At 63.3% G+C, this 115,100-nt stretch carries 108 protein-coding genes, 1 pseudogene and 1 riboswitch (1 of these 110 only partly in view); of the genes and pseudogenes, 69 read left to right on the top strand and 40 right to left on the bottom strand.

The genetic code is table 11. The annotated features are described in order from the left end of the window. Positions 1–795, bottom strand: partial view of an ATP-binding protein gene (locus tag C266_RS20260; protein WP_010805603.1) — the 5' portion only. 474 nt of this gene lie to the left of the window's left edge; only the first 795 of its 1,269 coding nucleotides appear in the window; the start codon lies at positions 793–795; the stop codon falls past the left edge of the window. A 218-nt stretch (positions 796–1,013) separates the two neighbouring features. Between C266_RS20260 and C266_RS20255 the strand changes: the two genes are divergently transcribed. Beyond that, a complete protein-coding gene (locus C266_RS20255) occupies positions 1,014–1,502 on the top strand; it encodes a copper chaperone PCu(A)C (protein ID WP_010805602.1) in 489 nt (162 codons plus the stop codon). Positions 1,503–1,532: 30 nt separating this feature from the next. On the opposite strand, the gene C266_RS20250 is transcribed toward C266_RS20255, so the two are convergent. After that, positions 1,533–1,793: a cysteine-rich CWC family protein gene (locus C266_RS20250; protein WP_010805601.1), complete on the bottom strand. Its 261-nt coding sequence runs from the start codon at positions 1,791–1,793 to the stop codon at positions 1,533–1,535. A gap of 445 nt (positions 1,794–2,238) precedes the next feature. On the opposite strand from C266_RS20250, the gene argB reads away from it, so the two are divergent. Continuing rightward, positions 2,239–3,144: an acetylglutamate kinase gene (gene argB / locus C266_RS20245; protein WP_010805600.1), complete on the top strand. Its 906-nt coding sequence runs from the start codon at positions 2,239–2,241 to the stop codon at positions 3,142–3,144. 145 nt (positions 3,145–3,289) lie between these two features. Further along, positions 3,290–3,988, top strand: a complete 699-nt coding sequence (locus C266_RS20240) for a hypothetical protein (RefSeq protein WP_010805599.1) — start codon at positions 3,290–3,292, stop codon at positions 3,986–3,988. A gap of 15 nt (positions 3,989–4,003) precedes the next feature. Here C266_RS20240 and C266_RS20235 read toward each other — a convergent pair whose 3' ends face one another. Beyond that, entirely contained in the window at positions 4,004–4,909 is a 906-nt protein-coding gene (locus tag C266_RS20235; protein WP_010805598.1) for a LysR family transcriptional regulator, read from the bottom strand. Between the two features lie 260 nt (positions 4,910–5,169). On the opposite strand from C266_RS20235, the gene mdlC reads away from it, so the two are divergent. From mdlC to C266_RS20220, 3 genes are all read left to right on the top strand, one after another. Then, positions 5,170–6,798, top strand: coding sequence for a benzoylformate decarboxylase (mdlC, locus tag C266_RS20230; protein ID WP_010805597.1), 1,629 nt, complete (start codon positions 5,170–5,172; stop codon positions 6,796–6,798). A gap of 84 nt (positions 6,799–6,882) precedes the next feature. Further along, positions 6,883–8,352 (top strand): aldehyde dehydrogenase, encoded by a 1,470-nt coding sequence (locus C266_RS20225; RefSeq protein WP_010805596.1) that lies wholly within the window; start codon positions 6,883–6,885, stop codon positions 8,350–8,352. 105 nt (positions 8,353–8,457) lie between these two features. Continuing rightward, positions 8,458–9,843, top strand: a complete 1,386-nt coding sequence (locus tag C266_RS20220; RefSeq protein ID WP_010805595.1) for an MFS transporter — start codon at positions 8,458–8,460, stop codon at positions 9,841–9,843. Positions 9,844–9,940: 97 nt separating this feature from the next. Here C266_RS20220 and C266_RS20215 read toward each other — a convergent pair whose 3' ends face one another. The 3 genes from C266_RS20215 to C266_RS20205 form a co-directional block, all read right to left on the bottom strand. Next, positions 9,941–10,885 carry a PDR/VanB family oxidoreductase gene (locus C266_RS20215; protein WP_010805594.1) on the bottom strand — a complete coding sequence of 315 codons (945 nt, stop codon included), beginning with the start codon at positions 10,883–10,885 and terminating at the stop codon, positions 9,941–9,943. Continuing rightward, a complete protein-coding gene (locus C266_RS20210) occupies positions 10,882–11,946 on the bottom strand; it encodes an aromatic ring-hydroxylating dioxygenase subunit alpha (protein WP_010805593.1) in 1,065 nt (354 codons plus the stop codon). The genes C266_RS20215 and C266_RS20210 overlap by 4 nt, the downstream gene beginning before the upstream one ends. An 84-nt stretch (positions 11,947–12,030) precedes the next feature. Next, a complete protein-coding gene (locus tag C266_RS20205; protein WP_010805592.1) occupies positions 12,031–12,699 on the bottom strand; it encodes a GntR family transcriptional regulator in 669 nt (222 codons plus the stop codon). A 213-nt stretch (positions 12,700–12,912) separates the two neighbouring features. Between C266_RS20205 and C266_RS20200 the strand changes: the two genes are divergently transcribed. From C266_RS20200 to C266_RS20110, 19 genes are all read left to right on the top strand, one after another. Then, positions 12,913–13,755: a gallate dioxygenase gene (locus tag C266_RS20200; protein WP_010805591.1), complete on the top strand. Its 843-nt coding sequence runs from the start codon at positions 12,913–12,915 to the stop codon at positions 13,753–13,755. After that, entirely contained in the window at positions 13,752–14,111 is a 360-nt protein-coding gene (locus C266_RS20195) for a protocatechuate 4,5-dioxygenase subunit alpha (RefSeq protein ID WP_010805590.1), read from the top strand. The genes C266_RS20200 and C266_RS20195 overlap by 4 nt, the downstream gene beginning before the upstream one ends. 7 nt (positions 14,112–14,118) lie before the next feature. Then, the gene (locus C266_RS20190) at positions 14,119–15,459 is read left to right on the top strand and encodes a LysR family transcriptional regulator (RefSeq protein ID WP_010805589.1); all 1,341 of its coding nucleotides are present in this window, start codon (positions 14,119–14,121) and stop codon (positions 15,457–15,459) included. Between the two features lie 391 nt (positions 15,460–15,850). Then, positions 15,851–17,047, top strand: a complete 1,197-nt coding sequence (locus tag C266_RS20185) for an ABC transporter substrate-binding protein (protein WP_010805588.1) — start codon at positions 15,851–15,853, stop codon at positions 17,045–17,047. 47 nt (positions 17,048–17,094) lie between these two features. After that, positions 17,095–17,967 carry a branched-chain amino acid ABC transporter permease gene (locus C266_RS20180; RefSeq protein WP_036663908.1) on the top strand — a complete coding sequence of 291 codons (873 nt, stop codon included), beginning with the start codon at positions 17,095–17,097 and terminating at the stop codon, positions 17,965–17,967. A 13-nt stretch (positions 17,968–17,980) separates the two neighbouring features. After that, on the top strand, positions 17,981–19,054 hold the full coding sequence (locus C266_RS20175; RefSeq protein WP_010805586.1) for a branched-chain amino acid ABC transporter permease: 1,074 nt from the start codon (positions 17,981–17,983) through the stop codon (positions 19,052–19,054). After that, positions 19,051–19,803: an ABC transporter ATP-binding protein gene (locus C266_RS20170; protein WP_010805585.1), complete on the top strand. Its 753-nt coding sequence runs from the start codon at positions 19,051–19,053 to the stop codon at positions 19,801–19,803. Before C266_RS20175 ends, C266_RS20170 begins: the two co-directional genes overlap by 4 nt. After that, positions 19,796–20,527, top strand: coding sequence for an ABC transporter ATP-binding protein (locus C266_RS20165; RefSeq protein ID WP_010805584.1), 732 nt, complete (start codon positions 19,796–19,798; stop codon positions 20,525–20,527). Before C266_RS20170 ends, C266_RS20165 begins: the two co-directional genes overlap by 8 nt. A gap of 35 nt (positions 20,528–20,562) precedes the next feature. Next, positions 20,563–21,318: a PIG-L deacetylase family protein gene (locus C266_RS20160; RefSeq protein WP_036663495.1), complete on the top strand. Its 756-nt coding sequence runs from the start codon at positions 20,563–20,565 to the stop codon at positions 21,316–21,318. After that, on the top strand, positions 21,315–22,019 hold the full coding sequence (locus C266_RS20155) for a 4-carboxy-4-hydroxy-2-oxoadipate aldolase/oxaloacetate decarboxylase (RefSeq protein ID WP_010805582.1): 705 nt from the start codon (positions 21,315–21,317) through the stop codon (positions 22,017–22,019). Before C266_RS20160 ends, C266_RS20155 begins: the two co-directional genes overlap by 4 nt. A gap of 19 nt (positions 22,020–22,038) precedes the next feature. Then, on the top strand, positions 22,039–23,157 hold the full coding sequence (locus tag C266_RS20150) for a 4-oxalomesaconate tautomerase (protein WP_010805581.1): 1,119 nt from the start codon (positions 22,039–22,041) through the stop codon (positions 23,155–23,157). Beyond that, entirely contained in the window at positions 23,154–23,909 is a 756-nt protein-coding gene (locus tag C266_RS20145; RefSeq protein WP_010805580.1) for an alpha/beta fold hydrolase, read from the top strand. Before C266_RS20150 ends, C266_RS20145 begins: the two co-directional genes overlap by 4 nt. After that, positions 23,906–24,388: a nuclear transport factor 2 family protein gene (locus C266_RS20140; RefSeq protein ID WP_010805579.1), complete on the top strand. Its 483-nt coding sequence runs from the start codon at positions 23,906–23,908 to the stop codon at positions 24,386–24,388. Before C266_RS20145 ends, C266_RS20140 begins: the two co-directional genes overlap by 4 nt. A 216-nt stretch (positions 24,389–24,604) precedes the next feature. After that, the gene (locus C266_RS20135) at positions 24,605–25,684 is read left to right on the top strand and encodes a porin (protein ID WP_370855804.1); all 1,080 of its coding nucleotides are present in this window, start codon (positions 24,605–24,607) and stop codon (positions 25,682–25,684) included. A 529-nt stretch (positions 25,685–26,213) separates the two neighbouring features. Continuing rightward, positions 26,214–27,005: an HAD-IA family hydrolase gene (locus C266_RS20130; protein WP_010805577.1), complete on the top strand. Its 792-nt coding sequence runs from the start codon at positions 26,214–26,216 to the stop codon at positions 27,003–27,005. Between the two features lie 10 nt (positions 27,006–27,015). Next, entirely contained in the window at positions 27,016–27,672 is a 657-nt protein-coding gene (gene slmA, locus C266_RS20125) for a nucleoid occlusion factor SlmA (RefSeq protein ID WP_010805576.1), read from the top strand. 310 nt (positions 27,673–27,982) lie between these two features. Then, positions 27,983–29,188 (top strand): homoserine O-acetyltransferase, encoded by a 1,206-nt coding sequence (locus C266_RS20120; RefSeq protein ID WP_010805575.1) that lies wholly within the window; start codon positions 27,983–27,985, stop codon positions 29,186–29,188. Beyond that, positions 29,185–29,847, top strand: coding sequence for a methionine biosynthesis protein MetW (metW, locus tag C266_RS20115; protein ID WP_010805574.1), 663 nt, complete (start codon positions 29,185–29,187; stop codon positions 29,845–29,847). The genes C266_RS20120 and metW overlap by 4 nt, the downstream gene beginning before the upstream one ends. A gap of 107 nt (positions 29,848–29,954) precedes the next feature. Further along, positions 29,955–31,250: an AmpG family muropeptide MFS transporter gene (locus tag C266_RS20110; protein WP_010805573.1), complete on the top strand. Its 1,296-nt coding sequence runs from the start codon at positions 29,955–29,957 to the stop codon at positions 31,248–31,250. Between the two features lie 52 nt (positions 31,251–31,302). Here the strand turns inward: C266_RS20110 and C266_RS20105 are convergent, their stop codons facing one another. The 3 genes from C266_RS20105 to C266_RS20095 all read right to left on the bottom strand — a co-directional run bounded on the left by C266_RS20105 (position 31,303) and on the right by C266_RS20095 (position 33,939). Then, positions 31,303–32,040, bottom strand: a complete 738-nt coding sequence (locus C266_RS20105) for a hypothetical protein (RefSeq protein WP_010805572.1) — start codon at positions 32,038–32,040, stop codon at positions 31,303–31,305. An 11-nt stretch (positions 32,041–32,051) separates the two neighbouring features. After that, complete coding sequence (locus C266_RS20100; protein WP_036663490.1) at positions 32,052–32,855, bottom strand: exodeoxyribonuclease III; 804 nt, start codon at positions 32,853–32,855, stop codon at positions 32,052–32,054. Positions 32,856–32,994: 139 nt separating this feature from the next. Then, the gene (locus C266_RS20095; RefSeq protein ID WP_010805570.1) at positions 32,995–33,939 is read right to left on the bottom strand and encodes a LysR family transcriptional regulator; all 945 of its coding nucleotides are present in this window, start codon (positions 33,937–33,939) and stop codon (positions 32,995–32,997) included. Positions 33,940–34,135: 196 nt separating this feature from the next. Here C266_RS20095 and C266_RS20090 point away from each other — a divergent pair, with 196 nt between their 5' ends. The 12 genes from C266_RS20090 (at position 34,136) to C266_RS20035 (ending at position 46,271) form a co-directional block, all read left to right on the top strand. After that, positions 34,136–34,594 (top strand): CidA/LrgA family protein, encoded by a 459-nt coding sequence (locus C266_RS20090; protein ID WP_010805569.1) that lies wholly within the window; start codon positions 34,136–34,138, stop codon positions 34,592–34,594. 58 nt (positions 34,595–34,652) lie between these two features. Then, positions 34,653–35,336 (top strand): LrgB family protein, encoded by a 684-nt coding sequence (locus tag C266_RS20085; RefSeq protein ID WP_010805568.1) that lies wholly within the window; start codon positions 34,653–34,655, stop codon positions 35,334–35,336. A 100-nt stretch (positions 35,337–35,436) separates the two neighbouring features. Beyond that, positions 35,437–35,563, top strand: a riboswitch (S-adenosyl-L-homocysteine riboswitch). A gap of 34 nt (positions 35,564–35,597) precedes the next feature. Then, entirely contained in the window at positions 35,598–37,013 is a 1,416-nt protein-coding gene (ahcY, locus tag C266_RS20080) for an adenosylhomocysteinase (RefSeq protein WP_010805567.1), read from the top strand. A 148-nt stretch (positions 37,014–37,161) separates the two neighbouring features. Continuing rightward, entirely contained in the window at positions 37,162–37,521 is a 360-nt protein-coding gene (locus tag C266_RS20075; RefSeq protein WP_010805566.1) for a phage holin family protein, read from the top strand. A 47-nt stretch (positions 37,522–37,568) separates the two neighbouring features. Beyond that, entirely contained in the window at positions 37,569–38,408 is an 840-nt protein-coding gene (locus tag C266_RS20070) for a TlyA family RNA methyltransferase (protein ID WP_010805565.1), read from the top strand. Between the two features lie 26 nt (positions 38,409–38,434). Next, positions 38,435–39,265: a methylenetetrahydrofolate reductase [NAD(P)H] gene (metF, locus tag C266_RS20065; protein ID WP_010805564.1), complete on the top strand. Its 831-nt coding sequence runs from the start codon at positions 38,435–38,437 to the stop codon at positions 39,263–39,265. A 204-nt stretch (positions 39,266–39,469) separates the two neighbouring features. Further along, a complete protein-coding gene (locus C266_RS20060; RefSeq protein WP_010805563.1) occupies positions 39,470–41,110 on the top strand; it encodes an ABC transporter substrate-binding protein in 1,641 nt (546 codons plus the stop codon). A gap of 175 nt (positions 41,111–41,285) precedes the next feature. After that, positions 41,286–42,290, top strand: coding sequence for an ABC transporter permease subunit (locus C266_RS20055; protein WP_010805562.1), 1,005 nt, complete (start codon positions 41,286–41,288; stop codon positions 42,288–42,290). Between the two features lie 12 nt (positions 42,291–42,302). Then, positions 42,303–43,223: an ABC transporter permease subunit gene (locus C266_RS20050; protein ID WP_010805561.1), complete on the top strand. Its 921-nt coding sequence runs from the start codon at positions 42,303–42,305 to the stop codon at positions 43,221–43,223. After that, on the top strand, positions 43,220–44,224 hold the full coding sequence (locus C266_RS20045; protein WP_010805560.1) for an ABC transporter ATP-binding protein: 1,005 nt from the start codon (positions 43,220–43,222) through the stop codon (positions 44,222–44,224). The genes C266_RS20050 and C266_RS20045 overlap by 4 nt, the downstream gene beginning before the upstream one ends. Continuing rightward, entirely contained in the window at positions 44,221–45,273 is a 1,053-nt protein-coding gene (locus C266_RS20040; RefSeq protein ID WP_010805559.1) for a peptide ABC transporter ATP-binding protein, read from the top strand. Before C266_RS20045 ends, C266_RS20040 begins: the two co-directional genes overlap by 4 nt. Positions 45,274–45,278: 5 nt before the next feature. Beyond that, entirely contained in the window at positions 45,279–46,271 is a 993-nt protein-coding gene (locus C266_RS20035; protein WP_010805558.1) for a TraB/GumN family protein, read from the top strand. A 51-nt stretch (positions 46,272–46,322) separates the two neighbouring features. On the opposite strand, the gene ureG is transcribed toward C266_RS20035, so the two are convergent. The 18 genes from ureG to urtA all read right to left on the bottom strand — a co-directional run bounded on the left by ureG (position 46,323) and on the right by urtA (position 63,441). Then, positions 46,323–46,961 (bottom strand): urease accessory protein UreG, encoded by a 639-nt coding sequence (gene ureG / locus C266_RS20030; RefSeq protein WP_010805557.1) that lies wholly within the window; start codon positions 46,959–46,961, stop codon positions 46,323–46,325. An 80-nt stretch (positions 46,962–47,041) separates the two neighbouring features. Then, the gene (locus tag C266_RS20025) at positions 47,042–47,767 is read right to left on the bottom strand and encodes an urease accessory protein UreF (protein WP_010805556.1); all 726 of its coding nucleotides are present in this window, start codon (positions 47,765–47,767) and stop codon (positions 47,042–47,044) included. Further along, positions 47,736–48,494: an urease accessory protein UreE gene (gene ureE, locus C266_RS20020; protein WP_081636368.1), complete on the bottom strand. Its 759-nt coding sequence runs from the start codon at positions 48,492–48,494 to the stop codon at positions 47,736–47,738. The genes C266_RS20025 and ureE overlap by 32 nt, the downstream gene beginning before the upstream one ends. 57 nt (positions 48,495–48,551) lie before the next feature. Continuing rightward, complete coding sequence (gene ureC / locus C266_RS20015; protein WP_010805554.1) at positions 48,552–50,252, bottom strand: urease subunit alpha; 1,701 nt, start codon at positions 50,250–50,252, stop codon at positions 48,552–48,554. After that, complete coding sequence (locus C266_RS20010) at positions 50,249–50,554, bottom strand: urease subunit beta (protein ID WP_010805553.1); 306 nt, start codon at positions 50,552–50,554, stop codon at positions 50,249–50,251. Before C266_RS20010 ends, ureC begins: the two co-directional genes overlap by 4 nt. Positions 50,555–50,583: 29 nt before the next feature. After that, positions 50,584–51,267: a HupE/UreJ family protein gene (locus tag C266_RS20005; protein WP_010805552.1), complete on the bottom strand. Its 684-nt coding sequence runs from the start codon at positions 51,265–51,267 to the stop codon at positions 50,584–50,586. A 176-nt stretch (positions 51,268–51,443) separates the two neighbouring features. Continuing rightward, positions 51,444–51,746, bottom strand: coding sequence for an urease subunit gamma (locus C266_RS20000; RefSeq protein WP_010805551.1), 303 nt, complete (start codon positions 51,744–51,746; stop codon positions 51,444–51,446). A 161-nt stretch (positions 51,747–51,907) separates the two neighbouring features. Beyond that, on the bottom strand, positions 51,908–52,630 hold the full coding sequence (locus tag C266_RS19995; protein WP_010805550.1) for an amino acid ABC transporter ATP-binding protein: 723 nt from the start codon (positions 52,628–52,630) through the stop codon (positions 51,908–51,910). Then, complete coding sequence (locus tag C266_RS19990; protein ID WP_010805549.1) at positions 52,617–53,267, bottom strand: amino acid ABC transporter permease; 651 nt, start codon at positions 53,265–53,267, stop codon at positions 52,617–52,619. Before C266_RS19990 ends, C266_RS19995 begins: the two co-directional genes overlap by 14 nt. Beyond that, positions 53,264–53,950 carry an amino acid ABC transporter permease gene (locus C266_RS19985; RefSeq protein WP_010805548.1) on the bottom strand — a complete coding sequence of 229 codons (687 nt, stop codon included), beginning with the start codon at positions 53,948–53,950 and terminating at the stop codon, positions 53,264–53,266. The genes C266_RS19990 and C266_RS19985 overlap by 4 nt, the downstream gene beginning before the upstream one ends. 52 nt (positions 53,951–54,002) lie before the next feature. Beyond that, positions 54,003–54,773 carry a transporter substrate-binding domain-containing protein gene (locus C266_RS19980; protein ID WP_036663892.1) on the bottom strand — a complete coding sequence of 257 codons (771 nt, stop codon included), beginning with the start codon at positions 54,771–54,773 and terminating at the stop codon, positions 54,003–54,005. 393 nt (positions 54,774–55,166) lie between these two features. Then, positions 55,167–56,285 carry a glycosyltransferase gene (locus C266_RS19975; protein ID WP_144265875.1) on the bottom strand — a complete coding sequence of 373 codons (1,119 nt, stop codon included), beginning with the start codon at positions 56,283–56,285 and terminating at the stop codon, positions 55,167–55,169. A gap of 557 nt (positions 56,286–56,842) precedes the next feature. Next, complete coding sequence (locus C266_RS19970; RefSeq protein WP_010805545.1) at positions 56,843–57,694, bottom strand: urease accessory protein UreD; 852 nt, start codon at positions 57,692–57,694, stop codon at positions 56,843–56,845. 77 nt (positions 57,695–57,771) lie between these two features. Continuing rightward, positions 57,772–58,473: an urea ABC transporter ATP-binding subunit UrtE gene (gene urtE, locus C266_RS19965; RefSeq protein WP_010805544.1), complete on the bottom strand. Its 702-nt coding sequence runs from the start codon at positions 58,471–58,473 to the stop codon at positions 57,772–57,774. 2 nt (positions 58,474–58,475) lie between these two features. Next, entirely contained in the window at positions 58,476–59,339 is an 864-nt protein-coding gene (gene urtD / locus C266_RS19960; protein WP_036663885.1) for an urea ABC transporter ATP-binding protein UrtD, read from the bottom strand. Between the two features lie 8 nt (positions 59,340–59,347). Beyond that, complete coding sequence (urtC, locus tag C266_RS19955; RefSeq protein WP_010805542.1) at positions 59,348–60,550, bottom strand: urea ABC transporter permease subunit UrtC; 1,203 nt, start codon at positions 60,548–60,550, stop codon at positions 59,348–59,350. Beyond that, on the bottom strand, positions 60,551–62,182 hold the full coding sequence (gene urtB, locus C266_RS19950) for an urea ABC transporter permease subunit UrtB (protein ID WP_010805541.1): 1,632 nt from the start codon (positions 62,180–62,182) through the stop codon (positions 60,551–60,553). Positions 62,183–62,244: 62 nt separating this feature from the next. After that, a complete protein-coding gene (urtA, locus tag C266_RS19945) occupies positions 62,245–63,441 on the bottom strand; it encodes an urea ABC transporter substrate-binding protein (RefSeq protein ID WP_370855812.1) in 1,197 nt (398 codons plus the stop codon). A gap of 545 nt (positions 63,442–63,986) precedes the next feature. Between urtA and C266_RS19940 the strand changes: the two genes are divergently transcribed. From C266_RS19940 to C266_RS19930, 3 genes are all read left to right on the top strand, one after another. Next, entirely contained in the window at positions 63,987–65,279 is a 1,293-nt protein-coding gene (locus C266_RS19940; RefSeq protein WP_010805539.1) for an MFS transporter, read from the top strand. Positions 65,280–65,300: 21 nt separating this feature from the next. Then, positions 65,301–66,287: a GlxA family transcriptional regulator gene (locus C266_RS19935; RefSeq protein ID WP_051126468.1), complete on the top strand. Its 987-nt coding sequence runs from the start codon at positions 65,301–65,303 to the stop codon at positions 66,285–66,287. A gap of 150 nt (positions 66,288–66,437) precedes the next feature. Continuing rightward, positions 66,438–67,394 carry a hypothetical protein gene (locus C266_RS19930; RefSeq protein WP_144265874.1) on the top strand — a complete coding sequence of 319 codons (957 nt, stop codon included), beginning with the start codon at positions 66,438–66,440 and terminating at the stop codon, positions 67,392–67,394. A gap of 20 nt (positions 67,395–67,414) precedes the next feature. On the opposite strand, the gene C266_RS19925 is transcribed toward C266_RS19930, so the two are convergent. Then, positions 67,415–68,863 carry a PLP-dependent aminotransferase family protein gene (locus C266_RS19925; protein ID WP_036663486.1) on the bottom strand — a complete coding sequence of 483 codons (1,449 nt, stop codon included), beginning with the start codon at positions 68,861–68,863 and terminating at the stop codon, positions 67,415–67,417. A gap of 189 nt (positions 68,864–69,052) precedes the next feature. On the opposite strand from C266_RS19925, the gene C266_RS19920 reads away from it, so the two are divergent. Beyond that, complete coding sequence (locus tag C266_RS19920) at positions 69,053–70,381, top strand: aspartate aminotransferase family protein (RefSeq protein WP_010805535.1); 1,329 nt, start codon at positions 69,053–69,055, stop codon at positions 70,379–70,381. A 196-nt stretch (positions 70,382–70,577) separates the two neighbouring features. Here C266_RS19920 and pxpA read toward each other — a convergent pair whose 3' ends face one another. Genes pxpA through C266_RS19900 form a run of 4 tightly spaced genes read right to left on the bottom strand, consistent with a single transcriptional unit; the run spans position 70,578 to position 73,627 of the window. Beyond that, positions 70,578–71,318: a 5-oxoprolinase subunit PxpA gene (gene pxpA, locus C266_RS19915; protein WP_010805534.1), complete on the bottom strand. Its 741-nt coding sequence runs from the start codon at positions 71,316–71,318 to the stop codon at positions 70,578–70,580. A 54-nt stretch (positions 71,319–71,372) separates the two neighbouring features. Next, the gene (locus C266_RS19910) at positions 71,373–72,383 is read right to left on the bottom strand and encodes a biotin-dependent carboxyltransferase family protein (RefSeq protein WP_010805533.1); all 1,011 of its coding nucleotides are present in this window, start codon (positions 72,381–72,383) and stop codon (positions 71,373–71,375) included. After that, on the bottom strand, positions 72,380–73,033 hold the full coding sequence (gene pxpB, locus C266_RS19905) for a 5-oxoprolinase subunit PxpB (protein WP_010805532.1): 654 nt from the start codon (positions 73,031–73,033) through the stop codon (positions 72,380–72,382). Before pxpB ends, C266_RS19910 begins: the two co-directional genes overlap by 4 nt. 3 nt (positions 73,034–73,036) lie before the next feature. Next, complete coding sequence (locus C266_RS19900) at positions 73,037–73,627, bottom strand: 5-formyltetrahydrofolate cyclo-ligase (RefSeq protein ID WP_010805531.1); 591 nt, start codon at positions 73,625–73,627, stop codon at positions 73,037–73,039. A gap of 84 nt (positions 73,628–73,711) precedes the next feature. Between C266_RS19900 and C266_RS19895 the strand changes: the two genes are divergently transcribed. The 4 genes from C266_RS19895 (at position 73,712) to C266_RS19880 (ending at position 78,669) form a co-directional block, all read left to right on the top strand. Then, positions 73,712–75,718: a lytic transglycosylase domain-containing protein gene (locus tag C266_RS19895; protein WP_010805530.1), complete on the top strand. Its 2,007-nt coding sequence runs from the start codon at positions 73,712–73,714 to the stop codon at positions 75,716–75,718. A gap of 39 nt (positions 75,719–75,757) precedes the next feature. Beyond that, the gene (locus tag C266_RS19890; protein WP_010805529.1) at positions 75,758–76,708 is read left to right on the top strand and encodes a complex I NDUFA9 subunit family protein; all 951 of its coding nucleotides are present in this window, start codon (positions 75,758–75,760) and stop codon (positions 76,706–76,708) included. Between the two features lie 63 nt (positions 76,709–76,771). After that, positions 76,772–77,416, top strand: a complete 645-nt coding sequence (locus tag C266_RS19885) for a glutathione S-transferase family protein (RefSeq protein ID WP_010805528.1) — start codon at positions 76,772–76,774, stop codon at positions 77,414–77,416. Continuing rightward, complete coding sequence (locus C266_RS19880; protein WP_010805527.1) at positions 77,413–78,669, top strand: multifunctional CCA addition/repair protein; 1,257 nt, start codon at positions 77,413–77,415, stop codon at positions 78,667–78,669. The genes C266_RS19885 and C266_RS19880 overlap by 4 nt, the downstream gene beginning before the upstream one ends. Before the next feature lie 56 nt (positions 78,670–78,725). On the opposite strand, the gene C266_RS19875 is transcribed toward C266_RS19880, so the two are convergent. The 4 genes from C266_RS19875 to C266_RS19860 form a co-directional block, all read right to left on the bottom strand. After that, complete coding sequence (locus C266_RS19875) at positions 78,726–79,775, bottom strand: YopJ family acetyltransferase (RefSeq protein WP_010805526.1); 1,050 nt, start codon at positions 79,773–79,775, stop codon at positions 78,726–78,728. A 141-nt stretch (positions 79,776–79,916) separates the two neighbouring features. Next, positions 79,917–80,819 (bottom strand): glutamate/aspartate ABC transporter substrate-binding protein, encoded by a 903-nt coding sequence (locus C266_RS19870; protein ID WP_010805525.1) that lies wholly within the window; start codon positions 80,817–80,819, stop codon positions 79,917–79,919. Positions 80,820–81,073: 254 nt separating this feature from the next. Then, positions 81,074–81,268 carry a DUF2905 domain-containing protein gene (locus tag C266_RS19865; protein ID WP_010805524.1) on the bottom strand — a complete coding sequence of 65 codons (195 nt, stop codon included), beginning with the start codon at positions 81,266–81,268 and terminating at the stop codon, positions 81,074–81,076. 28 nt (positions 81,269–81,296) lie between these two features. Then, entirely contained in the window at positions 81,297–82,511 is a 1,215-nt protein-coding gene (locus C266_RS19860; protein WP_010805523.1) for a class I SAM-dependent methyltransferase, read from the bottom strand. Between the two features lie 258 nt (positions 82,512–82,769). Between C266_RS19860 and C266_RS19855 the strand changes: the two genes are divergently transcribed. From C266_RS19855 to C266_RS19780, 16 genes are all read left to right on the top strand, one after another. Further along, entirely contained in the window at positions 82,770–83,612 is an 843-nt protein-coding gene (locus C266_RS19855; protein ID WP_010805522.1) for an SDR family oxidoreductase, read from the top strand. Positions 83,613–83,633: 21 nt separating this feature from the next. Continuing rightward, positions 83,634–84,029, top strand: coding sequence for a dihydroneopterin aldolase (locus C266_RS19850; RefSeq protein ID WP_010805521.1), 396 nt, complete (start codon positions 83,634–83,636; stop codon positions 84,027–84,029). A gap of 13 nt (positions 84,030–84,042) precedes the next feature. Further along, positions 84,043–84,987, top strand: coding sequence for a tRNA 2-thiocytidine(32) synthetase TtcA (gene ttcA / locus C266_RS19845; RefSeq protein ID WP_144265901.1), 945 nt, complete (start codon positions 84,043–84,045; stop codon positions 84,985–84,987). Between the two features lie 105 nt (positions 84,988–85,092). Continuing rightward, the gene (glmU, locus tag C266_RS19840) at positions 85,093–86,454 is read left to right on the top strand and encodes a bifunctional UDP-N-acetylglucosamine diphosphorylase/glucosamine-1-phosphate N-acetyltransferase GlmU (protein WP_010805519.1); all 1,362 of its coding nucleotides are present in this window, start codon (positions 85,093–85,095) and stop codon (positions 86,452–86,454) included. A 109-nt stretch (positions 86,455–86,563) separates the two neighbouring features. After that, positions 86,564–88,393, top strand: coding sequence for a glutamine--fructose-6-phosphate transaminase (isomerizing) (gene glmS, locus C266_RS19835; RefSeq protein WP_010805518.1), 1,830 nt, complete (start codon positions 86,564–86,566; stop codon positions 88,391–88,393). 409 nt (positions 88,394–88,802) lie between these two features. Beyond that, positions 88,803–90,116 (top strand): MFS transporter, encoded by a 1,314-nt coding sequence (locus tag C266_RS19830; RefSeq protein ID WP_010805517.1) that lies wholly within the window; start codon positions 88,803–88,805, stop codon positions 90,114–90,116. A 364-nt stretch (positions 90,117–90,480) separates the two neighbouring features. Then, positions 90,481–92,049: an acetolactate synthase large subunit gene (locus tag C266_RS19825; protein ID WP_036663481.1), complete on the top strand. Its 1,569-nt coding sequence runs from the start codon at positions 90,481–90,483 to the stop codon at positions 92,047–92,049. A 53-nt stretch (positions 92,050–92,102) separates the two neighbouring features. Continuing rightward, on the top strand, positions 92,103–92,915 hold the full coding sequence (locus tag C266_RS19820; protein ID WP_010805515.1) for an SDR family NAD(P)-dependent oxidoreductase: 813 nt from the start codon (positions 92,103–92,105) through the stop codon (positions 92,913–92,915). 18 nt (positions 92,916–92,933) lie between these two features. Further along, on the top strand, positions 92,934–93,971 hold the full coding sequence (locus tag C266_RS19815) for a sialidase family protein (protein WP_010805514.1): 1,038 nt from the start codon (positions 92,934–92,936) through the stop codon (positions 93,969–93,971). 18 nt (positions 93,972–93,989) lie between these two features. Then, complete coding sequence (locus C266_RS19810) at positions 93,990–94,508, top strand: VOC family protein (RefSeq protein ID WP_010805513.1); 519 nt, start codon at positions 93,990–93,992, stop codon at positions 94,506–94,508. Positions 94,509–94,602: 94 nt separating this feature from the next. Further along, positions 94,603–95,208 carry an amino acid synthesis family protein gene (locus C266_RS19805; RefSeq protein ID WP_010805512.1) on the top strand — a complete coding sequence of 202 codons (606 nt, stop codon included), beginning with the start codon at positions 94,603–94,605 and terminating at the stop codon, positions 95,206–95,208. Between the two features lie 23 nt (positions 95,209–95,231). Beyond that, complete coding sequence (locus C266_RS19800) at positions 95,232–96,110, top strand: alpha/beta fold hydrolase (RefSeq protein ID WP_010805511.1); 879 nt, start codon at positions 95,232–95,234, stop codon at positions 96,108–96,110. A 3-nt stretch (positions 96,111–96,113) separates the two neighbouring features. Further along, positions 96,114–97,754: a bifunctional 3-(3-hydroxy-phenyl)propionate/3-hydroxycinnamic acid hydroxylase gene (locus tag C266_RS19795; protein ID WP_036663479.1), complete on the top strand. Its 1,641-nt coding sequence runs from the start codon at positions 96,114–96,116 to the stop codon at positions 97,752–97,754. Beyond that, entirely contained in the window at positions 97,744–98,064 is a 321-nt protein-coding gene (locus C266_RS19790) for an NIPSNAP family protein (RefSeq protein ID WP_010805509.1), read from the top strand. The genes C266_RS19795 and C266_RS19790 overlap by 11 nt, the downstream gene beginning before the upstream one ends. Positions 98,065–98,263: 199 nt before the next feature. Next, the gene (locus C266_RS19785; protein ID WP_036663875.1) at positions 98,264–99,718 is read left to right on the top strand and encodes an NAD-dependent succinate-semialdehyde dehydrogenase; all 1,455 of its coding nucleotides are present in this window, start codon (positions 98,264–98,266) and stop codon (positions 99,716–99,718) included. A gap of 8 nt (positions 99,719–99,726) precedes the next feature. After that, a complete protein-coding gene (locus C266_RS19780) occupies positions 99,727–101,181 on the top strand; it encodes an NAD-dependent succinate-semialdehyde dehydrogenase (protein ID WP_036663873.1) in 1,455 nt (484 codons plus the stop codon). Between the two features lie 32 nt (positions 101,182–101,213). Here the strand turns inward: C266_RS19780 and C266_RS19775 are convergent, their stop codons facing one another. After that, complete coding sequence (locus C266_RS19775) at positions 101,214–101,939, bottom strand: IclR family transcriptional regulator (protein ID WP_010805506.1); 726 nt, start codon at positions 101,937–101,939, stop codon at positions 101,214–101,216. Positions 101,940–102,258: 319 nt separating this feature from the next. Here C266_RS19775 and C266_RS19770 point away from each other — a divergent pair, with 319 nt between their 5' ends. From C266_RS19770 to C266_RS19760, 3 genes are all read left to right on the top strand, one after another. Further along, positions 102,259–103,116 carry a helix-turn-helix domain-containing protein gene (locus C266_RS19770; protein ID WP_168162937.1) on the top strand — a complete coding sequence of 286 codons (858 nt, stop codon included), beginning with the start codon at positions 102,259–102,261 and terminating at the stop codon, positions 103,114–103,116. Between the two features lie 157 nt (positions 103,117–103,273). Next, complete coding sequence (locus C266_RS19765) at positions 103,274–104,722, top strand: APC family permease (RefSeq protein ID WP_010805504.1); 1,449 nt, start codon at positions 103,274–103,276, stop codon at positions 104,720–104,722. A gap of 97 nt (positions 104,723–104,819) precedes the next feature. Further along, entirely contained in the window at positions 104,820–106,160 is a 1,341-nt protein-coding gene (locus C266_RS19760; RefSeq protein ID WP_010805503.1) for an aminotransferase class III-fold pyridoxal phosphate-dependent enzyme, read from the top strand. Between the two features lie 77 nt (positions 106,161–106,237). Here C266_RS19760 and C266_RS19755 read toward each other — a convergent pair whose 3' ends face one another. Both C266_RS19755 and C266_RS19750 read right to left on the bottom strand, forming a co-directional pair. Continuing rightward, a complete protein-coding gene (locus C266_RS19755) occupies positions 106,238–106,918 on the bottom strand; it encodes a TetR/AcrR family transcriptional regulator (RefSeq protein ID WP_144265873.1) in 681 nt (226 codons plus the stop codon). A gap of 97 nt (positions 106,919–107,015) precedes the next feature. After that, on the bottom strand, positions 107,016–108,455 hold the full coding sequence (locus C266_RS19750) for an aldehyde dehydrogenase (RefSeq protein ID WP_036663871.1): 1,440 nt from the start codon (positions 108,453–108,455) through the stop codon (positions 107,016–107,018). A gap of 391 nt (positions 108,456–108,846) precedes the next feature. Here C266_RS19750 and C266_RS19745 point away from each other — a divergent pair, with 391 nt between their 5' ends. Together C266_RS19745 and C266_RS28270 are read left to right on the top strand one after the other, a co-directional pair. Next, entirely contained in the window at positions 108,847–109,893 is a 1,047-nt protein-coding gene (locus C266_RS19745; RefSeq protein WP_036663476.1) for a porin, read from the top strand. Between the two features lie 182 nt (positions 109,894–110,075). Next, on the top strand, positions 110,076–110,204 hold the full coding sequence (locus tag C266_RS28270) for a hypothetical protein (RefSeq protein ID WP_010805499.1): 129 nt from the start codon (positions 110,076–110,078) through the stop codon (positions 110,202–110,204). Positions 110,205–110,225: 21 nt separating this feature from the next. Here the strand turns inward: C266_RS28270 and ndhC are convergent, their stop codons facing one another. Further along, positions 110,226–110,585, bottom strand: coding sequence for an NADH-quinone oxidoreductase subunit A (gene ndhC / locus C266_RS19740; RefSeq protein ID WP_010805498.1), 360 nt, complete (start codon positions 110,583–110,585; stop codon positions 110,226–110,228). Positions 110,586–110,937: 352 nt separating this feature from the next. Between ndhC and C266_RS19735 the strand changes: the two genes are divergently transcribed. From C266_RS19735 to C266_RS19725, 3 genes and pseudogenes are all read left to right on the top strand, one after another. Next, positions 110,938–112,035 (top strand): saccharopine dehydrogenase family protein, encoded by a 1,098-nt coding sequence (locus C266_RS19735; protein ID WP_010805497.1) that lies wholly within the window; start codon positions 110,938–110,940, stop codon positions 112,033–112,035. Between the two features lie 230 nt (positions 112,036–112,265). Next, positions 112,266–113,423, top strand: a pseudogene (locus C266_RS19730) (cysteine desulfurase family protein); the annotation flags it as partial. 152 nt (positions 113,424–113,575) lie between these two features. Beyond that, complete coding sequence (locus tag C266_RS19725; RefSeq protein WP_010805495.1) at positions 113,576–115,045, top strand: catalase; 1,470 nt, start codon at positions 113,576–113,578, stop codon at positions 115,043–115,045. Positions 115,046–115,100: the final 55 nt, after the last annotated feature.

The following is a 115,100-nucleotide window of genomic DNA, read 5'->3' as shown; positions in this document are numbered from 1 at the left end:
CTGCACGTGGCCGATGGCGCTCTTGCACAACGCAATTTGCTGCTCAAGTGTCTGAAGATCCAGCTCGAAGGGCTTCAGCGCGGCGTTGCTCAGACTCTCGCTGCGAAGTTCGCCGATGACCACGGCCATCGTCGAGAGCGGCGTGCCGAGTTCGTGCGCCACGCTCGCGGCCTGAGCGCCGAGTGCGGCCATGCGTTCGTCGCGCAACAGCCGTTGTTCCGCACGGGCGAGTTGCGCGTCGCGGGCGCGCAGTGCACGGGACATCCGGGAGACGAACCACGCAATCACGAGCACGCTGACCACGAAGTTGACCCACATCCCCGCCAGATGCAGGCGCAGCAGATTGCCTGGGTCGGCCAGATCGAGCGGCACGTACTGGAAGTTCAGGGCGCCATAGGCGACCAGCGAGAGCAACGCCAGTTGCGAGGCGTTACGCCACGGCAGCACGGCGGCGGCAATTGCCAGACCCGGCAGGAAGAGCGAGACGAACGGATTGGTCGCGCCACCCGAGAAGAACAGCAGCGCGGTGAGCGCGGCCAGATCGACGAGCAACTGGCTCATCAGGTCGAGATCGGTGTGGCGCTTGGCGCGCTCGACGCCGCGTCGCGCCCGTATCCACGTGAGCACGTTGAACAGCACTTCGAGGGCGACGATGGTGAGCATCGGCTCGAGCGGCAGGCGCACGCCGAGCCAGAGTTGCGCGACCCCGATCGTCGCCAGTTGGCCCACGATGGCCAGGCAGCGCAGCCAGAAGAGCTGGACGACGTTGGTTCGCTCGATGGGAAAATGAGTCATACGACAAGTGTACCAAGTCCGGGTCACGGGCCATCCCGCGTCTCCGGGCGCTGCGACACTCTGCCGCACGGGGAGGCGGGCCGCATCGCGCCGCCCGTGCACGCGTACGACGGGGCGCGACTACAATGAACGTCCGCGTCTCGCGCGACAGGGTGTTGCGCGACGTCTCCTGCGATACAGGGCGGATGTGTGTCCGTCGACAACGAAAAGGAGTTTGCATGAAACACAAGCTTTGGGGGGTTGCCGCGCTGAGTTTCGGCATGGCCTCGGCCTATGCACAGGTGGATGTCTCCGATGCGTGGGCACGCGGTACCGTGCCCGGCCAGACCGCGACCGGCGTTTTCATGACGTTGCAGGCGCATCAGGCGACAACGCTCGTCGGTGTGAGCACGTCGGCTGCCGCGAACGCCGAAGTGCATGAAATGAAGCTCGAAGGCACGCTGATGAAAATGCGCGCGCTGCCCAACGGCCTGCCGCTGCCGGCCAATCAGCCGGTGCAGCTCAAGCCGGGCAGCTATCACATCATGCTCACAGACCTGAAGGCAGCGCTCAAGAAGGGCGACACCGTGCCCCTGACGTTGCGTTTCGAATCGGCGGATCACAAGAAGTCCGAGCAGCAGGTTCAGGTGCCGGTGCGCGATCTGACGGCAGGCGCGCCTGCCGCAGGCGGTATGGCCGGCATGGCACACGGCACGCACAGCCAATAACCTCAACGCCCATGTCGTGCCCAGCGAGCCTCAGCCGGGATCGGCGGCGGTGCCGTCGATCGCTACCCCGGCGGCGGCGAGCGCCGCACGAAGGCAGTCAGGGCACAGGCAGGCATCGGCACCGCGCCGGGCCGACGCGGGCAGATGGGGCCAATCGAGGCACCAGCAGCGCACGCCGGCGGTGCCGGGCGCCGACGCAAGCACACCGCACGCCACGACGGCGCCGCACCGGGGGCAGCGCGACGGATCGGGCGCCATGCCGACCGGCGCCGGAGGGGTCGTGTCAGCCATGGTCCCGATTCCCGATCTCTTTTTCCATCGCCATAGATTACCAAGCCTTGAGCGGCGGCGAAGCCACTGCGCGGGCGTCTGGCCGGGGTGTTCGCCGGCACGAGTTGCACAACTGCAACAGCGCGCCCGCTGTCATCGGCCGGCCTTCGGCGCTCGCTTGCGGCACCGAAATTGTCGGGCGACGGGCGATGCGGCAAAAATCGGCCACTGACGGGCGTCCATGACCAAGTGAAAGGGGTGATACGCACACGCGATTCTGTGCCGCTGAGCGGGCGAAAATCGCCGCTTTTGCGGTTACCGTCCGACACTCGGCGCAACGTCGTCATGGGCATTGGCCGAGGCAAGTCCCAGACCCTTCCGAAACCGGTCAAAGCCCCGCACGCAAAGGCTTCTTGGTTGTACAATGCGCCGTGTTTCTGGTCCACCTGCGAAGAACCTTCCCGCCATGTCCGATCCGCAACTGTCTTCCATCGACGACATCGCACCTGCTCTCAAAGCCGAAGTGCTGGCTGAGGCGATGCCGTATATCCGCAAGTACCACGGTAAGACCGTGGTGATTAAATACGGCGGCAACGCAATGACCGAAGAGCGTCTGAAGCAGGGCTTCGCGCGCGACGTCATTCTGCTCAAGCTCGTCGGCATCAACCCGGTGGTGGTGCACGGTGGCGGCCCGCAAATCGATCAGGCGCTCAAGAAGATCGGCAAGCAGGGCACGTTCATCCAGGGCATGCGGGTGACCGATGAAGAGACGATGGAAGTGGTCGAGTGGGTGCTCGGCGGCGAAGTCCAGCAGGACATCGTCATGCTGATCAACCAGTACGGCGGCCAGGCAGTGGGTCTCACCGGCAAGGACGGTGGTCTCATCAACGCTCGCAAGATGCTGATGCCGGATCGCGAACATGAGGGCCAGTTCCTCGACATCGGTTTCGTCGGTGAAGTCGACTCGATCAACCCGGCGGTGGTGCGCGCGTTGCAGGACGACGCTTTCATTCCCGTGATCTCGCCGATCGGTGTGGGGGAAGACGGTCAGGCGTACAACATCAACGCCGACCTCGTGGCGGGCAAGCTCGCCACGGTGCTGGGCGCCGAGAAGCTCGTGATGATGACCAACATCCCGGGCGTGATGGACCGTGAAGGCAATTTGCTGACCGATCTGTCGGCGCGCGAGATCGACGAACTGTTCGCAGACGGCACGATCTCGGGCGGCATGCTGCCGAAGATCTCGTCGGCGCTCGACGCTGCGAAGAGCGGCGTGAAGTCGGTGCATATCGTTGACGGCCGCATTGAGCACTCGGTGCTGCTCGAGATTCTGACGGAGCAGCCGTTCGGCACGATGATTCGCTCGCACTGAGCGCGACGTCATGCGGGCCACGTCGATGGAAACATCGCAGCCTGCAAGGCGCAAGGGCGGACCCTGTGGGGTCCGCTTTGCATTTGTGCGATCCGTCATTCCGATGGATCGATGATTCGACCTATCGACCGACTCACGAGACCCCATGCCCACACCTGCCTTTTTCTCCTGGAGTGGCGGCAAGGATTCCTGCCTTGCCCTGCATCACGCCCTGTCGTGCGACACGAGTGGCGCGCCGCATTACGACGTGCGGCGTTTGCTGGCGATGTTCGACGACACCGGCGACAGCTCACGCTCGCATGGCCTGCCGCGTGAATTGATGCAGGCGCAGGCGGATGCGCTTGGTATCGCGCTCGATGTTGGACATGCCGGCTGGCGCGAATACGAGACGGCGTTCGTTGCCCGATTGCAGGCGATGCGGGCTGACGGCATCACACACGGCCTGTTCGGCGACATCGATTTGCAGCCGCATCGCGATTGGGAAGAGAAAGTCTGTGCGGCAGCGGGCATGACCGCCGTGCTGCCGCTGTGGCAGCGCGAGCGCCTGACGCTCGCGCATGAGTTCATCTCGCTGGGCTATCGCGCGGTGATCGTGTGTGTGGACGGGCGCCATCTCGGGCCGGAATTCGTCGGCCGCGAATACGATGCGTCATTGCTGGCCGATCTTCCGGCAGGTGTCGACGCGTGCGGTGAGAACGGCGAGTTCCACACGTTCGCCTACGATGGCCCGCGCTTCACGCAGCCGGTGCCGTGGCGCATCGAGCGGGTCGAGACGATTCACGGCCCCAAGGAATACGGCGGCACGCCGTACCACCGCGCGCACATCGTGTCCGCGCCGGGCTGAGCCGGACGCGGGACATCAACCGGGCGCGGTCAATTGGCGCAACTCGTCGAGCAGCTTGGCCGCGGGGCTTGGCAAGATCCCCTGACGGCGGCGAAATGCCGTGAGCGTGCGCGTGGCGCGCACGGTCGCAATCGGTAACGTATCCATCACCTGCGCCCGCGCTTCGACGTCGTACATGGGCTCGGGCATCCACGTCAGAAAACCGCATCGCGCGACCATGCTCTTGAGCACGGGCACCGAGCGCGTTTCCACGACGATGTTCGGCAGCCCCAGCCCGTGTGCGGCGAACACGCCTTGCATATGCGCATACGGTGCGGTGCCGCGTGGCGGAATGGCCCAGCGTTGCGAAAGCGTGTCGGCCAGTTCAAGCGTCTTGCGCTGGCGCAACGGGTGATCGCACGCGGCCACTACGTAGCTGTCGTCTTGCCAATGGCAGTCGGCGATGGCGACGATGTCCTCGGTATCGGGGGCGGCGGTCGAGAGCGCCAGATCGATCTCGTGCCGCATGAGCCCTTGCGCGAGCCGGTCCCACACCCCTTCGATGATCTCCACCCGCAGATTCGGCCAGCGATTGAGCACACGATCGACGGCGAGCGGCAGCACATGGCTCGCGATGGCGCCGACGGCGCCAACTTTGATGACGCCTTTGGCGAGCCCGCGCAACGCATCGATCTCTTCGCGCGCGTGGTCGGCCTCGCGCTCGAGCAGCATCGCGTGCGGTAACAAGGCTTGCCCGAACGTCGTCAATTCCATCCCCTTGCTGTGACGCTCGAACAACGGCGCGCCCAGATCGGTCTCAAGCCGCTTGATGGTGCGGCTCAACGCGGGCTGGGTGAGGTGCAGCTCCGTGGCGGCCCGACCAAGACTGCCGGTCGCGACAATGGTCGTGAAGGCGCGCAATTGCTGGAGATTGAGGCTCATGGAAACTCCAGAGGAAGGCGGGGAGGCCGAACGCAATGACGGCAACGCGGCGACATCGAAAAGTCATGCAAAAGCGTAATGACTTCGGTGCGTAAAAGCAATTCCGGTGCATATATCGGCTGCCTATACTCGTGTGCATCGCTCGTCGCAATTGAAATTGATCGACTTGCCGCGCCGGTGTCAGGCCGCGCAGCCCGAGCCCATACAACAACCACGCCGTCACGCTCGCGCGTCGACGGCGGCACGAGACAACCGTATCCATGAAAGACAGCCGAGAACTTCGCGCGGACCAGCGCGCCGGTACGCCTCAAGCCCTGAGCGTTCGCGAGGTGGTCATCGACCTGATGCGCCGTCATGGCATGACCAAGGTGTTTGCCAACCCCGGTTCGACCGAGTTGCCGTTGTTCCGCGACTTCCCCGCCGACTTCGAATACGTGCTGGGTCTTCAGGAGGCGGTGGTCATCGGCATGGCCGACGGCTACGCACAGGCGACCGGCAATGCGGCCTTCATCAATCTGCACTCGGCCGCCGGTGTCGGCAACGCGATGGGCAACATCTTCACGGCCTACAGGAATCAGACGCCGCTCATCGTGACCGCCGGCCAGCAGGCGCGCTCGATTCTGCCGTTCGATCCGTTCCTCGCCTCAGTGCGTGCGACGGAGTTGCCGCAGCCGTACGTCAAATTCAGTCTGGAACCGGCGCGTGCCGAAGACGTGCCGCTGGCGCTCGCCCGTGCGTATCACATCGCCATGCAGGAACCGAAGGGGCCGGTCTTCGTTTCGATTCCGGTCGACGATTGGGATCGGCCTGCCGAGGCGTTGCCGCCGCGTCAGGTGAGCACACGTGTGCAGCCCGATCCGGTGGCGCTTGCGCAACTGGGGGCGGCGCTCGATGCGTGCGAGCGTCCGGCGTTCGTCGTCGGCTCGTCCATCGACCGGGCCGGGGCGTTCGACGCCGTGGTTGCGCTGGCTGAACGGCACAACGCTCGCGTTTTCACCGCACCGATGTGTGCCCGCTGTGCGTTCCCCGAAGATCACCGCCTGTTCGCCGGCTTCCTGCCGCCGATGCGCGAGAAGATCGTAGGTTTGCTAAGCGGTCACGATCTGATTCTCGTGATCGGCGCCCCGGCGTTCACATATCACGTGGAAGGCGCGGGGCCACATGTCCCCGAGGGCGCATCGTTGTTCCAGTTGATCGAAGATCCGGGCGTGGCGGCGTGGACGCCGGTCGGCGCATCCGTGGTGGGCAACGTGCGGCTCGGCGTCGAGGCGCTGCTCGCCCGCGACATCGCTGGCGAGCGCGCATTGCCACCCGCGCGTGCCGTCGCGCCAGTGGCTACGGCGAACGCACCGGGCGAACGTATGACAACTGCCTTTGCGCTGCAAACGCTTGCCGAAGTGCGCGACGCTCACGACATCGTGGTGGAAGAAGCGCCGAGTGCGCGCTCGGTCATGCAGCAATACCTGCCCTTCACGCTGCCGGGCACGTTCTACACGATGAACAGCGGCGGCCTCGGGTACTCCATGCCTGCGGCGGTCGGTGTGGCGATGGCGCATCCGGCGCGGCGCGTCATCTGTCTGATCGGCGACGGCTCTGCGATGTATTCGATTCAGGGCCTGTGGAGTGCAGCGCAAGCCAGGTTGCCCATCACGTTCGTGATTCTGAACAACCGCCGCTATGCCGCGTTGCAGGACTTCGCGCCGTCGTTCGGCTTCGGGCCGAAAGACCCGGTGCAAGGGACCGATCTGCCCGATCTCGATTTCGTGCGTCTGGCCGAGGGCATGGGCGTGCGCGCGCAGCGCGTCGAACAGGGAAGCGAGTTGCGCGACGTGTTGTCGCAAGCCATGGCGAGTGGCGAGACACGTCTCGTCGAAATCGTAGTGGCATGATGCACGGCGAGTGCGTGCGCCGGCCCTCCCGAGTGCCGTGCTCGCCATTGCGTGACGAACCATCGAGCAAGGAGACGAATGCCAATGCCTACCCAACAAGATCCTAAAGCCCTGACGATGCTGATCGCCGGTAAGCGCGTCGGCGCGACGCACGGCGCCACCTTCGAGCGACGCAATCCGCTCGACGGCGAAGTCGCCTCGCGCGCCCCCGCTGCCACTGCCGACGACGCCCGCGCCGCTGCGCGCGCCGCGTGGGACGCTTTTCCCGCATGGTCGAACACCGGCCCCGGCGAACGCCGCGCGCTGCTCATGAAGGCCGCCGATCAACTGGAAGCGAAAGTCGAACAGTTTCAGGCCACCATGGCTGCGGAGACGGGCGCGTCCGGCTTGTGGGCTGGCTTTAACGTACATCTGGCCGCGCAGGGGCTACGCGAAGCTGCCGCGATAACGACGCAGATCGCTGGTGAAATCATCCCGTCGGATGTGCCGGGCAGTCTCGCGATGGGGGTGCGTCAGGCCGCGGGCGTGGTGCTCGGCATTGCGCCGTGGAACGCGCCAGTCATTCTCGGCGTGCGTGCGTTGGCGTTGCCGCTGGCTTGCGGCAACACCGTGGTTTTCAAGGGTTCGGAGCTGTGTCCGGCCACGCACGGTCTGATTGCCGATGCGCTGGAGGAAGCTGGTTTGCCGCCGGGCGTAGTGAACTTCATTACCAACGCGCCGAAGGACGCCGGCGCCATCGTCGAAGCGTTGATCGCGCAGCCCGCCGTGCGTCGCGTGAACTTCACCGGTTCGACGCGCGTGGGCCGCATCATCGCCACGATGTGTGCAGAACATCTCGAACCTGCCGTGCTGGAGTTGGGCGGCAAGGCGCCGTGTCTGGTCCTCGACGATGCCGATCTCGATGCCGCCGTGAACGGCGTCGCATTCGGGGCATTCGCCAACTCCGGACAGATTTGCATGTCGACAGAGCGCATCGTCGTGGCGGAGTCGATTGCCGATGCCTTCGTGGAAAAACTCGCTGCCAAGGCGCGTGCGCTGCCGCTGGGCGATCCGCGCGAAGGCCCGGTCGTGCTCGGTTCGGTAATCGACATGGCGACGGTCGAGCGCTGCAACGCGCTGATCGACGATGCCCTCGCCAAGGGCGCGAAGCTGCTGTGCGGCGGCCGCGCAGAAACCACGCTCATGCCTGCCACGCTGCTCGATCACGTCACGCCCGACATGAAGATTTACAGCGAAGAGTCGTTCGGTCCGGTCAAGGGCATCGTGCGGGTGGAAGACGACGAAGCGGCCATCGCGTGCGCCAACGACAACGCCTACGGGCTGTCGTCCGCCGTCTTCAGCCGCGACATCGCGCGAGCGATGGGCGTCGCCAAACGCATCGAATCGGGCATCTGCCACATCAACGGCCCCACGGTGCACGACGAAGCACAGATGCCGTTCGGCGGCGTGAAGTCGAGCGGCTGGGGACGTTTCGGCGGCAAGGCCGGCGTTCACGAATTCACCGATCTGCGCTGGATGACAGTGCAGACCACCCCGCGTCACTACCCGTTCTGAGCGACGCTCGACGCTCCGGATACCCCGGCCGTCACGTGAAGTCACGCAAGACCCACCATACCGCCGCAGCCGGGAGACCGGAACAGACGGCCGGAGGAGACAACCGTGTCACAACAGTACGAAACCGCCCCTGCGGGGGCCGGTGCAACGTCCGGCCATGCCAGCGCCGGCGAGGCTCACCCCCACGACACCGGCGCTGCCGCCACGACAGCCACGCCGGGCGCATCGGCAAACTACGGCCGTGTGGTGGCGGCCAGTTGCTTCGGTACCGCTATCGAGTGGTACGACTTTTTCATCTACGGCTTTCTGGCGCCCATCGTGTTCGACCGGCTGTTCTTCCCGCAGCTCGATCCGATGACGGGCATGATCGCCGTGTTCGCTACCTTCGCCGTCGGCTTCATCGCGCGGCCCATCGGCGGCATCGTGTTCGGCCACTTCGGCGACCGCATCGGCCGGAAGTCGATTCTGCTGTTCACCCTGATTCTGATGGGCGTGGCCACCACGATGATCGGTCTGCTGCCCACGTACGACAAGGTCGGCATGTGGGCGCCGATCATGCTCGTGACGTTGCGTTTCGTGCAGGGCTTCGCGCTCGGCGGGGAATCCGTCGGTGGATTGCTGATGACGGTCGAAGGTGCGCCTGCCCACCTGCGCGGGCTCTTTGGCGGATTGATTCAGGCCGCAGGGCCGACATCGATCGTGGGCGCGTCGCTCGCCATCGTGCTCATCACGCGGCTGCCGGAAGACGATCTGCTCACCTGGGGCTGGCGTTTGCCGTTCCTCGTGAGTCTGCTCCTGGTGGCGTTGGGCACGTATGTGCGTCTCAAGGTGGAGGAATCACCGAGCTTCAAGGCGGCAGAACGGCATCGCGATATCGCGAAGGTGCCGGTCGTGGAAGTCGTCACGCATTACTGGCGGCCGACGCTCGTCACGTTCTTCATCTGTCTGGCCGAGACGAGCTTCTTCTATCTGGTGGCGATTTTCTCGCTGTCGTACGGCACCAAGACGCTGGGCTTGCCACGCAACATGATGGCCGACGGCGTGCTGTACGCGAACATTCTCGCGATGCTGACGATCCCCGCGTTCGGCATGCTCTCCGACAAGCTGGGACGCCGCCCGATGTTCCTGATGGGACTGGCCGCTACCGCGATCTTTATCTATCCCTTCTTCCTGATGATGGGCAGCAAGGAGACGGCGCTGGTCGTGATGGCCATCGTGATCGGTGCGGGCGTGATTCATCCGATGATGTTCGGCCCGGAAGGCAGCTTCTTCTCGGAACTGTTCGATACCCGCGTGCGCTTCTCGGGTGTGTCGCTCGGCAAGCAGATCGGCACGGTGCTGGGCGGCGGAATGGCGCCGATGATTGCCGCGAGTCTGCTGGCGTGGAGTCACGGACAGATCTGGCCGGTCATCGTCTACTTCCTCGTCCTCGCGGCGATGGCACTGATCTCGACTTTCCTTGTGCGTGAGACGAAGGACCGGACGCTGTAACGCGGTCCGGCGATCCATGAAAAGACAACAGCCCCGCTCGCGATGCGTAGCGGGGCTGTTGTCTTCCGACGCCGGCGTCGATGCGTTACCGATCGAGTTACAGATCGAGCACCAGCATGGTCGATTTGCTGCGCGAGCAGCACGGCAGGATCTGGTCGTTGGCCGCGCGTTCTTCGTCGGTCAGGTAGACGTCGCGATGATCGGGCGTGCCGTCGATCACGCGCGTGAGGCACGTGCCGCACACGCCTTGCTCGCACGACATCTGTACTTCAACGCCCTGAGCGGCGAGCGCCGCAACGATGGTCTCTCCGGCCTTCACGTCGATCACACGGCCGCTCGAATGCAGCTTCACCTGAAACGGCTGGTCGCCGCCGGTGTCCGCCTGTGCCGGTGCGGCGAAGTACTCGCGATGCACATTGCCTTCCGGCCATTGCGCGGCTTCCGCGCGGGCGAGCACTGCCTCGATGAAGCCGGCCGGGCCGCAGACATACAGATGCTTGCCGCCGGACGGCTGCGCAAGGATGGTGTCGAGATCGGCGCGCTCGCCGTCGTTGTCGAAGTACAGACGCGTCTTCGCCGCGAGATCGTCTCGCGCGAAGCGATCGCGAAACGCGGTACGTGCAGGCTCGCGGGTGCAGTAATGCACTTCGAACGACGCATCGCCTGCGGACAACGCTTCGGCCATGCACAAAATCGGCGTCACGCCGATCCCGCCGGCGAGCAGAATGCTGTGCTGCGCTTGCTCGGCGAGCGGGAAGTGATTGCGCGGTGCGCTGATCTCCAGCGTGGTGCCGACCGCGAGCGCATGCATGCCGGTAGAGCCGCCTCGCGATGCCGGGTCGCGCAACACACCCACACAGTAGCGATGCGTCTCGCCGGGCGCGTTGCACAGCGAGTACTGACGCACGAGTCCGTCGGCCACGTGCACGTCGATATGCGCGCCCGCGGTGAATGCCGGCAGCGGGCTGCCGTCGACACTCACGAGTTCGAATTCGCAGATGTCGGTCGCGACATCGCGCTTGTTCGCCAGCCTGACCTTCATGCCGCGCTCCCCAGGCGCTGCACGTTGGCGGCACCGGCGCGTTCGGCGTCGATCAGACGGTCGAGCACCTTGCGCGACTGCACGCCGCCCGCGTCGATGTTGAGCTTCAGAATCGGCTTCTCGGGATACGCGGACAGATTGCGCTGCTGGGCTTCGAGCACGTCCTGGTCTTCGGCGAAGATACCGCCCTGCCCACGCTTGATCGCAGCGGTGAGTTCGGCGTCTTCCGGCTTGAAGTTGCGCGCCATGCCCCAGAAATACCAGATCGATTCGTCCGACTCGGGCGTGATGAAGTCGACCACGATGCTGCCGGCCTTCTTGTCGGCCGGTGCGTGGTAACCGCCATGACCCGCGTGCGCAACCCCCACTTCGATCATCACGTGGCTCGGCGGCGTGAAGCGGCAGACTTGCCAGCGGTCGCACGGCACCTGATCGTCAAGACCGTTCGCCCGCAGCGCGCTTGCCCAGAACGGCGGCGCCTTGATGTTCTCCATGTGGCGCGCCGTAATCACCATGTCGCCTTCGACGGTCGTCTTCGGCGGCGCTTCTTCGATTTCCTCCTGACCGATGCTCGTCGCGTGCACATACGTCTCGTGCGTCAGGTCCATCAGGTTATCGATCATCAGGCGATAGTCGCACTTGATGTGATACAGCCCGCCGCCATACGCCCACTGATCGCTCACCGCCCACGCCAGATGCGGAATCTCGTCGGCGTTGGCGAGCGCGGGGTCGCCCGGCCAGACCCAGACGAAGCCGTAACGCTCGACGCAGGGAAACGAACGTGTCTTCGGGAAGCCGCCGACACGTTGGCCGACCATCTTCGTGCATTTGCCGCCGCCGTCGACCGTCAGGCCGTGATAGCCGCAGACGAGGTGGCCGTCCTTAACGAAGCCCAGCGACAGCGCCGCACCGCGATGCGGGCAGAAGTCTTCCAGCGCGGCGGCCTTGCCGTTCCCGTCACGGAAGAACACCATCGGTTCGTTGCAGATCTTGCGGCCCAGCGGTTTCTCGGCAAACTCGTCCGGGGTGCAGGCGACGTACCAGGTATTTTTGAGGAACATGATCGTTTGTCTCCTTGGCGCACCTTCGAGCGGTGCGATCTCGTTTCGATAGGGGATGGTAGGGATGAAGTCGGGGAGCGCGCGTCAGAGCAACTGCGCGCCCATGCTGTGTTCCTGCGTGACGATGTGCTCACGGCACATGAATTCGGCGCGATCGGGCTGGCGCGCGGCAATCGCCTCGACGATGGCGTGATGCTGGCGATGGGCATACGCGATGATGTCTGCATACTGCCGGCGATCGTCATGCCCGAACGCCACCGTGCGCGGCGCGACGAACGGCACCAGATTGCAGCGCGCGATGAAGCCTTCGAGCAGCGGATTGCGCGCACCGGTGACGAGCAGATCGTGAAAGCGCGCGTTGAGCGACGCGTAGCCGATCTGCACTTCGGCCGTCATGGTGTGCCCGGCGAGCAGGCTGTCGCCTTCGGCCAGCAGATCGCGCAACTGATGGAGCAACTCGGCACTCGCCCCTTTTTCGGCAAGCAGGCGCGCGGCGTAGCCTTCGAGGGCGCCGCGCAGATGCAGCGCCTCGACACTCTCCTCCCGCGTGTGGGCCCGTACGGCATAGCCTCGCTGCCCGGCACGCACCACCAGTCCTTCCTCGGCGAGCACCGGCAGCGCTTGCCGGACCGGCATGCGCGAGACCCCCAGTTGCTCCGCGAGCTTGGCTTCGGCCAGACGTTCGCCCGGCGCGAGGTCACCCTTGAGGATCATCTCGCGCAATTGAACCGTGGTCGGCGTGGGATGCAGCATGCGTCTCCTTTCGATTTTCTGGAATGCCCGCCGGTCGTTCTAGACCCTGCCAGATCCGGCTTTTGCTCATTATGGGATCCCGTAATGGTAAAACGCATCAGTAGATACCCTGCTTTATGTTCATATGGGATCCCAGATAGACTCGGCGCTGCATAAATGCGGGTGATGTCATTCGGCCGCCCGGCACCACAAGACAAAAGACGGAGACTTCGCGTGGCAAAGATCATTGGGGGGATCGGTACGTCGCACGTGCCGACCATCGGCGTAGCGTACGACAAGGGCAAGCAGCAGGACCCCGCGTGGGCGCCGCTGTTTCAGGGCTACGAGCCCGTAGCGAAGTGGCTGGCCGAAAAGCAGGCAGACGTTCTCGTGTTTTTCTACAACGATCACGCCACCACGTTTTTCTTCGACATGTACCCGACGTTCGCGCTGGGCGTGGGCGAGACGTTCCCGATTGCCGACGAAGGCGCGGGGCTGCGTCCGCTGCCGCCGATCCGGGGCGACGTGGCGTTGCAGGCTCACATTGCCGAGTCGCTGGTGAACGACGAGTTCGATATCACCGTGTTTCAGGACAAGCCCATCGATCACGGTTGTGCGTCGCCGCTGCCGTTGCTTTGGCCGCACAAGCCGGACTGGCCGGGCACGGTCGTGCCGATTGCCATCAACGTGTTGCAATACCCGTTGCCGACGGGCCGCCGTTGCTATCGCCTCGGTCAGGCGGTGCGCCGCGCCATCGAGTCGTATCCGGAAGATTTGCGTGTGGTCGTGGTGGGCACGGGCGGTCTGTCGCACCAAATTCACGGCGAGCGCGCGGGTTACAACGACGAAGCGTGGGATCGTGAATTCCTGGAACTGCTGGAGCACCAGCCCGAGAAGCTGACCGAACTCAAGCATGTGGACTACGTCGAGCGTGGCGGTGCCGAGAGCGTCGAGCAAATCATGTGGCTGTCGATGCGCGGCGCGCTCGGCCCGAACATCAGGCGTCTGCATCTGAACTACTACCTGGCGACGACCACCGCCATGACGGTCGCGCTCTACGAGGAGGACGCCGCATGAACCCGCAACTCGAAGGGATCGAGGCGATCACCGGTACCTACGCGTTCGATCTGCGCGTGAGCAATCGCACGCTCAAACTCAATCGCTTCTTCTGGCACATGATTCGCGCGGAGAGTCGCGAAACGTATCTGAGCGATCCCGTTGCTACGATGACGGCGGCCGGACTGAGCGCCGGCGAACAGGCGATGGTGCTGGCACAGGATTGGCTGGGTCTGGTGCGTCACGGCGTGAATTTCTTCGTGCTGGAGAAGTTCGCTCGCGTGGTGCGCAAGACCAATCTCGAAGTCTATGCCCTCATGCGCGGCGAGACGCTCGAAGCGTTCATGGCTACGCGCCGCGTGCCGACCATGCGCTGAGCCGGGCATGTCCATCGACGCCGCCGTCAGTCTGACCAATACGCCGGCCGCACCCCGGCTGGCGTGTCACGAACGCGGCACCTGGAGCCGGGCGCCGCAGAGCAACGAGGCGGCGCTGCTGTGCCGCAAGCTGCGAGGCTTGCGCGCGATGGTCGCCGTGCTCGAATGCGATTCGGTCGCACGCGCCGCGCGCATGCTGCATCTTTCGCAGTCGGCCGTTGCGCGCTCGATTTCTGACATCGAGGCAGAACTGGGTTTCCCGCTCTTTCATCGCAGCGGGCGCGGTCTGATTCCGAATGCGGCGGGCCAGCGCCTTGGGGTGCGGGCTTCGCGCGCGCTTGCCGAACTGGCCAACGGGTACCGGGAGGCGTTCGCCGCCACGGCGTCGCAGGCCGATGGCGGCGCACGTGCGGCGAGCCGTTTCGCGGCGGTCGTCGCGCCTCAGCACCTCACGAGCTTCATCGCCGTGGCGGAGTTGGGGAGCGGGCCGCTCGCAGCGAGTCGTCTGCAATGCTCGCAGCCGACGATTCAGCGCAATCTCGATCAGCTTGAAGATCTCATCGGCATCAAGCTCTTTCGCCGCACGCCGCGCGGCACCCGTCTGACGGACGAAGCGCAGGCGTTGCTCGGCCCGGTCAAACGGGCGCTGGCCGAACTGGCGATTGCCGAAGACGAACTCGCGCCGTTCGGCGGCCGTCAGCAAGGCACGGTGATCGTGGCGGCGTTGCCGCTATCTAGCGGCTTCTTGCTGCCCAAGGCCATCGACAGCCTGCTGCACAAGTCGCCGTATCTGAGCGTGACCGTCGTCGATGGCACCTATGAAGCGCTCGTGCGGCAGTTGCGTCAGGCAGACGTCGACCTGATCGTCGGCGCGTTGCGTGCGAACGACGTGCCGCCGGACATTCGTCAGGAGGCGCTGTTCGAAGATCATCTATCGGTGGTCGCGCGTGCCGATCATCCGTGTCTGAGCTCGGGATGCACGCCCACGCTTGCGGAACTCGCCGGGTACGGCTGGGTGAGCCCGCTGCCGTGTACGCCCGCGCGCAGTGTATTCGAGCGGGTGTTTCATGCCGAAGGGCTGCCGTTGCCGCAGACGCAGGTCCACGCGAGCAGCTCACCGGTCGTGCGCGGGTTGTTGTCGTCGAGCGACCGGCTCGCGCTGCTCTCGCCGGTGCAGATCACGTCGGAGTTGCGCACGGGAGAATTGGCCGTAGTGCCGGTGCCGCTGTACCACGCGCGGCGTGCCATCGGCGTTGCTATGCGCCGCGATGGTCTGCTGTCGCCGGCTGCGGAGCAGTTGCTCGACGAACTCCGCGGGCTTGTGCCGACGATGCAGCATCCGACGTAATCCGCATGCTGTGTTCGCGAAATTGTCGGCGAGCGCGGCGAAAATCGCGGAATTCGTCATGAGTTGCATATCCGATCGCTTTCGCGCGCGCGCCGTTTCCGGTTTGCGAGACGGTCGCTGACGAGCGCTCGCCGCGCCTTGTGCGGCGGGCGTTTCGCCAAGAGCGCACCGCGCGTCCCGCAGCGCGAAATTCCCCTCGCAAAAAACGTCACATGACGTAGGGGAAATCTCGGGGATATACGAAAAACGCAACGCTCGACGCGGGAGTTTCATTCGACGTGCTCTTCTCGGTTGCCTAAGCTGTTCCGGACACATTGAAAAGGTGCGCCAACCCCCGGCGCGCCACATCAAAAAGCGGAGCGGCGCACGACGCCGACGAGGAGACGACACCATGACGAAGCGCCATCTGTGGCTCGCGGTAGCACTTGCGAGCGTTTTCCAACTCACTGCTGTCTCGGCACGCGCCGAGGACATCAAGGTCGGCGTGCTGGGCCAGTTCTCCGGCTCGGCGTCGTGGTGGGGCACGGAGTACCGTCGCGGCATCAACCTGTGGCTCGAACAAAACAAGAACAAGGTTGGCGACGATAAGCTCGTGATCCTGGAGCGCGACGAAGGCGGCGTGAATCCGCAGCGCACGCGTCAGCTTGCGCAGGAACTCGTGGTGCGCGATCAGGTGCAGTACCTGTTCGGCGGCTCGTACACGCCGAACGTGCTGGCCATGGCCGACGTGGCGAACCAGACCAAGACGCCGCTCGTGATCGGTAACTCGGGGACGTCCAACGTCACGCTCAAGTCGCCGTACTTCGTGCGCACGGGCTTCACGCAGTGGACCGTGAGCGTGCCGCTCGTGGAATACGCCGCCAGCAAGGGCGTGAAGAACGCCGCCATCGTGGTGGCCGACTTCGCCACAGGCTACGACGCCATCGACGCCTACAGCGAAACGTTCAAGAAGGCGGGCGGCAAGGTGGCCGTCGAAGTGAAGGTACCGCTGGGCACCACCGACTTCTCGAGCTACCTGCAACGCGTGCGCGATGCAAAGCCGGACGCCGTCTTCATGTTCATGCCCGTGGGCCCGATGTCGGCAGGCTTCGTGAAAGCCTTCAAGGAGCGCGAACTCGACAAGGCCGGTATTCAGCTCTTCGCCACGACGGAGACGATGGAATCCGATCTGCCGGCCATCGGCGACAGCGCCCTCGGCACGATCACCGCGCTGCACTACTCGCCGTATCTGACGTCGCCGGAGAACACCGCGTTTGTGAAAGCCTACAAGGCGAAGTACGGCCCGGGCGCGCTGCCGTCGATTGCTTCGGTGGCGGCCTACGACTCGATGACGCTCATCGCGCAAATGGTCAAGGCCACGAAGGGAAAGAAGGATGGCGAGAAGGCCATTGCTGCCGTGAAGGGCTATGCCTGGACGAGCGCTCGCGGCCCGGTGTCGATCGATCCGAAGACGCGCGAAATCATCCAGAACGTCTACATCCGGCGCGTGGAGTCCATCGACGGAAAGCTTGGCAACAAGCCCATCGAGACCTACAAGTCGGTGGTCGAGCCGTGGCACGTGAGCCACCCCCAGGTGGCTGCCAAGTAACGCAGGCGTGGTCGTTCAGTTTGTTCAGTTCGTTCGGTAATTTCTTCATGACGCAATCGCTTGCCACTTTCCTGTCGTTGTCGATCGACGGTGTGGCCTACGGGATGCTGCTGTTTCTCATTTCCGTGGGTCTCACCGTCACGCTGGGCGTCATGCGCGTGGTGAACCTCGCGCACTCCGCCTTCGCCATGATCGGCGGTTATTTCACTTTGTGGGCCATGCAGCGCGCCGGGCTCGATTTCTTCGTCGCACTGCTCGTCGGGGTGTTCGGCACGATGGTGCTGGGCGCCGTGCTCGAGCGCACGCTGTATCGCTGGGTCTACACGGCCAACGGTCTGGGGCAGTTGCTCATGACGATCGGACTCGCGTTCATCATCTGCGCGGTTGCTAAGCATCTCGCCGGCACGGAGCTGCAAACGATTCCCGTGCCGCAGGGGCTGCGCGGCACGTGGGACTTCGGTGCGTTCTCGGTGTCCGTCTATCGCATCTTCGCGCTGGTGTGCAGCGCAGTCGTGGCCCTCGGTATCTGGTGGGGGCTGGAGCGCACGCCGTTCGGTGCGAAGCTGCGCGCCGCGGTCGACAATCCGCGCATGGCGCGTTGCGTCGGCATCGATGTGCCGCTCGTGTTTTCGATCACGTTCGCCATCGGCTGCGGGCTGTCGGGTCTGGGGGGCGCGCTCTCCAGTCAGATCCTGCCGCTCGAACCGTACTACGGTCTGAAGTATCTGGTGCTGGTGCTGATTGTCGTGGCTGCTGGCGGCCTGGGCAGTCTGCGAGGCTCGCTTTACGCAGGGCTGCTGCTGGGCCTGATCGATACGCTGGGCCGCTACTACGTGCCCGCACTCGGTGCCTTCATGATCTATCTGGCCGTGCTGGCCATTCTGCTGATCCGCCCGCAAGGGTTGGTCGGCCGCGCCTGAGCGGAGGGTGACGATGTCTCATACGAATCCTCTGCCGCCGGTCGCGGGCACGGCGCAAGTGGCTCCCGCGCTGCGTCGCAAACGTCTTGGCGTGCTCGACGCGGTGCTCCTCATTGCCGCCGTCGCCACGTACTTCTTCGCCGATCTGTACCTCGCGCTCGCCACGAGCGTGCTGATCATGATCATCTTCGCGCTCTCGCTCGATCTCGTGCAGGGCTACTGCGGTATCGAGACGTTGGGGCACGCGGCGTTCTTCGGTAGCGGCGCCTACGCTGCCGGGCTCTTCGCGATGCATGTCTCGCCAGATCCGTTGTTGGGACTGGTGGCGGGCGCCGTGGTCGCGGCGGTCGTGGGGCTGATTACCGGCGTCGTCGTGCTGCGCGTCACCGGGCTCACGCAGATCATGCTGACGCTGGTGTGCGCCACGCTGCTCTACGAGGCGGGCAACGTCGCGAAGTCGATCACCATGGGCGACGACGGCCTGACCGGCTACACCATCGCTCCCGTGCTCGGCCTGTTCAGTTTCGATATCTATGGGCACACGGCCTATCTCTATGCGCTGGCCGTGTTGCTCGTCGTGTATCTGTTCACGCAGTTTCTCGTGAATTCGCCGTTCGGCCTGACCGTACAGGGCATTCGCGAGAACGCCGTGCGTATGTCGCTCCTCGGTGTTCGCGTCGGTCTGCGCCGCCTGATGCTGTACACGCTTGCCGCTGCGGTGGCCGGCGTCGCGGGCGCACTCTCCGCGCAAGTGAACAACATCGTCGCACTCGACACGCTGTCGTTCACGCTCTCGGCCAACGTGCTCGTGATGCTCGCGTTGGGCGGCACCGGACGTCTCTACGGCGCGGTGCTCGGTGCGGTCGTCTTCATGGTGTTGTCCGACCGCATCGCGGCCATCGACCCGACGAACTGGCTTGCCGCCCTCGGTGTGCTGCTGATCGTCGTGGTGCGCTTCGCGCCCGATGGCCTGATCGGTGTGGTAGATCGCTGCGCGGCACGCATTCGCCGTCCTCGCCAGGCGGTCACGCCGCAGAAGACCGGCGACGCCAAGGCAACCGCCACGGACAAGGAGGTGACGCCGTGAGCGCCGCACTGGAAATTCAAGGACTGTCCAAACGCTTCGGGCAGTTGGACGTGACCCGCAACGTCAGCCTGTCGTTGCCGGTCGGTGCGCGACACGCGTTGATCGGCCCGAACGGCGCAGGCAAGAGCACGCTGATGAATCTGCTGACGGGCGTGCTCAAGCCGAATGCCGGCGTGGTGCGCGTGGGTGGCACGGACGTGACGTCGATGCCCTCGCACAAACGCGTGAAGCTGGGGCTGGCTCGCACGTTTCAGTTGAACACGCTGTTCGACACGCTCACGGTGGCCGAGAACGTGGCGCTGGCGCTCACGTCGCGGCGCGGCCTCGACGGCTGCATCGGCAAGCCGCTCGCGAGCCGTCCGGCGGTGGTGGAAGAGGCCGCGGAGCGTCTGCGCGAACTGGGCATGCTCGATCTCGCGGGCAGACGCATCGACGAACTGGCGTACGGCCAGCGTCGTCAGGTGGAAATCGCGCTGGGCCTCGCGCTCGATCCCAAGGTGCTGCTGCTCGACGAACCCGTCGCAGGCGTGCCGTCAGGGCAGGGACGCAAGCTGTTCGAACTGCTCGAACGCCTGCCAGAAGACGTCGCGGTGATGGTCATCGAACACGACATGGATCTGGTCTTCCGCTTCGCGCGCCGCATCACGGTGCTGGTCGAAGGTGCGGTGCTGATGGAAGGCGAGAAGGACGAAGTGCGCAGCGATCCGCGCGTGCGCGACATTTATCTGGGGCGTCGCCATCATGACTGACATTCTGCTCGAAGCCTGCGGACTCAGCGCCGGGTATGGCGAGACCATCGTGCTCGAGGACCTGAGTCTTCGCGTGGGCGCGGGAGAGGCCGTCGCCATTCTTGGCCGTAACGGCGTGGGCAAGAGCACCTTGCTGCTCAGCCTGCTGGGACTGACCACGCGCCACGGCGGCGCGGTGCGTTATCGCGGCGACGACATCTCGTCGTGGCCCGCCTATAAGCGAGCCCGCGCGGGGCTGGCGCTGGTGCCGCAGGAGCGCGAGATCTTCAAGTCGCTCTCCGTCGAAGAGAACCTTCAGGTCTCTGCGATGGGTGACGCAGGCGAGCGCGGCAGCAACGACTGGACGCTCGATCGCGTGTACGACTTGTTCCCGCGATTGCACGAACGTCGCCGCAACCTCGGCAACCAGCTCTCGGGCGGCGAGCAGCAGATGCTCGCCATCGGCCGTGCGCTCATCGGCAATCCTCGCGTGATTCTGTTCGACGAGCCGTTCGAAGGGCTCGCGCCGGTGATCGTCGATCAACTGGTCGACGCCTTCTGGACGTTGCGCGCCAACGGCGGCATGGGCGTGGTGCTGGTGGAGCAGCACGCGGAACTGGGGCTGGAGTTGACCGACCGGGCGCTGGTGCTCGACCGGGGCCGTGAGGTCTGGGCGGGGCGCAGCAGCGAACTTGCGGCGTCGCCGGAATTGCTCGCCACGCTGGTCGGACTGGAAAGCGCCTGAACACGCGGCGCACAACACGAATTGACGTCAAACACATGAGCACATCACAGAACACTTCCCCCCGCGCATTGGCGGGCCTCGTCGTCAGCGCCCATTCGGCGGACTTCGTCTGGCGCGCTGCCGGCACGATTGCCACGCACATTGCGCAGGGCTATCGCATGAAGATCGTCTGCCTGTCGTTCGGCGAGCGCGGCGAGTCGGCCAAGCTCTGGCGCAAGGGCGCAGAGATGACCGAAGCCAAGGTCAAGGCCGCGCGCCGCGAAGAGGCACAGCGGGCCGCCGACATTCTCGGCGCAGAAATCGAATTCCTCGACATCGGCGACTACCCGATGCGGGTGTCCGACGAGACACTGTTTCGACTCGTCGACATCTATCGCGATGTGCAGCCGTCGTTTGTGCTGAGCCATTCGGAGAAAGACCCGTACAACTTCGATCACCCGCTGGCGATGCACGTCACGCAGGAAGCCCGCGTGATCGCGCAGGCAGAAGGTCACAAGCCGGGCGAGACGATCATCGGCGCCCCGGCGGTACTCGCGTTCGAGCCGCATCAGACCGAGCAGTGCGAGTGGATTCCGAACACCTTCGTGGATATCACTCCGGTGTGGGACAAGAAGCGTGCCGCCATCGAGTGCATGGCCGGTCAGGAACACCTGTGGGATTACTACACGCGCGTGGCGTTGCAACGCGGTGTGCAGGCCAAACGCAACATCGGCATCACGGCCGCGCGAGACATCAAATACGCCGAAGGGCTGATGCGCCTCACGCCGGTGGTCACGGAGCAACTGTCATGATTCGCGGCGTCGTCGTTCGTCAAATTCCCCGTGTCGATGCCGCTACGCTCGACATTCTGCGCAGTGCAGGCAGCGCCACGGTACACGAAGCGCAAAGCCGCCTCGGCCTGATGGCGACTTACCTGCGTCCGATCTATGCCGGTGCCGTTGTCGCGGGCAGTGCCGTGACCGTGCTTGCGCCCCCGTCGGACAACTGGATGCTGCACGTTGCGGTAGAACAGGCGCAGCCGGGCGATATCGTGGTGGTCGGTGTGACGTCGCCTTGCGACGACGGCTATTTCGGCGATCTGCTCGCCACGTCGATGAAAGCGCGCGGCGTGGCCGGTCTTGTCATCGACGCCGGGTGCCGCGACATCGGCACGCTCACCGAGATGCAGTTCCCGGTGTGGTCGAAAGCCATCTCGTCGCAGGGCACGGTGAAGGAGACGCTCGGCTCGGTGAACGTGCCGGTCGTGTGCGCCAATCAGATCGTGAACCCCGGCGACGTGATCGTGGCCGACGACGACGGTGTGGTCGTGGTGCCGTTCGCTACCGCGCAAGCCGTAGCCAGGGCCGCCGCCGCACGCGGTGCCGACGAGGCGTACAAGCGCGGTGTGCTCGCAGGCGGCATGTTGGGGCTGGACTATTACAAGATGCGCGAGCGTCTTGCCGCGAAGGGCTTACGTTACGTCGACTCGCTCGACGAGTTGCAGGGCGAGTGAGGGCAGCGACTTGACCGACATGATGCATTCCCAAACGCGTATCCGCGCTGCCGTGATGCGCGGAGGCACTTCGAAGGGGCTGTACTTTCTTGCTGACGATCTGCCTGCGGACGCCGCCACGCGCGACGCTGTGCTGCTCGCCGCAATGGGGTCGCCCGATGCGCGTCAGATCGACGGGATGGGCGGTGCGAATCCGCTCACGAGCAAGGTCGCCATCGTGTCGCGCGCGACGCGCGCCGATGCCGATGTCGACTATCTCTTTGCACAGGTCGTGGTCGATGAAGCGCGTGTCGACTACGGACAGAACTGCGGCAACCTTCTCGCTGGCGTGGGGCCGTTTGCGATCGAGCGCGGGCTCGTTACCGCAGCGGGCGACGTGACCGAGGTCGGCATTCACATGGTTAACACGGGACAGGTGGCGGTGGCCACCGTGCAGACCCCGGCTGGCGTCGTGAAGTACGACGGCGACGTTGCCATCGACGGCGTGCCGGGCACGGCCGCCCCGATACCGCTGATGTTTCGCGACACCGCCGGCGCGTCCTGCGGCGCACTGTTCCCGACCGGACAGCGTCAGGATGTCGTGGAAGGTGTCACGGTGACGTGCATCGATAACGGCATGCCGCTTGTGCTCATGCGCGCGGCGGACTTGGGGTGTACCGGCGCGGAGTCCTGCGAGCCGCTCGAGACGGACGCGGTGTTTCAGGCGATGCGCGACCGGATCGAGGCGATTCGTCTGGCCGTCGGTCCCCGCATGAATCTCGGTGACGTGCGCTCGCGCACAGTGCCCAAGATGTGTCTCGTGGCACCGCCGCAAGCCGGGGGGGCTCTCGCGACGCGTTGTTTCATTCCCCACCGTTGCCACTCGTCCATCGGCGTGCTCGCGGCGGTGAGTGTGGCGACGGCCGCAGCACTGCCGGGCACCGTCTGTCATGAGATGGCGGAGGTGCCCGAGGGTGATGCGCCGCTGCTCGCCATCGAGCATCCGACGGGCGAGTTCACCGTACGTCTGGCGCTTGGCACCGATGCCGACGGCACGCCGGACGTCACGAGCGCCGGTCTGCTGCGCACGGCACGCTGGCTGTTCGACGGCGAGGTCTGCATACCCGCTCGTGTCTGGGCGCAGGGAGGGAAGCCATGAGTACCGGACGTCTCCCGCTGCTCATGCTTCCCGGCTTGCTTTGCGACCAGGTGGCATGGGCGGCGACCGCGGCGCTTTTGCCGCAATACGATTGCCGTGTGCCCGCGTGGGGCGCACTCGACACCATCGGGGCGATGGCCGATCACGTGCTGGCGAGTACGCCCGAGCCGCACTTCGCGCTCGCGGGGCACTCGATGGGCGGACGTGTGGCGCTCGAAGTCGTGCGTCGCGCACCGCAGCGCGTGACGCATCTCGCGTTGCTCGACACCGGTTATCAGGCATTGCCCGAAGGCGAAGCTGCGGAGAAAGAGCGCAGCGGGCGGGAGGTGTTGCTCGCGCGTGCGCGTGAGGCCGGTATGCGTGCGATGGGCCAGGTGTGGGCAACCGGCATGGTGCATCCCGACCAAATCGGCACGCCGCTCTTCGACGCGATTCTCGACATGATCGAGCGCAGCCATCCCGATCAATTTGCCGCACAGATCCACGCGTTGCTTGGCCGCCCGGATGCGACGTCGCTGTTAAGCGAGGTGCATTGTCCGACGCTCGTGCTTTGCGGACGTCAGGACACCTGGAGCCCGCTCGCGCGCCACGAGGTCATGGCCGGACTGATGCCCAATGCCGTATTGAGCGTTATCGAAGGCAGCGGTCATATGAGCCCGATGGAGCGTGCGCAAGACGTGGCCGATGCCATGCAAGCGTGGCTCGCGCGCCCGTTATCTTCCACACCCTCCTCACAGACTCGGCCGGTATGACACACGACATCGTCCACCACGACATGACCGCCGGCGTCGAACCGGAAACGCTCGAAGTCCTGCTCGCCAAACAGGCGTGCCATGACCTCGTGATGCGCTTCGTCGCCTGCAACGACCGGCGCGACCCGCAGGGACTCGCCGCCCTGTTTGCCGAGAACGGCGTACTGGTGCGGCCCAACGGCGACACGCTCGCCGGGCCGGCCGCCATTGCCGCCGCTTATGCCGACCGGCCGGCGGACCGGCTCACGCGGCATCTCGTCGGCAACGTGCTGATCGACGTGACGTCGCCCACGAGCGCCATCGGCAGCAGCACCGTGCTGCTCTGGAGCGGGTCGGCGCAAGACACGCCGGGGCCGTTCGGCCGCCCGGCGCAAGGCCGTCAGGTCATGGGGGAATTCGAAGACACGTTTGTTCGCACCGCGCAGGGCTGGCGCATCGCCCGCCGTGAAGCGCGTTTCACTTTTATCCGCGAGGCGTGAGGAAAAAAACAGCACCGCACGTCGCGCAAAAAAATGACCGGGGATCGATGCCGAAAGCGCAGTTCAGGAGGCGGCAGCGATCACCCGGCATGGCAGTAAGGGCAGTGAAAGCAGTGAAGAAGGTTGGGCCGACGACATTGCCACCGGTCCGGAGGTTGGCGTCGTGAGGGTGAGCAGACCCTCGTAGCTGTGTATTTCAAAAACAAGGGGACAGAAGTGAAAGTGAAACATGCATTGGCCGCTGGCCTGCTGTTGAGTGCAGGACTGGCTCACGCGCAAAGCAACGTGACGCTGTACGGGATCGTCGATACCGGCATCGCCTTCTACAACAACGCAGCCGGGGGCGGCAGCTTTGTTGGTGAACCGAATCTCACGGGCAAGGTGCCGTCGCGCTTCGGCTTCAAGGGAGTCGAAGATCTGGGCGGAGGTCTGAAGGCCGTCTTCACATTGGAAAACGGCTTCCAGCCGGGCACCGGTAACCTGAACTACGGCGGACGTCTGTTCGGCCGTCAGGCGAACGTGGGGCTGTCGGGGCCGTGGGGTACGTTCCTCATCGGCCGTCAGAACAACATGACGTTCTACGTGACGGGCAACGCCGACGTGATCGGACCGTCGCTCTTCTCGCTGGCCAGTATCGATCCGTACATCGCCAACGCACGTAGCGACAGCGCCGTCGGCTATATGGGCAAGTTCTCCGGCGTGACGCTCGGCGCGACGTACAGCTTCGGACGCGATGGCTCCGCCGCCGGCGGCCCGTCGGCCACCAACTGCGCGGGCAACGTGGCGGGCAATTACCAGGCATGTAAGCAATTCACCGGCCTGATCGGCTACGACTACGAGAACTTCGGTATCTCGGCGTCGTACGACCAGATGCGCGGCAACACGGGCGCTGCGGCACCGCTTACCCGTTCGCAGTACACCGACTCGCATTCGGTCGTCAACGCGTACTACAAGTGGTCGTCGGGGCGCGTGGGCGGTGGCTGGATTCACCGCAACGTGAGCGCCGACGCCGCATCGCTGCGCTCGGACATCTACTTCCTCGGCGTCACCTATCTGCCGACGATCACCTGGGCGTTCGACGCGCAGGCCATTCGTTATCAGTTGAAGAGCCGCGCCAACGCCACGCTGCTCATCGGCCGCGCGACGTACTCGCTGTCCAAGCGCACGTCGCTGTATGGCATGGCTGGCTGGGTGGCGAACAGCCAGAACGGCGCCGTGGCCATTGCCGCAGGCGGCTCGGTCGTCACGGGCGGCAATCAGTTCGGCACGATGCTGGGCATTCAGCACACGTTCTGAGCGGGTGTCCTGACGACGCCAGAAAGCGTCGCATCGCGTGCGTCTGACACGCGCGAAACGTCCGGGGGGGCGGGTCGCGGGTGATGCGATGCGGCGTCACTCCCTGTTGCGCGGCATGCGACGTGGCAGCGGTGCCGCGCGCCACGAGAGAGTGATCCGGCAGACGTCGTGCGGCATGACCGTGCGCAGCCGTACATTCCCCGAGCTGCGTCATTGCGCACGATTTTCCTGCCCGGCCCGGGCAATGACCCTCGCCGCAAGTGCGACGGGTTTCCCGGGCCGCATTTTTCCCCCGCACACCATATTCCCTGCGATTTCCTTCCCGGCGTTTCGTGTGTTTCACCACCGAATCCGCGTCGCAAAGTCTCGCACATGACCCAACCGGCCGGTCGAGTCGATTTGTCAAAGCGGGCGGTGCGCGCTAGCATCGTGCCTTGCCGTGGCTGCATCGCGTTCTCCGGCAAGCCGGGCGACGGCCCGGACGGTGTGGCCACCTTCACGTATCTCCTCGCATGAATTCGCTATCCCCGTGCCTTCTTCTCACGTTCTGAGCCGGCGACGCCGGGCGCCCCGCGCCCGCACCGAATACGGCACGCGTGGTCCGGTCTGGCTGTTCGATCTGGACAACACGCTGCATCGCGCGTCGCACGCGATCTTTCCGCGCATCAACCGCGCGATGACCGCCTATATCGCCGAGAAGCTGGGGTTGTCGCAAGATGAGGCCAATCACCTGCGTTTTTCCTATACGGAGCGGTACGGGGCGGTGCTGCTCGGTCTCATCAAGCATCACGCCATCGATCCGCACGAGTTTCTGGCCCGAGTCCACGAGCTGCCGCCGCTGGTCGAGGTGCTGCGGGCGGAACGGGGCGTCGCCCGGCTGCTCGCCGGATTGCCGGGACGCAAGATTCTCCTGACCAACGCGCCTGCAAACTACGCGCTGCCGATCGTCGAAGCGTTGGGCATTCGCCGCTATTTCGAGCGCTGCGTGAGCATCGAAGACATGGCAGACCGGCGCGCCTGGCGGGCCAAGCCCGACGCGATCATGCTGCGCCGGCTGTTGGTGCGCGAGGGGCTCGCACCGCATCGCACATGGCTGGTCGAGGACACCCGTTCGCACCTGAAACACCTGCGGCATTTCGGCATCAGGACGGTCTGGATCACGGGACATCTACCGGTCAGAAACAGTCATGGCGACGTGATGCCGCGCAGTGGGCGCCCACACTACGTGGATATCAAAGTACAATCTCTGCGCGAGTTACGGGCGCGCCTAGCGACCGGGGTCCTAGCCCAGGCCGTCCGACAATCAAATCCCTACCGATAACGACCAGACGATGCAGCAGGAAAACTCTTCGAGCGGTGCCGGGTACGGCGCTGCCGATGCGCTGGAGGCCGCGCCCGCGCCTGTCAAGACAACCCGCCCCAAGCCGGGTGAGCGCCGCGTACAGGTGTTACAGACCCTCGCGGCCATGCTCGAGACGCCCAAGGGCGAGAAGATCACCACGGCCGCGCTCGCCGCACGCCTCGATGTCTCCGAAGCGGCGCTCTACCGCCACTTCGCGAGCAAGGCCCAGATGTTCGAGGGTCTCATCGAGTTCATCGAACAGACCATCTTCGGCCTGATCAATCAGATCTCTGCTCAGGATCAGGACGGCGTGACGCAAGCGCGCGCTATCGTGCTGATGCTGCTCGGTTTCGCCGAAAAGAACCCGGGTATGACGCGTGTGCTGACCGGCGAAGCGCTGGTCGGCGAGCATGAGCGTCTGCAAGAGCGCATGAACCAGTTGCTCGACCGCATCGAGGCGTCGCTGCGCCAGGTGCTGCGTCTGGCGACGGCGCAGGGCGCGCTGCCCGAAACCTTCGACGCCAATTCGCGCGCCAACCTGCTCGTGTCCTACGTGCTTGGCCGCTGGCACCGTTTCGCGAAGAGCGGTTTCAAGCGCTCGCCCGCCGAAGGCGCGGAGCCGCAGGTCGCAGCCCTTCTGCGCTAAGACCGGGTGGTCTGCGCCCTCGGCGCAGATTACGTTATACTTTTGCAACCCGTGACGGGGCCGCCGGAGATCCAGCCGGCCCTGTTGCGATGATTGGCGCGCCGATTTGGTGACTCGCTTGCGGGCGCGCGAATGACACTGCCGGGGGTTCCCGCGCACTGGCATTCATTAAAAATGCGGCTAAAGAGGTCGTGCGCGCCCCCCGCCATTTTTCCGTCGACCCCTTTTCCCGCACAGAACGTTTCAGGACGCCGTCCGTCGATCATTGTCGACAGGGACGCCGGCCACGGCATGTTTCGGACAGGGATCTATGGAATCTTCAATCGGAATCGTCACGCCGCAGCGGATGCATTTCGCAGAGCCGCTACCGCTGCAAAACGGCAGCACACTCGCGGGCTACGACCTGATGGTCGAGACCTATGGCGAACTCAATGCCGATCGCAGCAACGCCGTACTGGTTTGTCACGCGCTCAACGCGTCGCATCATGTCGCCGGTATTGCTGCCGACAATCCCAAGGATGTCGGCTGGTGGGACAACATGGTCGGGCCCGGTAAGCCGCTCGACACCGATCGCTTCTTCGTCATCGGGGTGAACAACCTCGGCTCGTGCTTCGGCTCGACCGGACCGATGAGCCTCGATGAAGCCACCGGCACTCCCTACGGCGCCCGCTTCCCTGTCGTGACGGTGGAAGACTGGGTCAACGCGCAGGCCCGCGTGGCCGACGCGTTCGGCATTCAAAAGTTTGCCGCCGTCATGGGCGGCAGTCTCGGCGGCATGCAGGCGCTCGCGTGGAGCATCATGTATCCCGAGCGCGTCGGTCACTGTCTGGTGATCGCCTCCACGCCGAAGCTCTCGGCACAGAACATCGCGTTCAACGAAGTGGCGCGCTCCGCCATCCTCTCCGATCCCGATTTCCACGGCGGCAACTATTACGCACACGGTGTGGTGCCGCGGCGCGGGTTGCGGGTGGCGCGCATGATCGGTCACATCACCTATCTGTCCGACGAGGACATGGCGACCAAATTCGGCCGGGCGTTGCGTCGTGCCGAAACGCTGGTCGACGGTGTGAAAGCCGCCGGCAAGGAAAACGGCACTGGCAATGGCAACGGGCAGGACGATGCCTATCGCTTCAGCTTCGACGTGGAGTTCGAAGTGGAGTCGTATTTGCGCTATCAGGGCGACAAGTTCGCCGAGTATTTCGATGCCAACACCTATTTGCTGATTACGCGTGCGCTCGATTACTTCGATCCTGCGCGAACCGTGGGCGGCAATCTGGCCAAGGCGCTGTCGCACACCACGGCCAAGTACCTGATCGTGTCGTTCACGACCGACTGGCGCTTCGCACCGACCCGCTCGCGTGAGATCGTCAAGGCGCTGCTCGATACGCGCCGCACCGTGAGCTACGCCGAGATCGACGCGCCGCACGGCCACGACGCCTTCCTGCTCACCGATTCGCGCTATCACAACCTGGTGCGCGCCTATTACGAACGTATCGCCCGGGAGGTCGGGGTATGAGTCAGTCCACTGTACCGGCCACGAACGCGCAGGCGGCTTATCTGGCCGCGTCGCGTGACCGCATTTCGGCGTCGCTGGCCGACCGGCCTGATTTCCGGGTCATCGCGCGATGGATCGAACCGTCGTCGCAGGTGCTCGATCTGGGATGCAGCGACGGCTCGCTGCTGCGCCTGTTGATGGACGAACTCGACGTGAGCGGCTATGGCATCGAGATCGACGATGCCGGGGTGCTCGCCTCGGCACAGCGTGGCATCAATGTCGTCCAGCAGAATATGGAAGACGGGTTGAAGCTCTTCGAGGACCAGAGTTTCGATACGGTCATCCTGTCGCAGACGCTGCAGACCATTCACCACACCGCAGACATTCTGCGCGAGACGGTGCGCGTCGGCCGCGAAGCGATCGTGTCGTTCCCGAACTTCGGCTACTGGCCGCACCGCCTGTCGGTATTGCGAGGCCGCATGCCGGTGTCGAAGAGCCTGCCGTTCCAGTGGCACAACACGCCGAACGTGCGGGTGCTGACCATCAAGGACTTCGAGGCGCTGGCGCCGGACGTAGGCGTGAAGATTCTCGATCGCGCGGTGCTTCACAATGGGCGACTCGTGTCCGTGGGCGCGAACTGGCGTGGTAGTCTTGCGGTCTATCGCGTCAAGCGTTCCTGAACCGGCGGCAGCTAACGGGGCAGCGAAGCGCCGGGCCCCTGACGGCTGAAGACACCGGGGGGCCGGGTGCCGCGCACCGCAGGCGGCTGGCCCCAACTGTCCTTTCCATGACCGATTCGCTGCCGCCCGCCGACGGGCGCGTCTTCCACCCCACGCGGATGCTCATCTGCGTGATTCTCGGCTTCACCTCCGGCTTGCCGTTGTTCATCCTGCTCAATCTGGTGCAGGCATGGCTGCGCAGCGAGCACGTGGATCTCAAGGCGATCGGCCTGTTCGCCCTGATCCAGTTTCCCTATACGTGGAAGTTTCTGTGGGCGCCGCTCATGGATCGCTTCGCCCCCAACGTTTTCGGATGGAAGCCGGGGCGGCGGCGCGGCTGGATGTTCGTCACGCAATTGCTGGTGGCCGGCGCAGTGGCGCTGATGGGGACCTATTCGCCGCAGCGCGATCTGATGACGATTGCCGCGCTGGCAGCGGCGCTGGCGTTCTTCAGCGCGAGTCTCGACATTTGTCTGGATGCCTATCGACGCGAGTTGCTCTCCGACCGTGAACAGGGGCTGGGCACGGCCATGCATGTGAACGCTTACAAGGTGGCCGGACTCGTGCCGGGCTCACTGGCCCTCATCATGGCCGACCACCTGCCGTGGTCGCAGGTGTTCTTCGCCACGGCGGCGTTCATGCTGCCGGGTATCGTGATGACGCTCGTCGTCAAGGAGCCGGAGATTCGCGGTACGCCGCCGAAGACGTTGCGCGAGGCCGTGGTCGAACCGTTTCACGAGTTCGTCACGCGCGGCGGATGGTCGCAGGCGTTGCTGGTGCTCGCGTTCATCTTTCTCTACAAACTCGGCGATTCGATGGCGACGTCGCTGGCCACCTCGTTCTATCTCGATCTGGGGTTCACGAAGACGCAAATCGGTGTCGTGGCCAAGGCGACGAGCCTTTGGGCCAGCGTGGCAGGCGGCATCATCGGCGGGATCTGGCTGATCAAGCTCGGCATCAATCGCGGGCTGTGGGTCTTCGGCGTGCTGCAACTGGTGTCGGTGCTCGGCTTCGCGTGGCTCGCGCAAGCCGGCGCGGTCGTCACCGGGCTCGGTGCGGTGATCGCCTTCGAAGCCTTCACGGCGGGGTTGGGCACCGCAGCGTTCACGGCTTACATCGCCCGCACGACAGACCCGCGTTATACGGCGACGCAGTTCGCGCTGTTCACGAGTCTGGCCTCGGTGCCGCGCACGTTTGCCAACGCAGGCACCGGCTATATTGTGGACGGCGTTGGCTGGCTGACATTCTTCCTCGTCTGCACGGCGCTCGCGCTGCCCGGCATGCTGCTGTTGCCGAAGGTCGCCCCCTGGGGGGCCGACGACGATGGTGGCGACGGCGTGCCCGTGACGAGCGGATCACGCTGAGCGGAGACGGGGGCCTCCCGTCCCGGGCGCCGTTGTCGTGTCGCGGTGCGGCTCAGGTGCCCCGAAAGGCCACCTTCTGACGCGTGACGACCTGGGTGGCGAAGTCTGCGTCACGCGGAATCGGCTCCCAGAAGAAGTCCCACTGGAAGATCGGGAGAAAGTTGAATTTCCTCGAGCGAAAGATGCCACGGTTGCGTTTGAATTCGCTGTACCGATCGCCTTTGAATTGCCGGTTCACCGACGTGAAAGGCAGAAGGCGTTCCGCGATGTCCGGGAAATCCAGATTCGGGTAATCGCCCCTTAGCTTCTCCAGCGCGGCAAATTGATCCTGGCCAATGATCTGAATGGCGGTCTCAGGCATCGCGTAACGCTGGGCCCACATGACATGCCAGCCCGACTGCGTGTCGTTGATGAAGTTTGCGAGTGGCTGGCTCAGCGCAAACGCATCGGATTCGATGTGGACGATCTTGTCTGCGCCGATGGTGCGTGCAATCGTCACGCTATGAAGGAAGCTGCGCCACCATCCGGGATACAGACTCATGCTTTGCCTTCCCAGATTCTTCTCGAAACGAACGATGCCGTGGACGGGCTGGTGCGCCGAAATGTCGCTGTCCGCCCGCATCGTCTGGATCGTTTCCGCAGGGGGCAGATATGGCGAGCCGTCGTCGATCATGAGGATCTTGTCGGCTTTGATCGGTCCGTTCCGGTAATAGTCCAGCCAGCGCTGATACCGTTGCTGCCAGGCATCGGCATCTTTCATATAGCTGGTGCAAAACAACAGCGTCTTCATCGTGCTATCCGTTACAGCGCGTGATCGTAGTCGACGGTCAGTGGCGCGTGGTCGCTGAACTTGATGTCTCGGAAAACCGAGGTGGTCTTGGCCTTGCTCGCGATGGCCTGCGTGGCGATCTGATAATCGATGCGCCAGCCGACGTTCTTCGCGTAAGCCTGTCCGCGGTTGCTCCACCATGTGTACTGGTCGGCACGCGGATCGAGCGTGCGGAAGACGTCGACGTAGCCATGGTCGTCGAATAACTGCGTGAGCCAGGCGCGCTCTTCGGGCAGGAAACCCGAGTTCTTCAGGTTGCCCTTCCAGTTCTTGATGTCGATTTCCTTGTGCGCGATGTTCACATCGCCGCACAGGATGACTTCGCGCCCCGCCGCCTTGAGTGCGAGCAGGTGCGGCATGAAGTCGGCCATGAAGCGGAACTTGGCGGCCTGACGTTCCTCGCCGCTCGATCCCGACGGGATGTACACGGAGATCACCGACAGATTGCCGTAGCGCACTTCGACGTAGCGGCCTTCGGCGTCGAATTCGGCGTTGCCCCAGCCGATGACGACATCGTCGGGCTCGCGTCGCACGTATACGCCGGCGCCGCTGTAACCCTTCTTTTCCGCGTAGTGAAAGTAGCCTTGATAGTCGTGCGGCTTGAGGAAGTCCGGCGTCATGTCGGGCAACTGCGCCTTGATTTCCTGCACACAGAGAATGTCGGCTTCCTGATTGCCGAACCACTCGAAAAAGCCCTTCTTGGCGGCCGATCGCACGCCGTTCAGATTCGCGGTAATGATGCGCATGAGTGTCGATGCGCCGCGCTCGCGCGGCATGAGGGAAGAAAGGTCAGCGGCAAGGATACCGCAATCGCGAGGCGGTGTCGGACGACGCGGGTTTCGCCGCCCGTGGCCTCTCGCCGGTCTGCGCTTTGCCATAAAGACAAGGGGCAAGACAGGGGAAAAGAGGGGCCCGTTACGTCCGGCGGGCGCCGCCCGCGATGGCCGCCTGCGCGTCTCCGTCGCCGCCGGGGCCGAGGATGTCGCGCGCCAGTGCGAGCCAGCGTCGTGCCGCGTGCGACAGATACGAGTCGCGCCGCCACGCCATCGCCAGATCCCACGGGATCTCCGGATCGCGCACGTCCGTTATCACGAAGCGTTTCGGATCGAGCCGTGCGCAGAAGGGCTCGGGCAGCAGCGCGATGCCCACGCCGTTGTCCACCATCGACGCGATGAAGTCCCATTGGCTCGAGCGTCCTGCAATCTTGGGCGTGAAGCCCGCTCGGCGGCACGCGGCAATCACGAGTTCGGACAACGCAAAGCCTTCGCCGTAAAAGACGAACGGCTCATCGCGCAACTCACCCAGACCGACCCAGGCGCGCCCCTCCCAACGCGAGTCGCGCGGGGCAATCAGACGCAACTGGTAGTGGCACACCGGCAGCACGTCGAGAATGGTGGGGTCGACCGGCAGCAACACTGCGCCGAGTTCGATATCGCCCGCGAGCAGCGCCTGCTCGATGGCGCGTGAGCCGGTTTCGAAGAGCTTCATCTCGATGTCCGGATAGTGTTGATGAAACGCGCCGATCACCGGGATGAACAGATCGCCGCCGAGTGGCGGGATGCCGATGGACAACTCGCCGCGAGCGACCGTTTCCAGATCGGCCAGTTCCTGCCGTAGCCGCGCGTACGCGGCGAGCACGTCCTGACCGCGCTCGAAGACCACGCGTCCCGCATCGGTCAACTGAAGCCGGCGGCCCATGCCGCGCTCCTCGCGCAACATCAGCGGCGTACCCAGTTCGTCTTCCAGCGCCTTGACCATCTTGCTCACGGTCGGCTGGGTGACGAACAACGCTTCGGCCGCCGCCGTGAAGCTCTGCTGTCGCACAACTTCCACAAATCCTCGCAACGCGCGCAGTTCCATTTTGGTTCTCTCGTTGGCACCAAATTGGTGCTATTTCGCGGAAAGCCCTATCCCGTAAGGCTCTCTCATGCACTATTAGGGTTAATACTTAAATTATTCCAATTTGGAATCATTCCGATGATACTAATTCATTATATTTATGTTGCGGTGCTTCCTATACTGCATTTCATACTGATGCCAAACCCGGGAGCCCGACATGACCAAGATGATTGCCAGCCGTCTGTATAGCCGCAGCAAGCGCATTGTCGACGTGGTTTGGCAGATCGCGCTGCTCACGGGCATCTATCTTGTGGCCGATGCTGCATCGCGTCATTTTCATTTGCCGCTGCCTGGCGGCGTGCTGGGTTTGCTCGCCGTCGTGGCACTGCTCATGAGCGGTGTGCTGAAGACCGAGAAGATCAAGCGGGGTGCCGACTGGTTTCTGGCCGAGATGCTCCTCTTCTTCGTGCCGATGGTCGCGGCCGTGATGCAATACACCGATCTGCTGCGTCACGAAGGTTTGCAATTGCTCGCCGTGATCGGCGTCGGCACGGTGCTCGTGATGGTGTCGACCGCACTGGCCGTCGATCTGGCTTGCCGTGCGGAGCGCCGCATGAAGCGCGCCTTCGTTCGCATCCCGGCGGTTCGCCGCGCGCATGCGCACGACGCACGCTGATGCTGCGCGAGCCGGTTTTTACCGTCATGACGCTTGATAGCGCTTACCGGGTCTTGCCATGAATCATACGGCGCTGCTGCTGCTCGTTCTCACGGTCGTGCTCTATTACGTGTCGAAGCGCCTTTACGCGCGCTTCGGCAAGGTGTGGCTCGGCCCGGCGATTCTCGCGCCGATCCTGCTCATCGCCGTGATGGTTGGCGGCGACATTTCTTACGCGACATATATCTCCGACTCGCGCTGGCTGGTTTGGCTGCTCGGCCCCACGACGATTGCATTCGCCGTACCGATCTACGAGCACCGCGACATCATTCGCCGGCATGCGTTTGCGCTGATCGTTGGCGTGCTCGTCGCGATGATCGTGGCCGTGGGCAGTTCCTTCGTGCTCGCCCGCTTGTTCGAGCTGCCGCCCGAGATGGCGCGCAGTCTGCTTGCCCGCTCGATCTCGACGCCGTTCGCGCTGGCGGTGTCCGATCAGGTCGGCGGCTCGCGCGATCTGGTGGGGCTCTTCGTCATCATCACCGGGTTCATCGGCATGTTGCTCGGCGAGGCGTTGCTCTCGTGGCTGCCGTTACGTACCCGCATGGCGCGCGGCGCACCGTTCGGTGCCGGCGCTCATGGTTTCGGCACCGCCAAGGCTCGCCAGATCGGTAGCGAAGAGGGGGTGGTAGCCAGCCTCGTCATGATGATCAACGGCATTCTGATGGTGTTCGCCGCGCCGCTGCTCGCGCATCTGCCTATCTGACGGTTCGCAGGTCGTACGGCTGTCATCATCCTCACAAAAAATAACCCTTCAGGCCAGGCTGACGCCTGCCGCTCGCGCATCAGTTTTGCTACAATGCCCGGATCTTGAGGAGCGTTGCGACAGCCATCGTGCTGCCAGGCTCAAGATCCTTCCTATTGGCCGCGCCGGCCGCCGGTTTTCCTACGGATAGCATGGCGTGTGAGCCTCAAGAACGGCGCTCACGTCCCACTATCTAGTCATTATTTAGAGAAAGGAGGCGTGATGAACGCCGTAGTCGATTCGAAATTCACCGATTTCCACGTTGCCGATATCAACCTTGCCGGCTGGGGCCGCAAGGAGCTGACCATCGCCGAGAGCGAAATGCCGGGCCTGATGGCCACGCGTGCCGAGTTCAAGGCCAGCCAGCCGCTCAAGGGCGCGCGCATTGCCGGTTCGCTGCACATGACCATCCAGACGGGCGTGCTCATCGAAACGCTCGTCGCCCTCGGTGCCGAAGTGCGTTGGGCCTCGTGCAACATCTTCTCGACGCAAGACCACGCCGCGGCGGCTATCGCTGCGGCCGGCATTCCCGTGTTCGCCTTCAAGGGCGAAACGCTCGACGAGTATTGGGAATACAGCCACCGCATCTTCGAATGGCCGAACGGCGAGTTCGCCAACATGATTCTCGACGACGGCGGCGACGCCACGCTGCTGCTGATTCTGGGCAGCAAGGCCGAGAAGGATCTGTCGGTCGTTGCCAACCCGACCAACGAAGAAGAAGTCGCGCTGTACGCCGCTATCAAGCGTCACATCGAAAGCGACCCGCAGTGGTACAGCAAGCGCCTGTCGCAAATCAAGGGCGTGACCGAAGAGACCACCACGGGCGTGCACCGTCTGTATCAGATGGAAAAAGACGGCACGCTGCCGTTCCCGGCCATCAACGTGAACGACTCGGTCACCAAGTCGAAGTTCGACAACCTGTACGGCTGCCGCGAGTCGCTGGTCGACGGTATCAAGCGCGCGACCGACGTGATGATCGCGGGCAAGATCGCCCTCGTGGCGGGTTACGGCGACGTGGGCAAGGGCTGTGCGCAAAGCCTGCGCGGTCTGGGCGCCACGGTGTGGGTCACGGAAATCGATCCGATCTGCGCCCTGCAAGCTGCCATGGAAGGCTACCGCGTGGTGACGATGGAATACGCCGCCGACAAGGCCGACATCTTCGTGACGGCCACGGGCAACTTCCACGTGATCGACCACGACCACATGGCCGCCATGAAGCATCAGGCCATCGTGTGCAACATCGGGCACTTCGACTCGGAAATCAACGTGGCGTCGACCCGCAAGTACCAGTGGGAAAACATCAAGCCGCAGGTCGATCACATCATCTTCCCGGACGGCAAGCGCATCATCCTGCTGGCGGAAGGCCGCCTCGTGAACCTGGGCTGCGCCACGGGCCACCCGTCGTTCGTGATGAGCAACTCGTTCACCAACCAGACGCTCGCGCAGATCGAACTGTTCGTTGACGGCGCCAAGTACAAGAACAGCGTGTACGTGCTGCCGAAGCATCTGGACGAGAAGGTGGCGCGTCTGCACCTGGGCCGTATCGGTGCCGACCTGACCGTGCTGACCGACGATCAGGCGAAGTACATCAGCGTCGACAAGAACGGTCCGTTCAAGCCGGCGCACTATCGCTATTGATTGGTATCGGGCCCGCGCCTGTGTGTGACGAACGCATGGGCGACGGGTCACGGTATGGCGCGGCGGCGCCTGTTGCCGCCGCGTCGGGTTTCACCACTGCCGGTGCCGGGGCTGGCGTCCCGCACGGGTCTGTTCTTCGGAGCTTGCCATGCGTCTGCTGCTGATTTGGCTCATCAATGCCATTGCGCTTCTCATCCTGCCGTACATCGTGTCGGGCATTCAGCTCAAGGGCATCGGCACGGCACTGATCGTTGCGATCGTGCTTGGCCTGATCAACGCGTTTCTACGACCGCTGCTCGTCGTACTGACGTTGCCGGTCACGGTGCTCTCGCTGGGGTTGTTCATCTTCGTGATCAACGCCTTGCTGTTCTGGCTCGCCTCGCATGTCGTGAAGGGCTTCGAAGTCTCGGGATTCTGGGCGGCGCTCTTCGGTTCGCTGCTGTACAGCTTGATTTCGTGGATTCTGTCGGCGCTGGTGTTTGGCGGCGACCGCGCCACTAACGTGTAAGTGTCGACGCATCGCCGTCGACAGTGCTTTGCAGGAAACCCGTAGTCATGTCGCAAGCGCTTCGTGCCGATCAGGCCCTCGTGTCCCGGGGGCTGGCCGCATCTCGTACCGCCGCTCAACGCCTCATTGATGCCGGTCGCGTGTATTACACCGGCACCGAAACGGCGCTGAAAAAGGCCAGTCAGGTCGTGGCGGGCGACGAAGACCTCGAAGTGCGGGCGGCGGCCGACGGTTTGCCCGGCGAGGACCGCTATGTGTCGCGCGGCGGGTTGAAGCTGGCCGGCGCGCTGGCGCAGACAGGACTCGACGTTGCCGGCCGTGTCGCGCTCGACGTGGGCCTGTCGACCGGCGGCTTTGCGGACTGTCTGTTGCAGGCGGGCGCCGCGCAGGTCGTTGGCGTGGACGTCGGTCACGGGCAACTGCATCAACGTCTGGCGGGCGAGTCGCGTCTCGTCTCGCTCGAAGGGATCAACGCGCGGCATCTGTCGCGCGAGATGCTCGACGAACGTCTGGCGCCGCACGCAGCGGAAGACGGCACGCACAACACCCCGGTCGCGGCAATCGCCGCCGTACCGGAAGCGGGCTTCGACCTGATCGTCGGAGACGTGTCGTTTATTTCGCTGACGCTGATACTGCCTGCGCTCGCTCCCCTGCTGGCCGCGTCGGGCGATCTGCTGATGCTGGTCAAGCCGCAGTTCGAAGTGGGGCGCGAGCACATCGGTCGCGGAGGCCTCGTGAAAGACGCCGCGCAGTATGCGCAAGTGGAGACAAAAATCCGCACCGCCTGTGAAGCGCTGGGACTGACGGTAGCCGCGTGGCTCGACAGCCCCATCGCCGGGGGTGACGGCAACCGGGAGTTTTTCGTGCATGCGACGCGCGCGGCATGAGCGGCTCTCTCGATAACAAGACGATCATGACGCAACCTTCCTTCAGTTTCGAATTCTTCCCGCCCAAGACCGCCGACGGCGCGGAAAAGCTGCGCGCCACGCGTCAGCAACTGTTCCCGCTGGGCCCCAAATTCGTCTCGGTGACGTTCGGTGCCGGCGGCTCGACGCAGCAGGGTACGCTCGATACGGTCATCGAAATCCAACGCGAAGGCGTGGAAGCGGCGCCGCACCTCTCGTGTGTCGGTTCGACCAAGGAAAATATTCGCCAGATCCTTGAGACGTATCGCGCGAACGGCATCCGTCACATCGTGGCGTTGCGCGGCGATATGCCGTCCGGGATGGGCGAGATCGGCGAGTTCCGTTACGCGTCGGAGCTGGTCGAGTTCATTCGTGCGGAGACGGGCGAATGGTTCCACATCGAGGTGGCGGCCTATCCGGAATACCACCCGCAGGCGAAGTCGCCGCGTCTGGACCTCGAGCATTTCGCCAACAAGGTGAAAGCCGGTGCGAACGCCGCGATCACGCAGTACTTCTTCAATGCAGACGCCTATTTCCGCTTCGTCGACGACGCTTCGCGTCTGGGCGTGGCGGTGCCGATCGTGCCGGGCATCATGCCCATCACGAACTATTCGCAGATGATGCGTTTCTCGGAAATGTGCGGTGCCGAAGTGCCGCGCTGGATTGCCAAGCGCCTCGAGGGCTTCGGCGACGACCGCGAGGCGATCCGTGCCTTCGGGCTCGATGTGGTGACGGCGCTGTGTGAGCGTTTGCTCGCCGGCGGGGCGCCGGGGTTGCACTTCTATACCCTCAACGCTGCTTCGGCGACCAAAACGATGTGGCAGCGCCTCGGTCTGTGAGGCGCCACGCAATCGATGGCTGGCCGGCGGGTGGATTGGAAGTCAATCCTGATCATAATTAAGTGATTTCCTAATCAAAAACACCACAAATAGGCGGTTTGCTAGGGATTTGGCGTGTTGTGACGCAAGGGAAGCTTCAGTAATATCCCTCGTGGGCCTGGCGGCCGATCGTCGCCGGGCGTCATCTCAGATCCCGAGGAGCCTATGAAACAGACTCACACCCTGCGTTTGCTTTTGGCTGCGACCTTGCTTGCCGGTGCGGCTGTGATCCCGCCCGCTGCGGCAGTCGAGCTCCCGAACAAAACCCTCGTGTATTGCTCCGAGGGCAGCCCCGCCGGTTTCGATCCGGGGCAACTCACCACCGGCACCGACTTCGATCCCGCCGACGCGATCTATAACCGCCTCATCGCCTTCGTACCGGGAGAAACCGGTGTGATGCCGTCGCTCGCGGAGAAATGGGACATCTCGCCGGACAACAAGGTCTACACGTTCCATCTGCGCCGCGGCGTCAAGTTCCACACCACCGAATACTTCACGCCCACGCGCGACTTCAATGCCGAGGACGTGAAGTTCACTTTCGATCGCATGGGCGATCGGGAGATGTCGTTCCGCAAGGCCTATCCGGCCGAGTTTCCGTATTTCGTCGACATGGGGCTTCAGGCGGACATCGACCACATCGAGATCGTCGACCCGTACACCGTGCGTTTCGTGCTGAAGAAGGTCGACGCGCCGTTCATTCAGAATCTGGCGATGTCGTTCGCGTCGATCCTCTCGAAGGAATACGCGGACAAGCTGCTCGCGGCGAACAACCCCCGCGACATCGCGCTCAAGCCGGTCGGCACCGGCCCGTTCATCTTCCGCAGCTACACGAAGGACGCCACGCTGCGCATGGATGGCAACAAGGCTTACTGGAATGCGAATCTGCCGCCGAAGGTCGGCAAGCTGATCTTCGCGATCACGACCGACGCGAACGTCCGTATCCAGAAGCTCAAGCGCAACGAATGTCAGGTGGCGACTTACCCGCGTCCGGCTGACGTCGATGCGCTCAAGGCCGATATCTCGGCACAAGGCAAGGCCTCGAAGCTGAAGATGCCCGATCAGGTGGGCTTCAACCTCGGCTACGTGGCGTACAACGTGCAGAAGAAGCCGCTCGATCGCGTGGAGGTGCGTCAGGCACTCGACATGGCGATCAACAAGAAGGCGATTCTTCAGTCCGTCTACGGCTCGGCCGGACAGTTGTCGAACGGCGCGCCGATGCCGCCGACGCAATGGTCCTACGACAAGAACATCAAGTCGGCCAGCTACGATCCCGAGAAGGCACGCGCACTGCTCGACAAGGCCGGCGTGAAGAATATCGAGATCACGCTGTGGGCAATGCCGGTGCAACGTCCGTACAATCCGAACGGCAAGCTTATGGCTGAAATGATTCAGGCCGACTGGGCGAAGATCGGCGTGAAGGCCAACATCGTCACGTACGAATGGGGCGAGTACATCAAGCGTGCCAAGGCGGGCGAACACGACGCACTGCTCATCGGCTGGACCGGCGACAATGGCGATCCGGACAACTGGCTCGGCGTGCTGCTCGGCTGCGACTCGATGAACGGCAACAACTTCTCGAAGTGGTGCTACAAGCCGTTCGACGACCTCATCAAGCAGGCACGTCAGACCACGGACGTTGCAACGCGTACGAAGCTCTACACGCAAGCGCAGGAGATCTTTGCGCAGCAACTGCCGTTCTCGCCCATCGCGCACTCCACGCAGTACAAGCCGATGGCCACGAACGTGAAGGGCTTCAAGCTCAGCCCGTTCAGCCGCAACAGCTTCGCCGGTGTGTCGCTGGACTGATCGAGTCCAGCAGCACGGCAACCCATAGGCATCAAGCAGGCAGACCCGGCCGCCGCGCCCGGCTCTGCCTGCCGCACCAAGACAAAAGATCGTCTATCACTGATTAACGCGGCACTGCGCCATCCGTCCCTGCGCCGGGGGCGGGCGGTGCGCGAAGCCCCCACGGAACCCTCCTATGCTGAGATTCGTCCTGAGACGACTGGGCATGGTGATCCCGACTTTCATCGGCATCACTATCCTGGCGTTCGCGCTCATACACCTGATTCCTGGCGATCCGATCGAAGTCCTCGTGGGCGAGCGCAACCTCGACCCCGTGATGCACGCGGAAGCAATGAAACGGCTCGGCCTCGACCAGCCGCTCACCACGCAATATTTCGTCTATCTGAAGCACGCGGCGCAGGGCGACCTCGGGCGCTCCATCGTCACCAATGAAGGTGTGCTTCACGAGTTCTTCTCCCGCTTCCCCGCCACGCTGGAACTGGCCCTGTGCGCGATGATCTTCGCGCTTGTGATCGGTTTGCCCGCGGGTGTCGCCGCTTCGCTCAGGCGCGGCAAGATGCTTGACCACACCACAATGGGCGCGGCGCTCACGGGCTACTCCATGCCGATCTTCTGGTGGGGCCTGCTGCTCATCATGCTGTTCTCCGTCGATCTGCAATGGACGCCGGTGTCCGGGCGCATCGGCGTGGAGTACGACGTGCCCAGCGTCACCGGCTTCATGCTGATCGACACATTGCTCTCAGGAGACGAAGGCGCCTTCGGCTCGGCAGTGAGCCATCTGATTCTGCCGACGATCGTGCTCGGCACTGTGCCGCTCGCGGTGATCGCCCGCATGACGCGCTCGGCCATGCTCGAAGTGCTTCGCGAGGACTACATCCGCACGGCACGCGCGAAGGGGCTCTCGCCGTGGCGTGTGATCGTGGTGCATGCGCTGCGCAACGCGCTGATTCCCGTCATTACCGTGATCGGTCTGCAAGTCGGTACCTTGCTCGCCGGCGCGGTGCTCACCGAGAACGTGTTCTCGTGGCCCGGCATCGGCAAATGGCTGATCGATGCCATTCTGCGACGCGACTATCCGGTGGTGCAGGGCGGCATTCTGCTCATCGCGACGGGCGTGATTCTGGTCAACCTGCTGGTCGACGTGCTTTATGGCGTCGTCAACCCGCGCATTCGGCACTGAGGGAGGTCAACGATGAGTGACATGCCTGCTACGCTGCCGCCTCCCGCCGCCGTGACGGCCACGCCTCGCGCGCATCTGGTCCGGGAGTTTCTGCGCAGCTTTACCGCTAACCGTGGCGCGACGGCTGCGGCCATCGTGCTGTTGCTGATGTTCGCGGCGGCAATTTTTGCGCCGCTGATCGCGCCGCACAGTCCCATCGAGCAATACCGCGATTTCGTGAAGGTTCCGCCGGCATGGTTCGAAGGCGGCAACGCCCGGTTCCTGCTCGGGACGGACGAGGCCGGGCGCGACATTCTTTCGCGCCTGATTTTCGGTGCGCGGTTGTCGTTCTGGATCGGCTTGTCGTCGGTGGTGCTTTCGCTGATTCCGGGCATCCTGCTCGGTTTGCTCGCGGCGTTTTTCCCGCGTTGGCTCGATACGCCGATCATGCGCTTGATGGACATGATGATGGCGCTGCCGTCGCTGCTGCTGGCCGTGGCCGTCGTGGCCGTGATCGGTCCGGGGCTCGCCAACACCACCATCGCCATTGCCATCGTGACGTTACCTGCCTACGTGCGTCTGACGCGTGCGGCGGCCATCGGCGAGCTGCAGCGCGAGTATGTCGTGGCTTCGCGCATGGCCGGTGCGGGCACGCTGCGGCTGATGTTCTCGACGGTGCTGCCGAACTGTTCGGCGCCGCTCATCGTGCAGGCCACGCTGAGCTTCTCGGTGGCCATTCTCGATGCGGCGGCGCTCGGCTTTCTCGGCCTGGGCGTGCAACCGCCGCTCGCGGAGTGGGGCTCGATGCTCGCGTCAGCCCGCGACTATATGGAAAGTGCCTGGTGGATTGTCACGCTGCCGGGACTTGCGATCGTCATTTCGGTGCTCGCGATCAATCTGGTCGGCGACGGCCTGCGCGATGCACTCGACCCCAAACTGAAGCGAATCGCATGAGTCTGCTCTCCATTCGAAACCTATCGGTCGACTTCGACGGCGCGCGTGCCGTCGACGCCATCGACCTGAACGTCGGCCAGGGCGAGATTCTCGGCGTGGTCGGCGAATCCGGCTCGGGCAAGAGCGTGACGATGCTCGCGCTCATGGGACTCATCGATGCGCCCGGCCGTGTGCGTGCCGACGAAGTGCGCTTTGACGGACGCGACTTGCTGGGTGCGTCGGCGCGCGAGCGGCGAAGCATCGTCGGGCGCGACGTGTCGATGATCTTTCAGGACGCGCTCACGAGTCTGAATCCGAGCTACACCGTCGGCTACCAGATCGGCGAAGTGCTGCGCCGTCACATGGGACTGCGCGGCAAGGCGTTGAAGGATCGCATCGTCGAACTGCTGGAGCAGGTCGAGATTCCCGATGCGGCCAACCGGCTCGGCGCCTATCCGCATCAACTGTCCGGCGGGATGAACCAGCGCGTGATGATCGCCATGGCGATTGCCTGCCGTCCGAAGCTGCTGATTGCCGACGAGCCGACGACCGCGCTCGACGTCACGATTCAGGCGCAGATCATGGCCCTGCTGCTGCAATTGCAGAAGGATTACGGCATGGCGCTGGTGCTGATTTCGCACGACCTTGCCGTGGTGGCGGAGGTCGCGCACCGGGTGGCTGTCATGTATGCGGGGCAGGTGATCGAAGTCCAGCAGGTGCCGGCGCTGTTCGACGCGCCGCATCATCCGTACACGGAAGCCTTGCTTTCGGCCATTCCCGAGCACAACCGGGGCGTGCGCCGTCTGCGCACGCTGCCGGGGGTGGTGCCGGGCCGGGACGACCGTCCCGTGGGCTGTCTGCTCTCGCCGCGTTGTCCGTACGCCGACGACCATTGCCGCACCGTGCCGCCCGCGCTCGAGCCCTATACCGGGCCGCAGGCCATCGGTTCGCCGCTGGTGCGGTGCTTCAAGCCGCTGCCGCATGTGGCGGCAGGCGCACAGACGACAGGAGGGGCGCAATGAGTGAGACCGTTTTCGCGACGCCTCCGGGGGCTCCCGAGGGACCTGTGCCCAACGACAGCGGCAGCGGCCGCGACGGCGGCCCGTTGGTGTTGGCCGCGCAGGAGCTGACGCGCTTCTACACGGTGAACCGCGGATTGATGCGCGCACAGGCCACCGTCAAGGCATTGAATGGCGTGTCGTTCACGCTGGCTGCGGGCCGCACGTTGGCGGTGGTTGGCGAATCGGGGTGCGGCAAATCGACGCTGGCCCGGGTGTTGACGTTGATCGAACCCCCGACGTCCGGCAGCCTCGCCATCGATGCGATCGAGACTACGGGGGCGTCGGCGGGAGCGCTGGCGCCGCTGCGCACGCGCATTCAGATGGTGTTCCAGAACCCATACGCCTCGCTCAATCCTCGTAAGACCGTGGGGCAGGCGCTCGACGAGCCATTGGCTATCAATACCTCGCTCAGCCGTGCGGAGCGGGGCGAGAAGATTGCCGAGATGATGCGCACGGTCGGGCTGCGCCCGGAGCATGTGGCGCGATATCCGCACATGTTCTCGGGGGGGCAGCGGCAGCGGGTGGCGATTGCCCGGGCGATGATCATGTCGCCGGCCATTGTGGTGGCCGACGAGCCCGTTTCGGCCCTGGATGTCTCAATTCAGGCACAGATCCTGAATCTTTTCATGGATTTGCAGGACCGATACGCGACGAGTTACGTGTTCGTGTCGCATAATCTCGCGGTGGTCGAGCATGTGGCCGACGACGTCATGGTGATGTACCTTGGCCGCGCGGTCGAACACGGTCCCAAGGCCGCCGTGTTCGGCAAGCCGCTGCATCCGTACACCAAGGCACTGATGTCGGCGACGCCGGCGATCAAGCCGTCCGAGCGGCGCGTGAAGATTCCGCTGATCGGCGAGCTGCCATCGCCGTTGCGGCCGCCGCCGGGGTGTGCGTTTGCGCCGCGCTGTCCGTATGCCATCGACCGTTGCCGCGGGGAAGTGCCGCAATTGCGCAAGCTCGAAGGACGTCTGGTGGCGTGCCATCGGGTTGAAGACATTGAGGGATAACGAGATTGGGTGGACCACCACGCGCGACGCAGGTGCGCCGGGGCGTTGCATTGACCGGTTGGCTGCTCGGCTGCCTGCTGATGACGCTCGCCGTCACGTTGGACGCCGCGTCGAGCGTGACGCCGGTGGCCATGACGCCGCGCACGCTGCCGCTGGTGGTGCCCGAGCCCGGCGAGGCGCCGCCGGGCGCCAATCTCCCGTTCTACGAAGCCCGCAAGGGCGACATGACCATCTACGTGATGGGCACCCTGCACGTCGGCAAGCCCGACGACTATCCGTTCCGCAAAGTGGTGGTCGATGCGTTGCGCGTGTCGGCGGTGGTGGCGTTCGAGCTGTCGCCCGACGATCTGACGATGTCGCAGGACGATGTCCAGAAGTACGGCATGTGCTCGCGCGCCTGTTTGCCGAAGATGATTCCGGCGCCGTTATGGCGTAAGTTGCGCGACCGCCTGAAAAACAATCCGGCGATGCTTGCCGAGATTCGTCATATGCGTCCGTGGCTGGCGGCGCTGCTCGTCGAGACATTGGATTCGATGGGGGCCGACCTGCAAACGGAGTACGGCACCGAGAACCAGTTGGAGAACATCTATCGCGGGCGTATCGTCGGCCTCGAGTCGCTTGCGGAACAAATGGACGCCTTCACCGGGCTGACGGCAGCCCAGCAGAACGAGCTGCTGGCGCAGGAACTGGTGCTCACGCCCAAGACGGCGACGGCACAGGTGGAGGAGTTGCATCGCCTGTGGCGCGCGGGAGATGCCGAACTGGTATTCGACTGGTCGCAGGGCAAGTCTGCGCAAGTGCGCCGCAACGTGGCGCTGGCCGACGCCATCGACGAGCGCATTCTGTACTCGCGCAACCGGCGTTTTCTGGCGCGCATGCTGTTCCTGGCAGACTCGGGCAAGCCGGTCTTCGTCGCTATCGGCACACTCCACCTCGGTGGTCCGCATGGCGTGCTGCAACTGCTGCGCGAGCACGGGTTTTCGGTCGCGCAACGGTAATCTGATGCGCGCTTCGGAAAGGCGGGCGACCCGGCGGCGTCGCACACCACTTCAAGCCAGCATTCCCCGCGCCTCGATAAAACTGATGATCTCCTGAAGGCCTTTGCCTTCCTTCATGTTCCCCATGACGAAAGGGCGCATGCCGCGCATCTTTTGCGTATCCGAGCGCATGACGTCGAGCGACGCGCCGACGTAGGGGGCGAGATCGGTCTTGTTGATAACGAGGAGGTCCGACTTGGTGATGCCCGGCCCCCCCTTGCGTGGAATCTTCTCGCCACCCGCGACATCGATGACGTAGATCGTGAGATCCGACAGCTCCGGGCTGAATGTGGCGGCGAGGTTGTCGCCGCCCGATTCGATGAAAACTACATCAGCGTCGGGAAAGCGTTCGAGCATGCGCTCGACGGCTTCCAGATTGATCGAGGCGTCTTCGCGGATGGCCGTATGCGGGCAGCCGCCCGTCTCGACGCCAAGAATACGTTCGGGCTCAAGCGCACCGGCCACCGTCAGCAGGCGCTGATCTTCCTTCGTGTAGATGTCGTTGGTGATGACGACGAGATCGTAGCGCTCGCGCATGGCTTTGCAGAGCATCTCGGTCAGGGTGGTTTTACCGGAGCCGACCGGGCCTCCGATGCCGACACGCAGCGGCGGATTCTTCTTGGTACGACGGGCGTTGGCAGAAGTCGTCATGGCGAATGTCGTGGGTGGCGGGGAAAAGGTGAACAGGGAAAAGGGCGAAAAAGCAAAAAGGAGACGCGACGTATCGCGTCTCACGAACGGAACAGGCGCGAATACTGTGTCTCGTGACGCGACGCGAGAATGGCGAGCGCCGGAGAAAACGTATTGATCTCGTCGTCAGGCAGCGATGCTGCCCGGCGGGCCGCTTCGACCACGCGAGGGCGCAGCGCGACAATCACGCGTTGCGCCGCGAGTTGTCCGAGCGGAACCGCCTTGAGCGCACCGGCCACCTGGTTCTCCAGCCAACTGAACGCGTAAGCGACCAGCGTGTCGGCCAGCGGGGCGCCATGGGTCAACGCCGCAAAGGCGAACGCCGTCGCCAACGCCATCGGGCGCAGCGCGGCCAGGTGCTCCCGCTGCGCAGGCTCGCCCCATTCGAGCGCGAGCGCGAGTTGCGTGAGCGACCAGCCCATCTGCTCGGTCTCCGCGCGTAATTCGGCGGCCTCGCGCGTGGCGAGCAGCCAGTCGTTTACGCGGGTGAGCGACGCGATGTCGTTCGCTTGCCAGTGACGCCACTGCCGGGCGAGCAGTGCCATCTCTCCCGTCGTGAAAACGCCATCGAGCTGACTGGCGATCCAGCGCTCGGCACTCGGGGCGTCGTGAACGATGCCGTGCTCGACCGCGGCTTCAAGGCCCTGTGAATAGCTGAAGGCGCCAATGGGCAGCGCCGGCGAGGCGAGATGAAGCAGCGCCGCGAGCGATTGCAGCGACGCGGTGGCAACCGGTTCAGTGAGAGGGCTGGCCAGACTTGCCGTCATCGGTCGGACTCACAGGGAAAGCCTCGCCGCCAGCAGTACTACCGGCCGGCGTATGGGAATGGTCGTGCCCGCAATCGGGGCCATGTACATGATCCGGCATGTGATCGTGACTGCACCCCGGGCCATGAACGTGACCATGATCGTCACCGTGCGAATGAGCATGCGAGTGCCCATGACTATGGTCATGCTCGTGGTCGTGATCGTGCGAATGTCCGTGATGCTCGTGGAACACCTGCTGAGCGATCGCAAAGTCTTCGGCAAAAGTCGCATCGTGACCGTGCTTGTGTCCGCCGCCATAGGCGCCCGCTTCGGGCTCGAACGGCATCAGGGCTTCGGCCACGTCCACGTCGAGTCGCAGCAGCATGTCGCGCAGCACCGGATCGAATTCGAGCTTGAGATAGCCGTCGCCGACTTCCACCGGGGTATGCCGGTTGCCCAGGTGGTACGCCGCGCGGGCGAGCGCGAGCGCCGTGGCCGCCGTGACGAGCAACACCGTCTCGGCGGCGGCTTCCACCCGAATGAGGCCACCGTCGTCGGCCACGAGCACGTCGCCGCCGCGCAACACGGTGCCGCGTGGCAGGAACAGGGCGACGTCTTCGCCGGTTTCCAGCGTGGCGCGCAGACGGCTCTTGCTGCGGGCGTCGAACGGCAACACGAGCGCCGGGGCACGGCGCGCGAGCGGCGCAGCGATACGTCCGGCTTCCAGGCGTTTCTCTGCACGACGCAGCGTCGACGACGGCACGTTCTGCGCAGAGGCGGGTGATTCGGAATCTTGCGGCATGGATCAGAAAAGGAAGTAGCGTTGCGCCATCGGCAGCACGGTCGCCGGCTCGCACGTCAGCAACTGACCATCCGCGATGACCTGATAGGTCTCGGGGTCGACGCTGATGTGCGGCAACCAGTCGTTGTTGATCATGTTGGCCTTGGTCACCTGCCGGATATTGCGCACCGGCACGATGCGCTTGGTCAGCCCGTAACGGCCAGCCACATCGCCATCGTACGCCGCCTGCGACACGAACGTGAGGCACGTGCGCGCCATCGCCCCGGCGCGTGCGCCGAACATCTCGCGGTAGTGCACCGGCTGGGGTGTCGGGATCGACGCGTTCGGGTCGCCCATGAGCGCCGTCGTAATCATGCCGCCCTTGAGAATCAGCGTCGGCTTCACGCCGAAGAATGCCGGTTCCCACAACACCAGATCGGCCCATTTGCCCACTTCGACCGAGCCGATTTCGTGGGCCATGCCGTGCGTGATCGCGGGGTTGATCGTGTACTTCGCGACGTAACGTTTGACGCGGAAGTTATCGGCCTGCGCCGTATCGGTACCCAGCGCACCGCGCTGCACCTTCATCTTGTGGGCGGTCTGCCACGTGCGCATGACGACTTCGCCCACGCGCCCCATCGCCTGCGAGTCCGAGGAGATCATCGACAGCGCGCCCAGATCATGCAGGATGTCCTCGGCGGCAATCGTCTCGCGCCGGATGCGCGATTCGGCGAAGGCGATGTCTTCCGCAATGGCCGGATCGAGGTGATGACAGACCATCAACATGTCGAGATGCTCGTCGAGCGTGTTGATGGTGTACGGGCGCGTCGGATTCGTGGACGAGGGCAGGACATTGGGCTCGCCGCACACTTTCAGGATGTCCGGTGCGTGTCCGCCCCCGGCGCCTTCGGTGTGATACGTGTGGATCGTACGGCCATTGATTGCCGCGACGGTCGCCTCGACGAAGCCGCCTTCGTTGAGCGTGTCGGTGTGAATCGCGACCTGGGTGTCGGTCGCGTCGGCAACCGACAGGCAGGCGTCGATGGCGGCGGGCGTGGAGCCCCAGTCCTCGTGCAGTTTCAGACCGATGGCGCCGGCTTCGATCTGTTCGAGCAACGGGGCGGGTTGGCTGACATTGCCCTTGCCGAGAAAGCCGAGATTGATCGGCCAGCCGTCGGCGGCTTGCAGCATGCGTTCCATGTGCCACGGCCCGGGCGTGCAGGTGGTGGCGTTCGTGCCGGTGGCGGGGCCGGTGCCGCCGCCGAGCAGCGTGGTCACACCGGACGAGAGTGCCTCCTCGATCTGCTGCGGGCAGATGAAGTGGATGTGCGAGTCGATGCCGCCGGCCGTGACGATCATCCCCTCGCCAGCGATCACTTCCGTCGCACCGCCCAGCGCAATGGTCACGCCGGGCTGGATATCCGGGTTGCCGGCTTTGCCGATGCCCCAGATGCGGCCGTCCTTGAGCCCGATGTCGGCTTTGACGATGCCCCAGTGATCGATGATGACGGCGTTGGTAATGACGGTGTCGACCACATCGGCGCGTGTGCGCTGCGATTGACCCATGCCGTCGCGAATGACCTTGCCGCCGCCGAACTTCACCTCTTCGCCGTAGGTCGTGTAATCGCGCTCGATCTCGATGATGAGTTCGGTGTCCGCCAGTCGCAGGCGGTCACCTGTCGTCGGACCGAACATTTCCGCATAAGCGCGGCGTGAAATCTTCATAGCGCCCCCATGACGCGACCGGCGAAACCGAACACGCGGCGATCTCCCGCCAACGCGACGAGTTCGACGGTACGTTGCTGCCCCGGCTCGAAGCGCACTGCCGTGCCGGCGGCAATATTCAGACGAAAGCCACGCGCCGCTTCGCGGTCGAATTGCAGCGCATCGTTGACTTCATAAAAGTGGAAGTGTGAACCGATCTGGATCGGGCGGTCGCCAGTGTTGGCGACGGTCACGCTGAGGGTCGGGCGACCTTCGTTGAGCGTGATCTCACCCGAGGCGGGCAACAGTTCTCCGGGAATCATGAGCGTCTCCGAAAAGGCGTGACTGCGACTCAGGCCGCTGCGGCGAGCAGCGATACGCCGTACGCCAGCACGCCCGCTCCCAGCAAGCGCGGTACCCATGCCGTGCGACGGCGCAGCGCAACGCCCGCCGCGATACCGATGCCGTGCAGCATGCCGGTCGCGATCAGGAAGCCTGCCATGTAGTGCATTGCGCTCGCCTCAGCCGGCAGTTCGGCGCCGTGAGCGAAACCGTGGAAGATCGCGAACGCGCCCACGATGGCTGCCCCTGCCCAGCCCGGCAGCTTCGCACGCGTGGCGAGCATTAGTCCGAGCACGAGCAGCGAGACGGCGATCATCGGCTCGACACCGGGCAGCGCGAACCAGTGCGACATGCCGAGCAGTCCGCCTGCGGCGAGCATGGCGACGAACGCGACCGGGGCAAGCCAGACGCGCTTGGACGTCAGCGAACTCCACAGGCCGACAACGATCATGGCGCAAAGGTGATCTGCCCCGGTCAGCGGATGCAGAAAGCCGGCGGCGAAGCTGCTCGCGGCGTCGTGCCCCGGATGACCGGGGTGCGCGAGCGCGACGCCTGACGCGGCAAGCAGAGCGAGGCCAGTCGCCGCGCGCGCGAGGTGGCGATGCGCGTGACGGGGGGAATGCGCGGAAGCGCTCAGCGAAGTGGCGGACACTTCGCCGGCGTCATGGGCATTGAGGGAGCGGTCCACTGACATGAGACGTCCTTAGGATGTTGTTATCGACGACGGAGAAACAGGGTACGAAGGGGTACGAAGGGGTACGAAGGGGTACGAAGGGGTACGAAGGGGTACGAAGCGACACCGGACACCGGATCGCACACGAGTGCGAATGCAACGAGGGGCGTGCCGGCAGGGACTCGCATTGGCGCATCTCAGGGAATCGGGTGATGCACGGTGACGAGCTTGGTGCCATCCGGAAAGGTGGCTTCGACCTGAATGTCCGGGATCATCTCGGGCACGCCGTCCATGACGTCCTCGCGCGTGAGCAGCGTGGTGCCGTAGTGCATCAGATCGGCCACGGTGCGTCCGTCTCGTGCGGCTTCCATGAGGGCGGCGCTGATGAAGGCCACGGCCTCCGGATAGTTGAGCTTCAGGCCGCGCGCACGCCGGCGTTCGGCGAGCAGGGCGGCGGTGAAGATGAGCAGCTTGTCTTTTTCGCGCGGAGTGAGCTTCATCGTGACGAAGAAATTTCAATGCCAAGGGTTCAGTGGGATGACGCCGCTGCCGCACATCATAGGCGCGCGCTCACGTCTGCGCCACTGGGTTTTGCGGTCGAGCCGGTACGCACCAGATTTGTGCGGCGCGCGGGCGCGGGCGGCGTCATGCTTCGGTGTTCTCATTGACAGATGAACCGCTGCAACTCCGGCGTCGCCGGCTGTGTGAAGAGCTGCTCCGGTTCGCCCGACTCCCATATCTTGCCCTGATGCATGAACACCACGCGATCCGAGACGTGACGGGCGAAGCGCATCTCGTGCGTGACGAGAATCAGCGTCATGCCCTCGGCGGCGAGGTCTTCGAGCACCTTGAGCACTTCGGCCACCAGTTCGGGATCGAGCGCCGAGGTGATCTCGTCACACAGCAGCACCGCAGGGTTCATGGCGAGCGAGCGCGCAATCGCCACGCGTTGCTGCTGCCCCCCCGAGAGTTGCGACGGGTAGCTGTCGAACTTGTCGGCCAGCCCCACTTTGGCGAGCATGGTGCGGGCGACTTCGCGCGCGTCGGCACTTGAGGTCTTTTTCACGACCTTCTGCGCGAGCATCACGTTCTCACCGGCCGACAGATGCGGAAACAGGTTGTACTGCTGGAACACCATGCCGACCTTCAGGCGCAGGGCGCGCAGGTCGGTGTCGCGTGCGCCGACGTGCACACCGTCGACGGCGACGCTGCCCGCGTCGAACCGCTCAAGGCCGTTGAGCGTGCGCAGCAACGTGCTCTTGCCCGAGCCGCTCTTGCCGATGATCGATACCACCTGACCCCGCTCGACGTCCATGTCGATGCCCTTGAGCACCGGGTTCTCGCCGAAGCGCTTTTGCATGCCCCTGACTTCAATGAGCGACATGGAGTTTCCTTTCAAGATGACGCGCCCACAGCGACAGCGGATAGCAGGCAGCGAAGTAGAGCAGAGCGACGAGGCCGTACACGGTGAATGGCTGGAAGGTCGCATTGGTCAGCATGGTGCCGGTCTTGGTCAGTTCGTCGAAGCCGATGATCGACGCGAGCGCCGTGCTCTTGACCACCTGCACCGAGAAGCCGACCGTGGGCGCGATGGCGATGCGCAGCGCCTGCGGCAGGATGACGTGACGCAGTTGCTCGCCGTAGCGCATGGCGAGGCTCGACGACGCTTCCCACTGACCGTGCGGAATCGCGTCGACGCAGCCGCGCCAGATTTCCGTCAGGTAGGCGCTTGTGTAGAGCGTGAGGCAGACGGCTGCGGCTACCCACGGCGAAACGTCCAGGCCGAGCAACGGCAGGCCGAAGAACACCAGAAACAGCTGCATGAGCAGCGGCGTGCCCTGAAAGATTTCGATGTACAGCGCTACGGCATTCGCCGCCCATTGCACGCGTCCGACGCGCACCACGAGCAGCATCAACGCCACCAGCCCGCCGAAGACGAAGGCGATGGCCGAGAGCGCGAGCGTCCAGCGTCCGGCCAGCAGCAGGCCGTACAACATGTCCCACGTGGAGAACTCGGTCATCGTGCACCTCCCCTGACCTTGACCGTGCCGCGAAAGAGGCGGCGCGCGCAGCGCATCAATACGCGGCGCAGCGCAATCGCGAGCACGAGATACAGCGCGGTGACGATCAGATAGCTCTCGAACGCCCGGAAGGTGCGCGACTGCACGAAGTTGGCGGCGTACGACAGATCGGGTACGGAGATTTGCGAGACGACAGCCGAACCGAGCATCACGATCACGATCTGGCTGGCGAGCGCCGGAAACACCTTGGCGAACGCCTGCGGCAGGATCACGTGACGCAGGATCTGGCCGCGCGTCATGGCGAGCGACAACCCGGCTTCGGATAGCCCGCGCGGCACGGCACGCATGCCCGCGCGAATGATCTCGGTGGCGTACGCGCCGAGGTTTACGCTCATGGCGACGATGGCGGCAGTCGTCTCGTCGATATGAATGCCGAGGCTGGGCAGCCCGAAGAAGATGAAAAAGAGCTGCACGATGAACGGCGTGTTGCGGATCAGTTCGACGTACACACCCGCGACGGCCTTGAGCCACGTTGGCCCTTCCTCGCGGGTGACGGCGCACAGCGCACCGACGACCACGCCCACGACCGTGGACACGGCCGTGAGGGCAACCGTCAGTGCGGCGCCGCGCACGAAGAGCATCAGGTATTGCCGCAGATCGGCAAAGTCGAGGACGTAATGCATGTGAAGCCGGTGATGAGTCTCGGGGTGAGGCGGGCCGGAAAGCGCGTGCAGATCAGAGGTCGGCCGGCAGCGGCATGCCGAGCCACTTCTGCGAGATCTTGCCGAGCGAGCCGTCCTTCTTCGACGCCGTGAGGATGTCGTTGACCTTGGCGAGCAGTCGCGGCTGGTTCTTGTTCAGGCCGACGAAGCAGGGCGAATTCTTGATCAGGAATTTCGGCTCCGGCAGCTTGGGCGGATGCTTGGCGAGAATCGCGGCGGCCACGACGTTGCCCGTGGCGACCAGTTGCACCTGACCCGAGAGGAAGGCCGAGATCGTGCCGTTGTTGTCTTCGAAGCGTTTGATCGTAACGTCGGCCGGCGCGATCTTCGACAGTTCAAGGTCTTCGACGGCGCCGCGCGTCACACCGATGGTCTTGCCCGAGAGGTCGGCAGGCTTGGTCACCACCAGATCCTTCGGTCCGAAGACGCCGTTGTAGAACGGCGCGTACGCTTCCGAGAAGTCGATGACCTTCTCGCGCTCGGCGTTCTTGCCGAGGCTGGAGATCACGAGGTCGGCTTTGTTCGTCGTGAGGTAGGGCACGCGATTGGCGCTCGTCACGGGAACCAGTTCGAGCTTCACGCCCATGCCCTTGGCGAGCAGGGCAGCCGTGTCGATGTCATAGCCGGCCGGTTTCATGTCCGGGCCGATGGAGCCGAACGGCGGGAAGTCCTGCGGCACGGCCACGCGCAGGGTGCCGCGCTTGACGATGTCGTCAAGTTCGTCGGCGTGTGCGGCGCGCGGCATCGCCACCGTGAAGGCAGCGATCGCGCTGGCGGCGAGCATCAACGTGGTGAAGGCGCGGCGGGCACGGGCACGCGCGCCGAGCGTAGCGGTAACGGCTTCATGAGAGACGGCGGTACGGGTGAACGGCAGCATGACGGCAACCTCGGGTATCGGGGGCGAAGTATTCCGGCAACAGGAGTGTTCCGGCGGCCGGATCATCTGGTCTGACCGGTCGATACAGTGAGGTAGCAGGAATCGTGCCCGAGGGTGTCACGCTGAGATAACTGTGGCAGGGCGTGGCTGCTGCGCCGTGCGCCGGGGATCTGAGCGGACGCCGAGTCGAAGCGGGGGCCTCTTGTTGGTGCAATCCAGCAGTGGGTACGCAAGCATTCCCTGTATTGGTGCATTCGATCATTTTGTGCGGCCGACGATCGGCCGGCGCGCGCTCAGGCGTCAGGGGGTGGGAGGACGCGTGGCGTTCTGCGCACTCCAGATACCGCTTTCGCTGCGTTTGACTGTCACGGACGAAACCTGACCGTAGGGCGTAAGGACGCATCGAACGTTGTCGGGGCCTCTCGGGGCGACCCGGAACGTGAATCCTTCGGCTCGGACGAAGCCGTCGCCTCGCTCGTCGAGCCGTACACCGTCGGCGTTCGGTTGCGGTAATCCTTCGGGCTCTTCCACGGCGAGATGTTCGAAAGGGGAGACGGCTTTCGTCATATCCCAACTGTGATCGGAACCCGAACGGAAGGCGCATGCGGTGACGTCATGGTTGGCGAACGGAACGTGACGCTTGATTCCCGCCGGAAGCGGGCCGGACGATTTCTCTTTGTTCGCATGCAATTCGTAAAGCTGCGCCGACCTCGGATCGTGTTCGATCAAGACGTCGGTCAAAACGCCGGGGCCGCACATGCGATTTATCTCGTAGTACGGGATGGAATCCTCGAATGCGAATTGCGGCTTGTAGTGCCCCTTTTCCATTCGGACATAGCGCTGGTAATTGGCGCCGCAGCGGTCGATGACCTCAAGCAGCAACTCGTTTCCTGCGCGCGCCGCGAATGGGCAACTGGGGAAGAAGATGCCCTCACCGTGTTTGGGTGACAAGGAGTAGGGCATCTGATGAAGGATCTCGTCGGGGACTGCATTCAGCCGTTGGAAATCGATGGGTGTCAGTAATTCGTCGTCGGCGTCGAAGTACACACCGCCGGTGCGGTACACGGCTGGATAGCGCAGGGTGTCAGAGGCCATGGCGAATTTCCCGGCGGCCATGCAACGCTCGTAAAAGGCATAGGTGTCGCCGTGCGCTATCGAAAAGGCCTTGCCAAACGCACTGTCTCTCACCCGTACCAGTGTTACGTTCGGACATTGGCGTAACGCGCATCCGGCGTCGAAACCGCTGCGCGTGGCGAGCGCTTCAAGCTCGATATCCCGCGTCTCGCTGTCGATATAGAGAAGCAGCGTCGCGTCCGGATTCAACCGGGCCACGTGCAGCATATTGTTGTAATTCGCGCCGCTGATTCGGTTCCCGCCGACCCAGATGTAACTAACGATGTTCGGCACCGGCTCGCGCATGGCTTCGTCGAGACGGAAGACTTTCGCGGTTGAGGCGACCGGGGGCGGGCCAAGGTCGGGAGCGTGTCCCCAATCGACGAAGTTGTCGCCGAAGGCCTCGGGGATGTCGTTGTCGCCGGCGGCCTCTCCGAACGGCGCAGGTGTTGCGCGCGTCTGGATGGCGTGCGGGTGTGCGCCAGTCGTCACGCCGAACACGCTTTGATAATGAGGTACCTGTCTTGTCGTGCTGAAGTCCTGCGCGAAGCGATACGGCCGGCCTCTGAAGGCGTCCGCATGGGTCGCAAGAGAGGAGATGGACGAGCCGGCGCTAACTCCGCTAGCCGATGACGACGTGCTGCAACTCGATTTCACGAGACACTCCCCTTTTCGGAACGATGCGATGCGCGCGCCGGAAACCGGCGGACGTGCATCGAATTCTTGCCGAGTGCAGGGTAAGCGCAGAAGATACCGGGGCGTTTTGGGAGGTGTCCTCGGACATGGCGCAAAGATACCGCCCTATGCGGATCGCATTCGATCGATGTGCACGCGGCGTAGCGTGGATGCGCGCGACATCGCCATCACGTCGACCACAGGCGCAACGGTTCGGCGGGCACGCCATGGACCAACGGGCGCAGCCTGAGCCAATGCGAGATCAGCAACTGCCGCACCGTCTCCATGTCGTGACCGAGCACGCGCAGCACGAGCACATTGCCGGGCAAGCACGTGACGCCTGCGCGCAGGTCGTCGTTGAACGGCAGACATTGCGCGAGCGATTCGGCCAGCTCTCGCGTGCACGCGTCGCTCACCGCCCACAGCGCGGCGAAGACCGGGAATCCCGCGAGACCGGTGGTGCCCGTTCGTTGCGCGTCGCCGGCGCCGAGCACGGCTTGTTCGGCCCACAGCAGGCGATCTTTCGCGTCGCGCAGTTCGAAGTTCGAACGCCAGCGGCCTTGCGTCCACTGTTCCCCGGCGGCCTGACGGCCGAGCAAGGTGGCGTCCCAACCGATCACGGTCGCGCCGTCGCCAAGCCGCACGGTGATGCGCTGGCGGGCGTCGGCCTGCTCGAACACGATGTTCTCGAGCGGCAGCCAATCGAGCTTCGCGCCATCGTGCACGGTAAGGGTGACCTCCTGCGTGCCGAAGCGGCCCGGCGACTTGTACCACTTGGTCGCGCCGGGTGTGGTGAGCACCGCGTGCGCGCTGTCACCGACATCGACGTCGATGGACAGCGTGTCGCCGCCCGCAATGCCGCCGGGCGGATGCACGACTACGGCATGACATATGCCCGGGCCTTCCGGATGAAGGGATTTCTGGACGACGAGCGGGCCTTGATGGCGACGCGTGGCGAGCACCGTGCGCGCCTCGTGTCGCGCGAAGCCCAGTGTCAGCTCGGCATGCCAGCCGGTGGGGGACGCGTGCAGGGAATTCATGAAAGAGGGTAGGCCGTGGATGCCGTGAATCTAGCACGCGGCGGGCATGTGCGGCAGTACAGCGCGCCGGGCGCGCGTCACACCGCCACCATGTGCCGCACGCCGTCGGCCTCCATGTCCTTGCCGAGTCCGCTTGCCACAATGGCGCCGCGACTCATCACGCGATAGTGATCGGCGAGTTCGAGCGCGAAGTCGTAATACTGTTCGACAAGCAGCACCGTCATGCCGCGCTCGTCGACCAGCCGGCGCAACGTCGCGCCGATGTCCTTGATGATGGACGGTTGAATGCCTTCGGTCGGCTCGTCGAGAATCAGCAATTGCGGATCGCTCATGAGGGCGCGGCCGATGGCGAGTTGCTGCTGCTGCCCGCCGGACAGATCGCCGCCACGACGCTGCTTCATGTCGCGTAGCACCGGGAAGAGTTCGTAGATGTGTTCGGGCACACCGCGTTTGGCCTCGCGAGCGGGGCGGCTCGCCGCACCGATCAGCAGATTCTCTTCGACGCTCAACCGGGGGAAGATATCGCGCCCCTGCGGCACGTAGGCGAGTCCGCTTGCCACGCGTGCATACGGTGGCGCGGAGGTGAGCGTATGGCCGCGCCACGCGATACTGCCGGACTTCACGGGCACCACGCCCATGAGGCATTTGAGCAGCGTCGTTTTGCCAACGCCGTTGCGCCCGAGCAGCACGGTGAGTTGCGCGTCGGGCACGGTGAACTCCACGTTGCGCAGGATGTGGCTGCCGCTGTAGTACTGATTGAGTGCGTGAATTTCCAGCATGGTCAGCGTCCCAGATACGATTCGATCACGCGTTCGTCGCGCTGCACGACATCGAGCGTGCCTTCGGCGAGCACCCGCCCTTCGGCCATCACGGTGACGAGACCTGTCTCGCCCGCGAGCGCGGCAACGAACGCCATGTCGTGCTCGACCACCATCATCGAGCAATGACCGCGCAGGCGGTTGAGTAACTCGGCGAGCTGCGCGGTCTCTTCATCGGTCATGCCGGCGGCGGGTTCGTCGAGCAGCAGAAGTTGCGGCTGCTGCATGAGCAACATGCCGATCTCCAGCCGCTGCTTCTGCCCGTGCGACAACTGCCCTGCGCGCACATGCGCCTGATGTTCCAGATGCGTGAGTGCGAGCACTTCTTCGATGCGATGACGGATGGCCGGCGTGAGCATGGCCCACAGCGAGCGGAACCAGCGCTTGTCGCCCGCACAGGCAAGTTCGAGGTTTTCCCACACGCTGTGGTGCTCGAACACCGTCGGCTTCTGAAATTTGCGGCCAACGCCAGCCTGCGCAATGGCAGGCTCGTCGAGCCGCGTGAGGTCGAGTGTCTGACCGAGGTACGCGCGTCCGGCGTCGGGGCGGGTCTTGCCGGTAATGACGTCCATCATGGTCGTCTTGCCCGCGCCGTTCGGGCCGATGATGCAGCGCAGCTCGTCGGTCTTGATCGACAGCGACAGGTCGTTCAGGGCACGAAAGCCGTCGAACGATACGGAGATGTTCTCCACATACAAGATGAGGCCGTGCGAGGTATCGATCTCGCCCGGCACCACGAAGTGCGACATGCCGGTGGTGTCGCCGCTGACGTTCACGGCGACGGAGGCATCGGGCGCGTCTGCGAGTTGCCAACTGATATCGGCCATGTAATTGTTCATGCGCGGTCTCCGGTAACGGGGCGCGGCGCATCGCCCTCGGCGGCGGCGGGGGCGTGTCGATTGCGTTTGCGTGAGAATTGTGTGACGAGCCCCATCACGCCCTGCGGCAACAGCAGTGGCACGAGCACGAACATCGCGCCGAGGAAGAACAGCCAGTACTCGGCAAAGTACGCGGTGAAGAAGCTCTTCGCGCCATTGACGAGGAACGCCCCGGCAATCGCGCCGACGAGCGAGCCGCGTCCGCCGATAGCCACCCAGATCGCCATCTCGATCGAGTTGACCGGCGCCATCTCGCTCGGGTTGATGATGCCGACCTGCGGCACGTAGAGCGCGCCTGCGATACCGCACAGCATGGCGGACAGCGTCCACACGAAGAGCTTGTAGCTCAGCGGCCGGTAACCGAGGAACATGGCGCGCGACTCGCCGTCGCGAATGGCGGTGACCACGCGGCCGAACTTCGACACGACCAGCGCACGGCACAGCAGGAAGGCCCCGACCAGCACCGCGAACGTCACGAGAAAGAGCACCGTACGTGTGTTCGCCGAAGTGATCGAGTAGCCCAGAATGCGCTTGAAGTCGGTGAAGCCGTTGTTGCCGCCGAAGCCCGTCTCGTTGCGATAGAAGAGCAGCATGGCCGCGAACGTGAGCGCCTGCGTAATGATCGACAGATACACCCCCTTCACGCGCGAACGGAAGGCCAGATAGCCGAAGATCCATGCGACCACGCCGGGCAACGCCACGACGAGAAACATCGCCCAGGCGAAGTGTTCGGTGCCGGTCCAGTACCAGGGCAGCGACTTCCAGTCGAGAAACACCATGAAGTCCGGCAGGTCACTGTGATACACGCCATCGCGGCCGATGCCGCGCATCAGGTACATGCCCATCGCATAGCCGCCCAGCGCGAAGAACAGACCGTGGCCGAGGCTGAGAATGCCGCAGTAGCCCCACACCAGATCGAGCGCGAGCGCGGCAATCGCGTAACACATGATCTTGCCGACGAGCGTCATGGCGTAGGCCGACAGATGCAACGGATGCGTGGCGGGCAGCACCAGCGCGCACACCGGCACCAGAATCGCCACGGCGATCACGAACGCGAGCAGCAAGGGCGCAACGTGCTTCGGCAGGAGGCGGGCGCGCGAGGGCACATCCAGCGAGATCGAAGGTGTGGTGCCTTCAGGCAAAAAGTTCGACGTCTGCATTCAGGCCTCCGCGCTGCGCCCTTTGAGCGCAAACATGCCCTGCGGGCGTTTCTGGATGAACAGCACGATCAGGATCAGCACGGCGATCTTGGCGAGCACGGCGCCCCACATCGGTTCGAGCAGCTTGTTGGCGATGCCCAGACCGAACGCGCCGACGATCGTCCCCGCGAGTTGTCCCACGCCGCCCAGCACCACGGCCATGAACGAGTCGATGATGTAGCTCTGACCGAGATCGGGCCCGACGTTGCCGATTTGCGAGAGTGCACATCCGCCCAGCCCGGCAATGCCCGCACCGAACGCGAAGGCGTAGCTGTCGACACGGCCCGTCTTGACACCGACGCAGGCGGCCATCGAGCGGTTTTGCGTCACGGCGCGAATGAACAGACCGAGACGCGTGAGATTGAGCACCGACCATGTGAGCGCCACGACCACCAGCGCGAATATCAGAATCACGATGCGGTTGTACGGCAGCATCAGGTTGGGCAAGACCGCGATACCGCCGCTCATCCACGACGGATTGACCACTTCGACGTTCTGCGCGCCGAACAGTGTGCGCACGCCCTGAATCAGCAGCAGGCTGATGCCGAAGGTCGTGAGCAGGGTTTCGAGCGGCCGTCCGTACAGATGCTTGATGACGGTGCGCTCCAGCGCGAGGCCGAGAAGTGCCGCAACGAAGAACGCGGCGGGCACGGCCGCAACGAGATAGAAATCGAACGCGCCGGGCAGAAAGCGCTGGAAGAGCGTTTGCACCACGTAGGTGGCATACGCCCCGATCATCAAAAATTCGCCGTGCGCCATATTGATGACGCCGATCAGGCCATACGTGATGGCCAGCCCCAGCGCGGCGAGCAGCAACACGCTGCCGAGCGACAGGCCCGCGAATATAGTGCCGAAGAACTCGCTGCGGCGCTGCGCGGAGGCCAGTTGCGTGAGCGCGATGTCGGCAGCGCTGCGCACGTTGGCGTCGGGTTCGGCGTAAGTGCCGTCCGCTTGCTTGGCGACGATGGGCAACAGCAGATCGCGCATCTGCGGGTCGCCTGCGGTGGCGATCAACTCGATGGCCTCGCGGCGCTTCGCGGGATCGGTATCGTGCAACGCCGATTGCGCCCAGAGCTGATCGAGGCGTTTGCGCAGCGCCGGGTCGGTTTCCTTCTGGCGTGCTTGCTCGATGAGTGTCTTGAACGCGGGCGACGGATTTTGCAGCATCGTGTCGATGGCATGCGCGCGGGCGTCGTGATCCGTTGAGAGCAGAGCGCCGGCCGCAGCGGCGGTGGCGACCTTGGCGCGCAGCACGTTGTTGAGCGTGAGCGATCCGGCGTCGTCTGCCTTGACGGGGGCGCCGGTGATCGGATCGACGTACTTGTCGCCGTTCTGAATCGCGAGGCGATTGCCCACGATCACGGCCGAGTCGTCGGCCAATGCATTGAGCAGCGCGGCAGCCTGCGGTGAACCGTCGGCCGCGAGATGATCGATGGCTTGCGCGCGGGCGTCGAAGTCGTCGCCGGCGAGCGCGGTGAGGTCGGCGTCGGTGATGCCCGGTTGGGCAGCCCGGGCCGTGGAGGGCGTGCTCAGCGCGGCGCCCAGTGATATCAGGACAAGGGCGGCAGCAGTCCAGCGTCTTATCGTTATCATCAAAACCTCTGCGTGCGCCGGAGACCGTCCACGCGGCGCCGGCGCAAGGAGTGAAAGGAAGGTCAGACTTTGTCGGGCTTGCCTTCATTACCCGCGATGTACGGGCTCCACGGCTGCGCGCGCACCGTCGACTTGGTCTTCCACACGACGTTGAACTGACCGTCCGGGCGGATCTCGCCGATCATCACCGGCTTGTGCAGGTGGTGGTTGCCGTCCATCACCATGTCGAAGCCGTCCGGCGACTTGAAGGTCTGGCCGATCATGGCGGTGCGCACTTTGTCGACATCGACGCTGCCGGCCTTTTCGACGGCCTGTTTCCACATATGCATGCCGACAAAGGTGGCTTCCATCGGATCGTTCGTGACGCGCTTGTCGCCGCCCGGCAGACCCTTCGCCTTGACGTAGGAGAACCACTCCTTCTTGAACGCGTCGTTGGTCGGGTTCTTCACCGACATGAAGTAGTTCCAGGCCGCGAGGTGTCCCACGAGCGGCTTCGCATCGATGCCGCGCAGTTCCTCTTCGCCTACCGAGAACGCCACGACCGGCACGTCGGTGGCCTTCAGGCCCTGGTTGCCGAGTTCCTTGTAGAACGGCACGTTCGAGTCGCCGTTGATGGTCGAGATGACCGAGGTCTTGCCGCCTTGTGCGAACTGTTTGATGTTGGCGACGATGGTCTGGTAATCGCTGTGGCCGAACGGCGTGTAGACCTCTTGAATGTCCTTGTCGGCGACGCCCTTCGAATGCAGGAAGGCGCGCAGGATCTTGTTCGTCGTGCGCGGGTAGACGTAGTCGGTGCCCAGCAGGAAGAAGCGCTTGGCGCCGCCGCCTTCCTTGCTCATCACGTATTCCACGGCAGGGATCGCTTGCTGGTTCGGCGCGGCGCCCGTGTAGAAGACGTTCTTCGACATCTCTTCACCTTCGTACTGCACGGGGTAGAAGAGCAGGCCGTTGAGTTCTTCGAAGACGGGCAACACCGACTTGCGCGACACCGACGTCCAGCAGCCGAACACGGCGGCGACCTTGTCAGTGGTGAGCAATTGGCGGGCTTTTTCCGCGAAGAGCGGCCAGTTCGAGGCCGGGTCGACGACGACGGCTTCGAGCGGACGGCCCATCACGCCGCCTTTGGCGTTGATGTCGGCGATGGTCATGAGCGCGACATCCTTGAGCGACGTTTCCGAGATGGCCATCGTGCCCGAGAGGGAGTGCAGGATGCCGACCTTGATGGGCTGCTTGCTCTGCGCAAACAAGTTGGGCGCCATGCCGGTAAGCGATACGGCGCCCGAGAGGGCCGCCATCTGGAGTAGCGTGCGTCGTTTCATGGTACGTCTTCCCCTTTCCTGGTTAGACCGGTGGATCCGGTATGGGGTGACTTACGCAAAGGTCGTGCCAGCGGCGAGGCGTCAACGGGGTTCGGTGCTCTCGAAGGGTTTACAAAAAGGCCGCTGCGAGACGTCGACTGGTGTACAAGTCGAACCCTCATCTGGTGTACAAGGCGGCGAAACGGGGTTGGGAGGGGTTGGGACGACGCGTGACGTATGTGCCGGCGTTCGTCTCGGGCATCCGCCTTTCGGCTGATGGGCGAAGGATGGGCGAAGCACGTTGGTGCGGCGACGCGCAGAGTTGGTGCGCACCGAATTGGCGCGAATGACGACGCGAGCGTCCATTGCAACGCCGAGGTGCCCGGTCGGCTTCACGGCAGCCAGTCCATGGCGTTGATGGCGCGAAGTGGCATTTTTTGATGCATGATTGGCATTCGTGCCAAACCGGCCGACGGCAAGATTAGGGCTCCCGACGACTTCCCGACTTGTTCGACATCACACTCATGACCGATGCCATTGCCGGGCGCACCGCGCCCCCCTCCGATCCCGGCCACGCCGAACGCCAGCGCCGTATGGGCCGCCGATATGCCGCCGTGCTGGCGGCGTGTCAGGCGCTGTATACGGCCGCGTTGTCCGTCGACCTCACCTTGACGGGACTCGTCGGCTACATGCTGGCGTCCGACAAGGGCTATGCGACGCTGCCGTTCTCGCTGATTACCGTGGCCTCGGCCATTACGACGATCTTCGCGTCGATGCTGATCCAGCGTTTCGGCCAGCGGGCGGGCTTCACGCTGGGGGCATTGTTCGGCACGGCGGGCGGGCTGGTGTCGGTCATGGCGATCTACGAGCGGCACTTCGCGATGTTCTGTGCGGGCACGGCGTGCGTCGGGGTGTTTCAGGCGTTTGCGCGTTATTACCGGCTGGCGGCGGCGGACGTCGTGCCCGTCGAGGACAAGCCGCGTGCGATTTCCATCGTACTCACGGGCGGCGTGCTGGCGGCGGTGATCGGACCTGCGCTCGCGGCGGGCAGCAAGGACTGGCTCGCGCCGGTGACGTTCGCAGGATCGTATCTGGTGGTCACGCTGCTCTCCGGCATTTCGCTGTTGCTGCTTGTCGGCTTCCTGCGCAATTTGCCGGTGCACACGGCGAGCGGTGCCGCGGGCGACGTGGCGGCGTTACCGGCCCGTCCGCTGGGCGAGATCATGCGTCAGCCTATTTATATGGCGGCATTGGCCAATAACCTGATCGGCTTCATGGTGATGATGTTCGTGATGACGGCGACACCGATTGCGGCGGTGGCTTGTGGACACAGCATCGACGATGGGGCTCGCATCATCGAGTGGCATCTGGTGGGCATGTATGCGCCGTCGTTCTTTGCGGGGCACCTCGTCAAGCGCTGGGGCGTGGTGCCCGTGCTGCTGGCCGGTATTGCGATGAGCGCACTTTGCGGTGTGCTGGCGCTGATGTCGACGAGTCTGCCGTACTTCTACGCTGCGCTGGCGTTCCTCGGCGTGGGCTGGAACTTCATGTTCGTGGGGGGCACGACGTTGCTCACCTTGTCGTATCGCCCGTCGGAGCGTGCGCGTGCGCAGGCCGCGAACGAATTCATCACCTTCGCCGGCACGGCCCTCGCCAGTCTGTTCGCAGGGCAACTGCTTGCCCGCTTCGGCTGGGCCACCATCAATCAGGCGACCTTCCCGCTGCTGGCGCTCGCTGCGCTGGCGACCGTGTGGTATGCGCTCGATGCGAAACGCCGTCCGGTGCAAGCCCCCGCCTGACGCTCTTCTTTGCCCATGACCATGAATCAGCCCCGTCTCGTTGCCTTTCTCATCGTGCCGCCGTTCGTGCTGCTGGATCTTGCCGGGCCGCTCGACGCGTTTCACGCTGTCATCCGCAATGTCGCCGAGTCGGGAAAGATGGCGCCGTATAGCACCGTGGTGGTGTCCGAGCACGGGGGGCCCGTGGAGACCGGCTCGGGGGTCACGTTGCATACGGAGCCGATGCGCGCACTTGAAGCGATGCAGGTCGACACGTTGATCGCGGTGGGTGGTGCGGTGGCGCATCGTCCGGCGGTGCCCGATGCGGTGGGCGAGTGGCTGCGCGGCTATGCCCCGCGTGTGAGACGCGTGTGTTCGGTGTGTGTGGGGGCGTTCATTCTGGGGGCGGCCGGGTTGTTGAACGGCCGGCGCGCGACAACGCACTGGTTGGATACGGCGATGTTGCAGACATGTTTCCCGGAGGCACGGGTCGAGTCCGATCCGATTTACGTACGCGACGAACCGGTGTGGACGTCGGCCGGGATCACGGCGGGCATCGACCTCGGGTTGGCGCTGGTCGAGGACGACTGCGGTGTGGACGTGGCGTTGCAGGCGGCGCGCCGGCTCGTGGTGTTCCTCAAGCGAGCGGGCGGGCAATCGCAGTTCAGTCCGCCGTTGCAGGAGCAAGTGGCCGCCGGGGCGCCGTTCGGGGATCTGCACGCGTGGATGGCGGAGCGGCTGGACGGCGACCTGTCGGTGGTGCGTCTGGCGGAGCAGGCGAACATGAGTCCGCGCACGTTTGCCAGAAGCTACCTCGCGCGCACGGGATCGACTCCGGCGAAGGCGGTCGAGCGCATGCGTCTGGAAGCGGCGCGTTTCGCGTTGCTCGACTCGGAGGCGCCACTCAAGCGCATTGCCGCGCGCGTAGGCTTCGGCGACGAACAAAACCTGCGCCGCGCGTTTCAACGTCAGTACGGTGTGACGCCGGTGGCGTATCGGGAGCGGTTCGGGATGGGGGACGGGGGGTAAGCGTGGTGCCCGGCACGTTATTGGACACTGGCAAAGGTGACGCGGTGACTGTCTGGGCAACCGTATTTCGGAATCTGCCGATTTCGAATTGTTTGTCGTCGATCAATACTTGATGGCCCCCACCCATCACTCGATCGACAAATTCATACGATGTATTTCAACCCCGTCATACGACATATCGTTTCGACGTTTCTCTCTTTTCTTTGTGCGATGCCGTTGTTGGCCCAGGCAAGTTCAGCGCGATGCGCTGCACCTTGGCCATCGGTACAACCGCTGTTCGAGTCGTCCATCCGATATGGCGATCCGTCGCGCAAGGCAGACCCCTTCATCACGGTGAGGATTGGCGGAAAACCCGCCCGGATGTTGCTCGACACCGGCGCGAATCGGCATGTCATCTGGGACGCGCGTTTGCTGCCAGCGGCGGTGGATACGCCTGTGGGGAGCGACGTATTAAGTGCCATCGCTTCATCGACTTCGGCAAAGCGATTGATGCTTGAAGTTGATGACGTTGAGGGGCATCAGGTCGTGCAGGACTTCTACGTGATCGATGAAACGCCGTTATTGGCCGAGGGCTTTTCCGGCATCGTCAGTCCGCAATACCTGGCAGACGACAAGGTTACCGTGCTGAATTTCAAGGACGACTGTTTTTTCGTCAGTGACCGGTTCGATCCGACTTCTGCCGGACGATTCGAGATCGCCGACGGGACGTCACTGCCCAATGTTCATCGAGTCATGGCCATTGCCGTGGGTTTCAAAGGGGGACGGATTCCCGTTGTCGTCGATTCGGGCGCCGATGCCACCACGCTTGCGACGTCTTTGATTCAGGGGGCTGAATCCGGTGCGATCCGTCGCGGAACCGTCGATTTGCTTGGTCAACGGATCGAGGGTGAGGCGCGACTGCGGCTCGTCGATTTGACAATCAATGGCCGGAGGATCGTTCGGCATCCGGTGGCGGCGCAAACGCAGCCGCACGGCGGCGGCATGGTAAGTCTGGGGGCCATTGGCATGGACGTGTTGCGCAACCGCATCGTGTTTCACGATAACGAGCGACATCGGTTTGCCATGATCGAGCGGTTGGAGGTGCCGCCTCGCCAGGACATGCCGTGAGCGCCTTAGACCTCCGTCGCCTATGCCGCCTGCTTCCCCGTCGCTGCCCGATCGAGAAAGCGGAACAGGCGTGCGTCGTCCGAGTATGCGACGTTGAAGCGGAACCAGTGACAGGGTTCGTTGTGCGCGAGGAAGAATTCTCCCGGCGCGAGCATGATGCTCTCCAGCAATGCGGCCTCGGCCAGTTCGCGTGCCGGGCGTGACGTGTGCGGCAAGCTGCCGCACACGAACATTCCGCCCTCCGGTTGCGCGAGCAGTGTCACCCCGTGCGATTGCAACTGCGTGATGAGGCGCGCGCGCGAACGCGTCAGCCGGTCCGACAGGCGTTCGATGTGTTTGCGGTGACGCCCCTCGGTCAGAATCGCGTGCACGATGCGCTCGTTGATTTCCGACGACGTGAGGCCTGCCACCATCTTGCTGCGCGCAATCTCGTGGGCCAGATCGCGCGAACATGCCAGATAGCCCACGCGTACCGACGGCGAAATCGTCTTCGAGAAACTCGACACGTAGATCACTCGCGACAGACCGTCCATCGCTGCGAGCGACGGCGTGCCGGCGGGGGCCAGCTCTCGATAGATGTCGTCCTCGACGATCCAGAAACCGTACTGCTCGGCGCACTGAAGAATGCGATGCGCCGACGCCGGCGAGAGCGATGTTCCCAGCGGATTCTGCAACGCGGGATTCACGAACAGCGCGCGCGGGCGGTGCGTCTGGGCCGCCTGCTCCAGCGCGGCGAGATCCAGCCCCGCTTCCGTGCGCTCGATGCCTACGACACTCAGCCCCGCCAGACGCAAAACCGCCAGCAAATTGCAGTACGCCGGGGCCTCGACCAGTACAGTGTCGCCCGGCTTGAGCAGTGTGCGCACGATCAGATCGAGCGCCTGTGTCGCGCCGTGGGTGAGCACGATGTTCTCGGGCGGCGCGTCGATGGATAACTCGCCGAGACGTCGCGCCAGCCACTGACGCAACGGGCCGTACCCGTGCGGATGCCCGTAATGGGCGAAATGCGCGCCCGGTCCTTTCGAGAGCGAGCGCAGCGCGCCATGCAGGCCGTCTTCGTCGAGCCAACTGTCCGGCAACCATCCGCAACCGCTTTTCACCGCAATGGAGTCGTCCGCGAAGATTTCGGAAAGCAGCCACGCGTTCGTGACTTCGCTCGCCGCCGCACCGGTTGTCAGGCCGCCGCCCGGGCTGGCCAGCCCCGCGTCTCGCGCGTCGGCCGCGCCTGCCACGAAGAACCCCGCCCCGCGCCGGGCCACGAGCACGCCATTGGCGACGAGACGATCGTAGGCCTCCACCACGGTGAACGTGCTGATGCCGTGCGCCTTGGCCAGCGAGCGAATCGACGGCATTCGCACGCCCGCATGAAGCGTCTGGCGCTGCAACGCATGCTCGACCTCCCGCACGATCTGGTCGACGAGGGCTTCCGGTTGGGCGCGATTCAGGGAAAAGGCGAGCGGCTGGACCATGATGGCAGGGTACGGGCTATTGCCAATACAGTTGGGGTAATTGACCGATACAGAATATACATTTTCCAGGTGACTGTACATGTCTGTATCGGTCGACCTCTCGTAGGATCGATCCCATCCACCCGTGGCGATCCGTCGTGCCGTGTGCAGGACATCCTGATCGAGCCAAGACCTGAGGAGCCCCCCGCGATGAACATGAAAGACCTGAATCTCGACATGACGGCGTTCTGGATGCCGTTCACCAACAACCGTCAGTTCAAAAGCTCGCCGCGTCTGTTGGTGAAGGCCGAGGGCATGTACTACACGTCGTCGGACAATCGCCAGATTCTCGACGGCACCGCCGGTCTGTGGTGTGTGAATGCCGGCCACTGCCGTACCGAGATCGTCGAGGCGATCCGTCAGCAAGCCGGTGAAATGGACTTTGCGCCGACGTTCCAGATGGGCCACCCGAAGGCGTTCGAAGCGGCGAGCAAGATCGCCGCCATCACGCCGCAGGGGCTCGATCGCATCTTCTTCACGAACTCGGGGTCGGAATCGGTCGACACCGCGCTGAAGATCGCCCTCGCGTATCACCGCGCCCGCGGCGAAGGTCAGCGCACGCGCCTCATCGGCCGCGAGCGCGGCTATCACGGCGTGGGCTTCGGCGGCATTTCGGTCGGCGGCATCTCGCCGAATCGCAAGGCCTATTCGGGCCAATTGCTGCCGGCGGTCGACCACCTGCCGCATACGCTCAACATCAAGGAAGCCGCGTTCACGAAGGGCCAGCCGACGTGGGGTGCGCATCTGGCCGACGAACTCGAACGCCTGGTCACCCTGCACGATGCGTCGACCATCGCCGCCGTGATCGTCGAACCGCTCGCGGGCTCCACCGGCGTGCTGGTGCCGCCGCAGGGCTATCTGCAAAAGCTGCGCGAAATCTGCGACAAGCACGGCATTCTGCTGATCTTCGACGAAGTCATCACCGGGCTCGGCCGTCTGGGCAAGCCGTTCGCCTCCCAGTATTTCGGCGTGACGCCGGACATCATCACGATGGCCAAGGGCGTGAACAACGCGGCGGTCCCGATGGGCGCCGTCGCGGTGAAGACGAGCGTGCACGACACTATCGTCGATGCCGGTAACACGGGCGCCATCGAGTTCTTCCACGGTTACACGTATTCGGGTCACCCGCTGGCCACCGCCGCCGCTTGCGCCGCGCTCGACTTGTACAAGAGCGAGGGCCTGTTCGAGCGTGCCGCGAAACTCGCGCCGTATTTCGAGAAGGCCATCCACGGTCTGCGCGATCTGCCGAACGTCATCGACATTCGTAATCTGGGACTGGTCGGCGGTATCGAAATGTCTACCCGCGACGGCAAACCGGGCGCGCGTGCACACGAGGTGTTCGTCAAGTGCTTCGAGAAGGGCGCGATGGTGCGCTATACGGGCGACATTCTCGCGTTCTCGCCGCCGCTCATCGTGAGCGAAGCGCAAATCGACGAGCTGTTCGGTATCGTGGCGGAAGCCATTCGCGAGACCGCGTAAGCGACATCACCTGGCGGTGCGCTCGGTGCGCCGGGCTCCCGCCGCGCTTGGCGAACGTTGTCTTCGCTCGTCGTGCCGATGCCCGGCAGGCAAGCGTCGCGAAGCGGCCGGCGCGCGCCGGCATTCGAATGAAAATGAAAACGCCGTCCGGGGAAGCCCGCCGACGGCGTTTTTTACTCGGGATCGTGCGCGCCGATCAGCGAACCGGTGCGATTTCGATGCCTTCGTCGAGCAGGAAGCTGCGGATGCGTTGCGCGAATTCGAGGGCGTGTTCGCCGTCACCATGCAGACACACGGTTTGCGCCTGAATCGGCACGAGCGTGCCATCGATGGCGCGTACGCGCTGCTCGCGCACCATCATCAGCGTTTGCGCCAGCGCATCTTCCTCACGCTCGATGAGGGCGCCGGGGGTGCCGCGTTTGACCAGCGAGCCGTCCGGGTTGTAGCCGCGATCCGCGAAGACTTCCTCCACCGCATGCATGCCGGCGGCACGCGCCGCCTTCACCAGCTCACCGCCCGCCAGCCCGAAGATGGCGAGATCGGTGTCGAATGCGCGCACGGCTTCGACGAGCGTTTCGGCCAGCGCCGGGTCGCGCGCCGCCTGATTGTAGAGTGCCCCGTGCGGTTTGACGTGCGAGAGCCAGCCGCCTTGCGCCCTGGCCATCGCGGCGAGTGCGCCGATCTGATACAGCATGCCCGCGCGGATCTCGTCGAGCGGGAGCTGCATTTCGGTGCGACCGAAATTCTCGCGGTCGGGGAAGCTCGGGTGCGCGCCAATGGCCACGCCATTCTCCAGCGCCCAGCGCACCACTTGCTGCATGGTGCCTGCGTCGCCGGCGTGCCAGCCACAGGCGACATTGGCCGAGCTGACCAGTGCCAGCAGTGCCTCGTCGAAATTGCAGCCTTCACCTAGGTCGACGTTCAGATCGATTTTCATCATGTGTTCTCCTGCCGGGGCATGCCGTCGCGTATGCGCTGCTTTAGTGCTGCATTAGCGCTTGCGCGTGATGGCCGGCACCCGTGGTGTCGTCAGAATGCCGCGGTCGTGCCACGCAAGCGCGCGCTCGATCTGGGCAAGGTAGCGTAACTGTTCGCGCAGCGCTTCGCGTGCCTCGGCGGCGCTGCACTCCGAAAAATAAAGGGTGCTGCCCAGCCGGGCCTGTCCGAGCCGCCACAGGTCGGCGGTGATGACGGCGCCGATCTTGGGGTATCCGCCGGTGGTCTGGGCGTCGGCCAGCAGAATGATCGGTTGCCCCGACGGCGGCACCTGAATCACGCCCGGCAGCACGCCGTGCGAGAGCAGATCGTGACTGCGATTCTTCTTGCGCGCGAGCGGCTCCGGTCCCGACAGGCGGTAACCCATACGGTTGCTGTTCGGTGTGACCTGCCACGGGTTTTCCCAGAAGTGCTTCTGCGCGGCGGCGGTAAAGTCGTCGTACTCCGGCCCGGGCAGCACGCGGATATGTTGCGCCAGCGGGTCGGGCAGCCACAGCGGCGGACGCACGCCCAACGGCTCGACGTGGCGTATGGCGGCGCTGGCGTGTCCGAGCGCGATGCGGTCGCCGTCGCGCAAGGCGCGGCCTTCGAAGCCGCCAAAGCCGGCCGCCAGATCGGTGCTGCGCGAGCCAAGTGTCTCGGGCACGTCGATGCCGCCCGCCACGGCCAGATAGGTGCGCATGCCGAAGCGGGCCGGGCGCAGTGTCAGCGTCTGACCGCGCGCCACCGGGAATCGCCACCACGACCACACGGGCGTGCCGTCGAGGTCGGCGTGGCAGTCGGCTCCGGTCAGCGCGACCAGGGTGGCGGCGCTGAAGCGCAGCACGCACGCCCCCATCGTGATTTCGAGGGTGGCGGTGTTCGGGTCGTTGCCGACGAGACGGTTGGCAACGGCGCAGGCGAGCGGGTCGACGGCGCCGCCGCTGGCGACGCCGAATTCACGTTGTCGGGGACGGCCCAGATCCTGAACCGTGGTGAGCAGGCCGGCACGCTGGATGTCGATCACAGGTCGAGACTCGCGATAGTGAAGCGCACGCGGTCGCCTGGGGCAAGCAAGGCGGCCGGGGTCGCGGCGGGGTCGAACAGAACGCTGGCGGTGTGGCCGATGATCTGCCAGCCGCCGGGCGAGGTAAGGGGATAGATGCCGGTCTGACTGCCGCCGATGCCCACCGATCCGGCAGGCACCGCCAGTCTCGGCTCTGCGCGCCGGGGCGTGGCTATCGATTCGTCAAGGCCGCCAAGATAGGCGAAGCCCGGCTGGAAGCCGAGGAAGTAGACGATGTACTCCGGCGCGGCATGGCGCTGTACGACCGTTTTTGGCTGCAGACGCGCAAGTTTGGCCACTTCGGCCAGATCGGGGCCATGCGGGCCGCCGTAGTGCACGGGGATTTCGATGTCGCGTCCGACGTTACCGGCGGCCGGCGGCGTCTGCCAGGCGTCGCGTAGCCGCTCGCTCAGCACTTCGATATCGGTGGCGAGCGGGTCGAACAGCAGCGTGAGGTTGTTCATGCCCGGCACGACTTCGCGCACGTCGGGCCATTCGTGCGCGAGAGACGCCACGTGCCAGACGCGGCGCTGTGTGGCAAGCGTGGGCGTGGCACCGGCCTCGCACACAAGCGCACTGTCGCCGAGCGGCAGAATCTTGAGCGTTGTCATGGGTTAGCAATGGGGGCCGAGAAGGCGTGCAAAGGTGGCGGATTCCGTCACGATGGCGTCGAGCGCCAGATCATGGGCTTCGGCGCCGAGATGTTCGATCTCGAGCGCGTCGTAGGCGATGCCAAGCGTTTGCGGGGCAGGGGTCATCGAATGCAGGGTGCGGTCGTAGAAGCCGCCGCCATAGCCCAGTCGCAGGCCATCGCGGGTAAAGCCCACGCAAGGCACCAGCAGCAGGTCGGGCACCAGGACTTCGGCGTCGGCCGGGACGGGAATGCCGTAGCGGCCGTCCTTCATGGGCGTCGCGGGCGTCCAGTGGTGGAAGACGAGCGGCGTCGCCGGCGCGGTCACGACCGGCAGCGCAGCCAGACGCAGCGTCTCGGGCGATGCCTGTGCGAGCCATGCCGAGACCACCTCGCGGGCGTCGAATTCGCCTTGAATCGGCCAGTAGAAACCCACGCAGCGCGGCGCACGGCGCGTCAGTTCGTCGCGCAGGCGCGCGGCGAGTGCGGCGTCGCGCGCTTCGCGTGCGGCGAGCGTCGCGCGTACGTCCAGTAATGCCTTGCGCAAACGCGTCTTCCCGGTGGTCGATTCCATCCCATTTCCGGCGGTTTGGGCCGCCGATAGGGCGGAGTCCCGTGCTATGCTTGAATTCACCTTTTAACCGACGCTCCCCCGAAGATGTCAGAACGTTTGACCCGAGTATATCGCGCCACTGCGCTGGCCCTGACCGCTGCCGCGCTTGTCGCCTGCAGCACGACCCAGGCGACCGGCCGCCCCAAGGCGCAATCTGCGGCAAGCCGCTCGGCGACATCTGCCGACCTGCTCTCGCAGCGCTCGCCCGACGACATCTTCGTGCAGTTGCGCGAAGCCGCCCGCGCGAACGACGCACCGCGCGCCACCGCGCTCGCCGCGATGCTCACCGACTACGACGTGCCGTCGTACGTCCAGTACTTCCAGATCAAGCCGCGCATGTTCGATCGTTCGGGTAAGGCGCTCATCGATGCGCCCGACGACGATATCCGCGCCTTCTTGCGCACGTATGACGGTCAGGCGATTGCCGACCGGATGCGCAACGACTGGCTGCTGGTGCTGGGCAAACGCCACGATTGGCAGACGTTCGACGCCGAGTATCCGAAGTTCGCGCTCGACGACGACACCCAGGTCAAGTGCTACTCGATGATGTCGCGTGCCGCACGTGGCGAGAACGTCACGCAGGCCGCTACCGATCTGCTGACCACGCCGAAGTACTACGGTGAGGGCTGCGTCGACATGATCAATACGCTGGCCGCAAGCGGTCAGTTGCCGCGCAAGGAAGTCTGGCACCAGATTCGCCTGGCCTACGAGGAAAACTACACGTCGCTGGGCAAGCAGATTGCCGATGCGCTCGGCGCCGTGCGGCCGGACGACAGCCTGCTCGATATGGCGGCAACGCGTCCGGCACAGATCCTCGCGCGTGGCGTCGACGGCTCGGAGGCGTCGCGCCAATTGGCGCTGCTCGCCACCGTGCGCATGGCCCGCAGCGACGCCATGCTTGCCGCGAGCAGCTTCTCGAGCGTGGCGGGTAGTTTGTCGCAGGAAGAGCGCGCCATCGGCTGGGGCGCCATCGGTATGCGCGGTGCGTTGTCGCAGAACCCGATGGCGATTAGCTGGTATCGCCAGGCCGGCAGCGCCAAACTCTCGAATACGGCACAGGAATGGAAGATTCGCGCGGCACTGCGCGCGGGCGACTGGAATCTCGTGCGCACGGGCATCGAAGCGATGCCCGCCGCCCTGCGCGAGGACGGTGTCTGGACGTATTGGTACGGCCGCGCCCTGCGTGAAGCCGGGCAAGGCGACGCCGCCCGCGCGCAATTCCAGAAGATCGCCATGCAGACGAACTTCTACGGCCAACTGGCGAACGAGGAGTTGGGCAACAAGACATCGCTGCCCCAGCGCACCGCCGTCACCAAGGCGGAGATCGACGCAAACCGCGCGAACCCGGGTTTCAAGCGGGCCGCCAAGTTCTACGATCTGGGCCTGCGTTTCGAAGGCAATCGCGAGTGGAACTGGGAACTGCGCAACATGACGGACCGTCAGTTGATCGCCGCCGCGCAGTACGCCAATGGCATCGAGCTGTTCGATCGCGCCGTCAATACGGCAGATCGCACGAAGGTCGAGCATGATTTCACGCTGCGCTATCTGATGCCGTTCCGCAGCAAGGTGGAGCCGCTCGCCGCCGCTGTCGATCTGGACGAAGCGTGGGCCTACGGCCTGATCCGTCAGGAGTCGCGGTTCATCATCAATGCGCGGTCGTCGGCCGGTGCCGGCGGGCTGATGCAGATCATGCCGGCCACCGCGAAGATGGTGGCCAGGCAGATCGGCATGGATTATCAGCCGGGCATGATGCACGACATCGATACCAATATCCGGCTGGGCACCAGCTATCTGTCGGATATCTACAATAAGTTCGACGGCTCGGCCGTGCTGGCGTCGGCCGGTTACAACGCTGGCCCTGGACGTCCGCGCACGTGGCGCTCCACGCTGGACCGTCCGGTCGAGGGCGCGATCTTTGCCGAAACGATCCCGTTCAACGAGACACGCGCCTACGTCGAGAACGTGTTGTCGAACACGACGTATTACTCGGTCGTGATCACGGGCCGTCCGCAATCGCTCAAGGAACGGCTCGGCATCATCTTGCCCCAGTGACGGGGCCGCAGTCCCATCGTCATGACGCGGAGGTGACGCATGCGCTATAACGTTTGTGTCGTCGGTGGCACCGGCTTCATCGGCAGCCATCTGGTTGCCCGGCTGGTGACAATGGGGCACGCCGTGTGTCTGCCGACGCGGCGTGTCGAGGCCGCCAAGGCGCTCGGTGTGTTGCCGGGGGTGGAACTCGTTGAGTGCGATGTGCATGACCCGCGTGCGCTGGCACGCGTGATCGCGGGGAGCGATGCTGTGATCAATCTCGTCGGTGTGCTGCACAGCGACCGGGGCACGCCCTACGGCCGTGCGTTTGCGCGCGCTCACGTGGAGTTGCCGCGCAAGATCGCGCAGGCATGCAGCGACCGGGGAATCGATCGGCTCATCCATATGAGCGCACTCGGTGCCGACGCCAATGGCCCGAGCATGTATCAGCGCTCCAAGGGCGACGGCGAGGTGGCGATTCGCGAGACGGGCATCCCCGTCACGATCTTCCGGCCGTCCGTGGTCTTCGGTCCGGGCGACCACTTCCTGAATACGTTTGCCAAGCTGCAACGGCGTCTGCCGGTGGTGCCGCTGGCGAGTGCCAAGGCACGCTTCCAGCCGATTTACGTGGCGGACGTCGCGCAAGCTTTCGCGGGCGCGCTCGATAACGACGCAACCGTCGGCAAGACTTACGAATTGGGCGGCCCCGACGTCTACACGCTCGAAGCCCTCGTGCGCTTTGCCGGTGCGGCCTGCGGTTGCGAGCGGCCGATTCTGCCGCTGCCGGACAGCACGGCGCGTTTGCAGGCGGCGATCTTCGAGAAGCTGCCGGGCGAGCCGATCATCACGCGCGACAATCTCGATTCCATGAAAGTCGACAACGTCATGAGCGGTCCGCTGGCGCCCGAACTCGGACTTACGCCGAACGGGCTCGAAATTGCCGTCGATTATCTCGATGGCGACAACTGGGAGCGGCGTCTGTCGGACTACCGGCGGTACGCGGGGCGCTAACGCCGCACGCTTCCCCATCAAACGCGCGGCACCTCGACGTGACGTCGCGCAAGGAAAGTCCTCATGCAACTGATCATTGCCAACAAAAAATACTCGTCGTGGTCGATGCGTCCCTGGGTCTTGCTCAAGCATTTCGGCATTGCGTTCGACGAGCGGAACGTCTGGCTCGCGCAGCCCGACTCGCGCGAGCAGATCTTGCGCTATTCCCCCACGGGCAAAGTGCCGTGTCTGATCGACAACGGCATTACCGTCTGGGACTCGCTGGCCATCTGCGAATACCTGGTCGAAAGCTATCCGCATCTGCCTCTGTGGCCGAAGTCGCGCGAGGCACGCGCCCATGCGCGCAGCATCTGTGCGGAGATGCACAGCGGCTTCACCGCGTTGCGCACGAACATGTGGATGAACGTCGGTGCGCATTGGCCGGGCGCGGGCTCAACGCCCGAGGTGCTGAGCGATATCCGTCGTGTCGAAGCGATCTGGGAGGATTGCCTCGCGCGTTACGAAGGCCCGTTCCTGTTCGGTGACTTCACCATTGCCGATGCGTTCTATGCGCCGGTGGTGATGCGCTTCGCGACCTTCGAGCCGTCGTTGTCGGCGCACGCGCAGGCGTATGCCGATCGCATTCGAGAAGTGGCTGCCGTGCAGGCGTGGGTGGCAGGAGGGCGTGGCGAGACGGTGCGCATCGCCTATTACGAAGTTCGCCCATGAAGATTTACGCTGTCGGCGGCGCAATTCGCGACGCCATGCTGGGGCTGCCCGTCAAGGATCGCGACTACGTGGTGGTCGGCGCGACACCCGAAGACATGGTGCGACAGGGCTTCAAACCGGTAGGCCGCGATTTTCCGGTGTTTCTCCATCCCGAAACCCGTGCCGAATATGCGCTCGCCCGAACCGAGCGCAAGACGGCGCGCGGCTATCACGGCTTTTCGTTCTACTTCGCTCCGGAAGTCACGCTGGAGGAAGACCTCGCCCGGCGCGACTTCACCATCAACGCGATGGCGCGCGAAGTCATGCCCGACGACAGTCTGTCGGACGAGCTGATCGATCCCTACGGCGGCAAACGCGATCTCGACGCGAGGCTGTTTCGCCATGTCGGCGAAGCCTTCGCGGAAGATCCGGTGCGAATTCTGCGTTGCGCGCGGTTTGCGGCACGCTTCACCGATTTCTCCGTGGCCGACGAGACGCTCGTACTGATGCGCGAAATGACAGCCAACGGCGAAGTCGACGCGCTGGTCGCCGAGCGGGTCTGGCAGGAGATTTCGCGCGGGCTGATGGAGCATCGGCCCTCGCGCATGTTCGACGTGTTGCGTGCGGCGGGTGCGCTCGAGCGCATCCTTCCCGAACTGGCCCAGTTGTGGGGTGTGCCGCAGCGCGCCGACTTTCATCCCGAAGTCGATACCGGCGTGCATGTGATGATGGTGATCGACTACGCTGCGACGCAGGGTTATGCGTTGCCGGTGCGATTTGCCGCGCTCACGCACGATCTCGGCAAAGGCACGACGCCGGAAGACGTGTTGCCGCGTCATATCGGACATGAGGGCCGTAGTGCCGGGTTGCTCGGCCCGCTGTGCACGCGTTTGCGTGTGCCGGTCGAATGCCGCGAATTGGCGCAGGTCGTTGCGCGCGAACACGGCAATATCCACGGAAGCCAGAAGTTCGGCGCAGCGGCGCTGGTGCGTTTGCTGGAGCGGTGTGACGCCTTGCGCAAACCCGACCGGTTTGTCGAAGTGCTTCAAGCCTGCGAGGCCGATGCCCGCGGACGCGGAGGTGATTTCGCGAGCGCACCCTATCCGCAGCGAGACCGGTTGATGGCCGCGCTCGCTGCGGCGCGCGGTATCGATGCAGGGGCTGTCGCAAGCCGGTACGCCGACAATCCCGCGAAGATCCGCGACGCTGTACAGGCCGCAAGAATCGAGGCCGTCGAAGCGGCGGGGTTGCGAGCAGCAGACGAGTGCGCTTAGCAGGTGTGAGGCCGTTCGCGTCACATACCCGCAGTTCCCAAAGGTGTGCACGATGACTATTGAGATTCCGTGGACGACATGAAGTCGTCGCGACGCGGCGGCGCGAGCAACGTCATGTCTTGCGCCGGGGGCGGGAGCGCGCGCCCCGCCATCTTGATTCTCGCCATTTCGATCGATACGCTGTAAGTCCGCTCGTCGCGAGCGAAGACGAGACCTTTCTGACGTCTTATCAATTTGCCGACCGTTAGCGCCTGCGCGGGATCGTGCCGGATGCGGCGCCGTGCGTAGTCTGCGAGTCGTGTTGATGACTGCGTGTGTTGCATGAGCGCCGAGGGCAGCAACAGGTCGGCCTCGCTGCTTGCCGCATAGCCTTTATCCAGCATCTCGCTGAACTCACCCGCCCGCAAGCGGGCATGCAACGACGTGAAGGCCGCCGCGCTTCTGAACATGGACTTGCATGCGCACAGGCTGAACATCGCGCAATCGATGCGGCTTTGCTGGGCGCCTGTCTCGCAGAGCATCAAATGCCTGCCGAGCCCGTTCCGGGCGATGCATGTGACGGTGTCCTTCAGCGTGTTGGCCAGCCGAAGGAGCAGCATGGCCGAGCCTGTCGCGTTCAGCGTGCTCGATTCGATGACGATGATGGTGGGTTCGCCCGCATCGATGCTCAGGTCAGCACCCACGCAATGTCCTTCCTTCGGGCTGAGTTCGATAAGACACTGCTCGCGGTGCGAGGCTTGCGTTCGGCATTGTTCGCTGACGTATGCCGCGAACGCTGCGGGTGTCGGGTGATGGGAGATCCGCAAGCCAGGATAAAGCGACATCTCCGAGCGGATGAGCGCCGGAATGGCATCCCGGTCGGCCCAATACATGTCCATGCTTTGCCGGTTGGCCTTCAGAAAGGCAACGGCGAAGTTGTAGTAATGCGTGGGAGTATCGGGCAGCTTCAGTACGTCGGGTTCGGGGAACGGGACATTCCCGGCGAAATGCAGCGCGGCACTGAAGCACTTCCCCGGTAGCGCGTGACCTTCGGGATGGCTCAACGTGACCAAGGGCGACGTGGTGGCATTGGCGGTGCGCTGTTGGCTGCCGGGCAGTGACATCATGAGCGGGGCTCCAGAAATGGCAAAAGGCAAAGACCCCCCCAATGATGGCGGTCTTTGCCTGTGGCCGATGTTGCCCCTGACGCGAGAATTACGGATTTGCAGTCAGCGAGAACGCGCGCCCTTGCACACGATCGGCAAGACTTATTCGAACGCTTTGTCGTTCGGGTTCGCGTAGAGCTGCTTGAGCTGTTCGCTCATCGGGAAGTTGAAGCTGGTGTTCTTCGGCGGCACCGGCGATTCGAACCACTTCTTGTACATCGTGTTGATCTCGCCACTCTTCATTACGCCCGCCAGCGTGTCGTCGACGAGCTTTTTGAACTCCGAATCGCCGTGCTTCATCATGAAGCCGTAAGCCTCGAACGACTGCGGCGTTCCCGTCACGACCCAGTCGTCCGGATTGCGGCCCATCGTGCGCGAGCCCGCGAGCAGCACATCGTCCATCATGAACGCCTGAACACGGCCGCCCTGGAGCATGGTGAACGATTCGCCGTAGTCCTTGCCCGAAATCACGCTCATGTTCATCTTCTTGTCGTTGTTCATCTTGTTGAGGATGCGCTCCGACGTCGTGCCCGCATTGGTTACGACAGGCTTGCCCGCGAGATCAGGAAAGTCCTTGATGCCCGAATTCTTGTTCACCAGCAGCCGCGTGCCCGCGACGAAGAACGTATTCGAGAAGTTGACCTGCGCCTGACGCGCTTTTAGGTTCGTCGTCACGCCGCACTCGATATCGACCGTGCCGTTCTGCACGAGCGCAATACGGTTCTGCGAAGTGACGGGGATGAAGCGCACTTGCAGATCGGGCTTCTTCAGACGGGTCTTCACCACGTCGACGATCTTGTTGCACAGATCCTGCGAGTAGCCGATGACGTTGTGGTTGTTGTCGTAGTACGAGAACGGAATCGACGACTCGCGATGCCCGATGGAGATCACGCCGCTGCTCTCGATCTTTTGCAGCGTCTCCGATGCGGGCTGAGCCTGTGCCGCGCCTGCCGCCACACACATCGCTACGCCCAACATTACCCCGGTCAATCGCATCTTGATCATGCCCTGCTCCTGAAAATGGTCTCACCCGTGATTCATGATTGAATCATTTGTTTCATGGTAATTTTTTTGCAACAAATGATCAAATGGTCGTTAACCCTAGCGATGGTATGGGTTTGGGCAAAGGGGCGGTGGTAGCGAGCGAGCCGCCGCGCCAGTCTTGCGAGAGGCCGCGGATGCATGGGGGAATCAGGCAGGGAGAGACGACGGGAAGCGGCTGGCGGGTGCTGCAACAGGTGTTGCGCCCGCCGCCGGACTTACAGCAATCGAATCAGGAGATTGAAGACGAGAGAGAGCACGACGGTGGAGGCGAACGGAAAGAGCATTTCGCGACCTCGCCAGCGCAAACGCAGGTCACCGGGCAATCGGCCGATGCCGAGTTTGGTGAGCCACGGCGAAGCTGCCGAGAGGATGCAGATCGCGATGAAGATCGTAAACATCCAGCGGAACATCGGCGTGGCCTCGTGTGAAGGGAAGACGTTAGAGCGCGTGGCTGCGGTCGCCGGTGGCGAAGCCGATCAGCCCAGCCCACTCGTCCATCCCGCGTCCGAAGGCGATGACTTTGAAGAGTTCGCCCATCTCGGCCTCGGACAGCAATTTCTGTGCGGCCGCCGTTGCGGGCAGGAACGTCTTCGGATCGGTCGGATCGAGCGCGCTCATCAAGTCGATGATGCCCGCGTTCATCAGGAATCGCGCCTGCGACGTGAAGCCCAGCAGATCGAGCCCGGCATCGACGCCGGCATCGGCGATCCCTGAAAAGTCCACGTGCGCGGTGATGTCCTGCAAGCCCGGGTAATAAAACGGATCGTCGTGCGCGTGGTGTCGATAGTGACACATCAACGTGCCGTGAGCGCGTTGCGGATGATAATACTCCCGCGCCGGGAATCCGTAGTCGATGAGCAGCAACACGCCGCGCGCGAGCAGCGGCGCCACGCTGCGCACGAAGGCGGATGCGGCTTCGTGCGTTTCCGTCAGATACTCCTGTGTCGGCGGCAGATCGGCCAGTGCACCGAGCGCTTCCGGCAACGGACCGGTGTACAGACGTTCTTCCCACCCGAAACCCGCCGGCGTGCGCACCACGCCGCGCTCGAACCAGATGGGCTGTCCTGTCTCGTCCGGACGGCGCGCCCACAGGTGAACCGGCATGGCATCGAGCACTTCGTTGCCGAGCATGACGCCGCGAAAGGCGTCGGGCAACTGATCGAGCCACGTGACACGCGCGAGAAGATGCGGCGCAGCGTTGGCGATGGTCTCGCGCTGGCGTGCGCGCAGCTCGCCGGAGAGTTCCATGATCGAGTACGTCTCGCAGGGCGTGCCTTCGGCTTCGAGGGCGAGCAACAGATCGGCGGCCAGACGTCCCGACCCTGCGCCGAATTCCAGCACCTGTGCGTCGCCCGTCTGTTCTAAGATCTCGCCGAGTTGACGCGCGAGCGTGCGGGCGAAGAGCGGCGTGAGTTCCGGTGCGGTAACGAAGTCGCTGCCGTCGGCGGCGAGACGCCCGAATTTGGCGGCGCCGGCGGCGTAGTAACCGAGGCCGGGTGCGTACAAGGCCAGTTCCATGAAGCGATCGAAGGGCAGCCAGCCGCCGGCTGCGTCAATGGCGTCGGCGAGATGAGCCGTGAGACGGCGCGAGTGTTCGAGCGCGTCCGGCTCCGGAACGGGTAAACTATGCGGTTTCGGTGCGGCCTGATTCATGCGGGCATTGTAACGGAGACGGTGCGGACTGGCTGCTTGAGATGTGAAAGCGCGTCTGCGGGCGATATCGGCGAAAATTCCGCCGGTTTTTGTCAGTTTTTGACCGTTTTCGCATGGTTTTCGCCAGTTTTTGCAATATGTGCCCTTTGTTCGGGCGACTTGCGAGGCTATCGCGAGCCATCACGCCCGGTGCCGGGCCTAGCCTGCCTGCCGCCCGAAGTTCGTCTGCTTGCTTGCCCACTGACCGGAATCTGCCGTATGACCGTTGCATCGACGCCACGCCCCTCGCCTGCCGCTAGCGACGCCGCCAGCGCGCGCGTTGTGCCGCGCGTGGCGCTCGTGACGGGCGGCGCGCGCCGGATCGGGCGCGCGATTGCGTTGCGGCTTGCTGCCACGGGGTGGGACGTTGCCGTTCACTACGAGCGTTCGCACAATGAGGCGTTGGAGACCGTCGCGGCCATCGAGGCGTTGGGGCGCCGGGCGGTGGCGTTGCAGGCGTCGCTTGCCGATGAAGCTGCCACAGCCGGTCTCATCGCTCGCTGTATCGAAGCGCTTGGTGTGCCTGCCTGCCTCGTCAACAATGCGTCGCGCTTCGAGTACGATAGCGCCGACGATTTCGGCTATCAGGCGCTGGAGCGCCACATGCGCGTGAATGCGGGCGCACCGCTGGTGCTCGCGCGTGAAATGCACGCCGCACTGGGCGAGACGCAACGCGGTGTTGTCGTCAACCTGCTCGATCAGAAGCTGGCGAATCCGAACCCCGATTACTTGTCGTACACGCTGTCGAAGGCGGCGCTGGATGTGGCGACGACCTTGCTGGCGCAGGCCTTCGCCCCGCGTTTGCGCGTGGTCGGCGTTGCGCCGGGCGTCACGCTGCTGTCGGTCGATCAGACCCCCGGGGGCTTCGCGGCGGCACATGCGTCGACGCCACTGGGCGCGTCGTCGACACCGGAGGACATTGCGCAGGCCGTGGCGTATCTGGCCGAAGCCCCTGCGGTGACAGGCACGGTGCTGTATGTCGACGGCGGGCAGCATCTCGCGAGTTCGTCGCGCGACGTGAAATTTCTGACCGAGCCGGCCGATGCCGACCGGTCTCGTTGATTGTCATTACGAGTTTTCAAAATGCATAGCGCTCTTTCCCACCCTCGCCTGATGGACTGCCGTCGCATGTTTCTGCGCGACTATGAGGTGTTCATCAACATCGGCGTGCACGATTACGAGAAGCGGGGCGAACAGCGCGTGCTGATCAACGTGCAACTGTTCGTGCCGCTCGCCGAGAGCACCCCCGTGGCCGACAAGCTCGACGAGGTTGTCGACTACGACTTCATGCGCGAGACGATTGCCAAGCGCGTGGGGCAGGGCCACATCCATTTGCAGGAAACCCTGTGCGACGACGTCGCGAGTGCGCTGCTGGCGCATCCGCGCGTGCGTGCCGTGGGCGTGTCGACCGAGAAGCCCGACGTGTACCCCGATTGCCACTCGGTGGGCATCGAAGTTTTCAAGATGAAGGATGCCTGACATGAGTGCCGTCATGCCCGAGACCGGCGCGCCACTGGCCGCGAGTGCAAACGTTGCCGCCGACAGTGTGAAGAAAGCGCAGAAGCTCGCGTTCGAGAACAATAAGCTCGAGAAGCGGCTGTTCCGTCTGACGGGGCAGGCCATCGGCGACTACAACATGATCGAGCAAGGCGACCGTGTGATGGTGTGCATGTCCGGTGGCAAGGACAGCTACGCCATGCTCGATATCCTGCTCAAGTTGCGCGAGCGCGCCCCGATCGACTTCTCGATCGTCGCGGTCAATCTCGACCAGAAGCAGCCGGGTTTCCCGGAGCATGTGCTGCCCGATTACTTCCGTTCCATCGGCGTGGATTTCCACATCGAGAATCAGGATACGTATTCCATCGTCAAGCGCGTGGTGCCTGAGGGCAAGACGACCTGCTCGCTGTGCTCGCGCCTGCGCCGCGGCATTCTTTATCGCGTGGCCGGCGAACTCGGTGCGACCAAGGTCGCGCTGGGCCACCATCGCGACGACATCATCGAGACCGTCTTCCTGAACCTGTTCTACGGTGGCAAGCTCAAGGGCATGCCACCGAAGCTGCAATCGGACGACGGCAAGAACGTCGTGATCCGCCCGCTCGCGTATGTGCGCGAATCGGATCTGGAGCGTTACGCCGAGTACAAGCAATTCCCGATCATTCCGTGCACGCTGTGCGGCAGCCAGCCGAACCTGAAGCGCGCCGAGATGAAGGCGCTGATCCGCCAGTGGGAGAAGCAGCATCCGGGGCGCATCAAGTCGATTTTCAGCGCACTGTCGAATGTGATTCCCTCACACCTGATGGATACGAACCTTCACGACTTCAAGAATCTGCGCGCAACGGGGCAGCCCGATCCGCTCGGCGATATAGCGTTCGACGAGGCACCGTGCGGCGATGAAAACGACGCCGGCATCATTCGCATCACGCAATTCGACGACTGAGCGAGATTCTCGTCGCTCGCTGGTTCATTCCTTGACGCGGCCCTGCCAACCTATCCGGCGGGTCGCAAGATACCGAAACTCCGACTCTCGAATCGTCACGACGCCATGAATATTGTGATTCTCGCCGCCGGCATGGGTAAGCGCATGCGCTCGAAGCTGCCGAAGGTGCTTCAACCGCTGGCCGGCCGGCCGCTCTTGTCGCATGTGATTGCGACCGCACGCAAGCTCACGCCGGGCCAACTCATCGTGGTGATCGGGCATGGTGGCGACGCCGTGCGCGAGGCAGTTGCCGGCGATGGCGTGCGCTTCGCGGAGCAGGCGCAACAGTTGGGCACGGGGCACGCGGTGCAGCAGGCAGCGCCGCTGCTCGACGAGTCGGTGCCGACGCTGGTGCTTTACGGCGATGTGCCGCTCACGCGCCCCGAGACGTTGCAGGCGTTGCTCGACGCCGCAGGCAACGACAAGCTGGGCGTGCTTACCGTCGATCTGGAGAACCCGACGGGTTACGGCCGGATCGTGCGCGACGCGGCCGGCAACGTGCTGCGCATCGTTGAACAGAAGGACGCCAACGAGGCCGAATTGGCCATTCGCGAGATCAACACCGGCATCGTGGTGGCACCCACGCGTGCGCTCAAAGGCTGGTTGAGCGGCTTGAAGAATCAGAATGCGCAGGGCGAGTACTACCTGACGGACGTGATTGCCTGCGCGGTGGCCGACGGCGTGCCGGTCGTCACCACGCAACCGGCGTTCGCGTGGGAGCCCAACGGTGTGAACGACAAAGTGCAGCTTGCCGAGCTGGAGCGCGACTATCAGCGCAACGCGGCGCGCGCATTGCTCGTGGCGGGCGTCACCCTGATCGATCCGGCTCGCTTCGACCTGCGCGGCGAGATCGTGTGCGGCACCGATGTCGCTATCGATGTGAATTGCGTATTCGAAGGCCATGTGACGATTGGCGACGGCGCGACCATCGGTGCGAACTGCGTGATTCGTAACAGCACCATCGGTCCGGGCACGCGCATCGAGGCGTTCAGTCATCTGGATGGCGCCGTGGTCGGCGCCGATGCGCACATCGGGCCGTATGCCCGCCTGCGCCCGGGGGCCGATCTGGCCGATGAGGTGCACATCGGTAACTTCGTGGAAGTGAAGAACGCGTCGCTTGCCAGGGGTTCGAAGGCCAACCATCTGGCCTACGTGGGCGACTCGACAGTGGGAGCGCGCGTGAATATCGGCGCGGGCACCATCACGTGCAATTACGACGGCGCGAACAAGCATCGCACCGTGATCGAGGACGACGTCTTCATCGGTTCGGACACGCAACTCGTGGCGCCGGTGACCGTGCGTCGCGGCACGACGATTGCCGCTGGAACCACCGTGTGGAAGGACACGCCGGAAGACGCGCTGGTGCTCAACGGCAAGACGCAGGAAGCGAAGATGGGTTACGTCCGTCCGCGCAAGCAGAAGCAGTAAAATTGAGGAATATGGGCCGGTGCACGAGGTAGAGCGTGCGCTGGCAAAGTCAAAACGGATCGAATCCGATCGAATGAGCCAGGGCTCTCTGGCATAAAGGGAAGCGAATATGTGCGGCATTGTCGGCGCGGTGGCGCGACGTAATGTAGTACCGGTGTTGGTGGAAGGTCTGCGTCGTCTGGAATACCGCGGCTATGACTCGTGCGGCGTAGCCGTGCTGAAGGACGGCGTGCCTCAGCGCGCGCGCAGCGTGTCGCGTGTGGCCGATCTCGACGAGCAGCTTGCGCAAACGCACCTGAGCGGCGAGACGGGCATTGCCCACACCCGTTGGGCGACGCACGGCGCACCGGTCACGAACAATGCGCATCCGATCTTCTCGCGCGACGAAGTGGCGCTGGTCCACAACGGCATCATCGAGAATCATGAAAGCCTGCGTGAGGAGCTTCGTGGCCTGGGCTACGACTTCGTGTCGCAGACAGACACCGAAGTTATCGCACACCTGATTCATCACATTCTGACGAACGGTGCAGCGAGCGATCTGTATCACGCTGTGCGTCTGGCAACGCGCCGTCTGCATGGTGCCTACGCCATCGCCGTCTTCCGTAAGCAGGAGCCGCACCGGGTGATTGGCGCGCGTGCGGGGTCGCCGCTGGTCGTGGGCGTGGGTGAGGGCGAGAACTTCCTCGCCTCCGATGCACTGGCGCTCGCGGGCACGACGGATCAGTTCATCTATCTGGAGGAGGGCGACGTCGTCGAACTCACGCTGGAGGGCGTGACGATCATGGATCGCAACCATGAGATCGTCGAGCGCGAGGTTCGCACGGTGCAGGCGTACACGGGCGCGGTGGAACTGGGTCCGTATCGTCACTACATGCAGAAGGAAATCTTCGAGCAGCCGCGAGCGATCGGCGACACGATGGAAGGCGTGGAAGGCATTTCCCCGACGCTTTTCGGCGAGACGGCGGAAGCGGTGCTGAGCAACGTCGACTCGATCCTGATTCTGGCGTGCGGCACGAGCTACTACTCGGGCATGACGGCCAAGTATTGGCTGGAATCGCTGGCGCAGATCCCGACGCAGGTGGAAGTGGCAAGCGAGTACCGCTATCGCGACAGCGTGCCGAATCCGAGAACGTTGGTGGTCACGATTTCGCAGTCGGGCGAGACGGCCGATACGATGGCGGCGCTACAGCACGCCCAATCGCTGGGCATGACAAACACGCTCGCGATCTGCAACGTGGGCACCAGTGCGATGGTGCGTCAGACGGCGTTGCATTACCTGACGCGTGCCGGCACGGAAATCGGCGTGGCGTCGACGAAAGCGTTCACGACGCAGTTGACGGCGTTGTTTCTGCTGACGCTGACCATGGCGAAACTGCGCGGACGTTTGACGCCGGCGCAGGAAGCCGAGTACCTGACGCAGTTGCGCCACCTCCCGGCGGCGCTGCACAGCGTGCTGGCGCTGGAGCCGCAGATCATCGCGTGGGCGGAGGAGTTTGCCCGTCGCGAGAATGCGCTGTTCCTGGGACGTGGTCTGCACTACCCGATCGCGCTCGAGGGCGCGCTCAAGCTCAAGGAAATCTCGTACATCCACGCCGAGGCCTATCCGGCGGGCGAACTGAAGCACGGCCCGCTTGCGCTGGTGACGGAAGAGATGCCGGTGGTGACGGTCGCGCCGCGCGACGCGCTGGTCGAGAAGCTGAAATCGAACATGCAGGAAGTGCGTGCGCGTGGCGGCCAGTTGTACGTGTTTGCCGACGCCGACACGGAGATTGCAAACGCCGATGGCATTCATGTGATCCGCATGCCGGAGCATTACGGTCAGCTTTCGCCGATTCTGCACGTCGTGCCGCTGCAACTGCTCGCCTATCACACCGCCTGCGCGCGCGGCACCGATGTCGACAAGCCCCGCAACCTCGCTAAATCGGTGACGGTGGAGTAAGTCGCCCGGGCGCGAGTGCGTCGCCGCTCAAAAAAATAGAAGCGCATCTTTCGACATCGAAATTGCCCGCGAAGAAGCGGGCAATGCTTCCTGGATACACTTGCCGCATAAGGCCGGAGACGTCATCAACGTCCCGGCTTTTTTTTCGCGTTGCGAACCGGCTGATTACCCCCTTGAATCGGGGGTATTGTTCCGATTTTTTCGCATGCCGAGTCGCACCGCCTCCTCTCTGCATTTCCCCGGAGTGGCTGATGCCGTGCGTCTGGCACCGCCTCCTCAACGTCGCTTTCTATCTTAGGTTAACTACCTACAAATCCCTTGTTGCGGGATTTTGAGAAAAAATAGACCATGAATTTGCAAATATTAATGGTCTTCATCCCGATATTCGGGGTGGTGATAGGAGAGCAACATGTCCCACTCGTCTTCGGCGCACGTCTATCGTAAGGTCGCGTTGCGCACCATCCCGTTCCTGTTTCTCTGCTACGTACTGAACTTCATCGACCGGGTGAACATCGGGTTCGCGAAGCTTCAGTTCCTTCAAGACCTTGGACTGAGCGAAGCCGTCTTCGGCGCGGCGACAGGCATCTTCTTCATCAGTTACGCGGCCTTCGAGTTGCCAAGCAACCTGCTTCTCGCGCGTATCGGCGCGAGGAAAACACTGCTTCGCATCATGGTTTTGTGGGGGGCCTGCACGGTGGCCCAGATGTTCGTCACCGGCGCGTGGTCGCTTTACTTCCTGCGATTCCTGCTGGGGGCGGCGGAAGCGGGATTCTTTCCCGGCTTGATTCTGTATCTCTCGTATTGGTTTCCCGACCACATGCGAGCGCGTATCAATAGCGTGCTCATGCTGGCGGTGCCCGTTGCAGGCATGACAGGCGGGCCGCTATCCGGCTTGATCATGAGCCAGATGCACGAGTATCTCGGGCTGCGGGGATGGCAATGGTTGTTCCTGATCGAGGGAACCCCGGCCATCTCGCTCGGCTTGCTTGCTCCCTTCATGTTGAGCGACGGCCCGGGGAAAGCCCGGTGGCTGACGGACGCCGACCGTGCGGTGCTTGAGCGCGATTTGAGGGCAACGCAAAGCAAGGCGGTGATTGGGCACAGCGGTATCAGCCTCATGGAAATCCTCCGGAATCGGCGCATTCTCGGGTTGGCCGCAGTGTATTTCTGCATTTATGTGGGAATGGTTGCCGTCACCTTCTGGGCCCCGACCATTCTCAAGTCCTCGGGGGTGACGAGTGTTGCGACGATTGGATGGTTGTCGGGCCTTATCTCCGTCTGCACGATGGTGGGCAATCTTGCTATCGCCTATAGCTCGGATCGTCGAATGGAGCGGCGTTGGCACATCGCGGCGTGCATGCTGGCGACTGCCGTTAGCCTGTTCCTGCTCCGATTTGCCGCAGGAAATGTTCCGGCGACCGTGGTGCTTGTGGCGATCGCTCAGCTCTGCATTTTCACGGTGCCCATCGTCTACTGGACGATTCCTGCGGCCCAACTGTTCGGTCGAAGCGCTGCGGCCGGCATCGCCATCATCAGTTCGCTTGGGTCCATTGGCGGCGCCTTTAGCTCGTGGCTTGTCGGCGGCATGATGGCGCGCACCGGCACACCGTACGCCGGACTCACCCTTGTCGCCGGATTACTACTGGTGGGGACGGTACTTCTGCTCCGCCTAGTTGCGCGACAAGCACCGCAAATGCCGGCTCCGGCGGGTCACGTCGCCTGATCGCAAGCGCACCGCAGTGCGCTGTCACCTTCATCCTTGAATCGCCGCTCGGTGGCCCCGTGCGGCGATTCTCGTTCTGAGGGCGGCGGGTGACGGATTTGAATGCCGGGGACGAACGTTAATCCCAAATTGCGGAATCGGTGCCCCATCTCTGCGAAATCACGCTCACAAGCGCGGCATCGTGTAAACCCCTAGCTCCCGCACTTACCGCCCGTAAAGCCCCATCTATCAAGGGCTTTGAGCTTTCTTCGTGTCGCCGGGATCATCTGCGGAAATAACTTTCTGTTTTACAAATCCCTTTATTTGGGATTAAAGTAAACAAAACTAATTTTTCTAGGTGTGCTTTTTGGTGGAAATCCCGGAAATGAACTTTCGACAACAGAACGGTGCATGTGTGGTGTTGAGGGCCGCGCGAGCGGCTGGTGTCAACGTATGTTTCGCAAACCCTGGCACCACTGAAATGCCGTTCGTCGGTGCGTTGGACATGGTGGACGGCGTTCGTCCCATCCTCGGGCTGTTCGAGGGCGTTTGTACGGGAGCCGCCGACGGATACGGCCGGATGGCCGGCAAGCCTGCGATGACGTTGCTGCATCTCGGGCCGGGGCACGCGAATGGGATTGCGAACTTGCACAACGCTCGGCGCGCACGTACGCCGATTCTGAACATCGTTGGTGACCATACGCGAGCACACGTGAAGTACGACGCGCCGCTGACGTCCGATATCGAGTCGCTGGCCCGCCCCGTTTCCGTGTGGTATCGCAGTGTGGCTGACCAGGGCGATCTGGCGCGAGACACCCTGGATGCGATTGCCGCTGCCATGGGCGGCGGCGGGACTCGTGGTGTTGCAACACTCGTATTGCCTGTCGACCTGCAAGCAGTGAGTGTCGATGCCTCACAACAAGTTGAGGCATCCGAGACCCCGGTGAAAGGCTTTCAACCGGCGCGTGTCTCTGAAGTCGCTGCGCTGCTTCGACGCGGCACGCCTGCCGTCATTCTGATGGGGGATCGGGCGCTTTCGGCACGCGGACAAGAGGCGGCAGCCCGCATCGCGGCGGCGACAGGCGCGCGCTGCTACAGCGAAACGTTTCCGGCGCGCACGGAGCGCGGCGGCGGACTCCCCGACATCGACCGTCTGCCGTATTTCCCCGAGCCCGCACTCGCCGCGCTCGACGCTCGCAAAGTTGTGCTCGCCGGCGCACTCGCACCCGTCACGTACTTTGGCTACGAGGGCATCCCCAGCGAACTGGCGGCGCCCGACGACATTGTCACGCTGGCCACCCCCGGCGAGGCAGCCGATGAAGCCCTTGAGGCGCTCGCCCTCGAGCTGGACCTTGGACATCACCTCGTCGCCGGTGTCGCAGCGCAACGTTGGGAGATTGACGATGGCGACCTCACGCCGCAGGCCGTCGGCCGAATCCTCTCCAACGCACTTCCCGCAAACGCCATCGTTTCCGTGGAAGGTGGCACGTGTGGTTATCCGTTCGTGACGGCCTGCGCACGTGCCGCGCGTCACACCATCCTGACCAACACCGGTGGTGCTATCGGCCAAGGCTTGCCGGTGGCGCTCGGTGCAGCAGTGGCTTGCCCGGAGCGCCGCGTCTTCGCGTTGCAATCCGATGGCAGCGCTCAGTACACGATTCAATCGCTTTGGACGATGGCCAGAGAGCGGCTGCCGATCGTGATGCTCATTACGTCGAACAAGCGATACGGCATCTTGCAAACCGAGCTCAACCGAAGCGGTTTGCCCACGGACGCGCCGAACTCGAAGCGCCTGACGCTGCTGGACGACCCCGCCATCGATTGGCAGGCCCTTTCGAAAGGGTACGGCGTGCCGTCCCAGCGCGTGGCGACGACGCAAGCGCTCGTGCTCGCGATTGAAAAGGCGCTCGCCCACACCGACGGCCCGAGTCTCATCGAAATGTGCCTTCCGTAGCGCTATCGAAGTGCTCGGCATCTCTCTGAAATCCTGACTTATCCGACTTAGCTATGAACCTGGAACTCAACGGAAAGGCGGCCTTCATCACGGGCGGCAGCATGGGCATCGGCAAGGCTGTCGCCCTTGAACTGGCCCGCGAAGGCGTGAACGTCACCATCGCCGCCCGGCGCATGGAGCACCTCGAGATTGCCGCGAACGAGATTCGTGAAGCGCTCGCCGATCTGGGGAGCGCGGCTGGGCAGGTTCTGCCGCAGAGCGTCGATACCACCGACATGGCGTCTATCGAAAAGGCAATGGCCGCGCACATCGCCCAATTCGGACGTCTCGACATCTTGCTTAACGGTGCCGCCCACCCGGGTGGTTTGGTTCGCACCGAGCTTGAGAACGCCGACCCGCAGGGGCTGCTGCAAGACATCGACATCAAAGTGGTCGGCTACATGCGTTGCGCTAAGGCCGCGGCTCCCTACATGCGTCAGAACGGCTTCGGTCGAATCATCAATATCGGCGGATTGACCGGTCGCGGTAGCAAGCAACTGTCCGGCATGCGCAACATCGCCATCGTCCACCTGACGAAAACGCTGTCCGACCAACTGGGTCCGCACGGTATCACTGTGAACACGATTCACCCGGGTGTCGTCGAGACGCCGCACATCCACGAGCTTTACGAGAAGGAAGCCCAAAAGCAAGGGCTGACGGCTGCCGAAGTCGAGGCCAACTACGTCAAGGTCACGCCGATTCGCCGGGTGTTGCAGCCCGAGGAAATGGGCTGGATCGTCGCCTTCCTTGCTTCGCCGAAGTCGGGCTCGATTACGGGCGAGTCCATCGGTTGCGATGGTGGTCTGACGCGCGGCATTTTCATCTGATTCAAGGAGATATTCCACATGAGCGCCACCGTACTGGTTGCCACCGCAGGGCAAGGCATCCTGCGTTCCAACGACGACGGCAAGACCTGGCATCGCCTGGGGCTGAAAGAATCCATCGAGTTTGACGGCATCGTCCGCGCACTTGTGGTGGACCCGCGCAATCCCGCCCGGATTTACGCCGGTGCGGATGCCGGCCTGTGCATCAGCGATGATGGCGGTGCCCACTGGCATCGCCCCGAGAATGCGCTCAACGGGCAAACGGTCTGGTCGATTGCCATCGACCCGCACGATTCCAGCGTTCTGTACGCCGGCACCGGCGCCCCTTCCCGTGCGGGGATCTTCAAGTCCACTGACGCCGGGCAAACTTGGGAGAAGCTCCCGCCGGAGATTCCCGAGTTCTGCGAAGGGGTCAACCGCCCACGCCTGCTGACCATCTGTGTCGAGCCCGACGACGCCAACAACGTGTGGTTCGGCGTCGAAGAGGGGGGCGCCTGGCGAAGCCGCGATGCTGGCGCGTCCTGGGTTCGCGTGGATGGTCCCGGCACGGCGATTCGCAACAGCGATATTCACGCCATTACGGTGCTGAGTGCGACCCAACACCAACCCAAGACGACGCTGTTGCTGACGGTCAATGCTGTCTACGTCAGCGAAGACGATGGCGTGACCTGGGACGGGAAACTCTCTCGCGACCGATTCGATGGTTTGTACTACACGCGCACCGTCACCCAGCTCGCACAGCCTGACGGCGACCTGCTCATGGCGGTGGGCGACGGAACGCCCGGGAGCAGAACCCGAATCTATCGCTCGACCGACCGTGGATACGAGTGGTCGGAAATGGAGCTTGCGTCGCCCCCGAACTCCACGTTCTGGGCGATCGGTGTCAACGCAGCGCAACCCGAGTTGATTTATGCCGGCACCAAGTACGGACACTTGTTCCGCTCGCGTGATGGCGGGCGCCGCTGGGAGAAGGAGTGGCGCGATTTCAGCGAAATCACTGCGGTTGCTTGGACTCCCTTTGAGGCGCCCCTTGTCGCTCACGCCCAATCGACTCACTGACCGGAGAGACGCGCCGTGATGACCTTGCCTGAAGAGACGCTGCTTCGCGCAGACCTGGCGAACATCAACAACCTGCCGATGCGCCAACCGCGTGTTCAGCGCACGCACCTTTCGCTGTTCGTGCGCGACCCTGTCCAGTCCGGGAAATGGTATGCCGACGTGCTCGGCATGACGCAGACAGCTCAGGCGGAACAATGGGTATTCATGTCGTTCGGGCAGAAGCACCACGACATTGCCCTGATTCGTGCGGTATCCGACGCCGAGATCGGCACCATCGGCCTGCAGCACTACGGATTGGAAATTGCCGGTGACCTTCGCGAGCTGCGCCGCCTGTACGGGATGCTCATTCGCCGCAAGGTGCCCATCGTCAAGATTACCGACCACAAAGTGGGTATCGGCGTGTACTTCAACGACCCGGATGGAAACCGCCTCGAGTTCTTCTGTGAAACGGTCACCGATGACGAGGAAGGGAAGCGCGTTCTGAACGAGTACAACGCGCCGAGCGACCCCACCCAACTCGAGCCGATCTTCGATTGACACCCTTGCAGTCCTCCTGCGTCTACGGCTTCGGCACGCCGCAGGAAGACCTGCCTGGCAACAAATACCAACACTATTCGCTGGAGATTTCCCCATGAGCAAAGCCGCCAACTTCGAAGGCTTCCATATCCGTAAGTGGTACACCCAAATTGAGGATTCACTGGCCAACGAGACCGGTGAACTCGCCGACGGCGAACCGCTTCGCAAGATAGTGATTGCCGCTGCGGTGCATAACCCGTATGCGGGTCGATTCAGTCAGAACCTCGATGCACTGGTGGAGCCTTCGCCGGCGCTGGGTGTCGAGTTTGCGCGTCGCATCGAGGAACTGGCCGCCGGGCGCAAGATTGAAAGCTATGGCAAGGCCTGTCTGGTTGGCACCGACGGCGAGTATGAACACGGCAACGCGTTCCTGACGTCGATTTTTGCCGAGCCGATTCGCGCAGCTTTGGGCGGCGGCAAGTCGTGGGTTCCGTCCAGCGGCAAGCGCGGCCCTATCAATACGGTCATTGATGTTCCGCTGGCCCACAAGGACGCGCTCTATGTGCGCTCGCATTACGACACCGTGACGTGCCTTTTCCCCGACGCACCGAACGCAGACGAAGTGCTCGTTATCTTCGCCTTCGCTACGCGCGGCCGCTTGCATGCCCGTCTTGGTGGCCTCAAGGCCAGCGAGATCGCCGGCAAAGACGGTCTCGTCTAATCGCACGATCGAGCGAGTCGAGCATGAACACGCTACCTGCAAAGGAAGGCTGGTTTGAGAGCGATGGCCTGCGCTTGCGCTATGTCAGTTGGGGGGCAGAGGATGCCCCGCCAATCGTCATGCTTCACGGCCTGCGCAGTTATGCCCACACGTGGGAGCCGGTGGTCGCTACGCTGACCGACCGCTACCGGGTCATCGCACTCGACCAACGTGGGCGCGGGATGAGCGATTGGGACCCGAAGCGAGACTACTACACCAGCGCTTACGTCCGTGACCTGAAAGCCATGGTGGACGCGCTCGGACTGGCCCGCTTCGTCCTTGTCGGGCACTCGATGGGCGGTGCGAACGCGTTCGTATACGCCGGGGAACGCCCCGACCTGCTCGCCGGCCTTGTCATTGAAGACATGGGGCCGGGAGCGTCCGTGAGTTCGCAAGGCTCCGAACGAATCAAGCGCGAGCTGCAAGCGACTCCCGATGCTTTCCCGTCCTGGGAGGCTGCCCGGGCGTTCTGGCGACGCCAGCGACCGAACATCTCGGAAGCCGCACTCGACTCCCGGGTGCGGTACTCCCTGAAGACGGGCGACGACGGGCGGGTTGTCTGGCGGCACGACGCGGCGGGCATTGCCGTCGCTCGGGTCAATGCGAGTCCGGCACAGTTGGTGGACCTCTGGCCGTATGTGACCTCCCTGGAGGTGCCAGCCCTGGTCATACGCGGTGGGGACTCGGACTTCCTATCGGAGACCACGCTGAACGAAATGGCGCTGGTCAACCCGAACCTCTGTGCGACCCGCATCGCCGGTGCGACGCATTACGTCCACGACGACCAACTCGATGTGTTCAATCGAGTGCTTGGCGACTGGCTCGACCGTTTGGACGACCCCGTTTGGCGCAAGGGGAACTGAAAAGTGAGTGAAGGAAAATCTCAAAAAACGTCGGTCGCTATTGTTGGCGCGGGTCCCAACGGCGCGGCAATGGCGAACATGCTCGGACTGTACGGCATCGACACCGTCGTGATCGAGAAGACGCCTGCCATCGTTGAATTTCCGCGAGCGGTCGGCATGGACGACGAGGCGCTTCGTCTTTTCCAGACGGCAGGACTCGCCGACGAGCTTGCACGCGACATGATTCAGAACGTGCCGCTGCGGATGTACAAGGCAAATGGCGAGTGCTTCGCCGACATTCGACCGACCGTCCGGGAGTTCGGGTGGTGGCGTCGAAACATCTTCATGCAGCAACTGGCCGAAAAGACGTTGCGGGAGGGGCTCGCGCGCTATCCGCACGTCTCGCTTCGCACAAGTGAAGAAGTCACGGCGATCACCCAGGACGATAGCGGTGTGAAACTCACGGTCAGTCGTGACGACGGCTCAACGTATTCGCTTGAGGCGGATTACGTCGTCGCTGCCGACGGCGGTCGAAGCCCCATGCGGGAGATGCTCGGCGTAAAGCTCGAAGGGACAACACACCCAATCAAATGGGTGGTGGTGGACGTCAAGAACGCTGACCTTGAGCAACCCTGTACCGCGCTCAATTGTGACCCGCGACGTCCGAACGTCTGCATCTACCTGCCGTTCAACTACCGCCGTTGGGAGTTTCTTGTCTTCCCGCACGAAGACGAAAACGAAATTGCCCAACCGGCGTCCATTCGTCGTTTGCTAGCGCCGTATGTCAAGGATGTCGAGCGACTGGAGATTGTACGGGCGCGGACTTACACGCATCACTCGCGCGTGGCCGACAGATTCCTGGTGGGGCGCGTTGCCCTGATTGGCGATGCGGCTCACCTGACACCGCCCTGGATTGGTCAGGGGCTGAACGCCGGCCTGCGGGACGTTGGCAATCTCGCCTGGAAGCTCGCTGCCGTCATCAAGGGGGGGCTGGTGCCGGGCGCGCTGCGGACATACGACACCGAGCGCCGAGACCATGCGCGCGCAATGATTGATCTGGCGGACACTTTCGGGGCGATGCTGATGCCGACGAGCCGCTCGGTCGCTTTCTTGCGCGATAGCTTCTTCAGTCTCGCGAGGTTTGCCCCCGGTCTGCGGAACTACGTTTTGCAGATGCGCTTCAAGCCTATGCCGCGATACACGGACGGCGTGCTGGTCACGGGGCAATCGCCGATGCTCGGAAAAATGATCGTTCAACCAGACGTTGAGACGGCCGGCGGCGTGCGCCGCAAGCTCGATGACGTGCTTGGCCCCTGGTTCGCCATTGTCGGGTGGCGACATGATCCGCAGTCGGCCCTTAGTCCTCAGGAGCGAGCATGGTGGGCGTCGCTGGGCGTGAAATTCGTGCAAGTCCAACGTTCCCGCAGCGGTACTTCAAGGGAAGGACGGGTCTGCAGCGCGTTCGGTACCGAGTGTGTAGAGGATGTCGATAACGCACTGGCCGATTGGTTTGAGGCCTCCGGTCAGCGCGTCGCGCTCGTGCGTCCCGACCGCTATGTTGCGGGCCAGTGCCAGCCGTCCGATTTGTCCGCACTTTCCAAAGCATTCGGAGAGTTTGTCCCGCAGGTGCGATCGCCGTCGATGGAGTTGGGAAATGTTGCTTGAACAACGAACTTACACATTAGTCCCGGGCGGTGCTGCCGAATACCTGCGTCTCTACGCAGAGTTTGGCCGCGAGTCGCAGGAGCGGATTCTCGGAAAGATGCTCGGGTGCTACACAACCGAGGTCGGGACGCTGAATCAACTCGTCTACTTTTGGCCGTTCGAATCGCTGCAACAGCGAAGCGAGCGTCGTGCCGAATTGATGGCGGACGAGCGTTTCAAGGTGTTCCGCGGCAAGGTTCGACATTTGCTCGTCAGGCAGGAGAACCAGATTCTCAAGCAGGAAATTGGCCTGGAACCTCGGGCTCGCTAACCAGCGCTGTTCGAATTCTTCCACGTTGCCGCATCGAGGCGCCGAGGTGAGGGCCTTTTCACCGAGAGATGGCGACGTCGGAAGAATGCCAGGGTTTGAAGCGTTACGTGGAACGTGTCAGTGGTCGTTTCAAAGGTGAGAGGTACTAGCAGTGAATGAATCCCCAGCACAGGCGCCGAGCGGACAGACGTTCTTCGGGCTGCCATATGAGCCGGATACCGCCTATGGGCCGCTGTCTCTCTATATCGACGGCAAATTCATCGGGGCTGGCTCGCGGCGGTCGCTACCCGTGTGCGACCCGGCGATGGAGACGGTGATTGGTGAGCTACCGCTGGCGGAGCGCGCCGATATCGACGATGCCATTCTCGCTGCCCAGAGTGCATTTGCGAGATGGAAGCGTGAATCGCCTTTGGTGCGTTCAGACATCCTGCGCCAGGCCGCGCGACTCATCCGGGAGCGTGCCAATCACATTGGCCGATGCATTACGCTCGACCAGGGGAAGCCACTGCACGAGGCCGTTGCCGAAGTGCTTTCGTCGGCCGAGCATCTGGACTGGCATGCCGAAGAAGGGCGGCGAATCTACGGTCGAGTGGTACCGCCCCGCAATCCCGACGTACAACAGACGGTGCTACGCGAACCCGTGGGCGTATGCGCGGCATTCTCGCCCTGGAACTTCCCGTTCAATCAGGCGCTTCGGAAGGTGGCAGCCGCATTGGCGTCCGGCTGCACGCTGGTGTTGAAAGGCCCTGAAGAATCTCCGAGCGCAATCGTGGCGCTTGCACATGCCTTCCACGACGCGGGGCTTCCCCATGGTTGCCTCAACATCGTTTGGGGCGATCCGTCCGAAGTTTCGACGCAGCTCATCGAATCCCCGATCGTGCGCAAGATTTCGTTCACCGGGTCGGTGCCTGTCGGGCGGCATCTGGCGGCGCTGGCGGCGGGCCAGATGAAACGCATGACGATGGAATTGGGCGGACACGCTCCGGTCATCGTCTGCGAAGACGCCGACGTGGCGCGCGCCGCAACCATGCTGGCGACCTACAAGTTTCGCAATGCCGGACAGGTCTGCGTCTCGCCGACGCGTTTCTTCGTTCAGCGCGCCGTGTACGCGGACTTTGTCTCCCGGTATGTCGACGAGGTGCGCAAGATTCAACTCGGTCACGGGCTTTCGAACGGGGTCACCATGGGGCCGCTTGCCCACGGCCGACGAGTCACAGCGATGACCGAGTTCGTGGAGGACGCAAAAGCGCACGGCGCCGAGGTGGCCACCGGCGGACGTTCCCCCGAGGCCGTGGGGCACTTCTTCGAGCCGACGGTGGTTTTGGCGCCGCCGCCGGAAAGCCGCCTGATGAATGAAGAGCCGTTTGGTCCGGTGGTCGGCATTGTGCCGTTTCAGGATCTTGACGAAGCACTGGCCGAAGCCAACCGGCTGCCCTTCGGGCTTGCCTCGTATGCGTTCACCGATTCCGCGCGGTACGCGCACAAGATTAGCCGGGAGATGGAAGCCGGCATGGTGAATATCAACCATTTTGGTATGGGACCTGCGGAAATTCCCTTTGGCGGCATCAAAGCCAGTGGCTTTGGTAGTGAAGGGGGGGCCGAGACGTTCGATGGCTACCTGGTCACCAAATTCGTCACGCAAATGCATTCATGAGCGAAGCAATGAATATGAAGCTTAAGGACATCTCTCTACAGCAGTCGAAGTGTTTTATCGGAGGGCGATGGGTTGCCGCCGACGACGGGCAGACGCTCGACGTTACGAACCCCGCCGATGGCACGGTCCTGGGAAGCGTGCCGCGTGCGGGACAGAGTGAAACCCGCCGGGCGATTGACGCAGCGCACGCCGCATTCCAGACGTGGCGCGACGTGACGGCAGAAGTTCGCGCCCAGTTGCTGCGTCGCTGGTTCATGCTGGTAATGGAGAATCAGGACGACCTGGCGACACTGATGACGCTGGAGCAGGGAAAGCCCCTGGCCGAGGCTCGTGGCGAGATTGCTTACGCGGCGTCGTATATCGAGTGGTTTGCAGAAGAGGGGCGCCGCATCTACGGAGACGTGGTGCCGTCCCCTTGGGCAGACAAGCGGGTTGTCGTCCTGAAGGAGCCGGTTGGCGTTTGCGCTGCAATCACGCCGTGGAATTTCCCTGCGGCGATGATTACGCGGAAGGTCGCCCCCGCGTTGGCCGCCGGTTGCACGGTGGTTATCAAGCCGGCGTCCCAGACACCGCTGTCGGCTTTGGCGCTTGCGATCCTTGCCGAACGAGCCGGTATCCCGTCCGGCGTCATTAATGTTGTCACGGGAAGCGCAGCCAGGATTGGCGCAGAACTGACGTCCAATCCGCTCGTACACAAGCTGTCGTTCACAGGGTCGACGGAAGTCGGACGGGAGTTGGCCGCGCAGTGCGCGCCGACGCTCAAGAAGCTGTCCATGGAATTGGGCGGGAATGCGCCGTTCATCGTCTTTGACGACGCCGATATCGACGCGGCAGTCCAGGGCGCGATTGCCTCGAAGTACCGCAATACCGGGCAGACCTGCGTGTGTACGAACCGCTTCCTGGTTCAGCGTGGCGTCTACGACGAGTTCGCGCAGAAGTTGGCGAGTGCAGTCGCCGAGCTGCACGTCGGAAATGGCCTCGACGCCGGCGTGATGCAGGGGCCCTTGATCGATGCGGCGGCGATGGACAAGGTTCGGGCGCTGGTTGCCGATGCGGTGGAGCACGGTGCGTCGATTGCCGTTGGCGGGAAGCCGCACCGTCTGGGGGGAACCTATTACGAACCGACAGTGCTTCGGGACGTGACACCGGCAATGTCGATTGCCGGCGAAGAGATATTCGGACCGGTGGCCGCGCTTTACGCGTTCGATTCCGAGGCCGATGCCGTTGCGCTTGCCAACGACACCGAGTATGGATTGGCGGCGTATTTCTACGCCAACGACCTGCGCCGTGTCTGGCGAGTCGCCGAGCGAATGCAATACGGCATGGTCGGCATCAACACGGGGCTAATCAGTACCGCCGTTGCGCCGTTTGGCGGCGTGAAGCAGTCAGGGATGGGGCGGGAAGGGTCGAAGTACGGTATCGAGGACTACGTACAGACCAAGTATCTCTGCATTGGGGTCTGAGGGCGAAGGGGGCACGAGCGTGCCCTCCGCCGTCAGGTTGCTTCGCCAATACGGGCGGCGGCTTCACGAAGTATCTTCCCGACGGCATGTTCGTCGAAGAGGACAAAGTGCTCGGGGCGGAAGATGAGTGAGACGCTGCTCGTGACGTCCCCTCCGGATGCAGAGACGATGGGGGCGGCGATACCGACGTGCCCGGCGTCCAATTCTCCTCGGGATATGGCATAGCCGGTCTCGACGATGTGCTGACAATGGCGCCAGAACAACGTCCAGTCCTCGAAGTCGCCCATCGATTCCTTGTGCCGGTCGTGCAGGCGCTTCAGTCGCGGCCGCGACATGGCCGCGACGATCACCTTTGACGACGCCCCTTGAAAAAGGGGCATGATGCGTCCGCGGCCGAAACCGAGCTGGAGATCTTCCATGCCATTCTCGTGCATAACGTTGATGATTTCCTCGTCGTAGAGCGTGGAAATCAATCCCGTCCCACCGGTGACCTGAACCAGCTTTTGCACCACAGGCTCCGCCGCTTTGAGCATCGGGTCGGAGCGACGCATGTTGTAGTCGAGATGAATGATGCGAGGCCCGAGCGTGTATTCACCGTTGTGGCTGACCAGCAGGCCCACCGATGCCAGTTCCTTCACGTACCGGTAGCAGGTCGTTCGGGAAAAGCCTAGCTGTTCGGCGAGGGCTTCAGCGGTCATCGACCTTTCCGATGACGAGAAGACGTCCAGAACCGACAGCATCTTGGTGAGGCTCGACATGGCGAAATCCGTGATTGAACGGTGGGTGGAAAATGCTCTGTGGGTATTTTCCTGATAGCCGGGACAAATGCAAGTCCGCAGCCCACGCGAGGTGAACCTTGCAAGAGACCCCAGCCCAGTTTTTTACCAAATTGACGGCGGTAATTCTCGTTCTTAAAATTGGTCTCAAGACCAAATTAAGGGTGAAATGACTCCAGTGTGAGGTGGTATGGAACACAGTGTTGCGTCTTACAACGATGTTCTGGAGCACAGTGCGGCCGTGAGCGGGTGGAGTCAGGTGTACGACCAGCTTGAAGGGGGACGGCCTCAGAGTCAGCTCTTGCAGATTCACGGCAATGATTACCAGATGTTCGTCGAGCACATCGACAAGCGAGTCGCCCAACGCGGGACCGCGCCAAGCGGTCGCCTATGTCTGGGGATCTCGTTGCCCACCGAGGCGGACGACGCTTCGACCTGGTCTCGCTTCATTGGCGTCGGGAGAGTTGCGCTGCTACGCAACGCAGAGCCATTCAAACTCAACCTCCCTTCGGACGCCACGCTTCTGGCGGCCAATATCGACCACGAGCGCTTCCGCAGTTTTGCTCAATTTTCCCTCTCGCCCGCGCAGATGCGGCAAGTCGACGAGGCGAATGTCATTCAGCTTCCGGAAGGTATCGCCGCCGACATTGCCGTCAAGCTCTACGGGGCCATGTCACGGGCAGACGCGAACCTTGGGTGCAGCGATGACGATCTGACGGACCTTATCTGCCGTGCGTTTCTGGATGTGTTTGGCGGGGAGTCCGTGTCGGGTGGCGAACGATACCGGTCGTTGGCGATTAGCACGTGGATTGTGCGCCGGGCCGAGGAGATGACGTTCGAACGCCCGGAGACGCCACCGTCCGTGATCGAACTCTGCACGAAACTCAAAGTGAGCCGGCGGGGCTTGCAGAATAGTTTCCAGGCCGTGACGGGGTCGGCCCCTGCCGACTACCTGCGAAATGTTCGGCTGAACGCCGTACGGCGACGTCTCAGAGGGACGTCGGCCGATGCGGTGAGTGTTGGCGACGCCGCCGCTGAAATGGGCTTTTTTCACTTGAGCCATTTCGCGCGCCACTACCGGAATCTGTTCGGCGAGCTGCCGTCGGACACGTGTCGTGCCAGCGTCTTTTGCGGGCATAGGGGTATACGGCAGCACTGAATTTTTTGTGCCGATTTTGGCTAACGGAGCCTAGATGCTCCCCCTACCATCCAGTGAGCGCAAAACCAAGGCGCAAGGAGATTGGACACTGGAGCGCGACGCGGGCGATGGCTCGTGACTTCGCGAAAGTCGGACACTAAATTCAAGAGGGGGCAACATGCTCCATGATTCGCAGAACCCACAGAATTCCGGACTCAGGCAAGGCGCGCTGAGTATCGGCTTCATCATCTTCTTCGTTGTCTCGGCGGCGAGCCCGTTGAGTGTGATTGCCGGAGGGTTCCCGCTCGGAATCATGCTCGGCAATGGCGCCGGCACACCGGTGCTTTTGCTTGCCGCACTGGCCATTCTTCTGGTGTTCTCCGCCGGATACACCGCGATGGCTCGTCACGTGACGAATGCCGGCGGGTTCTATGCATTCTCGTGTCGAGGTCTCGGCGGGATGATGGGGGGCGGGGCGGGCATGCTGGCGATGTTCGCTTACAACATTCTGCAAATCGGGCTTTACGGCATGTTCGGTGCGGTGGTCGCGGACACCATGGCGGCAACCTTCCAACTGGTCTTGCCCTGGTGGGTCTATTCGTTCATCGCGATGGCTAGCGTAGGCATTCTCGGCTATCGGCAAATCGACCTGTCGGCAAAGTTGCTGTCCGTGCTCGTCATTGCCGAGTATCTGGCCATTCTGACGCTGGATATCTGCATTCTCGTCAAAGGGGGCGATTCTGGCGTCAACTTCGACGCGTTCAAACCGGCGAACGTCACCAGCGGCTCGCCCTCCATTGGTCTTCTGTTCTGCTTCGCCGCATTCATCGGATTCGAAGCCACCACCATCTATGGCGAAGAAGCGAAAGACCCGAAGCGCGCAATTCCCATCGCGACCTTCGCCGCAGTGCTGCTTATCGGCGCGTTCTATTCGGTATCCCTTTGGGCGATGGTCGTCGGGGCCGGCTCGGGAAAAATCGTCGGCATGCTCCAGGCAATGCAAGATCCGACGACCTTCATCTACGGGATGTCGGACCGTTTCGCAGGGGCAGGGCTTACGCACGTCATTCGTGTGCTGTTCATGGTGAGTGTCTATGCCGGTCTGCTCGCCTTTCATAATTCCGCAGCACGCTATTTCTACGCTGGCGGGCGAGATGGTTTGCTGCCCCGCGCGCTGGGTCGGACTCACGGTGCTCATCAAAGCCCTCATGCCGGTTCGCTGCTCCAGAGCGCCATTGCGGCTATCGCTGTAGCCATCTTCGCACTGTGCGGCGCGGACCCCGTGCTGCAGTTGTTCTCGTGGTTCTCCAATGTGGCCACGTTGTGCGTGATTCTGCTCATGGCAATCACTTCGCTCGCCGTGATCGGGTTCTTCCGCAAGTACACCGGCACGGGGGAGCGTTGGTGGCGTACCCAGTTGCTGCCGGCAGTGGCGTGCGCAGCGCTCGTCGGGGTTCTTGTCATGGCAATCGAGCACTTCGATGTGCTGACTGGCGCGAGCCGAACGCTTTCCTATGCGCTGTGTGCGCTTGTTCCCGGAGCACTGCTTCTCGGCATCGCGCTAGCCGCTCGTCTGCGCAGTGCGTCTGCCGAAAATTACCGGCGCCTCGGGGCGCACACGCTCTGAGCGGAAGGTACGTGACCTGGCGCGCCGGAGAAGGAGACGGTTGTCGCACTGGCAGCCGGGTCGGATTGGTGGTTTGCATTCACTTCGCGAGTAACACATGAATTTCCAGCAACGCAAGAAACGCTTCTGGCATCCGATGGGGTCGGCTGCTGAGTCCAACGTCCATACCGTGGTCATCGAGCGCGGTGACGGCAACTATGTGACGGACATCGACGGCAATCGCATGCTCGACGGTGTGGGCGGTCTTTGGAACGTGAACGTCGGGCACAATCGCACGGCGGTCAAAGAGGCCATCGCGCGGCAGCTCGATGAAATCGCTTATTACCAGACGTTCGATGGCGTCGCGCACCCGCGGGTGTATGACCTGGCTGACCGTCTTTGCAGCATGTTCACCCAAGAAGACATGCAACGCGTCCTTTTCAGCAGCGGTGGTTCCGATTCGGTCGAAACCGCTCTGAAGCTTGCCCGCCAGTATTGGATTGCTGCCGGCGAACCGTCCCGTATCAAATTTCTTTCCCTGCGCAACGGCTATCACGGTGTCCATATGGGCGGGACATCGGTGGGCGGTAATGGCGTCTACCACTACAACCACGGCCCTCTGCTGCCCAACTGTTACCAGCTCGACACGCCGTGGTTGTACCGCAATCCGTGGAAGTGCGAGGACCCGGCTCAACTGGTTGAATACTGTATCGCGCAGCTTGAAGAGTCCATTGCATTTCACGGCTCCCAGACAATCGCGGCGTTCATCGCCGAGCCGGTGCAGGGCGCTGGTGGACTGATTGTGCCGCCGTCGACCTATTGGCCACGCCTGCGCGAGGTTTGCGACCGGAACGGCATTCTGTTGATTGCCGATGAGGTGGTGACGGGATTTGGCCGGACAGGCTCGATTCTCGGCAGCCGAGGCTGGGGTGTGGCACCGGACATTCTCTGCCTGGCCAAGGGCATTTCAGCCGGCTACGTTCCCTTGGGCGCCACTGTCTTCAACGGCCGTGTCGCAAATGCGATTGAGAACGGCGCAGGCTTTTCTCACATGGTGATGCACGGCTACACGTACAGCGGTCATCCGGTGGCGTGTGCCGCGGCGCTGGCGGTGCTGGATATCGTCGAATCCGAGGACTTGCCGGGCAACGCCGGCCGCGTGGGCAAGCACCTGCTTGAGCAATTGCTGCCGTTGCGCGACGCCTATGAGACGGTCGGCGACGTGCGAGGAAAGGGGCTGATGCTCGCGCTCGATTTCGTCACCGACAAGGCTAGCCGGACGCCGCTGGACCCTCGCGAGGGTTTTGCCACACGCGTCGCGGAGGCAGCACGCAAGCGCGGCGTGCTGGTTCGTCCCGTGGCGAACAAAATCATTCTCTCTCCGCCACTCACGCTAACGGTCGAGGAGGCAAACACCGTCGCACGCACGATGGCGGATGCGCTGCACGAATGTAGCTGAGATGCCGGTGCCTCAGGCCTTAGGGCATTGGTAATTTGAACGGCGGGAGCACTGCGCTCTCGCCGATTTCTTTGAGATCAGGAAGTCGCTATCGTCAGAAGATAAGAGAGGAAGCGCTTTTCCGACGGGTCTTCATCTCCGTCGTCCGTGGATTGCGTGTTCAGCACGTACATGGTGCCTTCGAGCGCTGCCGTGATGAAATCAACTCTCCTGGCTCGCTCGGCGCGCGTCAGCTCTGGATTGACGGCCTCGATCAATGGATTGAGCCGGTCGCGATAAGGCTGATAGGCGTCGTGGAGTATGCGCTGGACCACCTCGTCCCGTTGAGCGAGTGCACCTAGCTCAAAGAACAAAATGCGGACATGCCGCTTGCGGTTCAGGCGAAGGTAGTAGCGGCAAGTATCGACGAAGAGCGTTTTGGGAGCACGCGAGGTCGGACCATCCAGTTGTTCGATGGCCGCCGTTTCGAAGTGCTTGATGGTCTGAACGATCGCGGCGCGAAGCAGCTCGGTTTGCGACGGGAAATAGTGCTGCAGGTTGAACAACCGAATACCCGCGGTACGTGCCACGTTGCGCAGCGTTAGCTGAGCAACTCCCTGCTCCAGCAGGATAGTGCGGCCAATTTCAAGCATGGAGGCAATGCGCTCATTGCCTTTGGCTGTCGCGGCAACGGGCCTGAAGTCATCCTGTGCCGTGGACGTCGTGCTCGACGGTAGCGATGAAGTGGGTTTGCGGGAAGAGGGCGTGCGAGCGTCCATGTTGGCTGGGCCGGCGAAAGAAGGCCGGTCGCGTAGTGTTCGCGACCGTAACGCGGCCCAGTATAACGCGATGGCGCTCGCCTTTACGGCGCCGTTTTTACAGCGAGATGGTGATGGATTTCTCCTGAAGATGTGCCATCACGGCATGCCGAGACAGGTCGAAGCCGGTCCCGCTGTCCCTGCGGCCGCCCCAGGCAAGCCGGGCATCGAGCGGGCTCCAGCAGTTGACTGCCACGGAGCCAACGTCGATCTCGCGAGCCAGGCGGTGTGCTTTGCCAACATCTTGTGTCCACAGGGAGGTGGAGAGTCCATAGCGGGTGCTATTCGCGATGCGAACCGCCTCCGACTCGTCTTCGAAAGGAATCACAACACCGACCGGGCCGAAGACTTCCTCTCGGGCCAACGTGCTGTTGGGGTCTTCGTGAACAAAGAGTGTCGGGCATACGAAAAATCCGCCATCGGGCACTTGGCGCCCTCCGGAAATCAGCCGTGCGCCGTCTTGATGGCCGCGCTCGATGTACTCGGCGACCCGCGCCCGATGCCGGGCGTTGATCAATGCTCCCATCCTGACGTGAGCCTCTTGAGGGCGACCCACAACGATGGAATCGGTCGCCGCCGCCAATTGCGCTGCGACCGCATTGGCAATCGATGCGTGGACGAGAATGCGTGAACCGGCGGCGCACGTTTGCCCTTGATTCGCGAAAAGACCGAGAAGAAGTCCGTCGATGGCGCGAGGAACATCGGCGTCGGCAAGCAGGATTTGTGCAGCTTTGCCACCCAGTTCAAGGGTCAATGGCTTGAACGACCCTGCCATGTCCCGGGCAATTGCGCGACCGACTTCGGTGCTGCCGGTAAAGCTGACCTTGGCCACGTCGGGGTGTGTACACAACGCGCGTCCCGTCGTTGGTCCAATCCCGTTGACGACGTTGACTACCCCTTCGGGGATGCCGGCTTCGGCAACCAGCCGCATCAGATGCGTCAAGGCGACGGGAGCGTCTTCCGAAGGTTTGATAACGACAGTACAGCCTGCGGCTAACGCCGGCGCCAGCTTCCAGATGCCAATCATCAGGGGCGCGTTCCACGGGATGATTTGAGCCACTACGCCGACGGGCTCCAACTCGGTGTAGTTCAACGTCGCACGTCCCATACTCCCGGCCGTGGGAATCGTCCTGCCTTCCAGTTTGTCGGCCCAGCCGGCGAAGTAGCGCAGAGTGTCCACCGACATGGGCAGGTCCATCATGCGCATTTCCATCTCGGGGCGTCCCTGTTCCCTGGACAGAACGGACACGAACGTCTCTGCATCCCGCGCGAGCAAGTCGGCAAGGTGCAGAAGCTTCAGCCCTCGCTGAGCAGCACTCGTTCGACGCCAGACCGTTTCAAATGCGACCTTTGCTGCCGCAACCGCCGAGTCCACATCGCTTTGCGACGAGGCGGCCACCGCGGCCAACGCCTCACCTGTGGCCGGCTCAAGCTTGACGAACGTATCGCCGGATTGCGCCGCACGGAAACGGCCGTTGATGAAGTTCTCCACCTGCATGCTCATCGCGCTACCTCGAGTTCTCATGTGCCTCGATCGACGAGGCCATTTTGATAAAAATTGGTCGTTCGACCAAATTTTGTGTTCAATCCCATTTCTCGTCAATGGGCCAAAAATGAGGGGAAACCCTTGAAATTGCGTGAGATCCAGTCGATGGCCTTTGTTTTCGGTGCCGTAGCTGTATTCCCCGCAGCGAGATTCGGGTTGCGTTTACGCGTCATCATTTTTGATTTTGTTTACCTGAAATCCCGTATTTGGGGATATTGCGATTCGCTGAGGCTGCGATGTTCACCGTGGGGGAGGGCATTGCAATGCTGAATCAGCGGCGCTGTGCAGGGCGCGAATGTGCGCGCCCTGCACATCCTTCTCGCGAACAAGCAGGGCGGACAAAATGAGAACTCGATATTTGGTAAGCGCAGTCGCAGTGTTGTGTGGTGTCAGCGCGTCCGTGTGGGCGCAGTCGACCGTGAGTCTCTACGGCATTCTCGATACCGGTGTGACATACACCAACAACCAGTCGGGCGGAAAAAACGTTGGTGTGCAATCCGGCGTTTCGATGCCGGAGCGGTGGGGTTTGTCGGGCCGAGAGGAGCTGGGGGATGGCAATTTCGCATTGTTCAAACTGGAGAACCAGTTTCAGACGTCCGACGGGAATTTGACAGCGTCGAACGGCGCGTTCAGCCTTCAGTCATACGCGGGGCTTGGTGGGAACTGGGGGACGCTGACATTTGGCCGTCAGTACGACTTCACCGGTGACATTCTTCCCGCCTATGCCATTGCGGCAAACACGCCGGCGGGTTTGCTCGCGTGGAGCCTTCCTGCCAACGCTTCGGCAGGCGGGGCGCTCGACAACCGCGTTTGGGGCATTCAGGTCAACAACGCCGTGAAGTACATGAGCCCGACATACGGCGGCTTTTCGTTCGGCGCCATGTGGGGCTTCGGCAACGTACCCGGCTCGGTCGTGCAAAGCAGCGCCTCGAGCTATCTGCTGTCCTACGATAACGGGACATTCAGCGCCTCGCTGGTCTATTACGGACAGCGAGACGTGGTTACCGGAGGCAACCTCCGTGAGTTCGCCGGCGGTGCTGCGTACAACTTGGGCAACGTCAGACTGTTCGGGTTGGTATCCGATGTGCGAATCAATGCCGGGTCGTCGCCGAGAGCGACGACATATGAGGCTGGCCTCACATGGAACGTCACGCCAGTGGTGCAGCTAGGTGGGGGATTGCAGCACCAGACGCGCAATAACGGTATCGGTTCTGCGTCGCAACTGACATTGAGCGCGGATTACATCTTCACCAAGCGCACGGACCTGTACCTGATTTTCGCTTTGGGGCACGACAAGGGCTACGGCGCGCAAGTCGAAACCGCCCTCGGTGCGAACGCCTCGGGAACGATGCAGAATGCGGTGCGCATCGGTGTACGACACACGTTCTGACATCCTGGAGTCATTCTGCCAGTTCGCCGTGAGATGGGCTCCGTTTCATTTGCACAAGCGCGTCTGCGCAAGAATGAGGCCGGCCTCGCTACTGAACTGCCCTCAAAAGGTTGGATGGGTGTCCAACATTTGGGGGGGGCAGTTCACTCGAAGCCGACCCCGACGAGTTGAATAATCTGGCGATGGACCGGAAGACTAACGGTGATCTGCTCATGGAGATGAATGCGCGTCTGAGCGGGCTGATCGACGCCGAGGTCGGTGAAGACAGTCCGAACGTTCTGCCGATTCGTGACGGTCGCGTTCAGTTTTGACTTCTGCCCTTGCCCTCACCCCTACTCCCACTCCAGCGCTTTCTTGCCCCATTCGTAGGCGAAGCCGACCGCGAGAAGGAACAGGAAGAACATCATGGCGATAAAGCCGGGCCAGCCCACGTCTCGAATCGCGACGGCCCACGGAATGGTGAACGCCAATTCGATATCGAACACGATGAAAAAGATAGCGACGCGGTAGTAGCGCACGTCGAACTGTTTGCGGGCGTCGCCGAAAGCGTTGAACCCGCACTCGTACGGGGAATTTTTCTCCGCGTCCGGACGATGTGGCCGAATCGGCTTTGCGACCACCAGAAGGCCCGCGCCGATGAGCAGAGCGACAACCAGAAACAGCAGGACGGGGAAGTATTCGGAGAGTTGCACCGGGGCTCCTTCATGAGACCAGCACCGAATCTCGTGCCGGGCGGAGCGCGTTAGTGCCTTCGACGCTGGCGAACGTTCCTCATTGACGACAGCTTTGGGGAGTGTCCCTGCCGGTGAGCCCTCACCCATCGTTGGCGCTCCTGTACTTGGCCGAGTCATGCCGCTGTTCATATGATTCGTCATGGAAATCGTCATTTCGACGAAAGAATACGTTTTTACGACGAATTGACGCTACATTTCATCGGGAACCCTCCCTAGAATTGATGTCGTGGTGCTTGCACGAATATGCCGGGAGAATGACGCCGGCGTGATGCGAGCCCTCTTGTTCGACGTCTTGATCCGGGGAAAAAACATGAAAAAGATCGCTTTACTTGGCGCAGGACATATCGGCCAGACCATTGCGCGCCTGCTGCATGACAGCGGCGACTACCGGGTGACGGTTTTCGACCGCAACCCGCTGGCGTCTGCGGTGGTCCATGAATATGCGGATGCGTTTGTCGAACTGACCGGCAGCGATACGGGCTCGTTACGGAAGGCCATATCGGGCCACGACGCCGTCGTCAATGCGCTGCCCTACACGATGGCGACGAGTGCTGCGACGGCCGCTGTGGCGGCTGGCTGTCACTACTTCGACCTGACCGAAGACGTAGCCGCGACCCATGCCATCCAGCAACTCGCCGAAGGGGCATCGACCGCACTGATGCCTCAGTGCGGTCTGGCGCCGGGTTTCATCGCTATCGCGGCGCATCACCTGGCGGCAGCGTTCGATCAGGTCGACTCCGTGAAGATGCGCGTCGGCGCGTTGCCGGCGTTTCCCACCAACTCGCTGAAATACAACCTGACGTGGAGCGTCGACGGGCTGATCAACGAGTATTGCCAGCCGTGCGAGGCGATTCGCGACGGCGTCAGGCTGACCGTACAGCCGCTGGAGGATCTGGAACACTTCTCGCTCGATGGCGTGGAGTACGAAGCGTTCAACACCTCGGGCGGGCTGGGCACGCTGTGCGAAACCCTCAGTGGGCACGTGCGCGATCTCGACTACAAGTCGGTGCGCTATCCGGGCCATGGGGCGTTGATGAAGGTGTTGTTGAACGAACTGCGTCTGAAAGACGATCAGGAGACGCTCAAGACGATGCTCAAGCGCGCCGTACCGAGCACCTTGCAGGACGTGGTGCTCATCTTCGTGGTTGTGAGCGGTCTGCGCAGCGGGGTGCTCACGCAGGAAGTCTTCGCGCGGAAGATCTTCGCGGAGCGCAATAACGGGCACAGCGCCAGCGCGATTCAGATCACCACGGCATCGGCGATCTGTGCGGCGGTCGATATGTTCTTCGCGGGACAATTACCGCAGCGCGGCTTCATACGGCAGGAGCAGATTGCCTTGCCGGACTTCCTGGCCAATCGATTCGGTCAGGCCTACGCCCATTCGACGCGTATCGAATCCCTCTCCTGAGGCAAGAAGCGCGCCGCCGCGTCGCTTGCCGACGCGACCGGCGGCGGGCGCGAAGTCACCGTGCGATTCCCGGCCGGTGAGGGTGTTTGATTACACATGGGAAAAATTTCCTGATTATTTCGAATATTGGGATGGATTTTTCATAAAACCTGCCATGGGTGGGTGATTCGGCAAGCCTTTTCTCACTTCTGCCGCGTAGGATCGACGCACTTATTTATCCGGGGCCGATCATGCGCGAGAGAGAAACACTCCATTACTTCGACTATGCAGCCACCACGCCCGCCGACGCCGCTGTGATTGCTGCGATGTCCGACTGTCTCGGCGTGGATGGCGTCTTTGGCAATCCCGCGTCGAGTTCGCATGCGGCGGGCGTGAGCGCGCGCCGTCTCGTGGAGCGCTCGCGCGCGCAGGTCGCGGCCCTCATCGGTGCCGACGCGGCGGAGATCGTGTGGACGTCCGGCGCCACTGAATCGAACAATCTGGCGCTCAAGGGCTATGCAGAGCTGGGGCAGGCGCGTGCGCACATGATGACGAGCGTGCTCGAGCACAAGGCGATTCTCGATACGATGGCGTATCTGGAAAAGCGCGGCGTGCCGGTCACGTATGTGACGCCCTCGGTCACCGGCGAGATCACGGCCAACGCGGTGGCGGCGGCCTTGCGTCCCGATACGGGACTGGTGTCGCTCATGCTGGTCAATAACGAACTCGGCACGCTGACCGACGTCGCGGCCATTTCCAGGGTCGTGCACGCGGCAGGGGCGCTGCTGCATGTCGATGCCGCACAGGCGCTGGGCAAGACGCCCGTTGACGTGAAGGCCATGGGCATCGATCTGCTTTCGATGTCGGCACACAAGGTGTACGGGCCGAAGGGGATCGGCGCGCTGTACGTGAGCAAGGACGTCATGCCGCGCATCGCGCCTCAAATGCACGGCGGCGGTCATGAACGCGGCTTGCGCTCCGGCACGCTGGCAACGCATCAGATCGTTGGCATGGGGACGGCATGTGAGTTGGCCATGCAGGTCATGACGACCGATAACGCCCGCATTGCCCAACTGAGCCGCCGCCTGCTCGACGGCGTGCTGGCACTCGACGGTGTGGTGCACAACGCGGCCGATGCGCAACGCGTTCCGCATACGCTGAGCCTGACCGTCCGGCATCCCGGTTTCTACACGTTCATGCTCAACGGAAATCTCGCCGTGTCGTCGACATCGGCTTGCAACTCGGCCTCGGGGCAGCCGTCGCATGTGCTGAGTGCCATCGGACTCGACGGTGAAGCGGCGAGCCGTACCGTGCGCTTGAGCCTCGGTCGCTTTACCGACGAGGCTTGCGTCGACTTCGCGATTGCCTGCTTCGAACGCGCTGTCTGTCAGTGCCGGGCATTAGCCGCCTGAGATCATGTTTGCCGCTTGCTTCGGCGCTTCAACGCGCCGAACGTCGAAGGGTGTGTGTCGCAGTCTTGTATTATGCTTTGATCGACTTGCGACATTACTGACTTGAATTCTCTCCCTCCCCCCCACCCACCTTCACATCGGAGGTAAGTATGAGCAAAGAGAAAGATAGTTCGGACACCGGATCAACGACAGGCGCCGGTGCGCCGGCGGCAAGCGACCGAAATACGTTATCGGTCGGGGCGGACGGCCCGCTGCTGCTTCACGACGTTCACTTCATCGAGCAAATGGCGCACTTCAATCGGGAGAAGGTGCCCGAGCGTCAGCCCCATGCGAAAGGCGCTGGCGCTTTCGGCGTATTCGAAACCACCGAAGATGTCAGCCGATATACCAAGGCCTCGCTATTCAGGAAGGGCGCCAAGGTGGAAATGCTCGCGCGCTTTTCCACGGTCGCGGGCGAATCCGGTAGCCCCGATACCTGGCGCGACGTGCGCGGCTTCTCCCTCAAGTTCTATACCGACGAAGGCAATTACGATCTCGTCGGCAACAACACACCGGTTTTCTTCGTGCGCGACCCGATGAAGTTTCCGCACTTCATCCGCAGTCAAAAACGTTTGCCGGACTCGGGGCTGCGCGACAACCACATGCAATGGGACTTCTGGACGAACAATCCGGAGTCGGCGCATCAGGTGACGTATCTGATGGGCGACCGTGGCTTGCCGCGTACCTGGCGTCATATGAACGGCTATGGTTCGCATACTTATCTGTGGATCAATGCGAGCGGCGAGAAATTCTGGGTGAAGTATCACTTCCATACCGAGCAGGGCATGGAGTTCTTCTCGAACGCCGAAGCGGCAACGATGTCCGGTCAGGACGCCGACTTCCATCGCCGGGATCTGTTCGACGCCATCGTGCGCGGTGAGCATCCTAGCTGGATTTTGCGGGTGCAGGTCATGCCGTATGCCGACGCGAAGCAGTACCGCTTCAATCCGTTCGACCTGACGAAGACGTGGTCGCACAAGGACTATCCGCTGATCAAGGTGGGCAAGATGACGCTCAACCGCAATCCGGAGAACTTCTTCGCGCAGATCGAGCAGGCAGCGTTCTCGCCGGGCAATACCGTGCCGGGCATCGGCCTGTCGCCCGACAAGATGCTGCTCGGACGCGCCTTCGCGTACAACGACGCGCAGCGCAATCGCATCGGGACAAACTTCCATCAACTGCCGGTCAATCGCCCGAAGGTGCCGGTGCAGTCGTATATGTTTGATGGTCACATGGCGTTCGAGCACAGCGGCAATGCACCGACTTACGTGCCGAACAGCGGCGGCCGTCCGTATGCCGATCAGACTGGCCCGGCGGAGGACGGCTGGGAGTCGGACGGCGCCATGGTGCGCAGTGCCTACACGCTGCACAAGGAGGACGACGACTTCTCGCAACCGGGAAATCTGGTACGTCACGTATTCGACGATGCGGCGCGCACGCGTCTGGTCGAGACCGTGTCGGGCGCGTTGCTGGCCGGGGTGCGTAGCCCGGTGCTCGAGCGGGCCTTCGACTACTGGAAGCAGATCGACAAGGACGTCGGTGCGCGCATCGAGCAGGCGGTGAAGCGCGCCAGGAAGTAGGCTTTTTTCGCCACGGTATCGACTGCGGCGGGTCGCGATGCATGGCATCGCGCCC

Origin of the sequence: Pandoraea sp. SD6-2, from assembly GCF_000389825.1 — a bacterium.
Taxonomy (GTDB): Bacteria; Pseudomonadota; Gammaproteobacteria; order Burkholderiales; family Burkholderiaceae; genus Pandoraea; species Pandoraea communis.
This window is presented reverse-complemented; position numbering and strand designations above follow the sequence as displayed.

Excerpts from the sequence above, each read along its gene's own strand:
- C266_RS20055 (WP_010805562.1), top strand. The coding sequence starts at position 41,286 with ATGCTGAGATTCGTCCTGAGACGACTGGGCATGGTGATCCCGACTTTC.
- C266_RS20175 (WP_010805586.1), top strand. The coding sequence starts at position 17,981 with ATGTCTCATACGAATCCTCTGCCGCCGGTCGCGGGCACGGCGCAAGTG.
- urtA (WP_370855812.1), bottom strand. The coding sequence starts at position 63,441 with ATGGCGCCCAACTTGTTTGCGCAGAGCAAGCAGCCCATCAAGGTCGGC.
- C266_RS19930 (WP_144265874.1), top strand. The coding sequence starts at position 66,438 with ATGTATTTCAACCCCGTCATACGACATATCGTTTCGACGTTTCTCTCT.
- C266_RS20050 (WP_010805561.1), top strand. The coding sequence starts at position 42,303 with ATGAGTGACATGCCTGCTACGCTGCCGCCTCCCGCCGCCGTGACGGCC.
- C266_RS20150 (WP_010805581.1), top strand. The coding sequence starts at position 22,039 with ATGATGCATTCCCAAACGCGTATCCGCGCTGCCGTGATGCGCGGAGGC.
- C266_RS19850 (WP_010805521.1), top strand. The coding sequence starts at position 83,634 with ATGCATAGCGCTCTTTCCCACCCTCGCCTGATGGACTGCCGTCGCATG.
- ahcY (WP_010805567.1), top strand. The coding sequence starts at position 35,598 with ATGAACGCCGTAGTCGATTCGAAATTCACCGATTTCCACGTTGCCGAT.
- urtC (WP_010805542.1), bottom strand. The coding sequence starts at position 60,550 with ATGCAGACGTCGAACTTTTTGCCTGAAGGCACCACACCTTCGATCTCG.
- C266_RS19995 (WP_010805550.1), bottom strand. The coding sequence starts at position 52,630 with ATGTCGCTCATTGAAGTCAGGGGCATGCAAAAGCGCTTCGGCGAGAAC.
- urtD (WP_036663885.1), bottom strand. The coding sequence starts at position 59,339 with ATGGCCGATATCAGTTGGCAACTCGCAGACGCGCCCGATGCCTCCGTC.
- C266_RS20040 (WP_010805559.1), top strand. The coding sequence starts at position 44,221 with ATGAGTGAGACCGTTTTCGCGACGCCTCCGGGGGCTCCCGAGGGACCT.
- C266_RS20000 (WP_010805551.1), bottom strand. The coding sequence starts at position 51,746 with ATGAAGCTCACTCCGCGCGAAAAAGACAAGCTGCTCATCTTCACCGCC.
- C266_RS19970 (WP_010805545.1), bottom strand. The coding sequence starts at position 57,694 with ATGAATTCCCTGCACGCGTCCCCCACCGGCTGGCATGCCGAGCTGACA.
- C266_RS20235 (WP_010805598.1), bottom strand. The coding sequence starts at position 4,909 with ATGAGCCTCAATCTCCAGCAATTGCGCGCCTTCACGACCATTGTCGCG.
- C266_RS19725 (WP_010805495.1), top strand. The coding sequence starts at position 113,576 with ATGAGCAAAGAGAAAGATAGTTCGGACACCGGATCAACGACAGGCGCC.
- C266_RS19805 (WP_010805512.1), top strand. The coding sequence starts at position 94,603 with ATGAGCAAAGCCGCCAACTTCGAAGGCTTCCATATCCGTAAGTGGTAC.
- C266_RS19780 (WP_036663873.1), top strand. The coding sequence starts at position 99,727 with ATGAATATGAAGCTTAAGGACATCTCTCTACAGCAGTCGAAGTGTTTT.
- ttcA (WP_144265901.1), top strand. The coding sequence starts at position 84,043 with ATGCCCGAGACCGGCGCGCCACTGGCCGCGAGTGCAAACGTTGCCGCC.
- C266_RS19755 (WP_144265873.1), bottom strand. The coding sequence starts at position 106,918 with ATGGACGCTCGCACGCCCTCTTCCCGCAAACCCACTTCATCGCTACCG.
- pxpA (WP_010805534.1), bottom strand. The coding sequence starts at position 71,318 with ATGAAAATCGATCTGAACGTCGACCTAGGTGAAGGCTGCAATTTCGAC.
- C266_RS19790 (WP_010805509.1), top strand. The coding sequence starts at position 97,744 with ATGTTGCTTGAACAACGAACTTACACATTAGTCCCGGGCGGTGCTGCC.
- C266_RS20010 (WP_010805553.1), bottom strand. The coding sequence starts at position 50,554 with ATGATTCCCGGAGAACTGTTGCCCGCCTCGGGTGAGATCACGCTCAAC.
- urtE (WP_010805544.1), bottom strand. The coding sequence starts at position 58,473 with ATGCTGGAAATTCACGCACTCAATCAGTACTACAGCGGCAGCCACATC.
- C266_RS20195 (WP_010805590.1), top strand. The coding sequence starts at position 13,752 with ATGAACCCGCAACTCGAAGGGATCGAGGCGATCACCGGTACCTACGCG.
- glmS (WP_010805518.1), top strand. The coding sequence starts at position 86,564 with ATGTGCGGCATTGTCGGCGCGGTGGCGCGACGTAATGTAGTACCGGTG.
- C266_RS19990 (WP_010805549.1), bottom strand. The coding sequence starts at position 53,267 with ATGACCGAGTTCTCCACGTGGGACATGTTGTACGGCCTGCTGCTGGCC.
- C266_RS20045 (WP_010805560.1), top strand. The coding sequence starts at position 43,220 with ATGAGTCTGCTCTCCATTCGAAACCTATCGGTCGACTTCGACGGCGCG.
- C266_RS20025 (WP_010805556.1), bottom strand. The coding sequence starts at position 47,767 with ATGACGGCAAGTCTGGCCAGCCCTCTCACTGAACCGGTTGCCACCGCG.
- C266_RS19985 (WP_010805548.1), bottom strand. The coding sequence starts at position 53,950 with ATGCATTACGTCCTCGACTTTGCCGATCTGCGGCAATACCTGATGCTC.
- C266_RS20075 (WP_010805566.1), top strand. The coding sequence starts at position 37,162 with ATGCGTCTGCTGCTGATTTGGCTCATCAATGCCATTGCGCTTCTCATC.
- C266_RS19880 (WP_010805527.1), top strand. The coding sequence starts at position 77,413 with ATGAAGATTTACGCTGTCGGCGGCGCAATTCGCGACGCCATGCTGGGG.
- C266_RS19885 (WP_010805528.1), top strand. The coding sequence starts at position 76,772 with ATGCAACTGATCATTGCCAACAAAAAATACTCGTCGTGGTCGATGCGT.
- C266_RS20085 (WP_010805568.1), top strand. The coding sequence starts at position 34,653 with ATGAATCATACGGCGCTGCTGCTGCTCGTTCTCACGGTCGTGCTCTAT.
- C266_RS19745 (WP_036663476.1), top strand. The coding sequence starts at position 108,847 with ATGAGAACTCGATATTTGGTAAGCGCAGTCGCAGTGTTGTGTGGTGTC.
- C266_RS20250 (WP_010805601.1), bottom strand. The coding sequence starts at position 1,793 with ATGGCTGACACGACCCCTCCGGCGCCGGTCGGCATGGCGCCCGATCCG.
- metF (WP_010805564.1), top strand. The coding sequence starts at position 38,435 with ATGACGCAACCTTCCTTCAGTTTCGAATTCTTCCCGCCCAAGACCGCC.
- C266_RS19980 (WP_036663892.1), bottom strand. The coding sequence starts at position 54,773 with ATGCTCGCCGCCAGCGCGATCGCTGCCTTCACGGTGGCGATGCCGCGC.
- C266_RS20090 (WP_010805569.1), top strand. The coding sequence starts at position 34,136 with ATGACCAAGATGATTGCCAGCCGTCTGTATAGCCGCAGCAAGCGCATT.
- C266_RS20095 (WP_010805570.1), bottom strand. The coding sequence starts at position 33,939 with ATGGAACTGCGCGCGTTGCGAGGATTTGTGGAAGTTGTGCGACAGCAG.
- C266_RS19860 (WP_010805523.1), bottom strand. The coding sequence starts at position 82,511 with ATGAATCAGGCCGCACCGAAACCGCATAGTTTACCCGTTCCGGAGCCG.
- C266_RS20100 (WP_036663490.1), bottom strand. The coding sequence starts at position 32,855 with ATGCCGCGCGAGCGCGGCGCATCGACACTCATGCGCATCATTACCGCG.
- C266_RS20205 (WP_010805592.1), bottom strand. The coding sequence starts at position 12,699 with ATGCTGCATCCCACGCCGACCACGGTTCAATTGCGCGAGATGATCCTC.
- C266_RS19870 (WP_010805525.1), bottom strand. The coding sequence starts at position 80,819 with ATGATCAAGATGCGATTGACCGGGGTAATGTTGGGCGTAGCGATGTGT.
- C266_RS19760 (WP_010805503.1), top strand. The coding sequence starts at position 104,820 with ATGAATTTCCAGCAACGCAAGAAACGCTTCTGGCATCCGATGGGGTCG.
- C266_RS20185 (WP_010805588.1), top strand. The coding sequence starts at position 15,851 with ATGACGAAGCGCCATCTGTGGCTCGCGGTAGCACTTGCGAGCGTTTTC.
- C266_RS19750 (WP_036663871.1), bottom strand. The coding sequence starts at position 108,455 with ATGCAGGTGGAGAACTTCATCAACGGCCGTTTCCGTGCGGCGCAATCC.
- C266_RS20225 (WP_010805596.1), top strand. The coding sequence starts at position 6,883 with ATGCCTACCCAACAAGATCCTAAAGCCCTGACGATGCTGATCGCCGGT.
- ureG (WP_010805557.1), bottom strand. The coding sequence starts at position 46,961 with ATGACGACTTCTGCCAACGCCCGTCGTACCAAGAAGAATCCGCCGCTG.
- C266_RS20240 (WP_010805599.1), top strand. The coding sequence starts at position 3,290 with ATGCCCACACCTGCCTTTTTCTCCTGGAGTGGCGGCAAGGATTCCTGC.
- C266_RS20105 (WP_010805572.1), bottom strand. The coding sequence starts at position 32,040 with ATGAAGACGCTGTTGTTTTGCACCAGCTATATGAAAGATGCCGATGCC.
- metW (WP_010805574.1), top strand. The coding sequence starts at position 29,185 with ATGAGTCAGTCCACTGTACCGGCCACGAACGCGCAGGCGGCTTATCTG.
- C266_RS20070 (WP_010805565.1), top strand. The coding sequence starts at position 37,569 with ATGTCGCAAGCGCTTCGTGCCGATCAGGCCCTCGTGTCCCGGGGGCTG.
- pxpB (WP_010805532.1), bottom strand. The coding sequence starts at position 73,033 with ATGACAACGCTCAAGATTCTGCCGCTCGGCGACAGTGCGCTTGTGTGC.
- glmU (WP_010805519.1), top strand. The coding sequence starts at position 85,093 with ATGAATATTGTGATTCTCGCCGCCGGCATGGGTAAGCGCATGCGCTCG.
- C266_RS19935 (WP_051126468.1), top strand. The coding sequence starts at position 65,301 with ATGAATCAGCCCCGTCTCGTTGCCTTTCTCATCGTGCCGCCGTTCGTG.
- C266_RS19895 (WP_010805530.1), top strand. The coding sequence starts at position 73,712 with ATGTCAGAACGTTTGACCCGAGTATATCGCGCCACTGCGCTGGCCCTG.
- C266_RS20255 (WP_010805602.1), top strand. The coding sequence starts at position 1,014 with ATGAAACACAAGCTTTGGGGGGTTGCCGCGCTGAGTTTCGGCATGGCC.
- C266_RS19900 (WP_010805531.1), bottom strand. The coding sequence starts at position 73,627 with ATGGAATCGACCACCGGGAAGACGCGTTTGCGCAAGGCATTACTGGAC.
- C266_RS20180 (WP_036663908.1), top strand. The coding sequence starts at position 17,095 with ATGACGCAATCGCTTGCCACTTTCCTGTCGTTGTCGATCGACGGTGTG.
- C266_RS19765 (WP_010805504.1), top strand. The coding sequence starts at position 103,274 with ATGCTCCATGATTCGCAGAACCCACAGAATTCCGGACTCAGGCAAGGC.
- C266_RS28270 (WP_010805499.1), top strand. The coding sequence starts at position 110,076 with ATGGACCGGAAGACTAACGGTGATCTGCTCATGGAGATGAATGCGCGT.
- C266_RS19875 (WP_010805526.1), bottom strand. The coding sequence starts at position 79,775 with ATGATGTCACTGCCCGGCAGCCAACAGCGCACCGCCAATGCCACCACG.
- C266_RS20190 (WP_010805589.1), top strand. The coding sequence starts at position 14,119 with ATGTCCATCGACGCCGCCGTCAGTCTGACCAATACGCCGGCCGCACCC.
- C266_RS19825 (WP_036663481.1), top strand. The coding sequence starts at position 90,481 with ATGAACTTTCGACAACAGAACGGTGCATGTGTGGTGTTGAGGGCCGCG.
- C266_RS19925 (WP_036663486.1), bottom strand. The coding sequence starts at position 68,863 with ATGGTCCAGCCGCTCGCCTTTTCCCTGAATCGCGCCCAACCGGAAGCC.
- C266_RS20165 (WP_010805584.1), top strand. The coding sequence starts at position 19,796 with ATGACTGACATTCTGCTCGAAGCCTGCGGACTCAGCGCCGGGTATGGC.
- C266_RS19810 (WP_010805513.1), top strand. The coding sequence starts at position 93,990 with ATGACCTTGCCTGAAGAGACGCTGCTTCGCGCAGACCTGGCGAACATC.
- C266_RS19820 (WP_010805515.1), top strand. The coding sequence starts at position 92,103 with ATGAACCTGGAACTCAACGGAAAGGCGGCCTTCATCACGGGCGGCAGC.
- C266_RS20210 (WP_010805593.1), bottom strand. The coding sequence starts at position 11,946 with ATGTTCCTCAAAAATACCTGGTACGTCGCCTGCACCCCGGACGAGTTT.
- C266_RS20215 (WP_010805594.1), bottom strand. The coding sequence starts at position 10,885 with ATGAAGGTCAGGCTGGCGAACAAGCGCGATGTCGCGACCGACATCTGC.
- C266_RS20110 (WP_010805573.1), top strand. The coding sequence starts at position 29,955 with ATGACCGATTCGCTGCCGCCCGCCGACGGGCGCGTCTTCCACCCCACG.
- ureC (WP_010805554.1), bottom strand. The coding sequence starts at position 50,252 with ATGAAGATTTCACGCCGCGCTTATGCGGAAATGTTCGGTCCGACGACA.
- C266_RS19975 (WP_144265875.1), bottom strand. The coding sequence starts at position 56,285 with ATGCGCGAGCCGGTGCCGAACATCGTTAGTTACATCTGGGTCGGCGGG.
- C266_RS19920 (WP_010805535.1), top strand. The coding sequence starts at position 69,053 with ATGAACATGAAAGACCTGAATCTCGACATGACGGCGTTCTGGATGCCG.
- C266_RS20120 (WP_010805575.1), top strand. The coding sequence starts at position 27,983 with ATGGAATCTTCAATCGGAATCGTCACGCCGCAGCGGATGCATTTCGCA.
- C266_RS20145 (WP_010805580.1), top strand. The coding sequence starts at position 23,154 with ATGAGTACCGGACGTCTCCCGCTGCTCATGCTTCCCGGCTTGCTTTGC.
- C266_RS20155 (WP_010805582.1), top strand. The coding sequence starts at position 21,315 with ATGATTCGCGGCGTCGTCGTTCGTCAAATTCCCCGTGTCGATGCCGCT.
- argB (WP_010805600.1), top strand. The coding sequence starts at position 2,239 with ATGTCCGATCCGCAACTGTCTTCCATCGACGACATCGCACCTGCTCTC.
- slmA (WP_010805576.1), top strand. The coding sequence starts at position 27,016 with ATGCAGCAGGAAAACTCTTCGAGCGGTGCCGGGTACGGCGCTGCCGAT.
- C266_RS20060 (WP_010805563.1), top strand. The coding sequence starts at position 39,470 with ATGAAACAGACTCACACCCTGCGTTTGCTTTTGGCTGCGACCTTGCTT.
- C266_RS19865 (WP_010805524.1), bottom strand. The coding sequence starts at position 81,268 with ATGTTCCGCTGGATGTTTACGATCTTCATCGCGATCTGCATCCTCTCG.
- C266_RS19815 (WP_010805514.1), top strand. The coding sequence starts at position 92,934 with ATGAGCGCCACCGTACTGGTTGCCACCGCAGGGCAAGGCATCCTGCGT.
- C266_RS19775 (WP_010805506.1), bottom strand. The coding sequence starts at position 101,939 with ATGTCGAGCCTCACCAAGATGCTGTCGGTTCTGGACGTCTTCTCGTCA.
- C266_RS20140 (WP_010805579.1), top strand. The coding sequence starts at position 23,906 with ATGACACACGACATCGTCCACCACGACATGACCGCCGGCGTCGAACCG.
- C266_RS19830 (WP_010805517.1), top strand. The coding sequence starts at position 88,803 with ATGTCCCACTCGTCTTCGGCGCACGTCTATCGTAAGGTCGCGTTGCGC.
- mdlC (WP_010805597.1), top strand. The coding sequence starts at position 5,170 with ATGAAAGACAGCCGAGAACTTCGCGCGGACCAGCGCGCCGGTACGCCT.
- C266_RS19800 (WP_010805511.1), top strand. The coding sequence starts at position 95,232 with ATGAACACGCTACCTGCAAAGGAAGGCTGGTTTGAGAGCGATGGCCTG.
- C266_RS20160 (WP_036663495.1), top strand. The coding sequence starts at position 20,563 with ATGAGCACATCACAGAACACTTCCCCCCGCGCATTGGCGGGCCTCGTC.
- urtB (WP_010805541.1), bottom strand. The coding sequence starts at position 62,182 with ATGATAACGATAAGACGCTGGACTGCTGCCGCCCTTGTCCTGATATCA.
- C266_RS20005 (WP_010805552.1), bottom strand. The coding sequence starts at position 51,267 with ATGTCAGTGGACCGCTCCCTCAATGCCCATGACGCCGGCGAAGTGTCC.
- C266_RS19855 (WP_010805522.1), top strand. The coding sequence starts at position 82,770 with ATGACCGTTGCATCGACGCCACGCCCCTCGCCTGCCGCTAGCGACGCC.
- C266_RS19735 (WP_010805497.1), top strand. The coding sequence starts at position 110,938 with ATGAAAAAGATCGCTTTACTTGGCGCAGGACATATCGGCCAGACCATT.
- C266_RS19890 (WP_010805529.1), top strand. The coding sequence starts at position 75,758 with ATGCGCTATAACGTTTGTGTCGTCGGTGGCACCGGCTTCATCGGCAGC.